Origin of the sequence: Arhodomonas aquaeolei DSM 8974, assembly GCF_000374645.1 — a bacterium.
GTDB classification, from domain to species: domain Bacteria; phylum Pseudomonadota; class Gammaproteobacteria; order Nitrococcales; family Nitrococcaceae; genus Arhodomonas; species Arhodomonas aquaeolei.
Map to the genome: position 1 here is coordinate 1 of NZ_KB894810.1, position 114,737 is coordinate 114,737.

98 protein-coding genes, 3 tRNA genes and 1 rRNA gene (1 of these 102 running past the window's edge) are annotated in these 114,737 nt (G+C 69.6%); 29 read left to right on the forward strand and 73 right to left on the reverse strand.

The window, feature by feature from the left end; all coding sequences use genetic code 11:
- From C516_RS0111395 to C516_RS0111405, 3 genes are all read right to left on the reverse strand, one after another.
- A 16S ribosomal RNA gene (locus C516_RS0111395) occupies nt 1-451 on the reverse strand; the annotation flags it as partial.
- A gap of 440 nt (nt 452-891) precedes the next feature.
- On the reverse strand, nt 892-1,896 hold the full coding sequence (locus tag C516_RS0111400; RefSeq protein WP_018718522.1) for an NAD-dependent epimerase: 1,005 nt from the start codon (nt 1,894-1,896) through the stop codon (nt 892-894).
- A 47-nt stretch (nt 1,897-1,943) separates the two neighbouring features.
- Nucleotides 1,944-3,221, reverse strand: coding sequence for a nucleotide sugar dehydrogenase (locus tag C516_RS0111405; protein WP_018718523.1), 1,278 nt, complete (start codon nt 3,219-3,221; stop codon nt 1,944-1,946).
- 331 nt (nt 3,222-3,552) lie between these two features.
- Between C516_RS0111405 and C516_RS19380 the strand changes: the two genes are divergently transcribed.
- Nucleotides 3,553-4,524: a GGDEF domain-containing protein gene (locus tag C516_RS19380; RefSeq protein WP_018718524.1), complete on the forward strand. Its 972-nt coding sequence runs from the start codon at nt 3,553-3,555 to the stop codon at nt 4,522-4,524.
- On the opposite strand, the gene C516_RS0111415 is transcribed toward C516_RS19380, so the two are convergent.
- Nucleotides 4,511-6,235, reverse strand: coding sequence for a bifunctional sulfate adenylyltransferase/adenylylsulfate kinase (locus C516_RS0111415; protein WP_018718525.1), 1,725 nt, complete (start codon nt 6,233-6,235; stop codon nt 4,511-4,513). The two genes, C516_RS19380 and C516_RS0111415, sit on opposite strands and share 14 nt — an antisense overlap.
- Nucleotides 6,236-6,289: 54 nt before the next feature.
- A complete protein-coding gene (locus C516_RS0111420; protein ID WP_245558768.1) occupies nt 6,290-7,516 on the reverse strand; it encodes an MFS transporter in 1,227 nt (408 codons plus the stop codon).
- A 98-nt stretch (nt 7,517-7,614) separates the two neighbouring features.
- On the opposite strand from C516_RS0111420, the gene uvrA reads away from it, so the two are divergent.
- Entirely contained in the window at nt 7,615-10,458 is a 2,844-nt protein-coding gene (uvrA, locus tag C516_RS0111425; RefSeq protein ID WP_018718527.1) for an excinuclease ABC subunit UvrA, read from the forward strand.
- 34 nt (nt 10,459-10,492) lie between these two features.
- Here uvrA and C516_RS0111430 read toward each other — a convergent pair whose 3' ends face one another.
- Complete coding sequence (locus C516_RS0111430; protein ID WP_018718528.1) at nt 10,493-11,770, reverse strand: bifunctional O-acetylhomoserine aminocarboxypropyltransferase/cysteine synthase; 1,278 nt, start codon at nt 11,768-11,770, stop codon at nt 10,493-10,495.
- Between the two features lie 412 nt (nt 11,771-12,182).
- Between C516_RS0111430 and metH the strand changes: the two genes are divergently transcribed.
- Nucleotides 12,183-15,869, forward strand: coding sequence for a methionine synthase (gene metH / locus C516_RS0111435; RefSeq protein WP_018718529.1), 3,687 nt, complete (start codon nt 12,183-12,185; stop codon nt 15,867-15,869).
- Nucleotides 15,870-15,996: 127 nt separating this feature from the next.
- On the opposite strand, the gene C516_RS0111440 is transcribed toward metH, so the two are convergent.
- Together C516_RS0111440 and ggt are read right to left on the reverse strand one after the other, a co-directional pair.
- Nucleotides 15,997-16,680: a glutathione S-transferase gene (locus tag C516_RS0111440; RefSeq protein ID WP_018718530.1), complete on the reverse strand. Its 684-nt coding sequence runs from the start codon at nt 16,678-16,680 to the stop codon at nt 15,997-15,999.
- On the reverse strand, nt 16,677-18,407 hold the full coding sequence (gene ggt / locus C516_RS0111445) for a gamma-glutamyltransferase (RefSeq protein ID WP_018718531.1): 1,731 nt from the start codon (nt 18,405-18,407) through the stop codon (nt 16,677-16,679). The genes C516_RS0111440 and ggt overlap by 4 nt, the downstream gene beginning before the upstream one ends.
- 205 nt (nt 18,408-18,612) lie before the next feature.
- On the opposite strand from ggt, the gene arfB reads away from it, so the two are divergent.
- Nucleotides 18,613-19,056, forward strand: a complete 444-nt coding sequence (gene arfB, locus C516_RS0111450; protein WP_018718532.1) for an alternative ribosome rescue aminoacyl-tRNA hydrolase ArfB — start codon at nt 18,613-18,615, stop codon at nt 19,054-19,056.
- Nucleotides 19,057-19,071: 15 nt separating this feature from the next.
- Here the strand turns inward: arfB and C516_RS0111455 are convergent, their stop codons facing one another.
- The 3 genes from C516_RS0111455 to C516_RS0111465 are packed head-to-tail and all read right to left on the reverse strand — an operon-like array spanning nt 19,072 to nt 20,815.
- A complete protein-coding gene (locus C516_RS0111455; protein ID WP_018718533.1) occupies nt 19,072-19,482 on the reverse strand; it encodes a DUF6691 family protein in 411 nt (136 codons plus the stop codon).
- Nucleotides 19,479-19,916 (reverse strand): YeeE/YedE family protein, encoded by a 438-nt coding sequence (locus C516_RS0111460; protein WP_018718534.1) that lies wholly within the window; start codon nt 19,914-19,916, stop codon nt 19,479-19,481. The genes C516_RS0111455 and C516_RS0111460 overlap by 4 nt, the downstream gene beginning before the upstream one ends.
- Entirely contained in the window at nt 19,913-20,815 is a 903-nt protein-coding gene (locus tag C516_RS0111465) for an MBL fold metallo-hydrolase (protein ID WP_018718535.1), read from the reverse strand. Before C516_RS0111465 ends, C516_RS0111460 begins: the two co-directional genes overlap by 4 nt.
- A 112-nt stretch (nt 20,816-20,927) precedes the next feature.
- Between C516_RS0111465 and C516_RS19385 the strand changes: the two genes are divergently transcribed.
- A complete protein-coding gene (locus tag C516_RS19385; protein WP_018718536.1) occupies nt 20,928-22,703 on the forward strand; it encodes a SulP family inorganic anion transporter in 1,776 nt (591 codons plus the stop codon).
- Between the two features lie 16 nt (nt 22,704-22,719).
- Here C516_RS19385 and C516_RS0111475 read toward each other — a convergent pair whose 3' ends face one another.
- The 9 genes from C516_RS0111475 to C516_RS0111515 all read right to left on the reverse strand — a co-directional run bounded on the left by C516_RS0111475 (nt 22,720) and on the right by C516_RS0111515 (nt 31,335).
- Entirely contained in the window at nt 22,720-23,457 is a 738-nt protein-coding gene (locus tag C516_RS0111475) for a glycerophosphodiester phosphodiesterase family protein (RefSeq protein WP_018718537.1), read from the reverse strand.
- Between the two features lie 151 nt (nt 23,458-23,608).
- On the reverse strand, nt 23,609-24,364 hold the full coding sequence (locus C516_RS0111480) for an ABC transporter ATP-binding protein (RefSeq protein WP_018718538.1): 756 nt from the start codon (nt 24,362-24,364) through the stop codon (nt 23,609-23,611).
- The gene (locus C516_RS0111485) at nt 24,361-25,125 is read right to left on the reverse strand and encodes an ABC transporter ATP-binding protein (protein ID WP_018718539.1); all 765 of its coding nucleotides are present in this window, start codon (nt 25,123-25,125) and stop codon (nt 24,361-24,363) included. The genes C516_RS0111480 and C516_RS0111485 overlap by 4 nt, the downstream gene beginning before the upstream one ends.
- A gap of 31 nt (nt 25,126-25,156) precedes the next feature.
- The gene (locus C516_RS19390) at nt 25,157-26,215 is read right to left on the reverse strand and encodes a branched-chain amino acid ABC transporter permease (RefSeq protein WP_211210616.1); all 1,059 of its coding nucleotides are present in this window, start codon (nt 26,213-26,215) and stop codon (nt 25,157-25,159) included.
- Between the two features lie 8 nt (nt 26,216-26,223).
- Nucleotides 26,224-27,126 carry a branched-chain amino acid ABC transporter permease gene (locus tag C516_RS0111495; RefSeq protein WP_018718541.1) on the reverse strand — a complete coding sequence of 301 codons (903 nt, stop codon included), beginning with the start codon at nt 27,124-27,126 and terminating at the stop codon, nt 26,224-26,226.
- A 142-nt stretch (nt 27,127-27,268) separates the two neighbouring features.
- A complete protein-coding gene (locus C516_RS0111500) occupies nt 27,269-28,636 on the reverse strand; it encodes a substrate-binding protein (RefSeq protein WP_018718542.1) in 1,368 nt (455 codons plus the stop codon).
- A gap of 210 nt (nt 28,637-28,846) precedes the next feature.
- Nucleotides 28,847-29,788, reverse strand: a complete 942-nt coding sequence (locus C516_RS19395; protein ID WP_018718543.1) for a PA2778 family cysteine peptidase — start codon at nt 29,786-29,788, stop codon at nt 28,847-28,849.
- A 141-nt stretch (nt 29,789-29,929) separates the two neighbouring features.
- Nucleotides 29,930-30,337 (reverse strand): PA2779 family protein, encoded by a 408-nt coding sequence (locus tag C516_RS0111510; RefSeq protein WP_018718544.1) that lies wholly within the window; start codon nt 30,335-30,337, stop codon nt 29,930-29,932.
- A 176-nt stretch (nt 30,338-30,513) separates the two neighbouring features.
- Nucleotides 30,514-31,335: a hypothetical protein gene (locus tag C516_RS0111515; RefSeq protein ID WP_018718545.1), complete on the reverse strand. Its 822-nt coding sequence runs from the start codon at nt 31,333-31,335 to the stop codon at nt 30,514-30,516.
- Between the two features lie 368 nt (nt 31,336-31,703).
- Between C516_RS0111515 and C516_RS0111520 the strand changes: the two genes are divergently transcribed.
- Nucleotides 31,704-33,260, forward strand: a complete 1,557-nt coding sequence (locus C516_RS0111520; RefSeq protein ID WP_018718546.1) for a sensor domain-containing diguanylate cyclase — start codon at nt 31,704-31,706, stop codon at nt 33,258-33,260.
- Nucleotides 33,261-33,393: 133 nt separating this feature from the next.
- Here the strand turns inward: C516_RS0111520 and C516_RS0111525 are convergent.
- The 11 genes from C516_RS0111525 to C516_RS0111575 form a co-directional block, all read right to left on the reverse strand.
- Nucleotides 33,394-33,470: transfer RNA gene (locus C516_RS0111525), tRNA-Pro, on the reverse strand.
- Nucleotides 33,471-33,524: 54 nt separating this feature from the next.
- Entirely contained in the window at nt 33,525-33,881 is a 357-nt protein-coding gene (locus C516_RS0111530; protein WP_018718547.1) for a MerR family transcriptional regulator, read from the reverse strand.
- The gene (gene ihfA / locus C516_RS0111535) at nt 33,859-34,161 is read right to left on the reverse strand and encodes an integration host factor subunit alpha (RefSeq protein ID WP_018718548.1); all 303 of its coding nucleotides are present in this window, start codon (nt 34,159-34,161) and stop codon (nt 33,859-33,861) included. The genes C516_RS0111530 and ihfA overlap by 23 nt, the downstream gene beginning before the upstream one ends.
- Before the next feature lie 7 nt (nt 34,162-34,168).
- Entirely contained in the window at nt 34,169-36,547 is a 2,379-nt protein-coding gene (pheT, locus tag C516_RS0111540; RefSeq protein WP_018718549.1) for a phenylalanine--tRNA ligase subunit beta, read from the reverse strand.
- A gap of 36 nt (nt 36,548-36,583) precedes the next feature.
- Nucleotides 36,584-37,606, reverse strand: coding sequence for a phenylalanine--tRNA ligase subunit alpha (pheS, locus tag C516_RS0111545; RefSeq protein ID WP_018718550.1), 1,023 nt, complete (start codon nt 37,604-37,606; stop codon nt 36,584-36,586).
- 100 nt (nt 37,607-37,706) lie between these two features.
- Nucleotides 37,707-38,063 carry a 50S ribosomal protein L20 gene (gene rplT / locus C516_RS0111550; RefSeq protein WP_018718551.1) on the reverse strand — a complete coding sequence of 119 codons (357 nt, stop codon included), beginning with the start codon at nt 38,061-38,063 and terminating at the stop codon, nt 37,707-37,709.
- A 30-nt stretch (nt 38,064-38,093) separates the two neighbouring features.
- Nucleotides 38,094-38,291 (reverse strand): 50S ribosomal protein L35, encoded by a 198-nt coding sequence (rpmI, locus tag C516_RS0111555; RefSeq protein WP_018718552.1) that lies wholly within the window; start codon nt 38,289-38,291, stop codon nt 38,094-38,096.
- An 82-nt stretch (nt 38,292-38,373) separates the two neighbouring features.
- The gene (gene infC, locus C516_RS0111560) at nt 38,374-38,934 is read right to left on the reverse strand and encodes a translation initiation factor IF-3 (RefSeq protein ID WP_425386808.1); all 561 of its coding nucleotides are present in this window, start codon (nt 38,932-38,934) and stop codon (nt 38,374-38,376) included.
- A gap of 3 nt (nt 38,935-38,937) precedes the next feature.
- The gene (gene thrS / locus C516_RS0111565) at nt 38,938-40,863 is read right to left on the reverse strand and encodes a threonine--tRNA ligase (protein ID WP_018718554.1); all 1,926 of its coding nucleotides are present in this window, start codon (nt 40,861-40,863) and stop codon (nt 38,938-38,940) included.
- A gap of 113 nt (nt 40,864-40,976) precedes the next feature.
- A tRNA-Val gene (locus C516_RS0111570) sits at nt 40,977-41,053 on the reverse strand.
- 50 nt (nt 41,054-41,103) lie between these two features.
- Nucleotides 41,104-42,537, reverse strand: coding sequence for an aminotransferase-like domain-containing protein (locus C516_RS0111575; protein WP_018718555.1), 1,434 nt, complete (start codon nt 42,535-42,537; stop codon nt 41,104-41,106).
- A 157-nt stretch (nt 42,538-42,694) separates the two neighbouring features.
- Here C516_RS0111575 and C516_RS0111580 point away from each other — a divergent pair, with 157 nt between their 5' ends.
- Nucleotides 42,695-46,204 (forward strand): thiamine pyrophosphate-dependent enzyme, encoded by a 3,510-nt coding sequence (locus C516_RS0111580; RefSeq protein ID WP_018718556.1) that lies wholly within the window; start codon nt 42,695-42,697, stop codon nt 46,202-46,204.
- 126 nt (nt 46,205-46,330) lie between these two features.
- Here C516_RS0111580 and C516_RS0111585 read toward each other — a convergent pair whose 3' ends face one another.
- Both C516_RS0111585 and C516_RS0111590 read right to left on the reverse strand, forming a co-directional pair.
- The gene (locus C516_RS0111585) at nt 46,331-48,292 is read right to left on the reverse strand and encodes a methyl-accepting chemotaxis protein (protein ID WP_018718557.1); all 1,962 of its coding nucleotides are present in this window, start codon (nt 48,290-48,292) and stop codon (nt 46,331-46,333) included.
- 150 nt (nt 48,293-48,442) lie between these two features.
- Entirely contained in the window at nt 48,443-49,387 is a 945-nt protein-coding gene (locus C516_RS0111590) for a LysR substrate-binding domain-containing protein (RefSeq protein WP_245558769.1), read from the reverse strand.
- 150 nt (nt 49,388-49,537) lie between these two features.
- Here C516_RS0111590 and C516_RS0111595 point away from each other — a divergent pair, with 150 nt between their 5' ends.
- From C516_RS0111595 to C516_RS0111625, 7 genes are all read left to right on the forward strand, one after another.
- Entirely contained in the window at nt 49,538-50,365 is an 828-nt protein-coding gene (locus C516_RS0111595; RefSeq protein WP_018718559.1) for a DODA-type extradiol aromatic ring-opening family dioxygenase, read from the forward strand.
- A 52-nt stretch (nt 50,366-50,417) separates the two neighbouring features.
- Nucleotides 50,418-51,428: a glutathione S-transferase family protein gene (locus C516_RS0111600; RefSeq protein WP_018718560.1), complete on the forward strand. Its 1,011-nt coding sequence runs from the start codon at nt 50,418-50,420 to the stop codon at nt 51,426-51,428.
- A gap of 114 nt (nt 51,429-51,542) precedes the next feature.
- On the forward strand, nt 51,543-52,277 hold the full coding sequence (locus C516_RS0111605; protein ID WP_211210617.1) for a GntR family transcriptional regulator: 735 nt from the start codon (nt 51,543-51,545) through the stop codon (nt 52,275-52,277).
- Nucleotides 52,278-52,284: 7 nt separating this feature from the next.
- On the forward strand, nt 52,285-53,217 hold the full coding sequence (gene puuE / locus C516_RS0111610) for an allantoinase PuuE (protein ID WP_018718562.1): 933 nt from the start codon (nt 52,285-52,287) through the stop codon (nt 53,215-53,217).
- A 184-nt stretch (nt 53,218-53,401) separates the two neighbouring features.
- A complete protein-coding gene (gene alc, locus C516_RS0111615) occupies nt 53,402-54,433 on the forward strand; it encodes an allantoicase (protein ID WP_018718563.1) in 1,032 nt (343 codons plus the stop codon).
- Between the two features lie 5 nt (nt 54,434-54,438).
- On the forward strand, nt 54,439-54,933 hold the full coding sequence (locus C516_RS0111620) for an ureidoglycolate lyase (RefSeq protein ID WP_018718564.1): 495 nt from the start codon (nt 54,439-54,441) through the stop codon (nt 54,931-54,933).
- 88 nt (nt 54,934-55,021) lie between these two features.
- Nucleotides 55,022-56,062, forward strand: a complete 1,041-nt coding sequence (locus tag C516_RS0111625) for a type I glyceraldehyde-3-phosphate dehydrogenase (RefSeq protein WP_018718565.1) — start codon at nt 55,022-55,024, stop codon at nt 56,060-56,062.
- Between the two features lie 6 nt (nt 56,063-56,068).
- On the opposite strand, the gene C516_RS0111630 is transcribed toward C516_RS0111625, so the two are convergent.
- Both C516_RS0111630 and C516_RS19400 read right to left on the reverse strand, forming a co-directional pair.
- Nucleotides 56,069-56,788, reverse strand: a complete 720-nt coding sequence (locus C516_RS0111630; protein WP_018718566.1) for a glutathione S-transferase family protein — start codon at nt 56,786-56,788, stop codon at nt 56,069-56,071.
- Between the two features lie 23 nt (nt 56,789-56,811).
- On the reverse strand, nt 56,812-57,558 hold the full coding sequence (locus tag C516_RS19400) for a metallophosphoesterase (protein ID WP_018718567.1): 747 nt from the start codon (nt 57,556-57,558) through the stop codon (nt 56,812-56,814).
- Between the two features lie 213 nt (nt 57,559-57,771).
- Between C516_RS19400 and C516_RS20550 the strand changes: the two genes are divergently transcribed.
- From C516_RS20550 to C516_RS0111655, 4 genes are all read left to right on the forward strand, one after another.
- Complete coding sequence (locus tag C516_RS20550; RefSeq protein WP_018718569.1) at nt 57,772-60,738, forward strand: inverse autotransporter beta domain-containing protein; 2,967 nt, start codon at nt 57,772-57,774, stop codon at nt 60,736-60,738.
- Between the two features lie 296 nt (nt 60,739-61,034).
- Entirely contained in the window at nt 61,035-62,045 is a 1,011-nt protein-coding gene (locus C516_RS0111645; protein WP_018718570.1) for a methionine ABC transporter ATP-binding protein, read from the forward strand.
- On the forward strand, nt 62,042-62,719 hold the full coding sequence (locus C516_RS0111650; protein WP_018718571.1) for a methionine ABC transporter permease: 678 nt from the start codon (nt 62,042-62,044) through the stop codon (nt 62,717-62,719). The genes C516_RS0111645 and C516_RS0111650 overlap by 4 nt, the downstream gene beginning before the upstream one ends.
- 39 nt (nt 62,720-62,758) lie before the next feature.
- Nucleotides 62,759-63,538, forward strand: a complete 780-nt coding sequence (locus tag C516_RS0111655; RefSeq protein WP_018718572.1) for a MetQ/NlpA family ABC transporter substrate-binding protein — start codon at nt 62,759-62,761, stop codon at nt 63,536-63,538.
- Between the two features lie 307 nt (nt 63,539-63,845).
- Here the strand turns inward: C516_RS0111655 and C516_RS0111660 are convergent, their stop codons facing one another.
- Together C516_RS0111660 and uvrB are read right to left on the reverse strand one after the other, a co-directional pair.
- Entirely contained in the window at nt 63,846-64,820 is a 975-nt protein-coding gene (locus C516_RS0111660; RefSeq protein ID WP_018718573.1) for a radical SAM protein, read from the reverse strand.
- Nucleotides 64,821-64,935: 115 nt separating this feature from the next.
- The gene (gene uvrB / locus C516_RS0111665) at nt 64,936-66,960 is read right to left on the reverse strand and encodes an excinuclease ABC subunit UvrB (protein ID WP_018718574.1); all 2,025 of its coding nucleotides are present in this window, start codon (nt 66,958-66,960) and stop codon (nt 64,936-64,938) included.
- A gap of 137 nt (nt 66,961-67,097) precedes the next feature.
- Between uvrB and C516_RS0111670 the strand changes: the two genes are divergently transcribed.
- Entirely contained in the window at nt 67,098-68,291 is a 1,194-nt protein-coding gene (locus C516_RS0111670) for a pyridoxal phosphate-dependent aminotransferase (RefSeq protein ID WP_205599749.1), read from the forward strand.
- 63 nt (nt 68,292-68,354) lie between these two features.
- Nucleotides 68,355-68,429, forward strand: a tRNA-Asn gene (locus C516_RS0111675).
- Between the two features lie 137 nt (nt 68,430-68,566).
- Here C516_RS0111675 and C516_RS21695 read toward each other — a convergent pair.
- The 24 genes from C516_RS21695 to mtnA all read right to left on the reverse strand — a co-directional run bounded on the left by C516_RS21695 (nt 68,567) and on the right by mtnA (nt 93,386).
- Entirely contained in the window at nt 68,567-68,875 is a 309-nt protein-coding gene (locus C516_RS21695; protein ID WP_169509150.1) for a ComEA family DNA-binding protein, read from the reverse strand.
- 514 nt (nt 68,876-69,389) lie between these two features.
- Nucleotides 69,390-69,749 carry a hypothetical protein gene (locus C516_RS20555; protein WP_156831226.1) on the reverse strand — a complete coding sequence of 120 codons (360 nt, stop codon included), beginning with the start codon at nt 69,747-69,749 and terminating at the stop codon, nt 69,390-69,392.
- Nucleotides 69,750-69,977: 228 nt separating this feature from the next.
- Complete coding sequence (locus tag C516_RS0111685) at nt 69,978-70,787, reverse strand: DeoR family transcriptional regulator (RefSeq protein ID WP_156831227.1); 810 nt, start codon at nt 70,785-70,787, stop codon at nt 69,978-69,980.
- Nucleotides 70,788-70,936: 149 nt separating this feature from the next.
- Nucleotides 70,937-72,040 (reverse strand): sn-glycerol-3-phosphate import ATP-binding protein UgpC, encoded by a 1,104-nt coding sequence (locus C516_RS0111690; RefSeq protein WP_018718578.1) that lies wholly within the window; start codon nt 72,038-72,040, stop codon nt 70,937-70,939.
- 9 nt (nt 72,041-72,049) lie between these two features.
- On the reverse strand, nt 72,050-72,898 hold the full coding sequence (ugpE, locus tag C516_RS0111695; RefSeq protein WP_018718579.1) for a sn-glycerol-3-phosphate ABC transporter permease UgpE: 849 nt from the start codon (nt 72,896-72,898) through the stop codon (nt 72,050-72,052).
- A gap of 76 nt (nt 72,899-72,974) precedes the next feature.
- Nucleotides 72,975-73,856, reverse strand: coding sequence for a sn-glycerol-3-phosphate ABC transporter permease UgpA (gene ugpA / locus C516_RS0111700; protein ID WP_018718580.1), 882 nt, complete (start codon nt 73,854-73,856; stop codon nt 72,975-72,977).
- Nucleotides 73,857-73,907: 51 nt separating this feature from the next.
- On the reverse strand, nt 73,908-75,221 hold the full coding sequence (gene ugpB / locus C516_RS0111705; RefSeq protein WP_018718581.1) for a sn-glycerol-3-phosphate ABC transporter substrate-binding protein UgpB: 1,314 nt from the start codon (nt 75,219-75,221) through the stop codon (nt 73,908-73,910).
- 448 nt (nt 75,222-75,669) lie between these two features.
- Nucleotides 75,670-76,557 (reverse strand): UTP--glucose-1-phosphate uridylyltransferase GalU, encoded by an 888-nt coding sequence (gene galU, locus C516_RS0111710; RefSeq protein WP_018718582.1) that lies wholly within the window; start codon nt 76,555-76,557, stop codon nt 75,670-75,672.
- A 124-nt stretch (nt 76,558-76,681) separates the two neighbouring features.
- Nucleotides 76,682-76,939 (reverse strand): ComEA family DNA-binding protein, encoded by a 258-nt coding sequence (locus C516_RS0111715; protein WP_018718583.1) that lies wholly within the window; start codon nt 76,937-76,939, stop codon nt 76,682-76,684.
- Between the two features lie 115 nt (nt 76,940-77,054).
- Entirely contained in the window at nt 77,055-77,780 is a 726-nt protein-coding gene (gene pyrF, locus C516_RS0111720; RefSeq protein ID WP_018718584.1) for an orotidine-5'-phosphate decarboxylase, read from the reverse strand.
- Between the two features lies 1 nt (nt 77,781).
- Nucleotides 77,782-78,957, reverse strand: coding sequence for a lipopolysaccharide assembly protein LapB (gene lapB, locus C516_RS0111725; RefSeq protein WP_018718585.1), 1,176 nt, complete (start codon nt 78,955-78,957; stop codon nt 77,782-77,784).
- 2 nt (nt 78,958-78,959) lie between these two features.
- Nucleotides 78,960-79,253: a LapA family protein gene (locus C516_RS0111730; protein ID WP_026321136.1), complete on the reverse strand. Its 294-nt coding sequence runs from the start codon at nt 79,251-79,253 to the stop codon at nt 78,960-78,962.
- A gap of 119 nt (nt 79,254-79,372) precedes the next feature.
- Nucleotides 79,373-79,675: an integration host factor subunit beta gene (locus C516_RS0111735; protein WP_018718587.1), complete on the reverse strand. Its 303-nt coding sequence runs from the start codon at nt 79,673-79,675 to the stop codon at nt 79,373-79,375.
- A gap of 105 nt (nt 79,676-79,780) precedes the next feature.
- Entirely contained in the window at nt 79,781-81,460 is a 1,680-nt protein-coding gene (rpsA, locus tag C516_RS0111740) for a 30S ribosomal protein S1 (RefSeq protein ID WP_018718588.1), read from the reverse strand.
- Nucleotides 81,461-81,576: 116 nt separating this feature from the next.
- Nucleotides 81,577-82,260: a (d)CMP kinase gene (cmk, locus tag C516_RS0111745; RefSeq protein ID WP_018718589.1), complete on the reverse strand. Its 684-nt coding sequence runs from the start codon at nt 82,258-82,260 to the stop codon at nt 81,577-81,579.
- Nucleotides 82,257-83,600: a 3-phosphoshikimate 1-carboxyvinyltransferase gene (gene aroA / locus C516_RS0111750; RefSeq protein WP_018718590.1), complete on the reverse strand. Its 1,344-nt coding sequence runs from the start codon at nt 83,598-83,600 to the stop codon at nt 82,257-82,259. The genes cmk and aroA overlap by 4 nt, the downstream gene beginning before the upstream one ends.
- Before the next feature lie 13 nt (nt 83,601-83,613).
- Nucleotides 83,614-84,489, reverse strand: a complete 876-nt coding sequence (locus tag C516_RS0111755; protein ID WP_018718591.1) for a prephenate dehydrogenase — start codon at nt 84,487-84,489, stop codon at nt 83,614-83,616.
- Entirely contained in the window at nt 84,486-85,628 is a 1,143-nt protein-coding gene (gene hisC / locus C516_RS0111760; RefSeq protein WP_018718592.1) for a histidinol-phosphate transaminase, read from the reverse strand. The genes C516_RS0111755 and hisC overlap by 4 nt, the downstream gene beginning before the upstream one ends.
- A gap of 35 nt (nt 85,629-85,663) precedes the next feature.
- Nucleotides 85,664-86,752: a prephenate dehydratase gene (gene pheA / locus C516_RS0111765; protein WP_018718593.1), complete on the reverse strand. Its 1,089-nt coding sequence runs from the start codon at nt 86,750-86,752 to the stop codon at nt 85,664-85,666.
- Nucleotides 86,753-86,761: 9 nt separating this feature from the next.
- Nucleotides 86,762-87,931 carry a phosphoglycerate dehydrogenase gene (locus tag C516_RS0111770; RefSeq protein WP_018718594.1) on the reverse strand — a complete coding sequence of 390 codons (1,170 nt, stop codon included), beginning with the start codon at nt 87,929-87,931 and terminating at the stop codon, nt 86,762-86,764.
- A 39-nt stretch (nt 87,932-87,970) separates the two neighbouring features.
- A complete protein-coding gene (gene serC / locus C516_RS0111775; protein ID WP_018718595.1) occupies nt 87,971-89,053 on the reverse strand; it encodes a 3-phosphoserine/phosphohydroxythreonine transaminase in 1,083 nt (360 codons plus the stop codon).
- Nucleotides 89,054-89,100: 47 nt separating this feature from the next.
- Nucleotides 89,101-91,653, reverse strand: coding sequence for a DNA gyrase subunit A (gene gyrA, locus C516_RS0111780; protein WP_018718596.1), 2,553 nt, complete (start codon nt 91,651-91,653; stop codon nt 89,101-89,103).
- A 123-nt stretch (nt 91,654-91,776) separates the two neighbouring features.
- The gene (locus tag C516_RS0111785; protein ID WP_018718597.1) at nt 91,777-92,334 is read right to left on the reverse strand and encodes a peptidylprolyl isomerase; all 558 of its coding nucleotides are present in this window, start codon (nt 92,332-92,334) and stop codon (nt 91,777-91,779) included.
- A gap of 35 nt (nt 92,335-92,369) precedes the next feature.
- The gene (gene mtnA, locus C516_RS0111790; RefSeq protein WP_018718598.1) at nt 92,370-93,386 is read right to left on the reverse strand and encodes an S-methyl-5-thioribose-1-phosphate isomerase; all 1,017 of its coding nucleotides are present in this window, start codon (nt 93,384-93,386) and stop codon (nt 92,370-92,372) included.
- A 199-nt stretch (nt 93,387-93,585) separates the two neighbouring features.
- Between mtnA and C516_RS0111795 the strand changes: the two genes are divergently transcribed.
- From C516_RS0111795 to C516_RS0111805, 3 genes are read left to right on the forward strand one after another with little or no spacing between them, the layout of a single operon-like run.
- The gene (locus C516_RS0111795; RefSeq protein ID WP_018718599.1) at nt 93,586-94,908 is read left to right on the forward strand and encodes a TRZ/ATZ family hydrolase; all 1,323 of its coding nucleotides are present in this window, start codon (nt 93,586-93,588) and stop codon (nt 94,906-94,908) included.
- A gap of 13 nt (nt 94,909-94,921) precedes the next feature.
- Complete coding sequence (gene ubiG / locus C516_RS0111800; RefSeq protein WP_018718600.1) at nt 94,922-95,653, forward strand: bifunctional 2-polyprenyl-6-hydroxyphenol methylase/3-demethylubiquinol 3-O-methyltransferase UbiG; 732 nt, start codon at nt 94,922-94,924, stop codon at nt 95,651-95,653.
- Between the two features lie 4 nt (nt 95,654-95,657).
- Entirely contained in the window at nt 95,658-96,323 is a 666-nt protein-coding gene (locus C516_RS0111805) for an HAD-IA family hydrolase (protein ID WP_018718601.1), read from the forward strand.
- A 107-nt stretch (nt 96,324-96,430) separates the two neighbouring features.
- Here C516_RS0111805 and C516_RS0111810 read toward each other — a convergent pair whose 3' ends face one another.
- Nucleotides 96,431-98,506, reverse strand: coding sequence for an IgaA/UmoB family intracellular growth attenuator (locus C516_RS0111810; RefSeq protein WP_018718602.1), 2,076 nt, complete (start codon nt 98,504-98,506; stop codon nt 96,431-96,433).
- 527 nt (nt 98,507-99,033) lie between these two features.
- On the opposite strand from C516_RS0111810, the gene C516_RS0111815 reads away from it, so the two are divergent.
- The 3 genes from C516_RS0111815 to C516_RS0111825 all read left to right on the forward strand — a co-directional run bounded on the left by C516_RS0111815 (nt 99,034) and on the right by C516_RS0111825 (nt 101,301).
- The gene (locus C516_RS0111815; protein WP_018718603.1) at nt 99,034-99,909 is read left to right on the forward strand and encodes a squalene/phytoene synthase family protein; all 876 of its coding nucleotides are present in this window, start codon (nt 99,034-99,036) and stop codon (nt 99,907-99,909) included.
- A complete protein-coding gene (locus tag C516_RS0111820) occupies nt 99,906-100,688 on the forward strand; it encodes an SDR family NAD(P)-dependent oxidoreductase (protein WP_018718604.1) in 783 nt (260 codons plus the stop codon). Before C516_RS0111815 ends, C516_RS0111820 begins: the two co-directional genes overlap by 4 nt.
- A 154-nt stretch (nt 100,689-100,842) precedes the next feature.
- Entirely contained in the window at nt 100,843-101,301 is a 459-nt protein-coding gene (locus C516_RS0111825; RefSeq protein ID WP_018718605.1) for a hypothetical protein, read from the forward strand.
- A 10-nt stretch (nt 101,302-101,311) separates the two neighbouring features.
- On the opposite strand, the gene C516_RS0111830 is transcribed toward C516_RS0111825, so the two are convergent.
- The 6 genes from C516_RS0111830 to C516_RS0111855 all read right to left on the reverse strand — a co-directional run bounded on the left by C516_RS0111830 (nt 101,312) and on the right by C516_RS0111855 (nt 106,156).
- Nucleotides 101,312-101,965, reverse strand: coding sequence for an endonuclease III domain-containing protein (locus tag C516_RS0111830; protein WP_026321138.1), 654 nt, complete (start codon nt 101,963-101,965; stop codon nt 101,312-101,314).
- Between the two features lies 1 nt (nt 101,966).
- Nucleotides 101,967-102,794: a 23S rRNA pseudouridine(2605) synthase RluB gene (gene rluB / locus C516_RS0111835; RefSeq protein ID WP_018718607.1), complete on the reverse strand. Its 828-nt coding sequence runs from the start codon at nt 102,792-102,794 to the stop codon at nt 101,967-101,969.
- Nucleotides 102,791-103,381: an SMC-Scp complex subunit ScpB gene (gene scpB / locus C516_RS0111840; protein ID WP_018718608.1), complete on the reverse strand. Its 591-nt coding sequence runs from the start codon at nt 103,379-103,381 to the stop codon at nt 102,791-102,793. Before scpB ends, rluB begins: the two co-directional genes overlap by 4 nt.
- Nucleotides 103,374-104,216 (reverse strand): segregation and condensation protein A, encoded by an 843-nt coding sequence (locus C516_RS0111845; RefSeq protein ID WP_018718609.1) that lies wholly within the window; start codon nt 104,214-104,216, stop codon nt 103,374-103,376. Before C516_RS0111845 ends, scpB begins: the two co-directional genes overlap by 8 nt.
- A 16-nt stretch (nt 104,217-104,232) precedes the next feature.
- Nucleotides 104,233-105,426 carry a tryptophan--tRNA ligase gene (locus tag C516_RS0111850; RefSeq protein ID WP_018718610.1) on the reverse strand — a complete coding sequence of 398 codons (1,194 nt, stop codon included), beginning with the start codon at nt 105,424-105,426 and terminating at the stop codon, nt 104,233-104,235.
- A 103-nt stretch (nt 105,427-105,529) separates the two neighbouring features.
- Nucleotides 105,530-106,156, reverse strand: a complete 627-nt coding sequence (locus tag C516_RS0111855) for an L-threonylcarbamoyladenylate synthase (RefSeq protein ID WP_018718611.1) — start codon at nt 106,154-106,156, stop codon at nt 105,530-105,532.
- A gap of 128 nt (nt 106,157-106,284) precedes the next feature.
- Here C516_RS0111855 and C516_RS0111860 point away from each other — a divergent pair, with 128 nt between their 5' ends.
- The 3 genes from C516_RS0111860 to C516_RS21405 are packed head-to-tail and all read left to right on the forward strand — an operon-like array spanning nt 106,285 to nt 107,729.
- Nucleotides 106,285-106,584 (forward strand): YciI family protein, encoded by a 300-nt coding sequence (locus C516_RS0111860; RefSeq protein WP_018718612.1) that lies wholly within the window; start codon nt 106,285-106,287, stop codon nt 106,582-106,584.
- Nucleotides 106,581-106,868, forward strand: coding sequence for a BolA family protein (locus C516_RS0111865; RefSeq protein ID WP_026321140.1), 288 nt, complete (start codon nt 106,581-106,583; stop codon nt 106,866-106,868). The genes C516_RS0111860 and C516_RS0111865 overlap by 4 nt, the downstream gene beginning before the upstream one ends.
- 36 nt (nt 106,869-106,904) lie before the next feature.
- Nucleotides 106,905-107,729 (forward strand): peptidylprolyl isomerase, encoded by an 825-nt coding sequence (locus C516_RS21405; protein WP_018718614.1) that lies wholly within the window; start codon nt 106,905-106,907, stop codon nt 107,727-107,729.
- A gap of 52 nt (nt 107,730-107,781) precedes the next feature.
- Here C516_RS21405 and C516_RS0111875 read toward each other — a convergent pair whose 3' ends face one another.
- The 5 genes from C516_RS0111875 to C516_RS0111895 all read right to left on the reverse strand — a co-directional run.
- The gene (locus tag C516_RS0111875; RefSeq protein ID WP_018718615.1) at nt 107,782-108,132 is read right to left on the reverse strand and encodes a hypothetical protein; all 351 of its coding nucleotides are present in this window, start codon (nt 108,130-108,132) and stop codon (nt 107,782-107,784) included.
- 134 nt (nt 108,133-108,266) lie between these two features.
- Complete coding sequence (gene pmbA, locus C516_RS0111880; protein WP_018718616.1) at nt 108,267-109,619, reverse strand: metalloprotease PmbA; 1,353 nt, start codon at nt 109,617-109,619, stop codon at nt 108,267-108,269.
- Nucleotides 109,620-109,632: 13 nt separating this feature from the next.
- Nucleotides 109,633-111,090: a metalloprotease TldD gene (gene tldD / locus C516_RS0111885; protein WP_018718617.1), complete on the reverse strand. Its 1,458-nt coding sequence runs from the start codon at nt 111,088-111,090 to the stop codon at nt 109,633-109,635.
- Between the two features lie 59 nt (nt 111,091-111,149).
- Nucleotides 111,150-111,986 (reverse strand): carbon-nitrogen hydrolase family protein, encoded by an 837-nt coding sequence (locus tag C516_RS0111890; protein WP_026321143.1) that lies wholly within the window; start codon nt 111,984-111,986, stop codon nt 111,150-111,152.
- Nucleotides 111,955-114,737: the 3' portion of a YhdP family protein gene (locus C516_RS0111895; protein ID WP_018718619.1), read on the reverse strand. Its footprint extends 976 nt past the window's final position; the window shows 2,783 of its 3,759 coding nt (coding positions 977-3,759); the start codon falls outside the window, past its right edge; the stop codon is at nt 111,955-111,957. The genes C516_RS0111890 and C516_RS0111895 overlap by 32 nt, the downstream gene beginning before the upstream one ends.

Sequence of the window (114,737 nt, forward strand, 5' to 3'; positions counted from 1 at the left end):
TGCTTTTCCTCCCGGCTGAAAGGGCTTTACAACCCGCAAGCCTTCTTCACCCACGCGGCATTGCTGGATCAGGGTTTCCCCCATTGTCCAATATTCCCCACTGCTGCCTCCCGTAGGAGTCCGGGCCGTGTCTCAGTCCCGGTGTGGCTGATCGTCCGCTAAGACCAGCTACCGATCGTCGCCTTGGTAGGCCTTTACCCCACCAACAAGCTAATCGGACGCGGGCTCATCCTTCGGCGTGACCATATTCAGAGGGCCACTTTGCCCCGCAGGGCGTATGCGGTATTAATCCGAGTTTCCCCGGGCTATCCCCCACCAAAGGGCAGATTCCCACGCGTTACTCACCCGTCCGCCGCTCGCCAGCCTCCCGAAGGAGCTGCTGCCGCTCGACTTGCATGTGTTAGGCATGCCGCCAGCGTTCAATCTGAGCCAGGATCAAACTCTTCAGTTCAAAAGAGCTAGTCGGTTGAGCCGACAAATCTTGGCTCGGCGCACAAGGCACACATTGACGGATAGCTTCCGTAATGGGTGCTCTACGCCGATTTTTCATCGGCCAGCCGCCGGTCAACACCAGCGACGCAAGCACCCACACAAGCCATCTGATCCGTATTGTTAAAGAGCTTCAGGGCCGCCTTGAAGCGGCGAAGAGCGCGTATTCTACAGCGCCTGAATGCCGCGTCAACCCCTTTGTTCCGCCCCGTCAGGGCCTCGGCTCGCCGCCTTCGCCCCAACCGGGAACAGGCATTCTAGTGCATCCTGAATACCTGTCAACGCCCCGTAACTTCCAGTCCGAAAACCGCCTCCGGGGCATCCCTCACCGAGCCCTTCGCCCGACAAGAGAGCGCGCATTATAGCCATATCTGACGAGCGGTCAACAACCCGTAACGCGGCTCACACGCGATAGTAATCCCGATACCAGTCCACGAAGCGCGCCACCCCCTCTTCAACGCTCGTCGAGGGGCGGTAGCCGACGGCCTGATCCAGCAGCGAGGAGTCCGCGTAGGTATCCGGCACGTCTCCCGGCTGCATCGGGAGCATGCGCTTCTCCGCACTCCGGCCCAGGCACGACTCCAGCACCTCGATGTAGCGCATCAGCTCCACGGGCTGGTTGTTGCCGATGTTGTAGACGCGGTACGGCGCGGCGCTGCTCGCCGGGTCCGGGCGGTCGCTGTCCCAGTCCGGGTTGGCGGCGGCGACGTGATCGCAGGCACGGACCACCCCCTCGGCGATGTCGTCGACGAAGGTGAAGTCGCGCTGGTGGTGACCATGGTTGAACACATCGATGGGCTCGCCGGCGAGTATCGCCCGCGTGAACTTGAACAGCGCCATGTCCGGCCTCCCCCACGGTCCATAGACGGTGAAGAAGCGCAGCCCGGTGGTGGGCAGCCCGAACAGGTGGCTGTAGCTGTGGGCCATCAGCTCGTTGGCCTTCTTCGTGGCCGCGTAGATGGCAAGGGGATGATCGGCGGGGTCGTGCTCGGAGAACGGCATGCTCGTGTGCGAGCCGTAGACCGAGCTGGTGGAGGCGTAGACGAGGTGGCCGACGTCGTTGTACCGGCACCCCTCCAGGATGTTCATGAACCCGACCACGTTGGAATCCACGTAGGCATGGGGGTCCTCCAGCGAGTGGCGCACCCCCGCCTGGGCGGCCAGGTGGACGACCCGGTCGAAGCCCTCGCGGAAGACCGCGGCCATGCCGTCGCGGTCGGCGACGTCGAGACGCACGAACCGGAAGCCCTCCGCCCCCTCCAGGCGGGCCAGGCGCGCCTGCTTGAGCGTGACGTCGTAGTAGTCGTTGAGGTTGTCGAGGCCGACCACCTCGTCGCCGCGGGCGAGCAGCCGCTCGGCGACGTGATAGCCAATGAACCCGGCCGCGCCGGTGACGAGTACCTTCATGGTCTTCCCGTTGCTGTCTCAGAGAATGGCGTTGCGCCGGCGGCCGCTCAGAGGCGGCCGTCGACGCAGTCACGGGGCAGCGCCCCCTTGATGTCGTAGAGCACCCCGCCCGGGCGGAGCAGGCCGCGCAGATCCGCACCGAGCTCGCGGAAGCGGTCATGGGCGACCGCGAGGACCACGGCGTCGTAACCGCCCTGCTCCGGCTCGCCGACCAGACGGATGCCGTACTCCGCCTCGGCCTCCGCGGCGACGACCTCCGGGTCGTGTACGCTCACGTGGGCGTGATAGTCCTCGAGCTCGGCGATGATATCCACCACCCGGGTGTTGCGCAGGTCCGGACAGTTCTCCTTGAACGCCAGCCCCAGCACTAGGACGCGGGCGTCAACCACCGGCTGCTTGCGCTTGGTCAGCAGCTTGACCACCTGGGCCGCCACGTAGCCGCCCATGCCGTCGTTGATGCGCCGCCCGGCCAGGATCATCTCCGGGTGATGCCCCATCTGCTGGGCCTTGAACGTCAGGTAGTAGGGGTCGACACCGATGCAGTGCCCCCCCACCAGGCCGGGGCGGAACGGCAGGAAGTTCCACTTGGTCCCCGCCGCCGCCAGCACCTCCTGGGTGTCGATGCCCATGCGCTCGAACAGGATGGCCAGCTCGTTGACCAGCGCGATGTTGACGTCGCGCTGGGTGTTCTCGATGACCTTGGCCGCCTCCGCGACCCGGATGCTGCTCGCCCGGTGGGTACCGGCGGTGATCACCCGCGCGTAGAGGGCGTCCACGAAATCGGCGATCTCCGGTGTGGAGCCGGAGGTGACCTTGACGATATCGGTAACACGGTGGGCGCGGTCGCCGGGGTTGATCCGCTCCGGGCTGTAGCCCGCGTGGAAGTCGCGGTTGAACGCCAGCCCCGAGGTGCGCTCGATCACCGGCACGCACACCTCCTCGGTGGCGCCCGGATAAACGGTCGACTCGTAGATCACCACATCCCCCGGCGAGACCACCCGGCCCACGGTCTCGCTGGCCGCGCGCAGCGGGGACAGATCCGGCTGGCGGCCGCTGTCGATGGGGGTGGGCACGGTCACGATATAGACGTTGCAGTCGCGCAGCGCCTCGAGGTCATCGGTGATCGTGAGCCCATCGGCCTCCGCCAGCTCCGCCGGCGAGACCTCGCGGGTATCGTCCCGGCCTTCATGCAGCGCCTCGACCCGGGCGCGCTTCACGTCGAAGCCCACGACCGGATAGTGGCGCGCAAAGGCCACGGCCAGCGGCAGACCCACGTAGCCGAGACCGAGGACGGCGACGCGGGGACTGACGGTTTCATCGCTCATCGGTGTAATTCCATCCCTGTCCGGAAAATACTTCGGGCGATGCAACGATACCGCGCCGCACCAGCGCACAGCCATCCCCGCGGCGGGGCATTCATCCGGCTTTCCCCGGCCTTCATCGGGCCACCGGTGACGTCCCGCCGGGCGCTGCCCCGGCGGGACGTCACCGGGCACGGCACCCGCACGGTGGGCGACGGACGGCCCTGAACCTCGCGCAGGCGGAGGCGCGGAAACTGTCGCCGGGAGGCTACACTGGCGATGTAGACCAGAAACGGGGGACGCTCCGGTGCATTCGGGTGCATGGCAAAGCTGCGACAGGGAAGAAGGGGCACAGATGGACGCGACCTCGCGGCGGAACCGCCAGCTGGAGGCGGTGCTCGGCGCGTTTCCCGACATCTCCTTCGTCATCGACCGCCGCGGCCGCTATCTGGAGGTGATCGGCGGGGTCGACGAACGCCTCTATGAGGACGGCCGCGGCCTCACCGGTCACACCCTCCATGAGGTACTGCCGGCCGAGACGGCCGACCACTTCCTCGACGTGGTACACCGTGCGCTCGGCAGCGGCGAGCTGCAGCGCGTGGAGTACACGCTGAGCGCCCGTCAGGTACGCAGTCTCGACAACGAGCGCCGGCGCTCGCCTCGGGCCGGCACGCCGCAGTGGTTCGACGGCCGGGTGCTGCCGCTGCCCGGTTACGAGGCGGACGAACCCGTGGTCCTGTGGGTGGCCTTCAACGTCACCGAGCGCAAGGCCCTGGAAGAAGAGCTCCGGCGGCTCGCCACCACCGATGATCTCACCGGCCTGTGCAACCGGCGCACGGCACTGCTGCAGCTCGGGCGACTCCACCAGCGGGCCCGGCAGGGACACAGCCGGCTGTCGGTGCTGCTGCTCGACGTGGACCAGTTCAAGCAGATCAACGACGGCTTCGGCCATACCGCCGGCGACCGGGTGCTCAGCTGGGTCGCGCGGCAGATCGAGGGGGTTATCCGGCCCGGCGACCTGATCGCACGGGTGGGTGGGGATGAGTTCCTGATTGGCCTGCCGGATGCCGGCAGCGGCGCCGCCGAGGAGATCGCGGCACGGCTGACCCAGCGCATTCGCGGAGAGGCACTGCCCTTCGAGGGCATGGACATCCCGGTGACGATCAGCGTGGGCGTGGCCACGGCCGGCGTGGAAGACGTGGAGCTGGAGAGCGTGATCATGCGCGCCGACTCCGCGCTCTACCAGGCGAAGGCCGCGGGACGCGACTGCCACCGGGGGGCGGCGCCCCCCGGGGATATCCGACCGCGCCCGGCTAGCGCAGGCTGATGTAGCCGAGCTGCTCGAGCTTGAGGATGACCTCCTGGGCCGCCTCGTCCGGCGTCGAGTCCGTGGTGTCCAGCACCAGTTCCGGGGACTCCGGGGCCTCATAGGGGTCGTCGATACCGGTGAAGTTCTTGATGATACCGGCACGCGCCTTGGCATAGAGTCCCTTTCGGTCCCGCGCCTCGCAGACCTCCAGCGGGGTCGCCACGTGCACCTCGACGAAGCCGCCGTTGGCCTCCTCCACCATCCCGCGGACCTGACGCCGGGTCGCCGCGTACGGCGCGATCGGCGCACAGATGGCGATGCCGCCATTCTTGGCGATCTCGCTGGCGACGAAGCCGATACGCTGGATGTTGAGGTCGCGGTGCTCCTTGGAGAAACCGAGCTCGCTGGAGAGGTTCTTGCGCACCAGGTCGCCGTCGAGCAGGGTCACCCGGCGACCGCCCAGCTCCATGAGCTTGGCCATCACCGCGTTGGCGACGGTGGACTTGCCCGAACCGGAGAGCCCCGTGAAGAAGAGGGTCACACCCTGCAGGTGCTTGGGCGGGAACGTCCGGCGCAGCTCCTCGACCACCTCCGGATAGCCGAACCAGTCCGGGATATCCAGCCCCTCGCGCATGCGCCGGCGGAACTCCGTGCCCGATATCTGGAGCATCGTCTCGCGGGACTCGTCGACCTCGTCGATGGGCGCGTACTCCGCGCGCTCCTTGACGTAGACCATCATCTGGAACGGCACCATGGTGATGCCGAGCTCCTCGCCGTGGCGCGTAACCAGCTCCTGGGCGTCGTATTCGCCGTAGAATGGCTGGCCGTCACTGCCCTTGCCCGGACCCGCATGGTCGCGCCCGACGATGAAGTGGGTGCAGCCGTAATTGCGCCGGATGATCGCGTGCCAGACCGCCTCGCGGGGCCCACCCATGCGCATGGCCAGCGGCAGCAGCGACAGCGCGGTGGTCTGCTCCGGGTACTTCTTGAGCACGTGCTCGTAGCAGCGCACGCGGGAGTAATGATCCACGTCTCCCGGCTTGGTCATGCCCACCACCGGCTGGATGAGCAGGTTGGCCTCGGCCTGCTTGGCCGCGCGGAAGGTCAGCTCGACGTGGGCCCGGTGCATCGGGTTGCGGGTCTGGAACGCCACCACCCGCCGCCAGCCGCTGCGCGCGAAGCGCTCGCGCAGCTGACGCGGCGTCGCACGCAGGTGGTTGAAGTCGTAGTGGGCGGGTTCGTCGACACCGTAAACACGGCCGCCGAGGTAGACCGGGTTGCTGCGGTTGAGGAGGTAATCCACGCCAGCGTGGGCGGTGTCCGTGGTGGCGAACACGCCCTGCGCCTCGCGTTCGCGGTCCGGCCGCCACAGCGCCTCGACGCCCATCACCGCCAGCAGCACGCCCTCCGGGTCGCGGAGCGCGATGCGCTGCCCCTCCTCGATGTCCGCGGCAAATGCCTCGGAGACGTCGAGGGTCACCGGGATGGGCCACAGCGTGCCGTCGGCGAGACGCATCTCATCGATCACCCGGTCGTAGTCGGCGGGCACGAGGAACCCCTCCAGCGGCGAGAAACCGCCGTTGAGCAGCAGCTCCAGGTCGCAGAGCTGGCGCTGGGTGAGGTCCCAGCTCGGGTAGTCGCGGGCCCGTTCCTTCTCGGCCGCGGCTGCCGCCTCGTCAAGGTAGAGTTCCTTGAGCGCCCCGCCGTGGGGCTCGATGAGATTGGTCATGTCACTCCTTTCCTGCTGCACCGTAGAGGATTCGTTCACCGCCCGCCGACCCGGCTACACGCCCTGGGAGGCCCCCGCGCCAGCGGTTACCGGCGCCGACAGCCCGCTGACCAGCACGAGCCAGACCGCAGCCAGCACCGCCCCGCCGATGAACACGCCGGTCGGGCCGAAGCGCCCGTAGGCCGCCCCGCCGAGGACGCCGCCGAGGAACGCGCCCGTGAACTGGGAGGTCGAGAACACGCCGAGCGCCGCCCCGCGCGCCGCCTGCGGGGCGAAGCGCGTGACCAGCGACGGCAGGCTGGCCTCCAGCACATTGAAGGCCGTGAAATACACCACCAGCGCCCCAGCCAGTGCCCACGGCCCAATGGCAGACGCATCGGCCAGCGCCACCTCGCCGACGATGAGCACCACTACCGCGGCGGCGATCAGGCGGTGCATGACCCGCTTCGCCTCGCCGACACCGATGGCCGGGAACATCAGTAGCGCCGATATCGCCATCACCGGGACATACATCTTCCAGTGATCCGCCGGTGCCAGCCCCGCCACATCGGCGATCACCACGGGCAGGACCACGAACTGCGCGGTCATGATCGAGTGGAGCACCATGACGCTCGCGTCCAGGCGCAGCAGATCGGGGTTGCGCAGCACCTCACCGAAGGTCCCGGCGCGGATGTCGCGATCGTGACTGCGGGTGGTCGGCACCGGCACCAGCCAGACCAGCAAGGCCATTGCCACCAAGGCCAGCGCACCGGTCAGCCAGAAGATGCCCGACAGCCCCATCGCCGCGGCCGCCTCCGGGGCAATGACCAGTGCCAGCATGAACGCAAGGCCCACGCTGATACCGATCAGCGCCATCGCCTTGGTGCGCTGCTGTTCCCGGGTGGTGTCGGCGGCGAGCGCCATCACCGCGGCCGCGATCGCCCCCGCACCCTGCAGCGCGCGCCCGGCGATCACGCCCCAGATCGTGCCCGACATCGCCGCCACCGCCGAGCCCAGGGCGAAGACCACGAGCCCGCCAACGATCACCGGCCGCCGGCCGACGCGGTCCGAGAGCACCCCCATGGGGATCTGCAGCAACGCCTGGGTGAGCCCGTAGGCGCCAATCGCGACGCCGATAAGCGTGGGCGTCGCCCCGCCGAGGGCGTCCGCGTAGAGCGTGAAAACCGGCATGATGAGGAACAACCCCAGCATGCGCATACCGAAGATAGTGGCGAGCCCCGCCGTCGCCCGGCGCTCGGCGCCGTTCATGGGGCCGCTGGAGTGGCGTTTGCTGTTACCCAAGATCCTGACTGCCCTGATCGCTGGTGAGTGGATTCGAGGACGCAGCCGAATTGACAGAGCCGGTATACTATCAGGTTGGCTACGCCGGTCCTAATTCAATGAATCATATCTTTATTCAGGGTGCCCGCACCCATAACCTGCGGAACATCACGCTGGCCATCCCCCGGGAGCGGCTGGTGGTGATTACGGGACTCTCCGGCTCGGGCAAGAGTTCCCTCGCCTTTGACACCATCTATGCCGAGGGCCAGCGCCGCTACGTCGAGTCGCTGTCCACCTACGCCCGGCAGTTCCTCTCCATGATGGAGAAGCCGGACGTCGACCACATAGAGGGACTGTCGCCGGCGATCTCCATCGAGCAGAAGGCGACCTCCCACAACCCGCGCTCCACCGTCGGCACGGTGACCGAGATCCACGACTACCTGCGGCTGCTGTTCGCCCGGGCGGGCACGCCACACTGCCCCGAGCACGGCATCGCGCTGCGCGCCCTCACGGTGAGCGAGATGGTAGACCGCGTACTCGCCCTCGACGAGGGCTCGCGGGTCATGCTGCTCGCCCCGCTGCATCCGGAGGCCGGCGGCGTCCCCGCGCTCATCGACGAGCTCCGCGCCCAGGGCTTCATCCGGGTGCGAATCGACGGCCACGTCCACGAACTCGACGATGTCCCCGCGCTGGACGCGGCCCGCGAGCACACCATCGAGGCGGTAGTGGACCGGTTGCGCGTGCGCCCGGACCAGGCCGGGCGCATCGCCGATTCCGTGGAGACCTGCCTCGGCCTGTCCGACGGGCTACTGCGCGTCGCCGACATGGACGCCAGTGATGCCCCGGAGCCGCTCTACACCGCGCACCACACCTGTCCGATGTGCGGCTACGCCGTCGCCGAGCTCGAGCCGCGGCTGTTCTCGTTCAACAACCCCCACGGCGCCTGCCCCACCTGCAACGGCCTGGGCGTGCACCAGTTCTTCGACCCAGACCGGGTGGTCGCCCACCCCGAGCTGTCCCTCGCCGGGGGCGCCATCCGCGGCTGGGACCGGCGCAACGCCCACTACAGCCGTATCCTCGATGCCCTGGCCGCGCACTACCGCTTCAACGTGGAGACCCCCTGGCAGGACCTGGACGCCCATGTCCGCGACGTGCTCCTCAACGGCAGCGGCGATGAGGAGATCACCTTCCGCTACCGCGGCCCGAGCGGCGAGCACGTGCGCACCCACACGTTCGAGGGCGTGCTCAACAACCTCGATCGCCGCTACCGGGAGACCGACTCCGCCGCCGTGCGCGAGGAGCTCGGGCGCTATATCAGCACCCGGCGCTGCCCGGACTGCGACGGCTCCCGGCTCAACGAGGCGGCCCGCCACGTGTATGTCGGCGAGCACACCCTGCCCGCGGTCTCCGCGCTGTCCGTCGGCCGGGCCCGGGAGCTGTTCGCCGGCCTCGCCCTGGAAGGTGCGCGCGGCGACATCGCCGAGAGCATCCTGCGCGAGATCCGCGAGCGGCTGAGCTTCCTGGTGAACGTGGGCCTCGACTATCTCAGCCTCGACCGCGGCGCGGACAGCCTCTCCGGGGGCGAGTCGCAGCGCATCCGCCTGGCCAGCCAGATCGGCGCCGGCCTGGTGGGGGTGATGTACGTGCTCGACGAGCCCTCCATCGGGCTGCACCAGCGCGACAACCAGCGCCTGCTCGACACCCTGCTGCGCCTGCGCGACATGGGCAACACGGTGATCGTCGTCGAGCACGACGAGGACGCCATCCGCGCCGCGGACCATGTGGTGGACATGGGTCCGGGGGCCGGCACCCACGGCGGACGCGTCATCGCCGAGGGGCCACCCGCCGCCATCGAGGCGGAACCGGCCTCGCTCACCGGCGACTACCTCGCCGGCCGGCGGGCCATTGAGGTTCCGGCACGGCGGCTCGCCCCCAGCGACGCCTGGCTGCGGCTGCGCGGGGCGCGGGGCAACAACCTGCAGGCCGTGGACGTGGACCTGCCGCTGGGGCTGATGATCGGCGTCACCGGCGTGTCCGGCTCGGGCAAGTCGACCCTGATCAACTCCACCCTCCACCCCCACGCGGCCAACCGCCTCAACCGTGCCAGCCTGGACGCCGCGCCCTGCGATGGCCTCGAGGGGCTGGACGCGCTGGACAAGGTCATCGACATCGACCAGAGCCCCATCGGGCGCACGCCACGCTCCAACCCGGCGACCTACACCGGGCTGTTCACCGCGGTGCGCGAGCTCTTCGCCGGCACGCCGGAGGCGCGAGCGCGCGGTTACGGGCCGGGGCGTTTCAGCTTCAACGTCAAGGGCGGGCGCTGCGAGGCCTGCCAGGGGGACGGCGTGATCCGCGTGGAGATGCACTTCCTGCCGGACGTGTTCGTGCCCTGCGACATCTGCCAGGGACAGCGCTACAACCGCGAGACCCTGGAGGTGCGCTACAAGGGGCTGAACATCCACGAGGTCCTGGAGCTCACCGTGGAGGAGGCGTTGACGCTGTTCGAGCCGGTGCCGGTGATCGCGCGCAAGCTGCGCACGCTCATGGAGGTGGGGCTCGGCTACGTGCGCCTCGGCCAGAGCGCCACCACCCTCTCCGGCGGCGAGGCCCAGCGCGTGAAGCTGGCCCGCGAGCTCGCCAAGCGGGATACCGGGCGCACCCTCTATATCCTCGACGAGCCCACCACCGGGCTGCACTTCCACGACATCGCCCAGCTCCTCGCGGTGCTCACCCGACTGCGCGAGCACGGCAACACCGTGATCGTGATCGAGCACAACCTTGACGTCATCAAGACCATGGACTGGCTCGTGGATCTCGGACCGGAAGGCGGTGAAGGCGGTGGCCGGGTGGTGGCCACCGGCACCCCCGAGGCGGTGGCCCGGGTGGAGGCCTCGCACACCGGGCGCTACCTGCGCGGTATGCTGCCGGGCCGCAGCGCGCGTACCGGCAGCAGCGGCTGAGCCCGCAGGCGATGACCCGCGGGCCCGGAGCCGGTCACCCCTTGGCCGCGGCCAGGGCCTGGTCGATGTCGGCGATGATGTCCTCGGCGTGCTCGATGCCCACCGACAGCCGCACCATGTCCCGGCTCACCCCTGCGGACGCCAGCTCCTCATCGTTGAGCTGGCGGTGTGTCGTGGTCGCCGGGTGGCAGGCGAGCGTGCGGGCGTCGCCGATGTTTACCAGCCGCACGACGAGCTGTAGCGCGTCGATGAAGCGCGCCCCCGCGGCCTCCCCGCCCTCGATGCCGAAGCTCAGGATACTCGCCGCACGGCCGTCCATGTACTTCTGCGCCAGGGCATGGTGCGGACTGTCCTCCAGCCCGGCGAACTTCACCCAGCTCACCTGGGGATGCGCCTGCAGGTGGCGGGCCACCGCCAGGGCGTTCTCGCAGTGGCGGTCCATGCGCAGCGGCAGTGTCTCGATGCCCTGCAGGAGCTGGAAGGCGTTGAACGGCGACAGCGCCGCACCCATGTTGCGCAGCGGCGCCACCCGGCAGCGCCCGATGTAGGCGGCCGCCCCGAGGGCCTCGGTGTAGACGACACCGTGGTAGGAGGGGTCCGGCTCGTTGAGCATGGGGTAACGCGCCGCCTGCTCGGCCCAGGGGAAGTTTCCGGAGTCCACGATCACCCCGCCCACCGTGGTGCCATGGCCACCCATGTACTTGGTCAGCGAGTGGATTACGATGTCGGCGCCGTGCTCGATTGGCCGCCAGAGACAGGGGGTCGGCACGGTGTTGTCCACCATCAGGGGTACGCCGGCCTCGTGGGCGATGGCGGCGAAGCGCGCCACGTCCACGATGTTGCCGTTGGGGTTGCCCACCGTCTCGCAGAACACCGCCTTGGTCCGATCATCGATGAGCTCCGCGAGCCGCTCGGGGTCGTCGGCATCGACGAAGCGCACCTCGATGCCCTGGTTCGGCAGCCCGTGGGCGAAGAGATTGTAGGTGCCACCATGGAGCTGGCTGGTGGCGACGATGTTGTCCCCCGCGCGGCTGATGCACTGGATGGCGTAGGTGATCGCCGCCATCCCCGAGGCCACCGCCAGGGCACCGATGCCACCTTCCATCGCGGCGACGCGCTGCTCGAGCACGGCGTTGGTGGGGTTCATGATACGGGTGTAGATATTGCCCTCGACCTTGAGGTCGAACAGATCGGCCCCGTGCTGAGTGTCGTCGAAGGCGTAGGACGTCGTCTGGTAGATCGGCACCGCCACCGCCTTGGTGGTGGGCTCCGGGTCATAACCGGCATGCACGGCAAGGGTTTCGAGCTTCACGGCCACTCTCCTCCACGGTTCGGACTACGACCGCCGATGGTAACCGCTCCGTCACCCGTAGACACGCGTGAACGGGAATATGCATATACCGCGGCGCCACAGTCCTACTCATCGCGGACATGCCCTCGCTCTTGGCCCCGGACTCATACTCACTATTACACAGATTGATGGAAATGCGCTGATACTTGAAACGAGCGCAAAGCATGAGAAGATGGTCTATTGATTCCAGGAGGTACCCCAGTCGCGGCCTATCGACGTGACGCCCGGCCTGCCGTACGGACATCGCCACCGGGCGAGCGATAGCGCAACGCACCAACCTGGCGGACCCCACCGGCGGCGCACAACGCCACTGAAAGGCGCGGACCGTGCACTGCCCGCAGAGAAGCATTCGCAGCAACAGACAGGTTTCTACATGTCCGATCGCATACAGCGTGATCTCGCCGATCGTATCCTGCTCCTGGACTGTGCCATGGGCACCATGATCCAGAAGCAGCCCCTCGAGGAAGCGGACTTCCGCGGTGAGCGCTTCGCCGAGCACCCCAGCTCGCTCAAGGGCAACAACGACTTGCTCACGCTCACCCGGCCGGATCTCATCCGCGAGATCCACGAGGCCAACCTGGCCGCCGGCGCGGACATCATCGAGACCAACACCTTCAACGCGACGCGGCTGTCACAGTCGGACTACGACACCGAGGACCTGGTCCCCGAGCTCAACCGCGAGGCGGCCCGCCTGGCGCGCGAATGCGCCGACGCGTGGACGGAGAAGACCCCGGAGCGCCCGCGCTATGTCACCGGCGTGCTCGGCCCCACCAGCCGCACCGCCTCGATCTCGCCGGACGTGAACAACCCCGGCTACCGCAACGTCACCTTCGACGAGCTGCGCGAGAACTATCTCGAGGCCGCGCACTCGCTGGTGGAGGGCGGTGCCGACCTGATCCTGGTCGAGACGATCTTCGACACCCTCAACGCCAAGGCGTGCCTGTTCGCGCTCGAACAGCTGTTCGAGGAGCTCGGCCGCAAGGTCCCGGTGATGATCTCCGGCACCATCACCGACGCCTCCGGGCGCACCCTTTCCGGGCAGACCACCGAGGCCTTCTGGAACTCCGTGCGCCACGTCGAGCCGTTCTCCATCGGCCTGAACTGCGCGCTCGGTGCCGAGGACCTGCGTCCCTACATCCAGGATCTCTCCCGGGTGGCGAGCAACACCTACGTGTCCGCCCACCCCAACGCCGGCCTGCCCAACGAGATGGGCGAGTACGACCAGTCGCCGGAATACATGGCGAAGCTCATCCGGGAGTTCGCCGAGAGCGGCTTCCTCAACATCGTCGGTGGCTGCTGCGGCACCACCCCCGAGCATATCGCCGCGATCCGCGACGCGGTGGACGGCGTCGCGCCCCGCGAGATCCCGAGCCTGTCCCCGGCACTGCGTCTCTCGGGCCTGGAGCCGCTGAACGTCGGCGACGGCGACATGTTCGTCAACGTCGGCGAGCGCACCAACGTGACCGGCTCGGCGCGGTTCAAGCGCCTGATCAAGGAGGAGGACTACGACACGGCGCTGGACGTCGCCCGCCAGCAGGTGGACAACGGCGCCCAGGTGATCGACATCAACATGGACGAGGGCCTGCTCGACGCCGTCGAGTGCATGGACCGTTTCCTCAAGCTGGTCGCCTCCGAGCCGGACATCGCCCGGGTGCCGATCATGGTCGACTCCTCCAAGTGGGAGGCGATGGAGGCCGGCCTGCAGACCATCCAGGGCAAGGGCATCGTCAACTCCATCAGCCTCAAGGAGGGTGAGGAGGACTTCCGCAAGAAGGCGCAGCTCGTGCGCCGCTACGGTGCCGCGGTCATCGTCATGGCCTTCGACGAGGAGGGCCAGGCCGACACCCTGGAGCGGCGCACCGAGATCGCCGCGCGCGCCTACCGGATCCTCACCGAGGAGATCGGCTTTCCGCCCGAGGACATCGTCTTCGACCTGAACATCTTCCCGGTGGGCACCGGCATCGAGGAGCACGCCCGCTACGCCATCGACTTCATCGAGGCGACGCGGCACGTGAAGACCCACCTGCCCCACGCGAAGGTCTCCGGCGGACTGTCCAACCTCTCGTTCTCCTTCCGCGGTAACGAGCCGGTGCGCCGCGCGATGCACTCGGCCTTCCTCTATCATGCCATCCAGGCTGGGCTGGACATGGCCATCGTCAACGCCGGCCAGCTCGACGTCTACGACGACATCGACAAGGAGCTCCTGGAGCTGGTCGAGGACGTGCTCTTCGACCGCCGCGAGGACGCCACCGAGCGCCTGGTCGACCGCGCCGAGGAGTTCAAGGGCCAGGGCGCGAAGGCCGAGGAGAAGAACCTGGAGTGGCGCGAGTGGCCGGTGGAGAAGCGCCTGGAGCACGCCCTGGTCAAGGGCATCACCGAATACGTGGTGGACGATACCGAGGAGTGCCGCCAGCAGTTCGACCACCCCATCAAGGTCATCGAGGGCCCGCTGATGGACGGCATGAACGTGGTCGGTGACCTCTTCGGCGCGGGCAAGATGTTCCTGCCCCAGGTGGTGAAGTCGGCGCGCGTGATGAAGAAGGCCGTCGCCCACCTCATCCCCTACATCGAGGCGATGAAGAGCGACGGCGATCAGTCCAACGGCAAGGTCGTGCTGGCCACGGTGAAGGGCGACGTCCACGACATCGGCAAGAACATCGTCGCGGTCGTGCTCCAGTGCAACAACTACGAGGTCATCGACCTCGGGGTGATGATCCCCAACGAGAAGACGCTGGCCGCGGCCGAGGAGCACGGCGCCGACATCGTCGGCCTCTCCGGGCTGATCACCCCGTCGCTGGACGAGATGGTGGACATGGCCAAGGAGATGGAGCGCCGCGGCTTCACCGTCCCGCTGCTCATCGGCGGCGCCACCACCTCCCGGGTGCACACAGCGGTGAAGATCGAGCCGCAGTACAGCGGCGATACCATCTACGTGAAGGATGCCTCCCGCGCCGTCGGCGTGTGCTCGAAGCTGCTCAGCGACACTCAGCGCGAGGACTACGTCGCCGAGATCAAGACCGAGTACGAGCGGGTGCGCGAGCAGCGTGCCAGGCGCCAGGTGAAGCAGAAATGGCTCACCATCGAGGACGCGCGGGCCAACCGCACGCCCGTCGACTGGCAGTCCTACGAGCCCGTCACTCCGCGCGAGCCCGGCGTCCACGTCATCGAGGACCAGCCGCTGGAGGAGCTCGTCGAGTTCATCGACTGGACTCCGTTCTTCCAGGCCTGGCAGATGACGGGCAAGTTCCCGAAGATCCTCGACGACGAAAAGCAGGGCGAGCAGGCACGCAAGCTCTACGACGACGCCCGCGCCATGCTCGCGCAGATCGTCGAGGAGCGGTGGCTCACCGCGCGGGCCGTGTTCGGGCTGTTCCCGGCCAACGCCGTCGGTGACGACACCGAGATATACGCCGACGACTCCCGCGAGCACGTGCGCCTGGTCACCCACCACCTGCGCCAGCAGACGGAGAAGCCCGAGGGCCGGCCGAACCAGTCCCTCGCCGACTTCGTCGCGCCCAAGGACACCGGCATCCAGGACTGGATGGGGGCGTTCGCAGTGACCGCCGGCATCGGCATCGACGAGCACGTGAAACGCTTCGAGGCCGATCACGACGACTACAACGCCATCCTGCTCAAGGCCCTGGCCGACCGGCTCGCCGAGGCCTTCGCCGAGATGCTCCACCAGAAGGTGCGCCGCGAGTACTGGGGCTACGCCGCCGACGAGGCGCTCGACAACGACGGCCTCATCGCGGAGAACTACCAGGGCATCCGGCCGGCGCCGGGCTACCCGGCCTGCCCGGACCACACCGAGAAGGATCTGCTCTGGGAGCTGCTCGACGTGCGCGGGAACGCCGGTATCGAGCTGACCTCGTCCAAGGCGATGGTGCCGACGGCGGCGGTCTCCGGCTGGTACTTCGCCCACCCGGACAGCCGCTACTTCGGTCTCGGCAACATCTTCCGCGACCAGGTCAAGGACTATGCCCACCGCAAAGGCATGGACCCGTCCACGGCGGAGCGCTGGCTCAGCCCGAACCTCGGCTACGACCCGGACGAGGGCTGACCCGGGGCCCGGGGAGTCCGCCGGCGTGCCCGGCGGGCTCCACCGCCCTTTCCACCCGGCCGTCATGTCAGATCACGGCGGACGCGGCCCGATGCCCGCCGCGTACCAGTACTCGCTCTGACCCCTGCTATAGCGCCGCGAGGTCGTACGGCCCGCCACGCTCCCGGGCGCGCTGATAGGCGGCCCGCCCGCGGATACGCTCGACGAACGCGTTCAGCCGGGGACGCTCCGGTCCCGCCAGACCCCGCGCCACCGCAGCCTCCACCGGGAAGCTCATCTGGATGTCGGCGGCGGTGAACGCCTCACCGGCGAACCACGTCCGGCGCTGCAGCACGTCCTCCAGGTAGTCCAGGTGCGCGCGCACCTCGGGCCCCACGAAGGCCGACTGCACCCCGGCGGCGATCCGCCGCAGCAGCGGGCGCATCAGCCAAGGTGCCGCCGGCCCGCCAAGCCGGTCGAAGACCAGGCTCAGCAGCAGCGGCGGCATCGCCGAGCCCTCGGCGTAGTGCAGCCAGTAACGGTAATCGAGGAAGGCCTCCGTACCCGGGGCGGGGCGGAAGCGGTGGTCCGGGTCATGACCGTCGAGGAGATACTCGATGATCGCCCCGGACTCCGCCACCACCCGCTCGCCGTCGGTGATCACCGGCGAGCGGCCCAGCGGGTGGACCGCGCGCAGCGCGGCCGGCGCACGGCCGGTCGCCGGGTCGCGCTCGTAGCACTGGATGCGGTAGTCCGCGTCCAGCTCCTCGAGCAGCCAGAGCACGCGCTGGGAGCGGGAGTGGGCGAGGTGATGGACCGTGAGCGCGGTCATCGGCTCACCCCCATGGCCGAGCTCGTCTGACGGCGCGGGTCGGCGGCCCCGTGGAAGCCGTCCGCATCGATGAGGATGGACTGGATCGCCCCCATCGAGCGCTCCTGCTTCACGCGGTGGCCCATGGCCTCCAGTCCGGCGATGGTGTCCGGGCTGATGCCCTGCTCGATGCGGATATAGTCGGGCCGCCACTGGTGGTGCACCCGCGGCGCGTTGACCGCGGTCTGGATGTTCATGTCGTGATCGATGACGTTCATGATCACCTGCAGCGTCGTGGTGATGATCCGCGAGCCGCCGGGGCTGCCGGTGACGAGGCGGTTCCGGCCGTCCTTCTTCACGATGGTCGGCGACATGGACGAGAGCATGCGCTTGCCAGGCTCGATCCGGTTGGCCTCGCCGCCGATGAGCCCGTAGGCGTTGGGCACGCCCGGCTTGGCGGAGAAGTCGTCCATCTCGTTGTTCATGAGAAAGCCCGCGCCGTCGACCACCAGCCCCGAGCCGTAGCTGAAGTTCAGGGTGTAGGTGTTCGCCACCACCAGGCCGTCGCCGTCGGCGATGGAGAAGTGCGTGGTCTCGTTGGACTCGTACGGCCAGGGATCGCCGGCGGCAACCGCGTCCGCCGGCGTCGCCCGTTCCGGGTCGATCTCCCCGCGCAGCGCCCCGGCGTAGGCCTTGCTGGTGAGCCCCGCCACCGGCACGTCGACGAAGTCGCTGTCGCCGAGGTAACGCGCCCGGTCGGCGTAGGCACGCTTCATTGCCTCGGCCATCAGGTGGATGGTGCGTGCCGAGTTGTGTCCGGCCGCGGCGATGTCGTAACCCTCGAGGATGTTGAGGATCTCCACGATGTGCGTGCCGCCGGAGGACGGCGGCCCCATGGAGTAGACGTCGTAGCCGCGGTAGCGGCCATGGACCGGTTCGCGCACCACCGGCCGGTAGCCGGCGAGGTCGTCCAGGGTCATGATCCCGCCGTGGCGCTGCAGGGTCGAGACGATGCGCTCGGCGGTCACGCCCTCGTAGAACCCCTTCGGCCCCTGCTCGGCGATCCGCCGCAGGGTCCGCGCCAGCGCCGGCTGACGGAAGACCTGGCCGGCACGGTAGGGCGTGCCGTCGTCATGGAAGAACTTGGCCCGGCTGGACGGCCAGCGCCCGAGCCGGTCCCGCGCCGAGGTCAGCCCCTCGGCGAAACGCGGCGGGACCTCGAAGCCCTCCTCCGCCAGGCGGATCGCCGGTGCCAGGGCCTCGGCCAGCGAACGCGTGCCGTAGCGGCGCAGGGCGAGCGCCAGGCCCGCGACGGTGCCGGGCACACCGGAGGCGTTCGCACTGAAACGCGAGCGCTCCGGCACGACCTCGCCCTCGGCGTTCTGAAACATGGTCTCGGTGGCCGCCGCGGGGGCGGTCTCGCGGTAGTCGATGGCGACCACCTCGCCGCTGCGCTCGTCGGAGACGAGCATGAACCCGCCGCCGCCGATGTTGCCCGAGCGCGGCTGGGTCACCGCCAGGGCGAAGCCCGCGGTCACCGCCGCGTCCACGGCGTTACCGCCGTCACGCAGCACGTCCCGCGCCACCCGGGAGGCGATGTAATGACTCGTCGCCACCATGCCGCCGTCCGCGGTCACCGGCCGGAAGCGCTCCCCCGCGAGGATAGCCTCCGCCGCGTGGCCCGCCGGCCCCCACACCAGCGCCACCGCTGCCAGCGCCAGCACCCGCCGTCGAATCCCCTCGATCATGCCGCTCTCCCGCTGTCCGTATCTGCCCTGCCCGGCACCCGGCTCAACCGCCGGGCGCCGGCACACCATTAGTCCGGCCACCAGTATGGTCACCGCCCCGGACACCTGCACCCCTGCCGGCGAGTTCCGGAACGCCGAAGCGGCCGGACACACGGCCTCGGGGACGGGGCGCGCCGGGGCACGTCAACGTAGTAGGCTGTGATCGATGAGTATCGACCCGGACAATGACAAGGTACTGCGCATCTCGCGCAACGTGGCGACCGGGCTGGACGAGATCGAGCTCTCGGCGGTGCGCGCCCCCGGCCCCGGCGGGCAGAACGTGAACAAGGTCGCCACCGCCGTGCACCTGCGCTTCGACAGCCAGTCGTCGTCGCTGCCGGCCTTCTACAAGGAGCGCCTGCTGGCGTGCAGCGATCACCGCGTGACCGCGGACGGCGTGGTCGTGATCCGCGCCCGCCGCCACCGCAGCCAGGCCCTCAACCGCCAGGACGCCCTGGAGCGCCTGCGCGCCCTGCTGCGCGGGCTCACCGAGACGCCGGCGACACGGGTACCCACCCGCCCGAGCCGCAACGCACGCCGCCGGCGCACGGACCGCAAGGTCCGCCACGGGCGCAAGAAGGCGATGCGCCGTACACCGCCGACGGAGTGACGGCAGCGGACCGCTTCAGGGGCGGGCCGTGAACCGGTAGAGGATCATGCCGCCGGCGAGCCCGACGACGAAGGTCAGGGGCACCACACTGCCCAGCGCCAGTGCCGCGATCCCCGGCCCGGGACAGAAGCCCGCCACACCCCAGCCGACCCCGAACACCACGGCACCGCCGATCAGCCGCGCGTCGATGTCCCTGCGGGTCGGCAGCTGGAAGGCCGGTGCGAACACCGGCCGGGGACGGCGCAGCACGAAGCGGAAGCTGATCAGCGTGGTGGCCACCGCCCCGGCAAGAACGAACACCAGGGTCGGGTCCCAGCGGCCGGTGAGATCAAGGAAACCGAGCACCCGCGCCGGGTCCGTCATCTGCGCAAGGGCCAGGCCGGCGCCGAACAGCAGCCCGGCGACAATGCTCACGAGATGGATCATGACGCCACCCCCAGTACGTGCCGGACGACGAACACGGTGACGATGCTGGTCGCCATGAACGTGATCACGGCGATCAGCGAGCGCGGCGACAGCCGCCCGAGCCCGCAGACACCGTGGCCGCTGGTGCAGCCGCTGCCCAGGCGGGTACCGAAGCCGACGAGGACACCGGCGGCCAGCACCGCCCACAGCGGCAGCCCGCTGTGGAGCACCGCCCCCGCCGGCCAGAGCACGTAGACGGCCCCCGCACCGGCGATCATGCCGGCGAGGAAGAGCAGCCGCCACAGCCGCTCGCCACCGTGCTCCTCCATGGCCCCGGCCGCGATGCCGCTGATGCCCGCGATCCGCCCGTTCAGCCACAACAGGATGGTGGCGGCGAGCCCGATGAGGATCCCCCCTGCCAGGGCGGGAACCGGCTCGAAGGGCACGATCGTCATGCGGATTCCCCCGAATAGCTCTGGCTGAAATCCCCGGGCCGGTCAATGGGGATCTTCACGTAGGCGACCCCGTTGTCCTCCGCCGGCGGCAGCCGCCCGGCACGGATGTTCACCTGCACCGCGGGGATGATCAGCCGCGGCAGGTCCAGGGTCCGGTCACGCCCCTCTCGGCGTTCGACGAATTCCGCCTCGGTGACGCCGTCGCGCACGTGGATGTTGCCGCCACGCTGCTCGCCGATCGTGGTCTCGTTGCGATACTCGCGGCCGTTGGGACGGTAGTCGTGGAGCACGAACAGCCGGGTCTCGTCCGGCAGCTCGTAGAGCCGCATGATCGAGTGATAGAGCACCGATGCGCTGCCGCCGGGGAAGTCGCAGCGCGCGGTTCCCCCGTCCGGCATGAACAGGGTGTCCCCGCAGAAGGCCGCGTCACCGATCACGTACGTGAGGCTGTCCGAGGTGTGCCCCGGCGTGGGAATGGCCCGGGCCTCGATGTTGCCGACGTGGAAGGTCTCGTAGTCCGCGAACAGGTGATCGAACTGCGAGCCGTCCGGCAGGAAGCCCCGCTCCAGGTTGTAGACGTCGCGGAAGTGGCGCTGCACCGTGCGGATCCCCTCGCCGATGCCGGTGGTGCCACCGAGGCGGTCACGGATGTGCGCACCGGCGGCCAGGTGGTCCGCATGGGCGTGGGTCTCCAGCACCCATTCCACCTCCAGGCCCTCGCGGCGCACGAACTCGATGATCCCGTCGGCGCTGTCGGTGCCCGTGCGCCCCGCGTTCTCGGCGTAGTCGAGCACCGAGTCGATCACCGCGGCACGCCGGGTCTGCGGGTCCCAGACCACGTAGGAGAACGTGGACGTGGGTTCGTGCAGGAACTGCCTGACTTCGGGACGTGCACTCATCGCGGCACCTCCTTCGACTGATATCCCGAATAATGTAATAAGCATATTACTGAAACATATATTACACTGCGAATGGTACCGCTCGATCATCACCATAGACGCAACGGCGCCGATGAAGCTGCAACCGCCCCTGTTGACCAGCCTCCGCGGCTATGACCGCCAGGCCTTCTCCGACGACCTGACGGCGGGGATCATCACCGCCATTCTGCTCGTCCCCCAGGGCATGGCGTACGCGCTGCTCGCGGGACTGCCGGCGGAGACCGGGCTGTACGCCAGTATCATACCGCCGGCGGTCTATGCGGTGTTCGGCACCAGCCGCACCCTTGCCGTGGGCCCGGTGGCCGTCGCCGCACTCATGGTCGCCGACGCCCTGTCCCGCTTCGCCGGCGCCGATCCCCAGCAGTGGATCACCGGCGCCTCCATCCTGGCCGCGGAGGTGGGCGTGATACTGGCCGTCGGTGGGGCCCTGCGCCTGGGCCGGCTGGTCAACCTGATCGGCCACCCGGTGCTGTCCGGTTTCACCAGCGCGGCGGCGGCGCTGATCATGCTGAGCCAGGTGGGCCACCTGCTGGGCGTCGATGCCCCCCGGGGGGACGCGGTCACCATGATCACCGGCCTGTACACCCACATCGGCGCCGTCTCCACCGCCACCACGGTGACCTCCGTGCTCGCCATCGCCGCGCTGGTGCTCGCGCGCCGGCCGCTGCAACGGCTGCTCACCGGGCTCGGCGCCAGCCCGAACGCCGCCGCCCTCGCCTCCCGGACGGCCCCGCTGGCGGTGGTGATCGCGGCCTCCCTGGCGATGGCCGCGCTCGCCGGCAACGGCGGTGCGCCGGTGCGCGTGGTAGGCGACATCCCCGCCGGCCTGCCGGCCCCGGGTCTCGATTTCCTCGCCAGCGCCGGCTGGGCCGAGCTCGCCCCGTCCGCGGTGCTCATCGCGCTGATCGGCTACGTGGAGAGCGTCACCGTCGCCAAGGTCCTGGGCGGGCGCCGGCGCGAGCGCGTCGACGCCAATCAGGAGCTCCTCGCCCTGGGGGCGGCCAACTTCGGCTCCGCGCTGGTGGGCACCATGCCCGCCGCCGGCGGCTTCTCGCGCTCGGTGGTGAACTTCGACGCCGGGGCCCGAACCCAGGTCGCCGCGCTGATCACCGCCGGCCTCGTCGGGGTGGTCGCCGCCTTCTTCACCGGCTGGTTCGCGTTCCTGCCGAAAGCGGTGCTCGCCGCGATCATCGTGGTCGCCATCTGGCAGCTCATCGACTTCCGCGGCGCGATAGAGACCACCCGGTACGACCGGGGCGACGGCGCGACCCTCATCGCCACGGTGGCCGGCGTGCTGGGCTTCGGCCTGGAGCCCGGGCTGGTGGCCGGCATCGCGCTGTCGCTGTTCCTCTACGTCTGGCGCAGCAGCCGGCCGCACATGGCCGTGATCGGGCGCATCCCGGGCACCGAGCATTTCCGCAACGTCGAGCGCCACGAGGTGGTCTGCGACCCCCGGCGGGTGCTCCTGCGCATCGACGAGAACATCTACTTCGCCAACGCCGAGCCGGTCCGCGACTTCGTGCTCGCGGCCCTCGACCGCCATCCCGATGCCGAAGCCGCGGTGCTGGTGATGAGCTCGGTGAGCTACATCGACAGCAGCGGGCTGGAGATGCTGGAGGCGCTGCACGCCGATCTGCAGGCGCAGTCAGTCGCCCTGCACCTCGCAGAGGTGAAGGGGCCGGTGGCGGACCGGCTCGCGCAGACACACCTCTGGCACGGGCTGCCGGAGAGCCATCACCACCTCAGCGTCGCCGCGGCGGTGGACGCCCTGGGGGGCGACGGCGGGAACGAGACGACCGCGGCCGCAACACGACGCCGCATCCACGGCCCGGACCGCCCTGCGGGATGACCCGGGCCTGCGGCTCCTAGCGGATGCCCCGCACGAAATAGGCGTTGGGGTCGTCGGTAATCACGGCCGTGAGCCCCGCCGACCACAGCGGGTCCACCGCCTCGGGACGGTTGGCGGTCCATGCCACCACCGCGATTCCCGCCGCGCACAGCCGCCGCACCCCGGCGGGGTCCAGATGACGCCAGTCCACGTGCAGGCTCACACCGCCGAACGCCTGCAGCACAGCGCCGGCACGCTCGGGCACGCGCTCGCAGATCAGGCCCAGGCGGATCCCGGGATCCCGTCGCCGGCATTCGGCGAGCACCGGCACGTCGAAGGACGAGAGCAGCAACGCCTCCCGTGGGAACCCGGTCGTCTGCAGGCTATCGAGGACCGTGGCCGCCAGGGCCGTCCGCCTGCCCTCCTCCCCCGTCGGCTTGAGCTCAAGGTTGAGCCCCAGCCCGCGCTGGCGACACAGGGCGAGGGCCTGCTCGAGACGCGGCATCCGGGTGCCGGCGTAGCGGGGTGAGAACCACCCGCCGGCATCGAGGGCGGCAACCGCTGCCCAGTCCGCATCGGCGATCCGTCCGGCCCCGTCGGTGCAGCGATCCAGACGCTCGTCGTGGAAGATGACCGGCGTGCCGTCGCCGAGCAGCTGGACATCCAGCTCCACCCAGCCCACACCCAGGGCCGCCGCCAGCTCGATCGCCGGGAGTGTATTCTCCGGCGCGGCCAGCGATGCCCCGCGATGGGCGAAAACCCGTGTCCCGAACATGCATGACTCCCTCGGCCCGGACCGCGGCACGGCGACAACGACCCATCCCGCCACGTGGCAGGACGGCATACGGCCAAGGCTGACGCGGGAATATTACACGGGTGTTGCAGGCGGGCCCGGCCCGGGGCAACGCCCCGGGGCCCGGCCATGCCTAGATCGCCAGGTACTGGTCGCGGAGCTCCTGGTTGTCGAGCACGTGGTTGGCCTCACCCTCGTAGGCGACCTCGCCCATGTCCAGGATCACCGCCCGGTCCGCGAGCTCCAGCGCGGCGATCGCGTTCTGCTCGACGATGATGGTGGTGATACCCAGGGACTTCACCTCCCTGAGGATGGACTCGATCTCCTGAACGATCTGAGGTGCCAGCCCCTCGTAGGGCTCGTCGAGGAGCAGCAGCTTGACATCCCGCGCCAGTGCCCGGGCCACGGCCAGCATCTGCTGCTCGCCGCCGGACATGGTGATCGCCTCCTGCTTGCGGCGCTCGGCGAGCCGCGGGAAGTGCTCGTAGATCTGCTCGATCGACCACCCCCGGGGCTCGGCGATCTGCGCCACCACCAGGTTCTCCTCGACCGTGATGCCGGGGATGATCCGCCGGTCCTCGGGCACCAGCTGCACCCCCGACTGCGCCGCCCGGTGGGTGGGCATGCGATGCAGTGGCTGACCGGCGAGCCAGATCTCGCCGCTGCGCAGCTGCGGATCGTGGGCCCGGGCGATGGTACGCAGGGTCGAGGTCTTGCCGGCACCGTTGCGCCCGAGCAGGGCGACGATCTCACCCTCCCGGACCTCGAAGCTCACACCCTGGACGATGTAGCTCTCGCCGTAGTAGGCGTGAATGTCCCGGCACGCGAAGTACGCCTCCTGTCCGCCCGCATCGGTCTGTGCCGGCTGCGCATGAGTACTGGCGCTCATTCCTGTGCCCCTCCCAGATAGGCCTCTTTCACTCGCGGATCGCCACGGACCTCGTCCGGCGCGCCGCCGGCGATGATGCGCCCCTGCGCAAGCACGCTGATCCGCTCGGCAAGGCTGAAGACCACGTGCATGTCGTGCTCGATCACCACCTTGGTCATACCCGTCTCGGAGATCTCCTTGAGCAGGTCGATGGTGCGGTTGGTGTCATGCCGGGACATGCCGGCGGTCGGCTCGTCGAGGAGCAGCAGCTTGGGTCGCGCGGCAAGGCAGACCGCGAGCTCCAGCCGGCGCTTGTCGCCCCGGGCCAGATGCTGGGCCTGCTCCTCCAGGTGATCGCCGAGACCGACCCGCTCCAGGGTCGCCGCGGCCTCCTCATAGATGGCGTGTCCCCGGCGCAGCGTCTCCGCGGCCTTGATGGAGAACTGGCCATCGCGGCGGGCAAGCGCTGCAATGGCCACGTTCTGCAGGAGATTCATCGCCGGAAAGACCTGCGGGGTCTGGAACACCCGCGCGATCCCCCGCTGGATGATGCTGTGGGGCTTGACCCCGCGCAGCTCGCGCCCGTCGAAGAGCACGTGACCCTGATCGGCCTCGATCAGACCGATGAGGACGTTGAGCAGGGTCGACTTGCCCGCCCCGTTGGGGCCGATGATGGCGTGGATGCTGCCGGTCCGGACCTGCAGGCTCACGTCCGTGAGCGCCTGCAGTCCGCCGAAGCTCTTGGACACCCCCTGAACGTCGAGCAGTGCCTGTTCACTCATGATCCGTCTTCCTCCCGTGTTCGTCACCGGCCTAGCGGCCGCCCAGCTGGGCATCCGCGCGGCGGCCCTTCTGGCGGTCCTCACGCATGGAGCCGGGGGCGTCCGGCACGTTATCCCGGCGCGACGGCACCATATGGCCCATCGCCTTGCGCACGCGACGCGCGAGGTCGATGAAGCCGCCGGGGAGGAAGATCACCACCAGGACGAAGATGGCACCAAGGATCAGCTTCCACTGCTCACCGATAAACGCCTGCACGACGTTCTCGAAGAACAGCATGAACGCGGCACCGATCATCGGCCCGAGCAGCGTGTTCACGCCGCCGATCACGGACATGATCACGATCTCGCCGGAGGTGGTCCAGTGCATGAACTCGGTGGCGACATAGGGCTCGTAGACGACCATCAGCGATCCGGCGACGGCCGCGTAGAGCCCGCTGATGGTAAACGCCATCATCTTGTAGGCCATCACGTTGACGCCGGTGTACTCGAGCCGCATCGGGTTCTCCTTGATGGACATCAGCATCAGCCCGAACGGCGAGCGCTTGATCTGGCGTGCCAGCGCGAAGCCGCCTATGAGCAGCACGGCGCAGACGTAGAACACGTTCAGCCCCTGCATCGGCAGCCCGAGCAGCGTCGGCTTGGTGCTCATCGTCAGGCCGTTATCGCCCCCGGTCCAGCCCTGGAAAATCGACAGCACCGCCGCATACAGCATTTCGCCGAAGGCCAGCGTGAGAATGGAGAAGTAGATGCCGCTGCGCCGCAGCGTGAGAAAGCCGAGCACGATGGCGAGCACCAGGGTCAGCGACACGCTCACTGCGAGCGCCGGTATGATGTCGGCGCTGACGTGCTTGAGCATCAGACCCGTGGTGTAGGCCGCGGTACCGAAGAAGGCCGCGTGGCCGAACGACAGAAACCCGGTGAACCCGAGCAGGATATCGAAGCCCAGGGCGAACAGCGCCCAGATCACGATCTTCGTCGCCAGGGCCTCGTAGCCGCCGAGCAGCGGCAGCCAGAAGGGCAGCAGCAGGACGATGGCGGCAAACACGCCGATCACCAGCAGCTCGCGCCCGCCACCGCTGGTCTTGGACATGGCACTCATTATTCGAACACCCCCTTCTTGCCCATCAGGCCGCGCGGACGGGTCAGCAGCACCACCACCGCCACCAGATAGATGATGATCTGCTGGATCGACGAATACTCGGCGGTGAAGCTCAGCGCCATGCCGAGCACCACCGCGGCGATCAGCGCACCGGCCACGGAGCCCATGCCACCGATGACCACCACCAGGAAGGAGGGCACGAGCATCTTCATGCCCACGGCCGGACTGACCTGGGTGATGGGCCCGCCGAACACGCCGGCGATACCCGCGATCAGCGCGCCGAGGCCGAACACCGCAGCGAAGCGGCGGGTGATGTTGATGCCGAGGAAGCGCACCATCTCCGCATCACGCATGCCCGAGCGGATGACCAGCCCGAAGCGCGTGAACTGCAGCAGGAAGAACAGCGCCCCGATCACCACGAGGGAAACCAGGATCAGGATCAACCGCCACTTGGGGAAGACCACAAAGCCGCTCAGGAACGGCACGTATTCGTGGAGCATGACGATCCCCTGACCCCAGGAGGGCACTGGATAGGGGATGTTGTTGGCGCCGAAGATCCACTTGAGGGCCTCCTCGGCGACGATCGCCAGCCCGAACGTGACCAGGATCTGGTCCGTGTGGGGGCGGTCGTAGAAATACTGGATCAGGCCGCGCTCGAGGATGATCCCGATCACGAACAGGATCAGCGGCACCAGGATCACCGCATACAGGAATCCCAGCTTGCCCGCGATGATCACGGCGCAGTAGGCGCCGATGAGATAGAGCGCACCATGGGCGAAATTGACCACGCCGAGGGTGCCGAAGATGAGCGTGAGCCCCAGCGCGATCATGGCGTAGATCATGCCGAGCTGCAGGCCCGTGAGAATCTGAAGGAATAGCGCGTTAATCAGGTCACCGGACATTGAACGACTCCACCCGCCGGGATGCGCCGCAGCCCCCGTCCGCGCGACGGGGCGCGGCCGGTCCCGCGATTATCAGTTTGCGACTGCGCTGATAAACGGTGCCACGGCCGTCGGCCGTGGCACTGTCGGCCGGAAGCCGCCGTCAGGCCGGCTTGTACGGACCCAGCTCCCCGGAGAAGGTATCCACCGGGTAGATCACGTCGTCACGCTTGACGTGCTGGACGATGTTGAGCAGGTCGTACTCGCCCTGCTTCTGGTCAGGGCCCTTGCCCTGCACCACCAGGATGTCCTTGAAGCACTGGTGGTCCGCACCACGGTAGTAGGCCTCGCCCGGGCCGGCACCGGTGAAGCGGAAGTCCTCGAGGGCCTTGATGACCTCCGGCGGGTAGAACGTCCCGGCCCGCTCGCAGGCGTTGGCATAGAGCAGGGTCTGCACGTAGCAGGTCTGTGCCGCCTGGGAGGGGGGGAAGCCGTACTCGTCCTCGAAGGACTTCACGAAGGCCTGCGAGCCCGCATCCTCGAGGGTCCAGTTCCAGTTGGTGGAGCCGAACACGCCGTCGATGTTGCTCGCACCGGCACCCTGGGCCATGAGACGGCTGTACAGCGGAACGACGATCTGGAAGTCCTTGCCGTTCTTCTGCATGTCCTTCATGCCGAACTGCACCGCCTGGGTGAGCGAGTTCACCATGTCCTTGCCGTAGTGGTTGAGCACCAGCACGTCGGCGTCGGAGTTGAGCACCGCGGTCAGGAACTGCGAGTAATCGCTGGTGCCGAGCGGGGTCATGATGTTGTTGACCGTCGTCCAGCCTTCCTTCTCGGTGAACTCCTTGATGGACTGATACTGGGTGTGGCCCCAGGTGTAGTCGGCGGTGAGGTGGAAGGCCCGGCGATCGGTGCCGTAGGCATCCGCGAGCACCGGCCCGAGGGCCTTGCCGGACATGTAGGCGTTGAAGAAGTGGCGGAAACCGTAACGCCGCTTGTCCTTGCCGGTGGTGTCGTTGGAATGGGTGAGGCCGCACATGAAGATGACACCCATCTCCTGTGCGAGGTACTGCTGGGCGATGGCCACCGAGCTCGAGGAGCCGCCGCCGTACATGATCACCTTGTCGCGTTCGATCATGCGGCGGGCGCTGGTGCGCGCGGCATCCGGGCTGGTCTGGGTGTCACCGCTGACGTAGCCGACCTTCTTGCCAAGCACCCCCTGACCGGTGAGCGAGCTGGGCTTGAGGGTCTCGAGCATGCCGCCGCCGTTGTTGAGATGCTTGACGGCGAGCTTGTAGGCGCGCAGCTCGTCCGCCCCCTCGTCGGCATACGCACCGGTCTGCGGCACGTTGAAGCCGAACATCACGGTGTCGCCCTTGACCGGGAAGTTGCCGATGGCGTCCTGTGCCCAGCTGTTGCGCGTGAAGATCATCGGCCCGGTGCCGGCGATCACCGCCGATGCGGCACCCGCCTTGAGCACGTTACGCCGGGACCAACCGCGATTGCTGTCGTCTTTCCTGTCGGTCATCACTCTCCTCCTCATTGTTGGCCGTTGCCGCGTTGCGCGGCGGCCATGGCTCACTGCTTCTTGTTCTGGCAGCTATTCATTTTCGTTATAGCCTAGCTACGATATCGGAGAACAGCAATGTCCGTGAACCATCCCACAGTTTTCCGGCGGGAGAGCACGGCGGCAGGCACCGAGGCGGGCGGGGAACAGAAGGGCGTGAGGGCGGGCGACTCACTCAGCCCCGGGGCAGGCCCCCTTGCCGCGGCGGCAGCGGATATCGGCAAGGGTGTCGCGGAACTGCTCGACGTGGGGACCACCGGCGGCCACGGCGGACTCCGCCGCCGCCTCGGCCTCGGCCAGGTCGCCCTGCTCGGCCTCGATATTGGCGAGATTGTTCCAGACCACCCCCTTGCCCTCGGCGACCCGTGGCAATGCGTCGATGAGCACCTTGCGGGCCGCGTCCGCATCGCCGGCGGCGTAGACGGCATTGGCCAGCCCGACGGCATACGGGCCACTCTCCGGCCAGCGCCCGGCCGCGGCACGCCAGTAGGGGATCGCCGGCTCCACGCCCGCGGTCCCCTCCAGGGAGGCCAGCGCCTGGAACAGCGGCCCGGGCTCGGCGGTGGCCGGCAGGCCCCCTGGCGCCGGGGTGACCATGGCCCAGTATTCCGCCCGCGCCCAGGTGTGCAGGAATGTCTTGAAGCTGATGCGGTGACGGCGGCGCTCGCCGGAACGCAGCACCACGGTGCCGTCGTCCGGATACAGCCCCACGACCACAGCATAGTGCCACCGCGGCCACCATCCGAACGCCAGGTTCTGGAGGACGATCACCGGGTGCCCGGCACGGAGCTCGCGCTGAACGGCGGCGAGGCGGCCGTCGATCTGGTAGGCCAGACGTCCCGCGCGGCGCGCCGTCGCCAGCATCTCGGGCTGAAGACTGCCGTTGCGTTCCGGGATGAACAGGGACCCGCCGAGCGCGTCCGGCGAGGTCTCGTAACCGCTCCACTCCAGCGTGCTCGCCAGCGAGGCGGGCCCGCAGTAGTAGGCGGTGTCGGGGAAGAAGGGCACGGCATCCAGCTCCGTGGCCGTCGTCCCCTCGGCAAGCTCGGCACGCTGCTCCGGTATCCCGGCGCAGGCGCTGAGGAGGATGGCGGCGAGCAGGGCCACCGCCATCGCCACGGGGCTTCGGCGGCGCCCGCCCGCGGGGGCCGGGGGATGCATCCTCCCCGGCCCCCCGGGCACTGCAGGGCTCAGTCCGGGCCCGACGGGCCTCGCATGCCTGCCGTTACGCCGCATGACCCCTTCCTGGACCGCCTAGCGGGCGGTGTTGTTGACGAACGGGAACACGTCGGTGAAGCCGAGGATGTCGGTGATCAGCAACACCACGAAGATAAACACCGCGGCCCCCAGAATGCTGGTGCCACCCGCGGGCATCTCGTCCATGCGCTGCGCCATCTGGCGGGCCTCCTGGTCGGAGAGCGCGGCGACACGCTGCTGCGCCTCGGCCGGATCGACCCCGTAGGATACGAGCTGGTCACGAACGTCCTCGCGCTGGAGCAGCGCCTGGACCCGCTCACGGGCGGCATCCGCGGACTGCTGGGCCGCCAGCGTCTGGGTACCGACCATGCTGGCCTGCGCGGCCGGCACGAACAGCGTCGCCCACAGGAACAGGGCGGCGAGCAGCGGGACGAGGCGGCGGTTTGTTGCGATAAAGCGGTCCATTTCTTCTTCCCTCCTGTGTGTTTGACGGCTACCGGCACCCATCATAGCCGACCGGGCCGGCCCCCGTAGAGCCGCTCCGCTGCCGCTCAGGCCGTCGGTCGGGACCGTCCCCGGACAGCGACATATGATGGCCGGCCATCGCGTGGCGTGCCCGGAGGGATACGGCAGGCGGAACGCTAACGCCCCTGCGGCGGGAGATCGAGCCAGCGCGCGCGCCAGCCGGTTCCGGCGAGGAAGACCGCGCCCGCCGTCGCGGTCACGGCCTCGCCACCACCACGGGGCACGAGGCGGAGACGGTAGCGCCGGCCCCGGTCCGCGGCCAGCACCTCCTCCACGCCGGCGAGCCGGTATCGATGCTGCAACGCACTATCGCGGCCTCGCCAGGCCGCGCGTATCGCCGCCGCGGCATAGTCGGGTGACGGCGCGGAGGCAGCCGCGGTGGAGCGGACGGTCAGGGCCTCGCGGTGAACGCCAGCGCCTCCCCCGACACGCAGACGCACCGCCAGCAGCGACCCCGGCACCACCTCGAGACGGCGGGCGGTGAGGATCGCGCCGGTGGTGCGTGCCCGCACATCGTAACGCCCTCCCGGCAGGGCGAAGACCGTTGGCCGGTCGGCCCCACCGGACTCGATGGCGGACCCGTCAACGGCGGCACCGTCGCGGCTCCGGTTCACCTGCACGCCCGCCGGCACGATTCCCTGCGCCCCGGCGACCGTGACCGACAGCCGCCCCTGCGCGAACCCGACCTGCAGACGATGCCAGCCCTGGGTAATCCAGATGTCCCGGACGGCATGAACAGCCGCGCCAACGACATCGCGCGGCACCACGTACACGTCGTACGCACCCGGCGCCAATACAAGCCGGACCGGCGCGCCGGCACCGCGCCGCGGGGATGCGGGCGTGACGGCATAACCGGTCTGCTGCCCGGAACGGGCGTCATGCACGACGACACACACCGGGACCCGCGCACCGCCGGGCTCGGAGGCGACGACCTCCACCCCCGTCCCCCGGCCATCCCGGAGAGCCACGGAGCCCGGCCGTCCGTTCGCCCCGGCCGCCCGTGGCAACACCATCACCGCCAGCAGGAGCGACACCGCCCATCGCCACGGCACCCCACTTGTCCGTCTTCGGACCACGCCCACCCCACCCCCTCATTCCGGTCCCTGCCCTTCAGGCAAGCAGTCGCACCGGACACTGTCCAGCCGGCAGCCCCGACACGCCGGCGGCCGGAAAGGCGTTGGCCCCATCGGACAACTCGATTATCGTGAGGATTGTGAGCAACCGCACAACACGCGTGAGCAGTCGGTCACCGCATCCCAACGGATGCACGCCGGGCAACATCCCTCGGGGAGGTCGAAGAGGCGCCATGCAGCGGCCATACCGTTCCGGGCCACCGCTACGCCAGGCCGCGAGACTCGCCCTGCTGTATGCCGTGGCCGCAACCGCCTGGATCACCCTCTCGGATAGCCTCCTCGAGCTGTGGTTCCGTGATCCCGACGCCCTCTCCTGGCTGCAGACGATCAAGGGCACCGCCTTCGTGCTCGTCACCGCCGCGGCACTCTGGCTCCTCGTCTACCGCCAGCTCCACAAGGCCGACGACCTCGTCCAGCGCCTGGAGAGACAGCGTTCCGAGCTGGACGAGCTCAACCAGTTCCGCCGCAGCATCATCGACAACGCCAGCATCTGGCTGAATGTCATCGACCCGGACGGACAGATACAGGTCTGGAACCAGGCTGCGGAGTCGATCAGCGGCTACGACCGCGAGTCCGTCCTCCATAGCGACCGCATCTGGGCCAATCTCTACCCGGATCCGGATTACCGCACCCGGGTCATCGAGGCGGTACGCGGGATGCACGAGCGCGGCACCGAGCTATCGGGCTTCGAGACCACGATTCGCTGCCGCGACGGCGACGAGAAGGTGATCTCCTGGGACGCCCGGCGCTTCTTCGACGAGAACGGCCGTCTTATGGGCTCCATCGCCATCGGCCAGGACGTCACCGAGCGTCGCCGTGCCGAAACCGCGCTCAGGGCCCGTGAGCGCCAGCTGGCCACGCTCCTCAGCAACCTGCCGGGCATGGCGTACCGATGCCTCAACGACGGCTACTGGACGATGAAATTCGCCTCCAGCCACTGTCTCACGCTTACCGGCTATCCCCCGGAGGCGCTGATCGACAACCGCGATGTGGCCTTCGTCGACCTCATCCACTCCGACGACCGCGCCACCGTCGACGAGGAGGTAAGCACTGCGGTCGCCAACCAGCGCCAGTTCGCCGTGGAATACCGCCTGTGCCGGCGTGACGGCACGGAGCTGTGGGTATGGGAACAGGGCCAGGAGGTGAGCCTCGACGGCGAGACCGTTCTGGAAGGCATCATCATGGACATCACCCAGCGCAAGCGCATGGAGCAGGAGTTCGCCCGCCAGGCGGCGAAGGACCCGCTCACCGGCCTGCCCAACCGCCGCGAGCTGGAGCATCGTCTCGATACCGAGATCTCCCGGGCGGACCGCTTCGACCATACCCTCGCGGTGCTCTGGGTGGACATCGACCACTTCAAGACGGTCAACGACCGCTTCGGCCACCTGGTCGGCGACGACGTCCTGCGCACGCTCAGCCACGTGCTCGAGGCCAACGTGCGCACGGTGGACAGCGTCACCCGATTCGGCGGCGAGGAACTGGTGATCCTGCTGCCGGAGGTGGAGCTGGCGGAGGCAGTGGAGACGGCAGAACGGCTGCGACGGCTCGTCGCCGATACCGCATTCCCGCTGCCCGTGCCGGAGACCGTGACGATCAGCATCGGCGTGGCAATATACCCGCACCACGGACGCAGTGCGGAAACCCTGTGCAATGCCGCCGACCGCGCCATGTACGACGCCAAGGCCGCCGGCCGGAACCGGGTGAGCGCGGCACCGATGTTCTGGGGGTAAGCTCGCGGAGTGAAACGGCCACCCGAGGGTCCCCGCCCGGCATGATCCCGCAGCACGTTTTGAGAACAGTTTGAGAACACGAAAAAGGCGGGCCGGGAAGCTCTCGCAACCCATTGGCCCGCCTCGTGTTTTTTGGTCGGGGTGAGAGGATTCGAACCTCCGACCACCTGCACCCCATGCAGGTGCGCTACCAGGCTGCGCTACACCCCGAATACGCGCGAGATGATACCCCATCACCGCGTTCAGTGAAAGGCGCTGCGGCGCTCAGCGCCGCAGCGCGGAGAGCACGTCCTCCAGCTCCGAGCGGATCTGGCGGATCACCTGCTGCCCCTGGTTGAGGTCCTGGCGGGCGTCGTCGCCGGCAAGCTTCTGCCGGGCGCCGCCGATGGTGAACCCCTCCTGGTAGAGCAGCGTGCGGATCTGGCGGATCAGCATCACGTCCTGGCGCTGGTAGTAGCGGCGGTTCCCCCGGCGCTTGACCGGCTTGAGCTGGGGGAACTCCTGCTCCCAGTAGCGCAGCACGTGCGGCTTGACCGCGCAGAGCTCGCTCACCTCACCGATGGCGAAGTAACGCTTCGCCGGGATCGGCGGCAGCTCGTCATTGCTTGTCGTGTCCAGCATAGGCCTCGACCCGCGACTTCAGTTTCTGTCCCGGCCGGAAGGTCACCACGCGACGCGCGGAGATCGGGATCTCCTCGCCCGTCTTGGGGTTGCGCCCCGGCCGCTGGTTCTTGTCCCGCAGATCAAAATTGCCGAATCCGGAGAGCTTGACCGGCACGCCGCGCTCCAGGGCGGAGCGGATCTCCTCGAAGAAGCTCTCCACGAGCTCCTTCGCCTCGCGCTTGTTCAGTCCCACCTCCTCGAACAGGCGCTCGGCCATGTCGGCCTTGGTCAGTGCCATCGTCGATTCACTCCCTAAGCGATGCGTTGAGTTCGGTACGCAGCCGTTCGATCACGCCCGCGATGCAGCCCTCCACGTCAGCATCGGTTAGCGTGCGCCCGGAATCCTGCAAAATCAAGCCGATAGCCAGGCTCTTGCGCCCCTCGGGGACACCCCGGCCGCGGTAGACGTCGAAGACGGCGAGATCGCGCAGCCACTCGCCGGCGCTCTCGGCGATCAGCCGCCGCAGTGTGCCCGCGGCGACATCGTCGTCGACCACGACGGCGAGGTCGCGGCGGATGGAGGGATAGCGCGACAGCGGCTCGAAGGCCGGTACCCGAGCTGCATCCAGCGCGGCGAGCTCGATCTCGAAGACGTAGCTACGACCGGCGAGCTCCAGGCGCCCTTCGAGGTCCGGATGTATCGCGCCGATCCAACCCGCCGGCCGGCCGTCACGCAGCACACGAGCACTCTGCCCCGGGTGCAGCGCCGGGTGCTCGGCCGGCTCGAAGGTGAAGGAGTCCGGCACCCCCGTAAGCGCCATCAGGGCCTCGACGTCGCCCTTGATGTCGAAGAAGTCCAGGGGCCGGGACCCGCCATCCCAGTGCTCGCCGGCGGCGTTGCCCGTGGCGATGCCGGCGAGCACCGGCGTCTGCTCCAGGGTCGCGCCGTCGCTGCCGCGGAAACGCAGGCCGGACTCGAACAGCCGCACCCGCGGGCTCTGCCGGTTCTGGTTATACACGGCCGCGCGTACCAGCCCGGGCCAGAGGCTCGTGCGCATCACCGCCAGCTCCTCGGACAGGGGGTTGGCGAGCGCCAGGGCCTCGGAGTCCGGGTCCAGGGACTCGTCGAGCTCCCGGGCGACGAAGCTGTAGGTGATCGCCTCCTGGTAGTCCCGGTCCACCAGTGCCCGGCGCAGGCGCCGCAGACCGAGCCGCGTCTCCGGCTGCGGGCTCATCGCCAGCGGGGCCGGCGTGCGCTTGACCGGGATGCTGTCATAGCCGCGGATACGCGCGATCTCCTCGACCAGGTCCTCCTCTCTGGCGATGTCGAAGCGCCAGGTCGGCGGGGTGACGGACCACTCGTGCGCCTCACCGGCCACTGCCATCCCGAGACGCTCGAGGATGTCGCGCATCTCGGCCTCCGGCGTATCCGTGCCCAGCAGCCGGTTGACCCGGCCCGGACGCAGGCGGACCGGCGGCCGTACCGGCAGCGCCCCCTCGTCCACCGCCTCGCCCGCGGGCCCCGCCTCGCCGCCGGCGATGGCGGTGAGCAGCGCCGTCGCGCGCTCCATGGCCCGGGCCGGCAGCGCCGGGTCGACACCACGCTCGAACCGGTGCGAGGAATCGGTGTGCAGACCGTGGGCACGGGCCCGTCCTGCGATCGCGTCGGGGGCGAAGAATGCGGCCTCCAGGAACACGTCCCGGGTGCCCTCGCCGACGGCGGTGTCGGCCCCGCCCATGATCCCCGCCATGGCCACCGCGCGCTCGTCGTCGGCGATGACCAGCGTCTCCGGGTCCAGGGTGACGGTGTCACCGTTGAGCAGCGCCAGGCGCTCGCCGGACGCCGCCATGCGCACATGAATGCCGCCCCTGAGCGTCGCCAGATCGAAGGCGTGCATCGGCTGCCCGAGCTCGAGCATGACGTAGTTGGTGACGTCCACGGCCACGGACAGCGGGCGCACACCGGCACGGCGCAGGCGCTCGCGCATCCATACCGGCGTCTCCGCGGCCGTGTCCACGCCGCGCACGATCCGCCCGAGATAACGCGGGCAGGCGGCGGGGGCGTCCAGCCGCACGGGGAAGGAATCGGTCAGCGCGGGACTGACGGTGCCGGCAGCCGGGTCGGTAACCTCGCAACGGCCGATCACGCCCACTTCACGGGCGACACCGGCCATGCCGAGGCAGTCGCTGCGGTTCGGTGTGAGGTCGACCTCGATGACGGTGTCGTCGAGGCCGAGATACTCGCGCAGGTCGGCACCTGTCGGCGCCGAGCCGGGCAACTCCATCAGGCCGGCCGCGTCCTCGGAGAGGCCGAGCTCGCGGGCCGAGCAGAGCATGCCGTGGGATGCCACGCCCCTGAGCTTGGTACGCCGGATGCGGAAGTCGCCGGGCAGCACCGCGCCGATTCGTGCGAACGGCGCCTTCAGGCCGACACGGACGTTGGGTGCGCCGCAGACCACCGTCTGCTCGTCCTCGCCGTCGGCAACGGTGCATACGCTGAGCCGGTCGGCATCGGGGTGCGGCTCGCAGGCGACGACCTCACCGACGACCAGCCCGGTGAACGGCGGAGCCGCCGGCTCGACGGCGTCCACCTCCAGGCCGGCCATGGTCAGGCGGTGCCCCAATTCGGCCGTGGTCTCGGGGAGTGTTACCCACTCGCGCAGCCACTGCTCACTGATCCTCATGCGATGCCCCTGGTGTGTTGATCGAGTGCCCGCCGCCTAGCGGAACTGGCGCAGGAAGCGCAGATCGTTCTCGAAGAAGATGCGCAGGTCGTTGACGCCGTAGCGCAGCATGGCCAGCCGCTCGGCGCCCATGCCGAAGGCATAGCCGCTGTAGCGCTCCGGATCGACGCCCACGTGCTCGAACACCGCCGGATGGACCATCCCGCAACCGAGGATCTCCAGCCAGCCGCTGCCGCCGCAGACCCGGCAGCCGTCGCCCGAGCAGAACATGCACTCCACATCCACCTCCGCCGAGGGCTCGGTGAACGGGAAATACGAGGGGCGGAAGCGCACCGCCAGGTCCTGCTCGAAGAAGCGCTTGACGAAATCGTCGAGCACCGCCTTGAGATCACCGAAGGTGATGCCCTCGTCGACCAGCAGGCCCTCCACCTGGTGGAACATCGGCGTATGGGTCAAATCCGAATCGCAGCGGTAGACCCGCCCCGGGGCAATGACCCGCACGGGTGCGCCGTCGTTCTCCATGACCCGGATCTGTACCGGCGAGGTGTGGGTGCGCAGCAGATGCCGGGCGTCGAAATAGAAGGTGTCATGCATCGCCCGGGCGGGGTGATGCGCGGGGATATTGAGGGCCTCGAAGTTGTGGTAGTCGTCCTCGACCTCCGGGCCCTCGGCGATGCTGAAGCCCACGGCGGCGAACAGATCCTCGATCCGCTCCAGCGTCCGGGTGATCGGGTGCAGGCCGCCCGGGGCCGTACCCCGGCCGGGCAGCGTCACGTCGACGCGCTCCGCCTCCAGCGAGCGCGCCAGCGAGGCCCGTTCCAGGGCCTCCCGCCGGCCCTCCAGGCGCTCGGCGAGGCGCTGCTTCGCGGCATTGATGGCCTGTCCTGCGGCCGGCCGCTCCTCCGCGGGGAGGCGTCCGAGCTGCTTGAGCTCGGCGGTCAGCCGGCCCTTCTTGCCGAGGTAGTCGACACGTACGGCATCGAGCTCGGCGAGGTCGCCGGCGGCGTCGATGGCCTGCTCGGCGGCGGCGACGAGGGCGTCGAGATCCTGATTGCTCATGGTCCGTCCCGTCCGGCGATAAAAAAAGGGAAGGTCGCTACGGCCCCTTCCCTTTCCATACGGCGGGCGTACCCGCGGGGGTACGCCCGTTTCCCGCGCTTCAGGCGAGGCTTGCCTTCGCCTTCTCGGCGAGCTGACCGAAGCCCGCCGGATCATGCACCGCGATGTCCGCGAGCATCTTGCGGTCCACCTCGATCTCGGCCTTGCGCAGGCCGTCGATCAGGCGGCTGTAGGACAGACCGTGAGCCCGCGCCGCGGCGTTGATGCGCTGGATCCACAGCGAGCGGAACTCGCGCTTGCGCTGGCGACGGTCCCGATAGGCATATTGTCCGGCCTTGGTGACGGCCTGATTGGCCACTTTGAAGGTCTTGCGCCGGGCACCGTAATAGCCCTTGGCCTTGGTAAGGACCTTCTTGTGGCGGCGGCGGGCAGTGACACCGCGCTTTACTCTCGCCATCGTGTTGTCTCCCGAATGATTCCCTCTGGTTTACGAGTACGGCAGCATGCGACGGATCATGGCGGTATCCTGTTCCGCCACGAGGGTCGGCGCACGCAGGCCGCGCTTACGCTTCATATCCTTCTTGGTCAGGATATGGTTGTGGAAGGCCTGGGCGCGCTTGAAACGGCCCGAACCGGTCTTCCGGAAGCGCTTCGCGGCGCCGCGGTTGGTCTTGATCTTCGGCATTGCCTGATCTCCGCTTTCTCAAACAAAAACCCCTGGCGGAACCGCCAGGGATTCTCGGTGCTCGCCCGCCGGCGTTACGGGGCTACTTGCCCTTGCGCGGCGAGAGCATCATCACCATCAGCCGCCCTTCCATCTTGGGCCGCTGATCGACGGTGGCCTCTTCCTCGAGGTCCTGCTCGACACGCTGGAGCAGCTGCAGGCCCAGTTCCTGGTGGGCCATCTCCCGGCCCCGGAAACGCAGCGTGATCTTCACCTTGTCCCCCTCTTCGAGGAACCGGCGCACGTTGCGCAGCTTGACGTCATAGTCCCCCTGGTCGGTACCCGGGCGGAACTTGACCTCCTTGACCTGGATCTGCTTTTGCTTCTTGCGCGCAGCCTGCTGTTTTTTCTGCTGTTCGAACTTCCACTTGCCATGATCCATGATCCGGCAGACGGGCGGATCGGCATTGGCGTCGAGCTCGACCAGGTCCAGCTCCGCTTCCTCTGCCCTGGCAAGGGCGTCCCGGGTGTCCATGACCCCGACCTGCTCGCCGTTCTCGTCGATCAGGCGGACATTGGGGACACGGATATCACGATTGACCCTGCGATTGTCGCCCGCACTCGGCTGCTGCCGACGGGCCCCCGGTTTTCTACGGATAGCGATGCTTCAACCCTCCGAAGCCGTTCGACCGAGCCGCGCACGCTCCATTTCGAGGCGCTCGATGAACGCATCGAGCGACATCCCGCCTAGGTCCTTGCCCTCGCGGGTGCGCACGGCAACGGTGCTGGATTCCACTTCTTTATCGCCCACTACCAACAGGTAGGGCACACGATGAATCGTGTGCTCGCGAATTTTAAAGCCGATCTTCTCGTTCCTCAAGTCGACGCCGGCGCGAAACCCCCGGCCGATCAGCTGTTTCTCGACTTCGCGGGCGTAGGCGGCCTGGCGGTCGGTGATATTGAGCACCACCGCCTGGGAGGGAGCGAGCCACACCGGCCAGTCACCGCCGTAATGCTCGGTGAGCACGCCGATGAAGCGCTCGAAGGAGCCGAAGATCGCGCGATGGAGCATCACCGGCACGTGGCGGGTGCCGTCCTCGCCGACATAGTCCGCACCGAGACGCCCGGGCATGGAGAAGTCCACCTGCATGGTGCCGCACTGCCAGACGCGGTTGAGGCAGTCGCGCATGGACAGCTCGATCTTGGGGCCGTAGAACGCCCCTTCGCCCGGGTTGACGGTCCAGTCGTAGCCCTTGGCATCCAGGGCGTCGGCCAGGGCCTTTTCCGCCTTGTCCCAGGCCTCGTCCGAGCCCACACGCTGCTCCGGGCGGGTGGACAGCGCCACCGCCACGTCGTCGAAGCCGAAGTCGCGGTAGACCTCGAAGGCGAGGTCGAGGAACGCCGAGACCTCGTCCTGGATCTGGCCCTCGGTGCAGAAGATGTGCGCGTCGTCCTGGGTGAAGTTACGCACCCGCATGAGTCCGTGGAGCGTACCCGAGGGCTCGTTGCGGTGGCAGGAGCCGAACTCCGAGAGGCGCAGCGGCAGGTCCCGGTAGCTCTTCAGCCCCTGGTTGTAGACCTGGATGTGGGCCGGGCAGTTCATCGGCTTGACCGCGTAGTCCCGGCTCTCGGACTCCGTGGTGAACATGTCGTCGCGGAACTTCTCCCAGTGCCCGGAACGCTCCCAGAGGCTGCGGTCAAGCAGCTGGGGCGTGCGGATCTCCTGGTAGCCGTGGGCGTCCAGGCGGCGGCGCAGATAGTCCTGCAGGACCTGGTAGACGCGCCAGCCGTTGGGGTGCCAGAACACCATTCCAGGGGCCTCCTCCTGGAGGTGGAACAGCCCCTGGTTGCGCGCGATGCGCCGGTGGTCGCGCTTCTTGGCCTCCTCGAGGAAGGTCAGGTAGCGCTTGAGCGCCTTGCGCTCGGCCCAGGCCGTGCCGTAAACGCGGTTGAGCATCTCGTTGTCGGCGTCGCCGCGCCAGTACGCCCCGGCCAGCTTGGTGAGCTTGAACGCCTTGCAGAAGCGCGTATTCGGCACGTGCGGACCGATGCACATGTCGATGTACTCCTGGTGGTAGTACAGCGCCATGGACTCGACGTCCGGCATGTCCTCCACCAGGGCGACCTTGTAGGACTCGCCGCGCTCGCGGAAGATGCGCAGCACCTCGTCCCGCGGGGTGACGCGCTTGACGACGTCGTACTCCTGGTCGATGAGCTCGGCCATGCGCTGCTCGATGGCCTCGACGTCCTCCGGCGTGAAGCCCGGCTCGTAGTGGACGTCGTAGTAGAAGCCGTCCTCGATGACCGGGCCGATGGCCATCTGCGCCTCGGGATAGAGCTGCTTGACCGCCTGCCCGAGCATGTGCGCGCAGGAATGGCGGATGATCTCCAGGCCGGCCTCGTCCTTCGGAGTGACGATCTCCAGCGACGCGTCCGCCTCGATGAGGTCGCAGGCGTCGCGGAGCTCGCCGTCGACGCGCCCGGCGAGGGTCGACTTCGCCAGTCCCGGGCCGATGTCCCGCGCCACGTCCATGACGCTCACCGGCCGGTCGTAACGGCGCTCACTGCCATCGGGGAGGGTGATTACGGGCATGCGTTCGCTCCACAGTGGTGGCCTATACGAGGGGCCACATGCATTTCCCGGCGGATCAGGGGTGCCGGCATAAACAAAGAAAGCATCGCCGAATGGCGATGCTTCCGGAATGCTGGTAGGCGCGAGTGGACTCGAACCACCGACCCCCACCATGTCAAGGTGGTGCTCTAACCAGCTGAGCTACGCGCCTGTCTCGATGCAGGGCGGTATTCTACAGTCTTGCCGCCCGGTGTCAAAGCCTCAGGATCGCAGTGTGCCGGCGGTTTCCACCGCCAGGCGTCCCAGGGCCGCGATCGCCGTCTCCACCGCCTCGTCCCAGGGCACGGCGGCGTTGAGCCGAATGAACTGGCGAAACCCGCCGGCGGCGGAGAACAGGTGACCGGGCATCACGCCGATCCCCTCGGCCAGCGCCCGTTCGTGAAACACCGCCGCGTCCACCCCGCCCGGCAATCCGACCCACAGCACGTAGCCGCCGCGCGGGCGGGTCACCGTCGTGCCCCGGGGGAAGGCACGGCTGATGGCCGCGATGAAGCGCTGCACCTGCTCGGCGTAGGCGCTCTGCAGCCGGCGGATGTGGCGCTCGTAGCCGCCGCTCGCCATGAACTCGGCCACCGCCATCTGGCAGATTGGGGGGCTGCTCACGCTGCTGAACGACTTGAGGAACTCGACGTCGTTCTCGAACCGCCCCGGCGCACACCAGCCCACCCGCAGCCCGGAACCGATGGACTTCGACGCCGAGGAGCAGTACAGCACCAGGCCATGCTCGTCGAAGGCCTTCGCCGCCCGCGGCCGGGTACGGTTGTAGTTGAGGTCGCCGAACTCGTCGTCCTCCACCAGGGGGATGCCGCGTGCGGCGAGCATCGCCACCAGCCGCTGCTTGGCCTCGTCGGGCATGGATGCGCCCACCGGGTTGCTGTTGGTGGTCACGAAGGCACAGGCGCGCACGTCCCACTGCTCCAGGGCGAGGGCCAGCGCCTCCAGGCTGACGCCGTCACGGGGGTCGGTGGGGATCTCCAGCGCCTTCATCCCCAGGGACTCGATCGCCTGGAGCAGGCCCACGTAGGCCGGCCCCTCGATGGCGATGGTGTCCCCCGGACGAGCCACGGTGCGAAGACAGAGATTGAGCGCCTCCTGGCAGCCGTTGGTGATCACCACCTCCCGCGGCGAGACGTGACAGCCGGCGTCGGCCAGCCGTTTCACCACCTCCTGGCGCAGGGCGTCGAGCCCGGGGGCGAACCGCGCCATCACGATCTCGTCGATGTGGTGACGCGCCAGCCGCGAGAGGATCCGCTGGAGCTGGCGGCGGGGCAGGAACTCCGGCGCCGGCAGCGCCGCCCCCAGGTTGAGCACCCCGTCGGCCTCACAGCGCTGGAGCGCCGCAGTGGCCTCGTTGCGCACGGACACGGTGGTGGGCAGCACCGGCCCGTCGCCCATGGGGGGCTCGCCGGTGGCGGCCGCGACGGGATGACGGACATAGAAGCCCGACTGCGGGCGCGACTCCACCAGGCGCCGCGATTCCAGCAGCTCATAGGCGGCCTGCACCGTGGCGATGCTGACGCCACGCTGCCCCGCGAGCCCGCGGATGGAGGGCAGGCGCTCGCCCGGGCGGTACACGCCCTCGTCGATGCGCCGAGCCACCTCGTCCGCGAGCTGGCGATAGAGGACCTCCGTCATGCCACTCCTCCCGGACCATGCAGTTGCCACCAAAAAGACCATTACAGCCGTCGGATTCGGAAACTGTCATGGTTCAATTCACATTTTTTACATCTGCAAGGCCACACTACCCCAGCCTAGACTTCCGGTGAACTGGCGCGATCACGCGGAGGCAGCCATGTCCCGGCACATCCTCAACGGCAATGAGCTGGTCATCCAGGGCGGGCTGGAGGCCGGTTTCTCCCTGTACACGGGCTACCCCGGCTCGCCGCTGGCCGACTTCTTCACCGTCCTCCACGGTCACCGGGACGCGCTGGCCGAGCGAGGCATCCGGGTGACCCTGGCCAACAGCGAGGGCAACGCCGCCGCCATGGCCGCCGGCGCCAAGCAGGCGGGCCGCAGCACCCTGGTGGCCATGAAGTCCATGGGCCTGCAGGTCGCCGCGGACGCCCTGTCCGTGGGCAACTTCGCCAGCCCCGGCGACACCGAGCCCGACCCGGTCACCGGCGAGCCGCGCTGGCCGGGGGTGGTCGTGGTGGTGGGCGACGACCCGTGGTCCATGTCCACGGCCGCCCCGGTCGACTCCCGCTACCTCTACAAGCACCTGCACATGCCCTTCCTGGAGCCGGCCACCCCGCAGGAGCTCAAGGACTGGATCGGCCACGCGCTCACGCTCTCGCGGCGGACCTCTCTGTATGCCGGGGTGCTGCTCACCACGTTCATGGCAGAGGGCGGCGGACGCGTGGCGACCGGGGACTGGGCTGAGGTCCCCGGCGCCGCCACGGCCCTCGACCCGCGGGCGTTCGACCCGGCCCAGTGCGTGATGGTCCCGCCCCACTCCCACGGCGCCGACGTCCGCATGACCGAGGAGCGATTCCCCCGCGTGGTCCCCGCCCTGGAGACACTGGACCTGGACCGTGTCACCGGCGCGGCGGACGCCCGCATCGGCTTCATCAGCGCCGGCTCGGTGTACGAGACCCTGCACCAGGTCATGGCGGACGGCGGCCACCTGGAGCACGTCTCGCTCTACAAGCTCGCCAGCTCCTGGCCGCTCACCCCGGCGCGGCTGCTGCCCTGGCTCCGGGGACTGGACACCGTGGTCGTGGTCGAGGAGAAACGCGGCTTCCTGGAGACCGAGCTCATCGAGTTCTGCCACGACCACGGCGTGTCCGTGCGCGTGCACGGCAAGACGTTCGCGGACGGTGAGCGCGGAGTGCCGGGCTTTCCGGCCCACGGTGGCCTGTCCTACGAGATCATCCGCGACAGGCTCAACGAGCTGACCGGTCTGCTCGGCATGCACGCCTGCCGGCTCGAGCCCGCCGGGACCACCCGGGTCGCCGGCACACTGCCGCCGCGGCTGCCCACGTTCTGCCCCGGCTGCCCACACCGGGAGACCCTGTCACTGATGAAGGAGCTGCGCCGGAGCCTGGAGCGCGAGGGCGTGCGACTGCTCTCCCACGGCGACGTGGGCTGCTACTCGCTGTCCTTTCTGCCGCCTTTCGGGGAGATGCACGACATCAGCGCCATGGGTCAGGGCGGCGCGCTGGCCGCGGGCATGGACAGCTTCGCCGACAACCCCTCGGTGGTCCTGCTGGGGGACTCCACCTTCTTCCACACGGGGATGACGGCGATCTCCAGCTCCGTGCAGATGGGCCACGACATCACCTACATCGTGCTCGACAACGACGTCACCGCGATGACCGGCCACCAGATGGACCCGCGCACGGGCCGCTCCGTCGAGGGCCGGCCCCGTCCGCGCCAGGACCTTAAAACGATCATCCGGGGCATGGGCCCGGCGGAGGTGCTGGAGGTCAACCCCAGCGACCGCTATTTCTACCGCAACGTGCTCGCGGAGACCGTCCGCCGGCCGGGCACCAAGGTGATCATCTCCACCAAGGAGTGTGCGCTCACCTATCACGCCCGCCTGAAGGCCGCCGACCGCAAGCGTTTCGCCGACGGCGAGACCAAGCCCGAGCAGACGTTCTTCCGGATCAACACCTCCGCCTGCGAGGACTGCCGCGCCTGCATTGATGCCACCGGCTGTCCGGGGCTGTCCCAGACGGAGGACGCCTACGGCACGAAGATGACGATCGACCCCCAGATCTGCGTCTCGGACGGTTACTGCACGCAGATCATGGCCTGCCCGAGCTTCGAGCGGGTGCGGGTGATCGACTACCACCCGACGAAGTACTCGGCCCTCCCGGAGGTCGACACGGACAGCGCCCTGCCGGAACCCGCGGTGCGCAAGACCTTCGAGGATGTCATCGCCGGCAACGACTGGCGGGTGGTGGTGACCGGCGTCGGCGGTTCCGGCGTGACCACCATCTCGCGCGTGCTCGCCGAGGCGGCCACGGACATGAACGGCCACGACGGGCTGGGTTTCCGGTTCATGGACCAGAAGGGCCTGGCCCAGCGCAACGGCCGGGTCACCGGCCATCTCACGGTCCACCGCGAGGACCGCGCCGCCGGCCCGATCACCCCCATGGGGACGGGGGACCTGGTCCTCTCGCCGGACCTCCTGGACGGCAGCGAGGCCGTCGGCTTCCTCGCCCCGCACGGTATCGCCGTGGTGGACGAGACCTTCCAGCTGCCGCTGTCGGTCATGCTCGACCGCGGCGAGGACGCGCCCGCGCCGACCGCCGCCGACATCCGCGGCCGGCTTCGTGAGGCGCTCGGCGAGCGCGCCCACCTCGCCGGCGCCCGTGCACTGACCCACCGCCTGCTCGGCCGCAACGTCTATGCCTCGGCCATGCTGCTGGGCGTTGCCTACCAGCAGGGGGGCATGCCGTTCACCCTGCACAACCTCCGCGAGGCCTTCGCCCGCGCGGTGCCGGCAAGCGAGTTCGACGCGAACTGGCGGGCGTTCACCCTGGGCCGGCGATTCGTCGTCGAGGGTGCGGAGGCGATCGCCCGGACCTTCGGCGAGACGGCGGCACACGAGGACCCGCTGGCCCCCCTTCACGCGAGCCTGCGCGACGGCACCGCGCCCTGGGAGCGCAGCGGACGGCTCGCGAACGCCCTCGAGCGGGCGACCGACAGCCTCGCCGCACGCCTGCCGGAGATCGAGCGCGAACACCTCGGCCAGTATGTCCACGATCTGCTGGTCTACGACCGCGGTGCCCGCCTCGACGACTTCCTCGCCGACGCCGCGCGACTGCCCGGGCTGTACCCGGACGCGGCACACCAGCGTATCGCGCTGCGGGCCCTCGCCAGGACCTACTTCATCAAGGACGAGGTGTTCGTCTCGCACCTGCTGGTCTCGCCGCTGGAGCGCGAGCGCGCCCGCCGGCGCTACGGCCACCTCGGCCGCAGCGTGGAGGTGGGGCACATCAACCGTCCGAGCTTCGACGTCGCCGGCCGCAGGATCGAATTCGATCTGAACCCGCGGGACTGGATGCTGCGCACCATGCGTCACCTGCGCGTGCTGCGCCGCGTCCTGCCCCGGTGGCACCGGCGCGAGAACGCCATCGCCCGGCAAATCCGGGAGGAACTGCTGGAGGCCGTGCCCCGCCTGGCCGTGGACGAGCGCCGCCGGCGGCTCATGCAGCTGGACAACGTCAAGGGCTACCGGGAGACCCGTTACGAGCAGGCCGAGGCCGTACTGGGCGCCGGCGCGGCAACCTCCGAGTTCCCCGAGCGGGCGCCGCGCACGGCCGGGGTGCACCGGCCCGGGGCCACCGCCCGCTGACGCCGGCCCTCGGCCGGGGCATGAGGCGGGCAGGCCGCGCCCCAGTGGCCCGCCACCGCGGCGACGGAGCGCGTACAGCGTGGCGGTGGCGCACGGCCACCCGGACCCCGGCAGGGCCGGCCGTGCTCAGACCCTGAAGCGCCCGACGACCTCGCGCAGCGTCTCGCCGAGTCGCGCGAGCTCGTCGCTGGCGGTACGCGTCTGATCCATGCCTTCGGAGCTGCTTCCGGCGGCCTCGACGATCTGGGCGATATTGCGGTTGATCTCCTCGGCCACCTGGCTCTGCTCCTCCGCCGCCGTGGCGACCTGGGTGATCTGGCCGTGGATCCCGGCGACCGCCTCCTCGATGGCCCGCAGGGCTTCACCCGCCTCGTTTGCCCGTTCCTGATTGCGCACCGAGCGTTCCCGGGAACGGTCCATGATCTCCACGGCGGCCGCCGTGTCCGTGGTCAAGCCATCGATGATCTCGCGGATCTGCACGGCGGACTCGTTGCTGCGTTTGGCCAGCGCCCGCACCTCCTCGGCGACCACCGCAAAGCCGCGCCCCTGCTCGCCCGCCCGGGCCGCCTCGATCGCAGCATTCAGCGCCAGGAGATTGGTCTGTTCGGTCACCTCGTAGATGACATCGAGCACAGTACGGATCTCCTGGCTGCGGGCCTCGACCTTCGCCACTGCCTCGCTGGTACGCTGGATATCGGTGGCGAGCGTATCCATCGAATCCCGGTTCTCGGCGACGATGCGGTTGCCGTCACGCGCCCTTTCGTCCGCCTGGGAGGCAGACGTCTCGACCTCGCCGGAGTTGCGGGATATCTCCTGCACGGTCGCCGTCATCTCGTTGATCGCCGAGGCGATCTGGTCCGTTTCGTTGCTCTGCTGTCGTACCACGTCCTGGGTCTGGGCAGCGACCTGGTTGAGCTCTTCGGCAGACGAGGCAAGCTGCTGGGTAGTACCGCTGACCTCGGAGATGGCACGCCGGACCTTGTCGACGAAGGCATTGAACTGCTCGGCGAGGTCCGTCATCTCGTCCCTGCCATGCACAGGAAGACGCTGCGTGAGATCCCCCTCACCCTCCGCAATATCACGCATTTTCTCGGTAACGCTGACGATCGGGCGCGTGAGATAACGGGCGATCAGCAATGCCACGAATATGGCGACGACAATCACGGCAACACCGACGGCCGCCATCTGAATGGTCACCCGGTTGGCCGCCGCCATCATCTCCGAGCGCGGGATCAGGCCGATGAACTTCCAGCCGAGCCCGGGCGACGTATAAATACTGGCCTGGTACGCCTTGCCCCCGATCTGCAAGGCCACGGACCCTTCATCGCGTTCCGCCAGCCGGGCGTAATCACCGCCTTCGAGCTCACCGAGGTTGTGGAAGTTGTGATCGGGATTACTGGGGTCGACCAGCACGGTGCCGGTATCCTCGACCAGCATCAGGTAGCCTTCGTCACCGAACTCGATATCCGCGACGCGCTCGGTCAGCGTCTCCAGCGACACGTCCATGCCCTGCACGCCTATCACCTCGCCCCGCCCGTCGCGGATCGTGTGCTCAAAACTCACGATGGCAACGTCGTCGGTGCTGAAATAGTACGCGTCGGTCATGACCGTCTCATTCGGCGACGCCTTTGCCGCGCCGTACCAGGGACGTTCACGCGGATCGTACCCCGCCCCGATCCGACCCTTCGGCCACTGAACGTAACCACCTTCCTCGGTCGCCATGTAGACGTAGGCCAGCTCCGGATGGGCGGAAGCGAAACGATCGTATGCGCCGAATATCTCGGCCTCCACGTCCCCGTTGTCTTCCGGCGTCATCGACATCTCCCGGGACGTGTCGAGATAGGAGGTCACCCCGGAATCCGCCCTGCGTACTGCCGGGTGGCTGGCCATATACGCCGTATTCCGGGAAATCTGGTCGAAAAACCCGGTTATCACACCGTCGACCTGGCGGATCTCACGCAGGCTCCCTTCGGTGAAGCCCGAGACGGCATTGTCACGCGCGGCCTCGACCGCGATGAAGACCATCGCCACGACGGCGACGATGATCGTGCCACCAAAGGCGAGCATCAGCTTACGTGCGATGGACATGCATTTCCCCGTCTGTTTCAAACCTGCTCCCCGGCCGCCCGCGCACAGCCCCTCGCGGGTGGGAGGCTGGTAAAGTAATCGTCCAGATCCTCCAAATCTTTACCATTCGTCGACTCCTGCTTCGGGGTCGACAACAGACAGGGATGCCGTTCAGTGGTCCCCCGGCCGGGCAGGCGCCAGGGCCTGGCGCAGGTAGGCCCGGAAGGCACGCACCCGCGCCGGCGCCTCGCTGCCGCGCAGGCTGACCGCGTACAGCGTGCCGCTGGCACACTGCCATTCGGGCAGCACCCGGACCAGGTGCCCCTCCTCCAGCGACCGCCGGGCGACTGGCTCGGGCAGCGGTGCGATCCCTCCCCCGGCAGCAGCGATGCGGTGGACACTGGCGTAGTCCGTCGTGCGGACCCCGGGCCGGACAATCACCGTTACCGGGCGGTTGCGCCGGTCGGTGAGCGTGAGCCTGGCCGCCCCCGTGAGCTCCCGGGATACCACCCACTCGTGATCCGCAAGCGCGGCGGGCGTGTCCGGCACCCCATGGGCGTCCAGGTACGCGGGCGAGGCATAGAGCGCGATGGCGAAAGACAGCAGGGTGGACGCCCGGTAGCCGGAGTCCGGCAAAGCCCCGGGGGTCGCCCGCAGGGCGAGGTCGATGCGGTTGGCGGCGAGGTCCAGCGCCGTGTCGGTGAGCACCAGCTCCACGGTGATCTGGGGATAGGCCGCGCGAAACCCGGTCACCAGCGGCGGCAGCACATCCATGCCCAGATCCACCGGCGCGGTCACGCGCAGGTGGCCGTCCGGTACCGAACGCGAGGCCCGTGCCGTCTCCGCGGCATCGTCCAGCAGTCCCAGGGCCTCCCGGGTACGCGCGAAGAACGCCCGCCCCTCCTCGGTGAGCGACACCGCGCGGGGCGTACGCGCCAGCAGCGCGACGCCCAGGCGCCGTTCCAGGCGCGACAGCCGCCGGCTCACACCCCCCTTGGTCTCGCCGAGCCGCTGCGCCGCGGCGGAGACGGTGCCGAGATCCGCAACGGCGCAGAACGCCCTCAGGTCCTCGACGGCCCCGCCAATGGTTTCTGATTCTTCAACCATAAGTTCCATTAATGCCGTCTTACCAAAATATGGAAACTACGGCATGCTGCCTCCCGAATCCAGCGCACTGCACGCGCAATCGAACCGGAGCCCCCGTGCCCCCCGGACCGACACCGTCCCCGCTCCGGCCCGCCCCCCTGAGACTGCGGAGTGACAACCATGAGCGCACCGACACTACCGACACTGTTCATCCCCCACGGGGCGGGCCCGTGCTTCTTCATGGACTGGGACCCCGCCGACACCTGGCACCGCATGGCCGACTGGCTTCGCGCCGTACCCCGGCACGTCGGCCCGCGCCCCCAGGCGGTGGTGGTCGTCTCGGCACACTGGGAGGCACCGGCGTTCACCGTGAACGGGCAGGCCGACCCGCCGTTGCTCTACGACTACGGCGGCTTTCCCCCGCACACCTACGAGCTCACCTACCCGGTGGCGGGCGCGCCGGCCGTCGCCGCCCGCGTGCGCGCACTCCTCGAGGCGGCCGGGCTGGAGACCGCCGAGGAATCCCGGCGCGGTCTGGATCACGGGGTCTTCATCCCCTTCCGGCTCATCCATCCCGATGCCGACGTGCCCATCGTCCAGCTCTCCCTGCGTCGCGGCCTGGACCCGGCGGAGCACCTGGCCGCCGGCCGGGCGCTGGCGCCGCTGCGGCGGGAGGGCGTGCTGATCGTGGGCAGCGGCATGAGCTATCACAACATGCGCCGCTTCCGCTTCGACAGCGCCGGGCTGGACCCGGACTCGGTGCGCTTCGACGACTGGCTCACCGCGGCGGTGACGGGCCCGGCGACGGCCCGCGAGACGGCGCTCGCACACTGGGACGATGCACCGTCGGCCCGTGCCGCCCACCCGCGGGAGGAGCACCTGCTGCCGCTGCACGTGGCGGCGGGCGCCGCCGGCGACGATCCCGGGCGGCGGGTGTTCACCGACGAGGTGCTCGCCAGCCGCCAGTCGGCCTACCTCTTCGGCACCGACGCCCTCGCGGCGGAGTGACCCGGTAACGACGCCCCGCGCGCGGGGCGGCCCGACGGACACGGAGGACATCATGCCCGGACTGGTCGATGGACAGTGGGTGCGCGGCGACATCGCCGAGAGCGAGATCCACGGCGGCGCCTTCGAGCGCGAGCCGACGCGGTTCCGCCGCTGGATCACCCCGCACGGCACGCCCGCACCCGCGGACGACACCCCCCTCGCCGCCGAGGCGGGACGGTTCCAGCTCTTCGTCGCCTATCTATGCCCCTGGGCGTCACGCACGCTCATCGCCCGCCGCCTCAAGGGACTGGAGTCGCTGATCCCCGTGTCCGTGGCGGACGCGGTGCTCGGCGAGGACGGCTGGACATACAGCGAGCCCCAGGATGCGGGGCCGGCCATCGCACCGGTCACCCGTCACCACCAGCTCTACACCGCCACGGAGCCGCGGTACACAGGCAAGGTCTCGGTACCGGTGCTCTGGGACCGTCAGGCGGGCCGGATCGTGAACAACGAATCCGCGGACATCCTGCGCATGCTCAACACCGCCTTCGATCACCTCACCGGCAACCGCCTGGACCTCTATCCGGTCCCCCTGCGCGGGGAGATCGACGCCTGGAACGCCCTCATCTACGAGCGCGTGAACAACGGCGTCTACCGGGCCGGCTTCGCGCGGAGCCAGGCAAGCCACGAGACGGCGGTGCGCGCGCTGTTCGACACCCTGGCGCGGATCGAGCGCCACCTGGACGTCCACCGCTACCTCGCCGGGCGCCACCTCACCGAGGCCGACTGGCGACTGTTCGTGACCCTCGTGCGTTTCGACGTCGCCTACCACGGGGCCTTCAAGTGCAACGTCCGCCGTATCGAGGACTACCCCAACCTCGCCGCCTACCTCCGCGAGCTCTACCAGTGGCCTGGCATCCGCGAAACCGTGAACCTCGAGCACATCCGCGTGGGCTACTACACCAACGCCGCCATCAACCCGTCGCTGGTCGTGCCCCTCGGCCCGGACGTGGATCTCGACCGGCCCCACGACCGGGAACATCTGCCCGGAGAAGGCATCCTCGAACGTCCGCCTGCCCACTGACGGGGGCGCGGGCGTTTCATATTGGGGACAGAAACTGTTCCATATTGTATACAGTCCCTATATCCTGCAGCCCAGAAGCCACCATCGAGCCGGCGGTGAAGGGGCGCCATGGCCATGGAGAGCAACGCCGCGACCCGGGCGGAGCGGACACCGCGCAACCGGGACGACACGATCCACCGCGCACTCAGCGAGGCGATTGTCGATCACCGCCTCGCGCCGGGAGCACGCCTGCCCGAGGACGCGCTGGCGGAGGCCTTCGAGGTCAGCCGCACGAGCATCCGCAAGGCCCTCCAGCGCCTGGCGCTGGAACACCTGGTCACCCTCCGCACGAACCGCGGCGCGCAGGTCGCCAAGCCCTCCCCGGACGAGGCCCGGGAGGTCTTCGCCGCCCGGCGCCTTGCCGAGTGCGCCCTCGTCGACTGGGTCGTGGACGCCCTGGGCGACGATGACCTCACCGCCCTCCACGAACTCGTCGACCGCGAGCGCCGTGCCCAGGCGGACGGCGCGCAGCACGAGGCCATCCAGCTCTCCGCGGCATTCCACATCCGCCTGGCCCGCGTGGCGCACAATGCCCCGTTCGCCACGTTCATCGAACAGCTCGCCCGGCGCTCGTCGCTGGTGATCGCGGTCTACGGCTCGGCGAGCAGCGTCGGCTGCGAGTGTGGCGACCATGGCGAGATACTGGCGCTGCTCGCCGGTGGCGAGCGGGAACGGGCCCGGCAGTGGATGACCCGTCACCTCGAGGGGATTGAGCGCTCCCTGAACTTCGACGGCGAGCGCCGCGAGACCCCGGATTTCAACGCCCTGTTCGGCCGGCACGGCCCGACACAGACAGCCAGCGAGGAGTAACCGCGCCATGGACACCGCACAGGAGACCGCCTACCCACGGGACATGGTGGGCTACGGCCGCCGGCCGCCGCAGGCGGACTGGCCCGGCAGGGCCCGCGTGGCCGTGCAGTTCGTCCTCAACTACGAGGAGGGCGGCGAAAACAACGTCCTCCACGGCGACCCCCACGCGGAGACGTTCATCTCCGAGATCCCCGGCGCCGAGCCCTACGCGGCCCGGCACATGAGCATGGAGTCGATCTACGAGTACGGCTCCCGCGTCGGCGTCTGGCGGGTGCTCGACGAGTTCACCCGCCGGGGCCTGCCGCTGACCGTATTCGGCGTGGCGATGGCCCTGCAGCGCAATCCCGAGGCCGTCGCCGCGTTCCGCGAGGCCGGCCACGAGATCGCCTGCCACGGCCTGCGCTGGATCCACTACCAGGACGTCCCCGAGGCGGTGGAGCGCGAGCACATGGCACGCGCCGTCGACATCCTCACCGAGCTCACCGGCGAGCGCCCGCTCGGCTGGTATACGGGCCGGGACAGTCCCAACACCCGCCGGCTGGTGGCCGAGGACGGCGGCTTTGTCTACGACTCGGACTACTACGGTGACGACCTGCCGTTCTGGCAGCGCGTCACCGTCAGCGACGGGCGCGAGGTGCCCCAGCTCATCGTGCCCTACACCCTGGACAACAACGACATGCGCTTCGCCTCGCCCACCGGCTTCGGCGACGGCGAGCCCTTCTTCCGCCACCTCCGCGATGCCTTCGACGTCCTCTACGCCGAAGGGGCGGAGACGCCGCGGATGATGAACATCGGCCTGCACTGCCGGATGGTCGGCCGGCCCGGGCGATTCCGGGCCCTGCAGCGCTTCCTCGATCACATCGAGGCCCATGACCACGTGTGGGTGGCGCGCCGCATCGACATCGCGCGCCACTGGCGCGAGCATCACCCGTACGCATAGACGGGGCATCGCAGAAATGCCGGTCGCGGGGATGGCGAAAAGAGCCCCCCGTGTCATCGACGGTCATCCACGGCCGCCGTCGGACTACCGCCGGCATGCCCTGCCCGGCAGCACCGCTGCGATCACACCGCCAGGCGGGGAACGGGAAACCGTCCCCGACGGCGAGAGACAACGGAGACCCGCGATGAGCACAGAGCCGAGAATCGAGGCCCCGCCGGTCGAGCTGCCCGCATTTGCCCGCGGGCGCATCAACCTCGCCGACGCCGGCGCCGGTGCCGCCGCGGTGGCGGCCAGCGACGAGTTCTTCGCCCCTCTTGAGCGCATGCTCGCCACCGACGCGCCGGTGTTCTACCCGGAGCGCTTCGACGACCACGGCAAGTGGATGGATGGCTGGGAGACCCGCCGCCGGCGCAACGGCGGCCATGACTGGGCCGTCATCCGCCTGGCCGCACCCGGCGTGATCCACGGCCTCGACCTGGACACCAGCTTCTTCACGGGCAACTTTCCGCCCGCCGCCACCGTCGAGGCCTGCCACTGCCCGGACGGCGACCCGGACGACGCCGCGGCCTGGACCACGCTGCTGCCCACACTGAGCCTGGCCGGCGACCGGCATCACTTTCACGCCGTCGACGACGGGCGCACCTGGACCCACCTGCGTGTGCGCATCTTCCCCGACGGCGGCATCGCCAGGCTGCGCGCCTACGGCGAGGTCCGGCGGGACTGGTCCGACACGGCCATGCAGACAGACGCGGACCTGGCGGCGCTGATGAACGGCGGCCGCGTCGTCGCCTGGAACGACGCCCACTACGGCACCCCGCGCATCCTCCATCCGGGCCGCGGGGTCAACATGGGCGACGGCTGGGAGACCCGGCGGCGGCGCGAGCCCGGCAACGACTGGTGCATCGTCGCCCTCGCCCACCCCGGCGTGATCGAGCGGGCCGTCGTCGACACCGCCCACTTCAAGGGCAACTACCCGGACCGCTGCAGCATCCAGGCGGCATACGTCCCGGAGGCGACCGACGAATCGCTGGTCACCCAGAGCATGTTCTGGCCCACGCTGCTCGACGAGCAGCCCCTGTCGGCGGACAGTATCCACGAGTTCACTGCGCTCGCGGATGACATCGGCGTGGTGACCCACGTGCGCTTCAACATCATCCCGGACGGCGGGGTCAGCCGCCTGCGCCTGTTCGGCCGTCCGTATCGCAACGGGGAGTGACCGCCATGCGCACCCTCACCGCCGAGCCCCTGACCCGCGAGGCGTTCGCCCCGTTCGGCGACGTCATCGCCGCCGATGAGACGGCGGAGTCGTTCCCCATCAACAACGGCACCACGCAGCGCTTCCACGACCTCGCGGCAGTCCAGCTCGGGGGCGACGCGCCCCGGGCGCTGATCAGCATCTTCCGCGGCCAGTCGTTCTCGCCGCCGCTGACCGTGTCCATGCTGGAGCGCCACCCGCTGGGCAGCCAGGCGTTCGTGCCGCTGAACGGCCGGCCCTACCTGGTGGTGGTGGCCCCGCCGGGCGAGCAGGTCGACCCCGCAACGGTGCGGGCCTTCCTCGCCCGCGGCGATCAGGGTGTGAACTATCACGCCGGCGTCTGGCATCACCCGCTGCTGGCACTGGAGTCCACCAGCGACTTCCTAGTGGTCGACCGCGGCGGCCCCGGGGACAACTGCGACGAGCTCACGCTGGCGCAGCCGCTGCAGCTCACCGCCTGAGGGGCCGTCCGCAAACCAGCCAGTGGCCGCGCGCCGGCGGTTCGCGGTATGGTCAGCGGTCATCCATTCGGGAACGAACTGTCTGCCCATGGCCTATCGCATCGCCATCAACGGATACGGCCGCATCGGCCGCTGCGTGCTGCGCGCCCTGGTCGAGCGGGCACGCAGCGGCGGCACGCCGGCGCTGGAGGTGGTCGCCATCAACGAGCTGGGTGACCTGGACACCATCGCCTATCTCACCCGCTTCGACACCACCCACGGGCGCTTTCCCGGCGAGGTGACCGCCCGCGACGGCGAGCTCGTCGTCGACGGCCGGCCGATCCGCGTGTTCAGCGAACCAGAGGCGTCACGGCTACCCTGGCGCGAGCTGGACGTGGACCTGGTACTGGAATGCTCCGGCCAGCCGGGCGAGCGCGACAGCGCCGGCGCCCACCTCGATGCCGGCGCCCGCCGGCTGCTGTTCTCCCACCCGGCGGGCAGCGACATCGATGCCACCATCATCCGCGGCATCAACGACGACACCCTCGCCCCGGCGCACCGGATCGTCTCCGCGGCCTCGTGCACCACGAACTGCGTGGTACCGATCCTCACGGTCCTCGACGAGGCCCTGGGGGTGGAGCACGGGGTCACCACCACGCTGCACTCGGCGATGAACGACCAGCCGGTGATCGACGCCTACCACCGCACCAACCTGCGCCTCACCCGCTCGGCGATGCAGTCGATGGTACCGGTGGACACCGGCCTGGCCCGGGGCATCGGCCGTCTCATGCCCCACCTCGCCGGGCGCTTCGAGTCGCTGCACGTACGCGTGCCCACCATCAACGTCTCGGCGATGGACATGGCCGTTCAGGTGCGTGACGAGACCACCGCGGAGGCGGTCAACGAGCTGCTGGCCTCGGCCGCGGGGGAGCGGCTCAAGGGGTTGATCGGAATCAACCGCGAGCCCGTCGCCTCTATGGATTTCAACCACGATCCCCGCTCCGGGATCGTCGACGCCACCCAGACCCGGGTCGCCAACGGCCGGATGATCAAGCTGCTGGCGTGGTTCGACAACGAGTGGGGTTTTGCCAGCCGGATGCTCGATATCGCCGAGGCCCTGGCCCGGCTGGACACTCCGGACCGGGGCTGACCGGCGTCAGGAGACGCTGCCGGCGGCCGGCCGGGGCGGCACCGGCGCGGTGAAGAACGGCGCCGGCACCGCCTCGCGCTCACAGGCCCGCGCCACGGCGGGACGCGCCTCCAGCGTGGCGAGCAGCCGCGCCAGGTGTGGATGGCTCGCCGGCGGCGGCGTGATGGCGGCTGCCCCCCGCGGGTAGATCATGGCCCAGCGTGCACATACCGCGAGATAGAAATCGCACACCGACAGCCCGCCGGGCAGCAGCCAGTCGCCCCCGTGCGCGGCAATGGCGTCCTCCAGCAGGGCGAAATGGCCGGCGACGCGCTCCGCCGTCGCCGCCCGGATCCCGGCAACGGCGTCGGGATCGCCGGTATAGCGATGGGCGTAGAAGCGCACCCGCAGATCCGCATGCAGGGTGTTGGAGAGATAGAACAGCCACTTGTAGCACTCACCGCGTGCCGGCGTGGCCACCGCCGGGGCGAGCGCGGCATGCCGGTCGGCGAGCTGCAGGACGATCGCGGCGGTCTCGAAGAGTACCTCGTCCTCCCCGGCCACGAGGACCGGTAGCAGCCCCTGGGGGTTGAGCCGTCGGTACGCCTCGCTGCGCTGCTCGTCACGTCCGCGGTCGACGAGCACGTCGCGGTAGTCCACGCCGAGCTCCTCCAGCACCAGGCGGACGATCAGATTGGCGCTGTCCGGCGAATAGTACAGGCAGTAGCCCCGGGCCTGTTCAGTCATCTCTGTACCTCGGGATTGGCGCGTCACCCGATCCCGGGCGCGCGGATGTCGACGATGGAGAAGCGCGGGCTGTCGCCCATATGCCGCGCGCCCGCCTCCGGCAGCCAGCCCCCGGTCTCTATCCAGTACCGGTTGGCGATACGGCAGGGCGACAGCCCGGGCATCAGCGTATGACCATGGAAGACCCGGCAGACGTCCGGCAACGGTCCCGGCGGTTCGCCCCCCGCCGCCCGGCCGCGGCAATGGCCGGCCGCCTCCCGGGACCAGATCGCCTGGTAGCGCACGCGCTCGCCGGTGTCCGGCGCCGACAGGGCGGCGGCGAAAGCGCCCCAGTCCGGGAATGCCGGCGGCACCTCCGCGTGCACGATCCCCACCCGCCCCTCGGGGGTCTCCACCTCCAGCGCCCAGGGCATGCGGGCCAGCGCGTCGACCAGCGCCCGCGCCTGTGTCGCCGTCAGCCCCCCGAGCCAGTCGTGGTCCTCGCAGCGGTACGGCAGCCCCTCGGGTGAACCCTCCTCGCCGACGGCATGCAGAACGCTGACATCGTGATTGCCGCGCACCGCGTGGAACCAGGGCTCGGCGAGCAGGTCGGGGACGAGCTCCGGTTCCGGCCCCCGGTCGACGAGGTCGCCGACACAGATCAGCCGGTCCCGTTCCGGGTCGAAACCGCAGGCCCGCAGCCGGCGGTACACCGCGGAGACCGCGGCGTGGATATCACCGATCACGTAGTCACGTCCCCGGCGGTTGGCGGGAAGCCGCTCGACGATCATGCCGCCTCCTCGGCGCTGCCGAGCGACGATGGTAGCGCCCGGCGCACGGTGCCGGCCAGCCACAGCGACACGGTGTAAGCCCGGTGCAAGTCGCACTCCATAGGCTGCAACAAGGGCAGGTGCCGGCCCATTGCACCAGTGGCGACGACTGTCGGTATCCACGCCCGCAACGAAGAAAGAACAACCGTCATTACAGGAAGGGAAGCGACAGCAATGAACCAGAAGCGACTCCTGGGGCACACCGCTCTGGTCGGCACCGCGCTCGCCGTGAGTCTTGCCACCACCGCCGCGGCAGCGGGCAAGTGGACAGGGCGCAGCCGACTCATTCTCAAGTCCGGGGACAGCCGAACCCTCGGGCGCATTGAATTCATGGTGCCGCTCTACCAGACCGGCGACTCGATGCTGTTCACGGATCTGCGCGCACAGCGCAGCAGCGACAACTCCGAAGAGGGCAACGCTGGTCTCGGTTACCGGCGCATCGTCTCCGACGATCTGCTGCTCGGCGGCTACGGTTTCTTCGATCGCCGCCGCTCGGAGACAGGGCACTACTTCAATCAGGGCACATTCGGCGCCGAGGCGATGACCCCGGACTGGGACCTGCGCGCCAATGTCTACGTCGCCGAGGATGACACCACGACGCTGTCGGCCACGAGCACGAACCCGCGCTTCTCCGGCACGAATATCGTGGTCGATGAGGACCGTCGCTACGAGACGGCGCTGTCCGGCTTCGACGCGGAGGTCGGCTACCGCATTATCAACGGTGACGGCTATGACGTGCGCGCCTATGCCGGCGGCTTCCGCTTCGATGCCGACGGTGTCGATCCGGTGACCGGCCCGCGTGGCCGCCTGGAGCTGTCCCTGGACAACGCCTTCGGCATCGAGGGCGGCCGCGTGACGTTCGGCGGCGAGGTCCGTGACGATGACATGCGCGGAACGGACGGCTTCGCGGAGGTCCGCCTGGAGATCCCGCTGGGCACGCCCGCCGAACGGCCGAGCCTGTCGCCCATCGAGCGCCGCATGACCGAACGCGTGCGCCGCGACCCGGACGTCGTGCTCGCCAGCGGCCATGACCGCTCCGCCGAGCCGCTGCGCTCCCCGGATGGTGAGCGGATCCGGGTCCTGCACGTGGACAGCAACGCCGGCACCAACGGCGACGGCGGCGTGGACTCGCCCTACCAGCTGCTCACGAGCGCCGACGGCGACACCTCCGGGGCGGACATCGTCCTGCTCTGGTCCGGCAGCACCTTCAACGGCGAATCGATCACGCTCGAACCCGGCCAGCGCCTCCTCGCCGACGACACCGACCTGACCTACCGAGTGACCACCCAGGACGGGACGGTCACCCTGCCCTCCCCCACCGGCGGCGACCAGGGCGCGGAGATCGCGGGTGCCACGGACGCGGCCGTCACCCTGACCGGCGACAACGAGGTCCGGGGCCTGACGATCAGCGCCACCCAGTCGGACACGTTCCCCGGGCATGCGGTCTTCGGTGAACCGACCCTGTCCGGTGACGTCGCCATCCGCGACAACCGCTTCGTGGACAATGACGGCTCCGGCGTCTTCCTGGAGGGCAGCGACGCGGACCTGCACCTGAGCGTCACCGGCAACACCGTCGAGAACGGCAACGGCAACAGCGAGCCCGGCCTCGCCCTGACCGACATGAACGGCCGCCTGACGTTCTCCGGCAACCATGTCGCGGACAACCCCATCGGCACGCGCTCGATCCGCATCACCGGCGACAGCGCACTGACCATCACGGGATTCGCGGACAACAGCGTCGCCGGCGGCTCCGGGCGCTTCTCCGTGCGCAATGCCACCTTCGACGCCGACCCGGATGCCAGCGGTATCCAGGCCGTGAGCGGCGGTGCCACGCAGCTCGGCACCTCCGGCAATCGTGTCTTCGCCGGTGGAACGAGCTCCGGCGCCCTGGCGCTCGACAACGTCTCCGGCCGCATCGACTACGACAGCCTCGCCGTCTTCTCCGACGGTGACGCCGTGCACGTGCGTGGCGGCAACGACTTCACCGTCACCGCGGACGCCGGGCACGTGACCGCCCACACCGGCACGGCACTCGACATGCGCGAGACCGCCATCGACCTGGAGCTGGCCTCGGTCGCCTCGATCAACCAGTCGGGGGACGACATCAGCCACGGCGTCGATCTGCAGGATGTAAACGGTCCGCTGACCGTCGGTGAGACGACCGTGCAGAACACCTCCGCCGCCGGCGTGAACCTCTCGGACGCCGACTCCCGCATCGACCTCGGCCAGGTGGACATCAGCAGCACCGGCGGGGAAGGCATATCCCTGTCCAATGCGAACCAGGTCGGCAGCTTTCACATCAGTGGCGGCACGATCACAGACACCGATTCGACGGGGATCCATATCGGCAACGCCGCTTCCGGGACCATCACCGGCGTGACCATAGACACGGTGCTCAACGGTGACGGAATCATGCTGTCCAATGTCGGCGACTTCTCCGACGATGCCGGTGCGACCAAGGACTTCGTCATCGACGGCGTGACCATCGACAACGTGGGCAGCGGCGCCGGCGACGAAGGCATCTCCATCATCAACGGCGAGGCCATCCGGATCGTGGATGCCACCGTGTCCGGCACCGGCGGCAATGCCCTCGGTCTCGGCGGCCAGGGCATAGACGTCGACAACGCCACCATCAGCGACTTCGGCGGCAACGGGATCCGTATCGCCGACAGCAACGGTTCCAGCGGGGACACCTGGGGCGGCATCAACGTCAATGGCGGCACCATCGACACCACCGGCGGCGGGTTCGGTATCGTCTTCGACGACGGCCCGGGCAGCGCCTCCGGTGTAACCATCACCGGCGACGGATACGGCGTGATGGTCTATGGCAGCGGTTCACCCGCGTTCACACGGGTGACGCTCGACAACCTCGATATCGACGTGAACCACGTGGGCGTCTCACTCAATCAGAACGGCACGGTCGGCCCGTCCTCCAACGTCACGCTCGATGACAGCACCATTGCTTCCGGCACTGCCAGCGTCAACGGCACCGGCATCCTCATCGAGGGCGACGTCACCGTGGATGGCGCGGGCAACACCGTTTCCCTCCAGGGCACCGGCGGCGAGACCGCCTGCGACACCACGAACGCCGGCACCGTCACCGGCAGCATCGCCTACAACGGCGGCAACTCCTGTCCGTAACGGCGGCAAACCGGGCCCCGGCCACGCCGGGGCCCGGCCCTGACGCCTCCCCCGCCGTGACGTCCCACGGCGTTGCCACCGTGCCCGCCCATCGCTACCCTGTCGCCCCGGCCGCGCGACACAGCGCCGCACCGGGTGTACCGGCATCCCTGTCTGCCTGCATCCGCACTCAGTACCAGCCGCTATTTGCAAAGCATGAATCGCGTTATCAGCGGTCGGCGTCGCTGATTTATAATTTTTCGGTTGCGGTGATACCGTTTTTATAACCCATCAACATTCAGCCCATCGATGACGCAGTGATCGAATTCCAGGGTATCGACAAGACATACGAGATCGAGGACCGCCGCATCGAGGCACTCCGGGACGTCTCCCTGGACATCCGCCCCGGCGAGGTCTTCGGCATCATCGGCCACTCCGGTGCGGGCAAGTCGACGCTGCTACGGATGATCAATCTCATCGAGCGGCCGAGCAGCGGGCGGGTGCGGGTCAACGACCGCGACGTCACCGACTACCGCAACGAGCGCCTGCGCACCCTGCGCCGCGAGACGGGGATGATCTTCCAGCACTTCAACCTGCTCTCCTCGAAGAGCGTGCGCGCGAACGTCGCCTTCCCCATGAAGCTCGCGGGCGGCTACAGTCGCGGGCAGATCCGCGAGCGCGTCGACTCCCTGCTCGAGCGCGTCGGGCTCGCCGGCCAGGCAGACAAGTACCCCGCGCAGCTCTCCGGCGGCCAGAAGCAGCGCGTGGGCATCGCCCGCGCGCTGGCCTGCCGACCGGGCATCCTCCTCTGCGACGAGGCCACCAGCGCGCTGGACCCGCAGACCACGCAGTCCGTGCTGCAGCTGCTCGCCGACCTCAACGAGGAGCTCGGCATCACCGTGGTGCTGGTCACCCACGAGATGGACGCGATCCGCCGGATCTGCCACCGCGTCGCGGTGATGGACGACGGCGCCGTGGTGGAGAGCGGCGACACCGCCGAGGTCTTCCTCCACCCGCGGCACCCGACGAGCCGCCGGTTCGTCTTCGAGCGCGAGCACGTGGACGAGGACGAGCGGCGGGACGACTTCCACAACGTCGAGGGGCGCATCATCAAGCTCACGCTCCGCGGCGAGGCCACCTACACCCCGATCCTCGGCGAGCTCGCCCGGGAGACGGGCGTGGACTTCAGCATCCTCTCCGGCCGGGTGGACCACATCCGCAACACCCCCTACGGCCAGCTCACGCTCTCCATGGTCGGCGGTGACGTGGACGAGGCGCTGCGCCGGCTCGACGCCGAGGACGTGCACGTGGAGGTGGTCCGGCGATGAGCGGGCTGATGAACGAGCTGTTGCCCAACGTCCAGTGGTGGGAGCTCGGCAGCGCCACCTGGGACACGGCGCTGATGGTGGGCGGCTCACTGCTGTTCATCGTCGCCTTCGGCCTGCCCCTGGGCGTGCTGCTGTTCCTCACCGGCAAGCGCCAGCCGCTGGCGCAGCCGGCGGTCTACGGCGTCGTCTCCTTCGTGGTGAACGTGCTGCGCTCGGTGCCGTTCATCATCCTGCTGATCGTGATGATCCCGGTGACGGTGCTCATCGTCGGCACCTCGCTGGGCGTGGCCGGCGTGATCCCGCCGCTGGTGGCGGCGGGCACACCGTTCTTCGCCCGCCTGGTGGAGACCTCGCTGCGCGAGGTCGACCGCGGGGTGATCGAAGCGGCGGAGGCCATGGGCGCGACCACGCCCCAGATCGTCTTCGGCGCGCTGCTCCCGGAGGCCCTGCCCGGGATCATCGCCGGGGTCACCGTCACCGCCATTACCCTGGTCTCCTACGCCGCGATGGCCGGCGTGGTCGGTGGAGGCGGCCTCGGCGACCTGGCCATCCGCTACGGCTACCAGCGCTTCCAGACCGACGTGATGATCGTCACCGTCATCCTGCTGGTGGTGCTCGTGCAGCTGCTGCAGATGCTCGGCGACCGGCTGGTGCTGTACTTCAGCCGCCGCTGAGCCATCCCCTATCCGGATACACCGACACGGAGGACCCCCATGAAACGTCTGCTCCTGATCGCCCTCGTGGCCCTCGCGACCCCGTTCGCCAGCGCCGGTGCCGAGACCCTCAGCGTCGCGGCAACACCGGTGCCCCACGCCGAGATCCTGAAGTTCATCAAGCCCCGCCTCGCGAAGGAGGGTGTGGACCTCGAGATCCGTGTGTTCACCGACTATGTGCAGCCCAACGTGCAGGTCGCGGAGGGACGCATCGACGCCAACTACTTCCAGCACACGCCCTATCTCAAGGAATTCAACAAGGGCCGCGGCACCTCGCTCGTGCCGGTGACCGGCGTGCACATCGAGCCCTTCGGCGCCTACTCCAGCGAGGTCGACTCCCTGGACGCCCTCCCGGACGGCGCGACCGTTGCCATCCCCAACGATCCGACCAACGGCGGGCGGGCGCTGCTGCTGCTGGAGAAGGCGGGCGTGATCGGGCTCTCCGACGAGGCGGGCATCCTGGCCACGCCGCAGGACATCACCGCCAACCCGAAGGACCTGACGTTCCAGGCGCTGGAGGCGGCCATGCTGCCCCGCGTGCTCAACCAGGTGGACCTGGCGCTGATCAACACCAACTACGCGCTGGAGGCGGACCTCAACCCGACGGAGGACGCGCTGGCGATCGAGGGCGCGGACTCCCCCTACGTCAACGTGCTGGTGACCCGCGAGGACAACCGCGACAGCGAGGCGGTGCAGAAGCTCGCCGACGCGCTCACCAGCCAGGCGGTGGCGGACTTCATCGAGCGCAAGTACGACGGCGCGGTCGTGCCGGCGTTCTGACCCGCCCCGCCGCATGCGGGCCATCGGGGCCATACCCCGGCGGCCCGCTCGTCACGGGACCGCCATGCCCTCGCACCGGCGGCCCCGACACCCGCCCGGGTGGCACCCCCTGAACGGCATACGCTCCCCGATCCGCACCGGGGTCGTCGCTCGACCTGCAAAAGGATCCGTGACGCACCTGCACGGGAAGCTGCCCCCGCCCCGCGCTCGCACGGCGGACATCGCGCCACGGTCTCGTGAATGACGCAGCCCGACGCGTGCCCCGGGGGACCCGCGGGGCGCACGGACGCGGCGGCAGCGCGCCGGCTCAGTCGCCGGCGCTGCAGCTCGCGCCGCCGAGCACGCAGAACTGCGCGCAGAAGGGATGGTTCAGCGCCACCTCGCCGGCCGCCTCGGCCAGGGTGCCGCCGAGCTCGAAACCGGGGTCGTAGGGCAGCAACGTGCAGGCGACCACCGACGGGCGCTCGGCGCCGCGGTGCTTGACCACCATGCGCGAGCCGGCGCACATGACGCTGTCCGGCGAGCGCCCGAGCTTCGACCAGCAGCCCTCGGTGATCTCGGGCACGTCCACGGCCGTGTCCATCTCCGGGAACAGCACCAGCGCCGCGGGATCGCCGGCATCAATGGCAATGCCCTCGCGCTCGAAATGCGCGGCAAAGCCGGCACGGACCACGGCCTCCGTCTCACCGGAGAACAGCCGCCCCGCAACGGCGATATTGAAGCCCTCCGCCGAGAGCCAACGCAGGCCGTCCATTGCCGGGCGCCAGGTACGCGAGCCCCGCTCCCACTCGTGCCACTCTGGGGTGTAGTGGTCCATGGACACGCGCATCGCCAGCCGCTCGCCGTAACGGGCATTCAGCGCCGCCAGGGCCTGCGCGTGCTTCATCATCGGGCGCATGGCGTTGGTGAGCACCAGCGCCCGGTAGCCCCTGGCGAGTACCGCCTCCAGCATGGCCAGCATGTCCGGGTTCATGAATGGCTCACCGCCGGTGAAACCGATCTCCGCCGTGCCCATGCCCTGCGCCTCGATCTCGTCGAGATAGGCGACGACCTCGTCGTGGCGGATATAGGCCAGACGGTCGTTGCGGGGCGAGGACTCGATGTAGCAATTGCGGCAGGTCAGGTTGCACAGGGTGCCGGTGTTGAACCACAGGGTCTCCAGGCGCCGCAGGGCCACGTGGGCGCGCGGCTCACCGTCCGCGGTGACTGCGGGATCGTGGAACTTGCCCGGCTGGAAGAAGTAACCGGTCTGCGCGGCGGTCTCTTTGGCGTGGCTACTCAAAAGGCCTGCTCCTTGTCGTTGCCCTGCCCGGCCCGGGCACCCCGAACCGGTCACGGCGGCGTTATAGCGCGGAGACGCACGGGTAAGGAATACGCCGGACTACGTACACCGACACTCACGCACTCTGGCGGTCCGGCTCGCCCAGGGCACGGGTCTCCAGCCGCCGGATCTCGTCGCGTCGCCTCGCGGCCTCCTCGAACTCCAGGTTGCGGGCATGCTCGTGCATCTCCCGCTCCAGGCGCTTGATCTCCTTCACCGCCTCTGCGGCGGAGAGCCTCGCATACGGCAGCGCCGAGTCCGTCTCCTCGGCGAAGTGCTCGGGTGTATCCGGTGCACCGGGCGTCCCGCGCTCCATCACGTCCGCCACCGCCTTGCGGATGGTCTGCGGGGTGATGCCGTGCTCGTCGTTGAAGGCGAGCTGCTTTTCACGTCGGCGCTCGGTCTCGTCCATGGCCCGGCGCATCGAGTCGGTGACCGCGTCTGCGTACAGGATCGCCCGGCCGTGGACGTTGCGCGCCGCCCGGCCGATGGTCTGGATCAGCGAACGCTCCGCGCGCAGGAAGCCCTCCTTGTCCGCGTCGAAGATCGCCACCTGCGAGACCTCGGGGATATCCAGGCCCTCGCGCAGCAGATTGATGCCCACGAGCACGTCGAACACCCCCAGGCGCAGGTCGCGGATAATCTCGACGCGCTCGACGGTATCGATATCGGAATGGAGATAGCGCACCCGCACCCCGTGCTCGTGGAGATACTCGGTGAGGTCCTCCGCCATGCGCTTGGTCAGCGTGGTGATCAGCGTGCGCTCGCCGGCCTCGGTGCGCTCGTGGATCTCGGAGAGCACGTCGTCGACCTGGGTGGAGGCCGGGCGCAGCTCGATGGCCGGGTCCACCAGGCCGGTGGGCCGCACCACCTGCTCGGCGGTGACCGCGGAGTGGCGCGCCTCGAACGGCCCCGGCGTGGCCGAGACGTAGATGGACTGCGGCTGAAGCCGGCGGAACTCCTCGAACTTCAGCGGCCGGTTGTCCAGCGCCGAGGGCAGCCGGAAGCCATATTCCACCAGCGTCTCCTTGCGCGCGCGGTCGCCCCGGTACATGCCGCCAATCTGGGGCACGGTGACGTGGGACTCGTCGATGAACAGGATCGCGTCCTCGGGCACGTAGTCAAACAGGCACGGCGGCGGCTCGCCGGCGGCGCGACTGGAGAGGTAGCGCGAGTAGTTCTCGATGCCGTTGCAGTAGCCGAGCTCCTGCATCATCTCCAGGTCGAACAGGGTGCGCTGTTCCAGGCGCTGGGCCTCGAGCAGCTTACCCGCCCCCTTGAGCTCGTCGAGGCGCTCGCGCAGCTCGACCTTGATGTCCTCCACCGCCGCGATCAGTCGCTCGCGGGGAGTGACGTAGTGGGTCTTGGGATAGATCGTCAGCCGCGGCACCCGGCGCAGGACCTCGCCGGTGAGCGGGTCGAACCAGGCAAGCTGCTCGATCTCGTCGTCGAAGAGCTCGACGCGCACCGCCTCCTCGTCGGACTCCGCGGGGAAGATGTCGATGACGTCGCCGCGGGCGCGGTAGGTGCCACGGGAGAAGTCCTGATCGTTGCGCCGGTACTGCAGCTGCGCGAGCCGGCGCAGGATCTGGCGCTGGTCGATGCGCTCGCCCCGGGAGAGGTGCAGCACCATCGACAGGTAGGCCTGCGGGTCGCCGAGGCCGTAGATCGAGGACACCGAGGCGACGATGATGGTGTCCCGCCGCTCCAGGATGGCCTTGGTGGCGGACAGGCGCATCTGCTCGATGTGCTCGTTCACCGAGGCGTCCTTCTCGATATAGGTGTCCGAGGCGGGCACGTAGGCCTCGGGCTGGTAGTAATCGTAGTAGGAGACGAAGTACTCCACGGCGTTGTCGGGGAAGAACGCCTTGAACTCGCCGTAGAGCTGCGCGGCGAGCGTCTTGTTCGGCGCGAGGATCACCGCCGGGCGCTGCTCGCGCGCGATCAGGCTCGCCATGGTGAAGGTCTTGCCGGAGCCGGTCACGCCCAGCAGGGTCTGGTCCAGGTGCCCGTCCTCCAGGCTCTCTGCCAGGGTCTCGATGGCCGCCGGCTGGTCGCCGGCCGGCTCGAAATCGGAATTCAGGACGAATTCATCAGCCATAGGGGATTTCGGCCTCCGTTGGCCGTTGGCGTATCATCCCCGGCATTATGCCGGGTAACGGACCCGGTGCGGCGTGTCGCCGCCGGACGGCGGCGTCGCGCTACCCGCGTGTGTGCCGGTACAGGTGGAGGTGGATCTTGGCGTTTCAACTCGCACGACGGGTGCAGCGGGTGCGGCCGTCGCCGACCATGAGCGTGACCGCGCGGGCCGCGGCACTACGGGCCGACGGCCGCGACGTGATCGGCCTGAGCGCCGGCGAGCCCGACTTCGACACCCCCGAGCCTATCAGGGAGGCGGCGGTCGCGGCGATCCGCGCCGGCGAGACCCGCTATACCCCGGTCCCGGGCACGGACGCGCTCCGCGACGCCGTCGCCGCCAAGCTGGCGCGCGAAAACGGCCTGCACTACGGGCGCGACGAGGTCATGGTCAGCACCGGCGCCAAGCAGTGCCTCTACAACCTCGCCGCCGCCGTCCTCGACGCCGGTGACGAGGCCATCATCCAGGCGCCGTACTGGGTCTCCTACCCGGACATCGTGCGCCTAGTCGACGGCGTGCCGGAGATCGTGGAGACCGACGAGCGCACGCACTTCCGCCTTACCCCGGACACCCTGGATGCCGCGGTCAGCGACCGCACCCGGCTGCTGATCCTCAACAGCCCCGCCAACCCGACCGGGATCGCCTACACCCGCGACGAGCTGGCCGCCCTGGGCGAGGTCCTGCAGGGCTATCCGGACGTGCTCGTCGCCAGCGACGACATCTACGAGCACATCCACTGGGGCGGCGCGCCGTTCGCGAACATCGTCAACGCCTGCCCGGCGCTGCGCGAGCGGACCGTGGTGATCAATGGCGTGTCCAAGGCCTACGCCATGACCGGCTGGCGGATCGGCTACGCCGCCGGCCCGGCGCCGGTGATCACCGCGATGGCACGGGTCCAGTCCCAGTCCACCTCCTGCGCCAGCAGCGTCTCCCAGGCCGCGGCCCTCGCCGCCCTGGAGCACGGCGGCGAGGCGATCGCGCCCATGCGCGAGGCCTTCCGGCGCCGCCACGACCTGCTCGTCTCGCGCCTGGACGCCCTGCCCGGCGTGCGCTGCCGCCCCGCCGAGGGCACGTTCTACTGCTTCCCGGACTGCCGCCGGCTGATCCGCGAACTGCCGCAGGTCGGCGACGATACGGCGCTCGCCGAGTGGCTGCTGGAACACGCGGAGGTCGCGGTGGTACCCGGCTCCGCCTTCGGCCTGCCCGGGCGGCTGCGCTTCTCCTTCGCCACGAGCGAGGAGCGCCTGAGCGAGGCCGTGGACCGGATCGAACGCTGCCTGGCGGAGGCCCTCTGAGGGCCGCGGGTATTGACGCCACCGGCGCGGCCATTACAATACGCAGCTCACGGCTAACGCCATTCCCCGGTAGCTCAGCGGTAGAGCAAGTGGCTGTTAACCACTGGGTCGGCGGTTCGAATCCGTCCCGGGGAGCCAAATTCCACAGGGGCTCGCACGAAGCCCCTGGTCCCCCCAAAGCCTTCCCCGCAATCGAGACGTTTCCCTGCGGACGCGGGATCCACGGGTAGGCACAGCGCGCAGACCTCCCGCTCGGCCGTCACCCTCGGTGCCCGTCACGCCGAAATCCCGAATCTCTGCAGCCGCTTCGGGCTGATACCGCCGAGGGCGGTGAGCTGCTCGATACCCTCGAGCGGACGCCTGCCGATGATCGCCTGCGCCCGCTCGGGCCCGATGTGCGGGATGGCATGCAGGCAGTCGAAATCCGCGGTATCGATGTCGATGCCCCGGGCGGCGGCACATGCGGTATCACGCCACGATTCGGCCCGCGACTGCCCCTGTTCTGGTTCCTCTTGCGCAGCACCAGGTGCAGGCCGACGGCATCCGCAAAGGTCTCCAGAATCCGCTCGCGAAGACGTGTTCACGGCCCGTTCGATACGGGTCTGCTCGATCGCCCGGGAGACAGCGCGTCCCTGTCATTGGGGAGCGCCTGCCGGAGACGCTCTGCCACGTCAGGCGGACACTCCCCGTCGTCCAGCAGCGCGTGCACACACCTGTCCGTCGTGTGCGGCGACGTTCAGCAAACCGGCGATTGCGGACATGACACACCGCTCGGCGACAGCACGGATCCGAAAGATGGGGGATGCGGGAGCAGGATGCACTTCGAGCCTTTCCGTGCCCCGGGACTGGCGAAGTCGATCCCATGGGCGCATCCCGGCCGCTACCGACCCCGCCATCCCGCCCTGAACTCAACCATGACTGTTGAGCAGTCTCTCCGCGACCTCGCAGAACCCACCACCGTGGCAGGCCGCGGTTATCCAGCGCGGGCAATGGGTCCGTCCGCCAGGGTGCGGGCGTACGTTCGCCACGTCGACGCTGTTGGGAAACCGCCGGAACATGGGCTCGTCGTTGGGTGCATCACCGACGAAGAGCACCCGGTTATCCCGCTGGACCCACCACGCCGAACACCTCCTCGAGCAGGCGCTCGGCCGTGCTGGCCTTGTCGTGCGTCCCGAACCAGGCGTTCACGTGGATGGAACTGGCCTGGGCGCGGGCGTCTGCCGAATGGAAGGTTGTGATGATCCGGGCGATTTCCGCCCGCGACCGTGGCGCCATGTCCTGGGCGTGATCCACGGCCATGTCGACGAGCCGATAGGTCTGGTCCGCGGCCAGTCGCGCGCCGGGAACCATAGCGACCACGTCGCCGGCGATCCCGAGCAGGCGCTGCTGGTCCGCACGCACCGCCTCGAGTGATTTCCAGAGGCACTGCCGCACCGCGCCGCCGGAAGCTGAAGGCACCGTTCTCGCCGATCACCGCCGCCACCGTCCATGCCCGCACGATGTGGTCACACCAACCGACGCAGCCGCCGGTTACGGGGATGACGTGCACACCAGTTTCGGCGAGCCGGTGCAGCATCGTCAAGGTCTCGGCTGCCAGTCGACCATGACGCGTGAGGGTATCGTCGACATTCGTGAGCACCACGTGGATATCGGCAAGCACCGCGGGCCCGGGCAGGGTCGACGCGGTCATGCCGCTGTCTTCCCCGCCAGTTGCAGGCGCGGGCCGCTGTCGCCGGGCGCCACGCCCGCGGGCAGGCGGTCCGTGGCGAGCACGTCGACCCCGTCCAGTGGCACTACACGGGACATGGCACGACGCCCCCACTTGCTGGCGTCCGCAGCGAGGACGCGCATGCGGCTGTGGGCGAGGATGGCGCCGCTGACGGCCGCCTCCTCGGGCTCGAAATCGAGCACCCCGTGGGCGATGTCGAGGCCGCCGCAGCCGACGACGCCGACGTCCACGAAGTAATGCGCGAAAAACGCCGAGACGGATTCGCCGAGCACGTCCCAGTCACCGTGGCGCAGGCGGCCCTCAGCCAGGTAGACCTCGACCTGCGGGACCCGCGAGAGCACGCCCGCGACGCCCAGGTTGTTGGTCATGACGCGGAGCCCTCGCCGTGCCGTGAGATGACGCGCCACCAGCTCCACGGTCGTGCCGATACCGAGGGCAACCGAGGCGCCCTCCGGGATGAGCTCGGCGACCGCGCGGGCAATGCGCTCCTTGACGCCGGCGTTGACCATGCGGCGGGCGTCGACGGGGGCGTTGTGCGTAGTGGGGGGCGACCCGATGCCCCCATGGAGGCGCCGTGCCAGCCCCAGCTCACAGAGCTCGTTGAGGTCCTTGCGGATCGTCTGCGCGCTGAGAGCGAAGCGTTCGGCCAGCCAATCCACCGACAGCTCACCACTGTCACTGCGCTGCAGTGCCTCCAGGATGGCGTCCTGGCGGGGGAGGGCTTCATGCCTCCCCGCTCCGGCCAGCCAGAAAGGCCCCCGGGCGATCGGTGATCACCCCGCTCACGCCCCAGCCCCAGAGGGCCGCCGCGACGGGATCATTCGGCGTCCAGGCGTAGGCATCCAGCCCGCCGGCCCGCACCCGAGGCACGTCCGTTTCGCTCAGGCGCCCCTGTGGGCGATGACGCGATCGGCGATCATACGGCGCCCCCGTCGTCCGGATGGCTGAGGCTCCGCCCGGTGCGGGCGTCGAACAGGTGGACGTGCGCCGGGTCGAGGCCGAGCTCGAGGTCCTGTCCTTCTGTGACCTCCGGGACGCCCTGAACACGCAGCGTGACCGCCTCCTCGTGGCCCGCCGGATGCCCGTAGACAACGGTTTCCGCGCCCAGCAGCTCGATGAGCCCGACGCTGAGCGTCAGCCTTGGCCCACTACCCGGGGACAGATGCAGGTGCTCCGGACGCACGCCGACGGTAACCTGGCGCCCGGCCGTCGGCCCGGCGCGGGCGGACAGCGGCACCCGCAGCTCACCGGGCAGCTCGAGGCTGCGGCCATCCGCGGCCACTGCGGCGGTCAGGAAGTTCATCGAAGGGGAACCGATGAAGCCCGCCACGAAACGGGTCGCCGGCCTCTGGTAGATATCCAGCGGCCGTCCGATCTGCTCGGCGACGCCACCGTTCATGACCACCAGTCGATCGGCCAGCGTCATCGCCTCGACCTGGTCGTGGGTGACGTACATCGCCGTCGTTCCGAGCCCACGCTGCAGCGCCTTGATCTCGACGCGCATCTGCACGCGCAGCTTGGCGTCCAGGTTCGAGAGGGGCTCATCGAAGAGAAAGACCTTGGGGTCGCGCACGAGCGCCCGCCCCATCGCCACGCGCTGGCGCTGGCCGCCGGAGAGCTGCCTCGGCTTGCGCTCGAGCAGCCCCTCCAGCTGGAGCATGCGCGCCGCGCGCTGCACGCGTTCCAGGATCTCCTCCTTCGGGCGCCCCTGGTTATTCAGGCCGTAGGCCATGTTCCGGAAAACGCTCATGTGGGGATAGAGGGCGTAATTCTGGAACACCATCGCGATGTCCCGCTGCGCGGGCTCGAGGTCATTGACCACCCGCTCCCCGATCCGGATCTCGCCTTCGCTGGTCCGCTCGAGCCCGGCGACCATCCGCAGGAGCGTCGACTTGCCGCAGCCGGACGGGCCGACGATGACGACGAACTCGCCGTCCTCGGCCTCGAGGTCCACGCCGCGGATCGCCTCGACACCGCCGGCGTAGACCTTGCGTACCCCGTTGAGATGCAGTTCAGCCATGTGTCCCGCCTATTTCTCCGTGTCGACCAGTCCCTTGACGAACAGCCGCTGCATGGCGATGACCACTGCCACCGGGGGCAGCATCGCGAGCATGGACGTGGCCATCACGATCGGCCAGTTCGGCTCCTCGTCGCTCACCGTCACCATCCCCTTGATCCCCATCACGATGGTGTAGAGGTGCTCGTCGGTGGTGACGATCAGCGGCCACAGGTATTGGTTCCAGCCATAGATGAAAAGAATCACGAATAGCGCCGCCATGTTCGTGCGCGATAGTGGCAACAGGATGTCGCGGAAAAAGCGAATCGGCCCCGCGCCGTCGATGCGCGCCGCCTCCAGGTACTCGTCCGGCACGGTGAGGAAGAACTGCCGGAAGAGGAACGTCGCCGTGGCCGAGGCGATGAGGGGAATCGTCAGGCCCGCGTAGCTGTTGAGCATCCCCAGACTGCTCACCACCTGGAAGGTGGGCACGATACGCACCTCCACGGGGAGCATCAGAGTCACGAAGATCAGCCAGAAGACGGTCATCCGGAACGGGAACCGGAAATAGACGATGGCATACGCGGAGATGACGGAAATCGCGATCTTGCCCACGGCGATGCCGAGCGCCATCACCAGGCTGTTGAACAGCATGGTCCCCACCGGAACGCCGCCCGCCCGCGCCATGCCGCTGGACAGTGCCTCGCCGTAGTTTGCGAGCAGGTGGCTGCCCGGCAGCAGCGGTATCGGCGGATTGATCAGCTCGCCGGGACCGAGCGTGGACGCCACAAAGGTCATCCATAGGGGCAATGCGACGACCGCGAGGCCGAGCAGCAGCACGGCGTGGGTGAGCAGGTTGAGCCAGCGGCGATTCTCGACCATGTTTCGGGGCCCGAGCGTTATAGCGGGACGTTGGACGACGGGGTGGCCACCGCACCGTCGTGGTGGCCGCGGGGCATCAGTACGCCACCCGCCGCTCGATGTAGCGGAACTGGACCACTGTCAGCGAGATGACGATGGCCATCAGGATGACCGACTGGGCCGCGGAGCTACCGAGGTCCAGGCCGATGAAGCCGTCCTTGTAGACCTTGTAGACCAGGATCTCGGTGGCCGCGGCCGGGCCACCGGAGGTCGTCGCGTGCACGATGCCGAAAGTCTCGAAGAACGAGTAGACGACGTTGATCACCAGCAGGAAGAACGTCGTGGGACTGAGCAGCGGGAAGACCACGGTCCAGAACCGCTTCACCGGCCCCGCGGCGTCGATGGCCGCCGCCTCGATCAGCGAGCGCGGAATGGCCTGCAGTCCGGCGAGGAAGAAGATGAAGTTGTAGCTGATCTGCTTCCAGGCCGCCGCGATCACGACCAGCAGCATGGCCTGGGCGCCGTTGTTGTAGTGATTCCAGTCGACCCCCAGCACGGAGAGGGCGTAGGCCACGATCCCGATACTCGGGTTGAAGATGAACCACCACAGCACCCCGGCGATCGCCGGCGCCACGGCATAGGGCCAGATGAGCAGCGTCTTGTAGGTGTTCGCGCCCCGCATCACCCGGTCGGCGGCCACTGCCATGAGCAGCGACACGACCATGGACAGGAAGGTCGTCGAGGCGCTGAACACGATCGTGCGCCCGAACGAATGCAGATAGGCAGGATCGTGGAACAGCTCCACGAAGTTCTCGAACCAGACGAACTCCGTGGACAGCCCGAACGGGTCCTGCCGCAGCATCGACTGCCACAGCGCCTCGCTCGCCGGCCAGATGAAGAAGACCAGCGTCACCGCGAGCTGGGGCAGGACCAGCAGGTAGGGCAGGGCCCATCTGTCGAAACCGACGCGCTTTTGCATTTGCAACCCGCTCCGGCCCCGCCCGCGGGCGGGGCCGTTTCCCCGACTGCGCTACCGGGCGGTACGCTCGAACTTGCGCAGCAGCGCGTTGCCGCGCTCCACGGCACTGTCGAGGGCCTCGCGGGCGCCTTTCTCCCCCGACCAGACCGCTTCCAGCTCCTCGTTGAGCACGTCCCGGATCTGCACGAAGTTGCCCAGGCGCAGGCCCTTCGATGCCGGGGTCGGCTCGTTGTAGGTCAGCTGCTTGATGGCGATGTCCGCGCCCGGGTTCTCGTCGTAAAACCCCTCTCCCCTCGCCCGCTCGTACGCCGAGTAGGTGATCGGCACGTAGCCCGTCGACTCGTGCCAGTCGACCTGGACGTCGGGCGAGCTCAGGTACTTGAAGAACTCCGCGACGCCCTCGTAGACCTCCGGGTCCTGGCCACGCAGCACCCAGAGCGTCGCACCGCCGATGATGGAGTTCTGCGGCGCCGCCTCCACGTCGCCCCGGTAGGGCAGAAAGGTCATGCCGAAGTCGAAGTCCGTCTCGCCCTTCACCGAGCCGTAGTACGCGGATGAGTTCATCAGCATCGCGCACTCGCCGGTGTAGAACAGCGGGTTGGGATCGCCGCGGCGGCCGCCGTAGGCGAAGATGTTCTCGTCCTGCCACTCCTTGAGCTGGCGGATGTGATCCACGAACAGGTCATCGTTGAGCTTGAGCTCGGTGTCCAGGCCCTCGAAGCCATTGGCCCGGGTGGCGATGGCGTGGTTGTGCCAGGCGCCAAAGTTCTCGAGCTGCACCCAGCTCTGCCAGCCGGTGGTGAACCCGCACTCGGCGGCACCGCTGTCGATGATCTTGCGCGAGACGTCTTCCAGTGCCGCCCAGGTGCTCGGCGGGTTGTTCGGGTCCAGCCCGGCCTGCTCGAAGACGTCCTTGTTGTAGAACAGCACCGGGGTGGAGCTGTTGAAGGGCAGCGAGAGGAGCTTGCCGTCCGGCGTGGTGTAGTAGGATTTCACGGCGTCCAGGTAATCCGACGGGTCCCAGTCCACGCCGGCGTCCGCCATGAGCTGGTGGACCGGGTAGACGGCCCCCTTGGCCGCCATCATCGTGGCCGTACCCACCTCGAAGACCTGCACGATCGCCGGCTGTTCGCCGGCCCTGAAGGCGGCGATCGCGCTCGTCATCGTTTCGGTATAGGTGCCCTTGTAGACGGGCTTGATCTCGTACTTGTCCTGGCTCTCGTTAAAGGCCTGCGCATACTGCTGGACCTTCTCACCGGTGGTTCCACCGCCCATGGCGTGCCACCACTGGATCTGGATGGCGGCATGGGCCTGGCCCACCGCCAACGCCGCGATCCCGAGCGCGCCGATCATCTTCTTGAACATCAATCGCTCCTGCTCCTGGGGGATGGGTAGACGCACGGGCGCCACCGCCCGTCAGATCGAGGGCGAGTCTAGAGACGGCAGGTTTCACTTCGATGGCATTTTGCTTTCAGGTGAAAGGCCGAAGGCCGGCGTTGAAACGTCGCTCCAGGGAGTCCCGCGCGGTGGCATCGGCAACCAGGAACCGATGAGCAGGAGCCCCGAATCCGCCGATTCCGGCTACAGGGCATTGCCTCACACCGCCCGTGCCAGCCCGCTCCCTGTCGGGGAAACGCACCGCACGACGGCGTGGTCGACGAGCAAAGCCATCTTCAGGCAGGGCCGACGCCGTCCGGCGGGGGACGGCGTGGCGGATGGATCAGGACGCATAGCGCGGCAACCGCCGGCGGCGCTCCCCCAGGGCAGTGCGCACACCGTTGGCGGTCGCTGCCGTCGACACGAGGTCGACGGCTCAGTGACCGCGCTGGTGGAGCTCGTCCAGGTACTCGCGGAACTGCGCGCCGAGCTCCGGGTGCTTGAGGGCGTACTCCACCGTCGCCTGCAGGTAGCCGAGCTTGTCACCGCAGTCGTAACGCGTGCCGCGGAACTCGTAGGCGAACACCGGCTCGTCGCGCATGAGCGCGGCGATGGCGTCGGTGAGCTGGATCTCGCCGCCGGCGCCGGGCCGGGTCTGGCGAAGCTTGTTGAAGATCGCCGGGTTGAGGATGTAGCGCCCGACCACGCCTAGGGTCGAGGGGGCGGCCTCCGGCGCGGGTTTCTCGACGATGCCGCGCACCTCGCTCAGGCGCTCGGCCACCGGCGAGGCGTCGACGATGCCGTATCGGTCGGTGTGCGCCTCGGGTACCCGCTGCACGCCGAGGATACTCGCCACCTGGGCGTCGTACTGCCGGGTCATCTGCGCCAGGCAGCCGCTACCCTCCGGGTCGTCGATGAGGTCGTCGGCGAGGATCACGGCGAAGGGCTCGTCGCCCACGATGGGCTCAGCGCAGAGCACGGCATGGCCCAGGCCCAGGGCCTCGGACTGGCGGATATAGACCACCGCCACGCCGTTGGGCAGGATCTCGCGCACCTGCTTCAGGCGGTCGTGCTTGCCCTTGGCCTCGAGCTCGGTCTCCAGCTCGTAGGCCTTGTCGAAGTGGTCCGGGATGCTGCGCTTGTTACGCCCGGTCACGAAGATCAGGGTCTCGATCCCGGCCTTCGCGGCCTCCTCCGCGGCGTACTGCACCAGCGGCTTGTCCACCACCGGCAGCATCTCCTTGGGATTGGCCTTGGTCGCGGGCAGGAAGCGCGTGCCCAGCCCGGCGACGGGAAATACGGCCTTGCGGATGCGTCGCGTCATAGTGCTCGATTCCTGGTTGCGGGCCCCGTGCGGGGGATGGCGCCTATCGATACACCGACCGCCGGGGGCGCACAAGAGGGCCGCGCCGGGAGGCGCGGCCGCAAACGCCGCAGGGCGGCGGGTGTCACCGGACGGTGACGTCCTCGCGAATGCCCTCCAGCGTCGTCTCACCGATGCCGTCCACCGCGGTCAGCCCCTGCGTGGACTCGAACGGCCCGTGGGCCGCCCGGTAGTCGACGATGGCCGCCGCCTTGACCGGGCCGATGCCGTCGAGGCGCTGCAGCGCCTCCGCGTCCGCTTCGTTGAGGTTGATGGCCGCGGCGAACACCGCGGGCGCCACAGCGAGTGCGGCCGCGCACAGGGCGGTCTTGAGCAGTTTCATGGCAAAGCCCTCCTTGGTTTCGGGGTTCCCTGATGGCGATGACTCCCATCGCCGGGGATGCCACCGCGTGCGGATCACGCGGTGACGAAAGAGCTTACCCCGCGGCGGACGGCGATCACAAACCCGGCTTGTCGCCGGCGCCCGACAGCTCGGCCTCGGCGCCCGCCAGGGCGGCCGGCGGGTCCGCCGCGCGGGTGATGGGGCGGCCGATGACCAGGTCCGTGGCCCCGGCGGCGCGCGCCGCCGCGGGCGTCATCACCCGGCTCTGGTCGCCGGCGGCGGCCCCCGCCGGGCGGATGCCCGGCGTCACGCGGCGGAAGGCCGGCCCGCCCAGCGCGCGCATGGCCGCCGCCTCCCGTGCGGCGCAGACGACACCGTCCAGCCCCGCCTCAACGGCGAGGCCGCCGAGCCGGCTCACCGCGGCATCCACCGGCCCGGCGATACCGATGCGCTCGAGGTCGGCGTCGGAGTGGCTGGTGAGGATGGTGACGCCGGTAAGCAGGGTGGCGTGACCGCCGGCGTCCACAGCGGCACGTGCGGCCTCCATCATGGCGGGACCGCCGAGGGTGTGGACATTGACCATCCACACGCCCAGATCGGCGGCGGCCCGGCAGGCGCCGGCCACGGTGTTGGGGATATCGTGGAACTTGAGGTCGAGGAACACGTCCCAGCCCGCGACGCTCCAGCGCCGCACCACCTCGGGACCGGCGCGCAGGAACAGCTCCTTGCCAACCTTCAGCCGACAGCGGCCGACCGGCAGCGAGGCGACCAGCGTCTCGGCGGCGGCGACATCGTCGAAGTCCAGCGCGACGATGATCCGCGGCGTTTCCGCCTTGTCCATGCTACTCCCCCTGCAGCCCCTTGACGGGCTTGATGGTGCTCCAGGCGCGGCAGCTCGGGCACTGCCAGTGCAGCTGCCGGGCGGCGAAGCCGCAGCGCTCGCACCGGTAGGGCTGGCGGTCGCCGATCAGCGCCTGGAAGAGCTGATGAAGGACGCGGAGGTCGCGCTGGCGGCGCCGGTCCGGGTCCTCGTCGTCGATGTTGAGCTCGATGAGCCGGTTGAGCCCGCGCACGGAGGGCCGGCGCCGCAGCTGGGAGGCCATGAACTCCACCGCCGCCTGGCGCCCCTCGGCCTCGGCGATGAGCTCGGAGAGCTTCATTACCACGGAGGCGCCGTCGTAGGCATGCATGGTCCGGTAGAGGAACCGCCGGAAGCGGTTGAGCTGGCCCAGCTCCCGATAGCATGCCTCCAGCGGCGGCAGCACCTCGGGGAGGTAGTCGAGGTCCTGGTTCTGGACGTGGCGATAGGCCCGGGCGGCGGCGCGGACATGGCCGCGGCTGCGCTCCAGGTCACCGCGGAGCATGTTTGCGCGCACGCAGGTGGGATCGAAGCCGAGCGCGCGCTTGAGCAGGCCGCGCACCTCGTCGTCGCTGTCACCGCGACGCATCGCCTCCTCGGCCTGCTCACAGCAGAACTGGGCGCAGCGCCCGCCGAGATCCTCGCCGGTCACCCGCGCCAGGCGCTGGGCGACCCGCACGGCCTCCTCCCACTCCCGCTCCTGCTGGTAGATATCCAGGAGATGGCGCAGCGCGGTGACTGCGTGGTCATCGAGCTCGGCGACCTCACCGAAGATCGCCTCGGCCCGATCGAGGAGCCCGGCGCTCATGTAATCCTTGGCGAGCTCCAGCATGGCGTAGGCATGCTGGCCGCGTTCCAGCGACGGCCGCGCGATGAGGTTCTGGTGGATGCGGATCGCACGGTCGACCTCGCCCCGCCGGCGGAAGAGGTTCCCCAGGGCGAGGTGGGTCTCCACGGTGTCGGAATCCACCTCGACCATCCGGGTGAAGACCTCGATGGCCTTGTCCGGCTGCTCGTTGAGGAGGAAGTTGAGGCCGCGGAAGTACTCCGGCGAGAAGCTCGCGCGGCGACCGCGCTGACCGCCTCCGGCGTCACGCCGGCCGATCACCCACCCGGACAGGGCCGCGACCGGCAACAGCAGCCACAGCAGCTCAAGCATCGTCAGGGGTTGTCGCGCAGCGGCAGCTTGCGCAGCTCGTCCACCTCGGTACGCGCCTGTTTCGCCTCACGGCGCAGACGGGCGAGCTCGCGGCGCTGGCGCACGATCAGTGCCGTCGTGGAAACCGCCCCGAGCACGGCGCCGCCGAGCAACGTCACCGCCAGCCACAGGGAGAGCGGCATGGTCGCGGTACCGAAGTAGTAGTTCACCTGGGCGTCCCCGGCGTTGAGCATGGCGAAGCTCAGCCCGAGGGCGATCACGGCGAGGGCGAGGATGAATAGCACTAGACGTCGCATCGGTGTGCAGGTCCCTTCATGCAGCTGGAGTCCGGGGAGGTGCGGACATTCTGAAGCAAGCCATGACGGGAGTCACGCCGGCGGGGCGAAGCGGCCCCGCCCGATACGGCGTCGCCGGGTCACTCGCGAATGGGGTGGTCGCTGCCGTCGTTCACCCGCTCACGCATCTCCTTGCCCGGCTTGAAATGCGGAACGTACTTGCCGGGCAGCGCGACCGGATCCCCCGTCTTGGGGTTACGGCCGATGCGCGGGGGACGATGGTGCAGCGCGAAGCTGCCGAAACCGCGGATCTCGATCCGCTGCCCCGAGGCCATCGCCTCGCTCATCTGCTCCAGCAGGGTTTTGACCGCCAGCTCGACATCCTTGTGGGGGAGGTGTTGCTGACGATCGGCAATGAGGTCAATTAGCTCGGATTTGGTCATCGTTCTACCAGCAAGCCTGATCCGCCACGGACGCAGCGGAGCCCCCAATCAGAAAGGCCGGGAGGTCGCCCACGGCATGAGCGACCCCCCGGCCCCGCGGCCGCGTTACTCGTGGTCCTTGTTCTGCATCTGCTCCTTGAGCAGATCACCGAGCGCGGTGGTGCCCGCATTGGACGGCCGGCCGAAGTCCTCCACGGCCTCGCGGTCCTCCTGCTGGTCCTTGGCGCGGACCGACAGGTTGATCATGCGGTTGCGGCGGTCGACGGCGGTGAACTTGGCCTCCACCTCGTCGCCCTCGCTGATCACCTGGCGGGCATCCTCGACCCGGTCGCGACCGAGATCGGAGGCACGCAGATAGCCCTCGACCTCCTCGGCCAGCCGGATGGTGGCGCCCTTGGCGTCCACCTCGATGACGGTGCCCGTCACGACGCTGCCCTTCGGGTGCTCGGCGACCCAGCTGGACAGCGGATCCTGCTCCAGCTGCTTGATACCGAGGGAGATGCGCTCACGCTCCGGATCCACGGAGAGGACCACGGCCTCGACCTCGTCGCCCTTCTTGAACTGGCGCACGACCTCCTCGCCGGCGTCGTTCCAGGACAGGTCGGAGAGGTGCACGAGGCCGTCGATCCCGCCGTCGAGACCCACGAAGATGCCGAAGTCCGTAATGGACTTGATCGCCCCGGCGACCCGGTCGCCCTTGTTGTACTGGGCGGCGAACTCGTCCCAGGGGTTGGGCTGGCACTGCTTCATGCCCAGCGAGATACGGCGGCGCTCACCGTCGATATCGAGGATCATGACCTCGACCTCGTCACCGATCGCCACGACCTTGGCCGGGTTGACGTTCTTGTTGGTCCAGTCCATCTCGGAGACGTGGACGAGACCCTCGACACCCTCCTCGATCTCGACGAAGGCACCGTAGTCGGTGATGTTGGTCACGCGACCGTTGACGCGCGCACCCTCGGGGTAGCGGCCGGCGATGTTCTCCCACGGATCCTCGCCAAGCTGCTTGAGGCCCAGGGAGACGCGATTGCGCTCGCGGTCGAACTTGAGGACCTTGACCTGGATCTCGTCGCCGACGTTGACCACCTCGGAGGGGTGCTTGACGCGACGCCAGGCCATGTCCGTGATGTGCAGCAGGCCGTCGATGCCGCCGAGGTCCACGAAGGCACCGTAGTCGGTGAGGTTCTTGACGATGCCCGGGAGCACCTGGCCTTCCTGGAGCTTCTCCAGCAGCGCCTCGCGCTCGGCACTGTACTCCTCCTCGACGACGGCGCGGCGGGAGACCACCACGTTGTTGCGCCGGGGGTCGAGCTTGATCACCTTGAACTCGAGGTCCTTGCCCTCGAGGTAGGTGGTGTCGCGCACCGGACGGATGTCCACCAGCGAGCCGGGCAGGAACGCGCGAACGTTGCCCAGGTCCACGGTGAAGCCACCCTTGACCTTGCCGCTGATCTGGCCGGTCACGGTCTCGCTCGCCTCGTAGGCGGATTCGAGCTTCTTCCAGACACGGGCACGCTTGGCCTTCTCGCGGGACAGGCGCGTCTCGCCGAAGCCGTCCTCGACGGCGTCCAGCGCGACCTCGACCTCGCTGCCCACCTCGACCTCGACGTTGCCCTCGTCGTCGATGAACTGCTCCAGGGGAATGACCGCCTCGGACTTGAGGCCGGCGTTGACGATGACGTCGTCACCGTCGATTGCCACCACGGTGCCGTTGACGATCGCACCGGGGCGCATGTCGGTGTTCGAAAGGCTCTGTTCGAACAGTTCAGCAAAGCTTTCGCTCATGGATGAGTTGATCCCAGACCGTAACCAGTCAAGTTGTTGCCATACATACGGGAAGCGGCCCCCACCGGTTTACGGGGGTCGCTCCCACTTTCTTGTCGAGTCTCCAGGGGTCGGGTTCAGCGGCGCTGCTGCCAGCGACGCACCTGGCTCATCACCGCCTCGGCGGCCTGATCGACGTCGAGCTCGGTCGTATCGAGCACAACGGCATCTTCTGCCGGGGCGAGAGGGGCCACCGTGCGGGACGCGTCGCGCCGGTCACGCGCGGCGATCTCCTCTACAAGACCGCGAAGACTAGCACCAAGCCCTTGGTCTATCAACTGTTTATAGCGTCTGCGGGCGCGCTCGTCCACCGACGCGGTGAGGAAGACCTTCACCACGGCATCCGGGAAGACCACCGTCCCCATATCGCGGCCGTCCGCGACCAGCCCCGGGGGCTGGCGGAAGTCGCGCTGGCGCTGCAGCAACGCCTCGCGCACGGCCGGCAGTGCCGCGATCCGCGAGGCCGTATCGCCGCAGTCCTCGGTGCGGATGGCGGCGGTCACGTCCTCGCCGTCAACGAACACGCTGGAGTCGGTCTCGCCGCTGGCGAAACGGATATGGATGCGCCGGGCGAGATCCACCACGGCGGCCTCGTCGGCGGGATCGACACCATCGCGGACCACCGCGTGGGCGAGCACACGGTAGATCGCGCCGCTATCGAGCAGGTGCCAGCCCAGGCTGTGCGCGAGGCGGCGGGCGATGGTCCCCTTGCCGGAGCCGCCGGGGCCATCCAGGGCGATAACGGGCACGGACTCGCTCATGTTGCCTCCGGCGTATGCCACTGCTCGGCCAGCATCAGACCAACGGCGCGCGCCTCAGCGGCAAAGGTGGGGTAGGAGGTGGCCACGTTGGCGCAGTCGTCGATCACCACCGCATCCCGGGCCATCAGGGAGGCGACCGCGAACGACATGGCAACACGGTGGTCACCGTGGGCATGCACCCGGCCGCCGGTGAGGCCGCGGCCGCCGCGCACGATCATGCCGTCCGGCGTGGCGGTGACGTCGGCCCCCAGGGCGGCGAGCCCCTCGGCCATCACCGCGATGCGATCGCTCTCCTTCACCCGCAGCTCCTCCGCCCCGGTGACGCGGGTCTCGCCGCTCGCCGCCGCGGCGGCGACGAACAGCACCGGGAACTCGTCGATCGCAAGCGGCACCAGGCGCGCCGGCACGTCGATGCCGTGCAGCGGCGCATGGCGCACGCGCAGGTCCGCCACCGGCTCACCGCCGACCACGTCCTCGCGCACGGCGGTGATGTCCGCACCCATCAGGCGCAGGATCTCGATCACGCCGGTGCGGGTCGGGTTCATGCCGACGTGCTCCAGGATCAGATCGGAGCCCGGGGTGATGCTCGCCGCCACCAGGAAGAACGCCGCGGAGGACACGTCCGCCGGCACGCTCACCGGCGTCGCCGTCAGCCGGCCGCCCCCGGCGAGGGTCACGGTGCCCGCCTCGCGCCGCACCGGATAGCCGAAGCCGGCGAGCATGCGCTCGGTGTGGTCCCGGCAGGGCGCGGGCTCGCTGATGCGGGTCTCGCCCTCGGCGTAGAGGCCGGCGAGGAGCAGCGCGGACTTGATCTGGGCGCTGGCGACGGGCAGCGCATAATCGATGCCGTGCAGCCGGCGGCCACCGCGCACGGTGAGCGGCGCGGTGCCGCCCTCCGCGGTCTCGATCAGCGCGCCCATCTCCGCGAGGGGCGCGGTCACCCGGCGCATGGGCCGGCGAGTGAGCGAGGCGTCGCCGGTGAGCGTGGTATCGAAGGCCTGACCGGCGAGCAGCCCGCAGAGCAGCCGCATGGCCGTGCCCGAGTTGCCCATGTCCAGCGCCGCCGCCGGCGCGCCCAGGCCGTGGAGCCCTGCCCCGGCGAGCCGCAGGGCGCCGCTGTCCGGACCCTCCGCGGCCACGCCCATGGCGCGGAAGGCGGCCAGGGTGGCGAGCACGTCCTCGCCCTCGAGGAGGCCGTCGATGACGGTCTCGCCCTCGGCGAGGGCCCCGAACATCACCGCCCGGTGGGAGATGGACTTGTCGCCCGGGACCCGCAGGCGGCCGCGCAGCCGCTCGCCGCCGGAGGCGGTGAAGGTCAGTCGTGATTGAGCGTGTGTCATGCCCTGCCCGGCCCTAGCGTTCGAACACGTGGAGGAAGTCGTCCCGCGTGGCCTTCGCCCGTGAGAACACCGCCTCGAGGCTGTCACCGTCGCCGGCGCGCACCCACTCGGTGAGCGCATCCAGGTCCTCGCGGTAGCGCAGCAGCGTCTCCAGTACCGCCTCCCGGTTGGCCAGGCAGATGTCGCGCCACATCACCGGATCGCTGGAGGCGATGCGGGTGAAGTCCCGGAAACCGCCGGCGGCGTACTCGAAGACCTCGTGGCTGGCGTCCCAGCGGCTCAGGGTGTCCACCAGCCCGTAGGCCAGCAGGTGCGGCAGGTGGGAGGTCGCCGCGAGCATGCGGTCGTGATGGGCGACGGCCATCTCGCTGACCTCCGCGCCGGCGCTGGTCCACATGCCGCGCACGCGCGACAGCGCCGCGGGGTCGGTGTCCGGCCCCGGCGTGAGGATGACCCGGCGGCCGCGAAACAGCTCGGGGAACCCGGCCTCCACACCGGAGCGCTCGGTGCCCGCCACCGGATGGCCGGGCACGAACCAGGGCGGCACGGCACCGAACACCGCGCGCGCGTCCTCGACCACGCTGCCCTTGGCGCTGCCCACGTCGGTGACCACGCAGTCCGCCGGCAGGGCGTCGGCAACGGCCTCGAACACGCCGCGCACCGCGCCCAGCGGGACGCCGATCACGACCATGTCGGCATCCGCCACGCCCCGCGCGGGATCCGTGGTGCCCCGGTCGGCAACGCCCAGCGCCACCGCGCGGTCGACGCCCTCACGGCGCCGGCCCACGGCGACGACCTCATCCACGGCGCCGGCCTCGCGCAGCGCCCGCGCCAGCGAGCCGCCGATCAGCCCCATACCGATGACGGTAAGCTGGCCGATGCGGATCATGCGCGCTCCCCGGACAGCGCCTCGCCCAAGGCCTCGACGAAGCGGGCGTTCTCCCCGGCGGTGCCCACGGTCACGCGCAGGAACCGCGGCAGCCCGTAGCCGCCGATCGGCCGCACGATCACGCCGCGGCGCAGCAGCGCCTCGTTGACAGCACCCGCGTCGTCGCCCACCTCCACGGCGAGGAAGTTGCCCGCGCTGGGCAGCACCGTGAGGCCCAGGCCCTCGAGGCGAGCGCGCAGCCACTCGCGCTGCTCGCTGTTGAGCGCGACCGAGCGGTCCACGTGGTCCGTGTCGGTGAGCGCGGCCTCCGCCGCCGCCTGGGCCACGGAGTTCAGATTGAAGGGGTGGCGCGCACGGTTGAGCAGATCGGCGATCTCGGGACTGGACAGGGCATAGCCCGCACGCAGGCCGGCGAGACCGTGGATCTTGGAGAAGGTCCGTGTAATCACCAGGTTCGGATAAGTCTCCAGCCAGCGGCGGCCGTCCACGTAGCCGGTACAGTCACGGGCGTAATCGACGTACGCCTCGTCGAGCACCACCACCACCTCGCGGGGCACACGCGCGATCAGCGACTCCAGGGTGTCGCCGTCCAGCCAGGTACCCGTCGGGTTGTTGGGGTTGGCGATGAACAGCACCCGTGTCTGTCCGCCGATACCGGCGAGCAGCGCCGCCGGGTCGTGACCGTAGGGCTGGGGATGGTCGGCGGCGTTGGCCGCCGCCACCACCGCCTCGGCGCCGACGGTGCGCGTGGCGATGGCGTACACCGCAAAGGCGTGCTGCGAGAACACCGCCTCGCGCCCCGGGCCGAGGAAGGCGCGGGCCAGCAGGTCGAGGACGTCGTTGGAGCCGTTACCGAAGGTGATGCACTCCGGGGCGACGTCGTGATGACGCGCCACCGCGTGGCGCAGGGCATGGGCGCTGCCCTCCGGATAGCGGTGCACACCGGTGACGGCGTCCCGCGCCGCGGCCACCGCGGCCTCGCCCGGGCCGAGGGGATTCTCGTTGGAGGCGAGCTTGACGATGTCGCTCACCCCGTACTCGCGGGCGAGCTCGGCCTCGGGTTTGCCCGGCTGGTAGGGCTGGAGGTCCCGCACGCCGGGCACCGCCAGATCGCAGAAGGGGATCGCGTCGCTGCTCATCGCTCTCGCCTGTGTGCTATGTCTGCCGCCGCCGCTCAGTCGCCGGCACGCGGGTAGGAGCCGAGCACCTTGATCAGGCTCGCCAGCTGCTCCATCTCGCCGAGGGCACGCTTGAGCGTCGGATCCTCGGCGTGGCCGAGGACGTCGATGAAGAACACGTATTCCCACACCCCCTGGCGCGAGGGCCGCGACTCGATCCGGCTCATGTTGAGCCCGTAGCGCGCGAGCGGCGCCAGCAGTCCGGCGAGGCCGCCCGGCTGGTTGGGGCGCGAGACCACGACGGAGGTCTTGTCCTCGCCGGTGGCGGGCGGGGTCGTGTTGCCGAGGATCAGGAAGCGGGTGGTATTCACCGCGCCGTCCTGGATGTTGGGGAAGAGGACCTCGAGCTCGTAGCGCTCGGCGGCGGCATCGGAGGCCACCGCCGCGGCCCCCGGCGCCGACGCCGCCAGGCGCGCCGCCTCGGCGGTGCTCGATACCGGGATGCGCTCGGCCTGGGGCAGGTGTAAATCCAGCCAGGCGCGGCACTGGGCCAGCCCCTGCTGGTGGGAGTACACCCGCTGGATCGCCGCGAGGTCCTCCACGCGGCTGACCAGGTTGTGACGCACCGGCAGCTCCACCTCGCCGACGATCTTCAGGTGCGAGGTCAGGAAGCGGTCGAGGGTATGGGAAACCACGCCCTCGGTGGAGTTCTCCACCGGCACCACGCCGTAGTCGGCGTTGCCGGCCTCCACCTCGCGGAAGACCGCGTCGATCCCCTCCTGGGACATGGCCCTCATGCCATGGCCGAAGTGCTTGAGCGCGGCCTCCTGGGTGTAGGTCCCCTCCGGACCGAGGTAGGCGACGGACAGCGGCTGCTGCAGGGCCAGGCACGACGACATCAGCTCGCGGAAGAGCCTGAGCACGTCGCCGTCCGGCAGCGGCCCCGGGTTGGCCGCCCGCAGGCGCTTGAGCACCGAGACCTCGCGCGAGGGGCGGTAGAAATCCCCGGGCTCGCCGCTCTCGCGCTTGATCCGTGCGACCTCGCCCGCCGCCTCGGCACGGGCGTTGATCAGCCGCAGGATCTCGTCATCGATGCTGTCGATGCGCTCGCGCACCTGCTGCAGCCGGTCCGTCTCGTCGCTCATGGCCCGCTCCTACTCGATGACCCGCACCGCGAGCACGCCCTCGATGCCGCGGATGCGCTCGACCAGCTCGCCGGGGATGCTGCCCTCGACATCCACCACGGTGTAGGCGAGGTCGTTGCGGGACTTGTTGTACATGTCCGCAATGTTGAGCCCCGCGTCCGCGAGCGCGGTGGAGATCTGACCGAGCATGTTCGGGACGTTGTTGTTGGCCACCGTCAGCCGGTCGCCCGCCCCGTTGCGCGGCAGCATCATCTCCGGGAAGTTCACCGAGTTCACCACGTTACCGGTCTCCAGGTAGTCCCGGAGCTGGTCGGCGGCCATGATCGCGCAGTTGTCCTGCGCCTCGTTGGTGGACGCACCGATGTGCGGCAGGGTGACCGCCCGGTCATGGTCCTTGAGGGCGTTGCTCGGGAAGTCGCAGATGTAGGCGCCCAGGCGCCCGGCATCCAGGGCCTCCACCACCGCCGGCTCCTCGACGATGCCGGAGCGCGCGAAGTTGAGCAGCACGGCGCCCTCGCGCACCTGGGCGAGACGGTCGGCATTGACCAGCCCGCGGGTGGCGTCGATCTCGGGCACGTGCAGGGTGATCGCGTCGGACTCGGCGAACACCTCGTCGACGCTGTGCGCCCGGCGCACGTCCGCCTCCAGCTTCCACGCGCTGTGGATGGTGATCTGCGGGTCGTAACCGATGACCTTCATGCCCAGCGCGCGGGCCGCGTTGGCCACCTGCACGCCGATGGCACCTAGGCCGATCACGCCGAGGGTGCGGCCCGGCAGCTCGAAGCCGACGAACTGCTTCTTGCCGGACTCGGCCTGACGGTTGATCTCGGCATCGTCGCCTTCCAGGCCGCGGGCGAAGGCCCACGCCGGGCAGATGTTGCGGGCGGCGAGCAGCAGCCCGGCGACCACCAGCTCCTTGACCGCGTTGGCGTTGGCACCGGGGGTATTGAACACCGGGATACCGCGATGGCTGAGCTCGTCCACCGGCACGTTGTTCACGCCGGCACCGGCACGCGCCACGGCCTTCACCGTCTCCGGCAGGGCCATGCCGTGCATCTTGTGCGAGCGCAGCAGAATGCCGTCCGGGTGCTGGATCTCCGAGGACGCCTCGTAGCGCTCCCGCGGCAGTCGGTCGAGCCCCTTAACGGAGATATTGTTGAGAGTGAGTATCTTGTACATCAGCGCTCCTGCTTTCTTCCGTTCGCCGTGCCGCCGGCCTCAGCCGTGGCGGCGCTCGAAGTCCTGCATGAACGACACGAGGGCGTCGACGCCCGCCTCGGGCATCGCGTTGTAGATGCTCGCCCGCATGCCGCCGACACTGCGATGGCCCTTGAGGGTGGCGAGCCCAGCCGCCTTCGCCTCGCTGAGGAAGGTGTCGTTGAGCGACTCGTCCGCCAGCACGAAGGGCACATTCATCCAGGACCGGCAGTCCGGGTCCACGGGATTGCGGTAGAAGCCGGAGGCGTCGATGGCGTCGTAGAGCTTGCCGGCCTTGCGCCGGTTGATCTCGGCCATGGCCTCGAGGCCACCCTGGCGCTTGAGCCACTTGAACACCAGCCCCGCCATGTACCAGGCGAAGGTCGGCGGCGTATTCGCCATGGAGTCGGACTCGGCCATCTTCTGGTAGTCGAGGATCGCCGGGGTCTCGGCCATCGCCGAACCGAGCAGGTCCTCGCGCACGATAACCACGGTCACGCCCGCCGGGCCGATGTTCTTCTGGGCGCCGGCGTAGATCATCCCGAATTTCGAGACGTCGATGGGCCGGGAAAGGAGCGTCGAGGACATGTCCGCGACCAGCGGGACCTCGCCGACATCCGGGACCCAGTGGAACTCCACGCCGCTGATGGTCTCGTTGGGCGTGTAGTGGAGGTAGGCGGCGTCGCTGGAGCGCTGCCAGCTCTCGAGCGCCGGGATGGACATGGGGTCGCCGTTGCCGCCCTCGGCGACGACATTGACCTCGCAGTACTTGCGCGCTTCGGCGATGGCCTTCTTCGACCAGTTGCCGGTATTCACGTAGTCGGCGGAGCCGCGCCCGCGCAGCAGGTTCATCGGCACCGCCGAGAACTGGCCGGAGGCACCGCCCTGGAGGAAGAGCACCCGGTAGTTGTCCGGGACCGCGAGCAGCTCGCGCAGGTCGGCCTCGGCCTCGGAGGCGATGGACACGAACTCCTTGCCGCGATGGCTCATCTCCATCACCGACATGCCGGAGCCCTGCCAGTCGACCAGTTCTTCCTGGGCCTGACGCAGGACCTCTTCGGGTAGCGCTCCGGGACCCGCGCTGAAGTTATACACGCGCGACATACAATCTCGCTCCTGACAGCTTGCGAAAACCGTTGGCGCGCCGGCGTCTACTCGGCGTCGGCGCCCTCCTCGTCGTCATCCAGCACCTCGATGCGCGCCACCCCGACCAGGTGCTCGCCCTCGCTCAGGCGGATGAGCATCACGCCCTGGGTGTTGCGCCCCAGCCGCGATACCTCGTCGACGCGGGTGCGCACCAGGGTGCCGGCATTGGTGATCATCATGATCTCGTCGCCGTCCACGACCTGGGCGGCACCGACCACGCCGCCGTTGCGCTCCGAGGTCTGGATCGATATCACGCCGCGGCCGCCACGACCGCGGATGGGGTAGTCGCTCACGGCGGTGCGCTTGCCGTAACCGTTCTCGGTGGCGGTGAGCACGTCACCGTCGCCCAGGATCAGCAGCTGGATCACCGCCTGCCCCGGGTCGAGGCGAATCCCGCGCACGCCGGTGGCGGTACGCCCCATCGGCCGCACGTCGGCCTCGCCGAAGCGGATGGCCTTGCCGGCGTCGGTCACCAGCATGACCTCGCGCTCGCCGTTGGTGACGCCAACGTTGACCAGGGCGTCGTCCTCGCCGAGGTTCAGCGCGATGATTCCGCTCGAGCGCAGCCGCGAGAAGTGCGACAGCGGCGTCTTCTTCACCGTACCATTGCGGGTCGCCATGAACACGAAATGCTCGTCGTCGAACTCGCGGATCGGCAGCACCGCGCTGATCCGCTCGTCGGACTCCAGCGGCAGGAGATTCACCACCGGCTTGCCGCGGGCGTTGCGGCTGCCGTGGGGCAGCTCGTAGACCCGCAGACGGTAGACCTTGCCGCGGCTGGAGAAGCACAGCAGGTGGTCGTGGGTGTTGGCGACGAACAGCTGGTCGATGAAGTCCTCGTCCTTCATGCGCGTCGCCGACTTGCCCTTGCCGCCGCGGCGCTGGGCCTGGTAGCTGTCCAGCGGCTGGCTCTTGGCGTAGCCGTTGTGCGAGAGCGTGACGACCACGTCCTCCGGCGGGATCAGGTCCTCGGTGGTGAGGTCGAGCTCGTCGTGGAGGATCTCGGTGCGGCGCTCGTCGCTGAAGCGCTCGCGCAGCGAGACCAGCTCCTCGCGGATCTCGCGCATGAGCCGGTCGCCGCTGGCGAGGATGTCGAGCAGGTCCTCGATGGTGGCGAGCAGCTCGCGGTACTCGTCCAGGATCTTGTCCTGCTCCAGCCCGGTGAGGCGGTGCAGGCGCAGGTCCAGGATCGCCTGGGCCTGCTGCGCGGTGAGCCGGTAGACGCCGTCGCGCAGGCCGAACTCCTCGGCGAGCCCCTCGGGCCGGGACGCCTCGGCGCCGGCGCGCTCGAGCATGCCGGTGACCATGCCCGGAGCCCACTCCCGCGAGGCCAGCGCCTCGCGCGCCTCCGCCGGCCCCGGCGAGGCCTTGATCAGGGCGATGACCTCGTCGATGTTGGCCAGCGCCACCGCCAGGCCCTCGAGGACGTGGGCGCGCTCGCGCGCCTTGCGCAGCTCATAGACGGTGCGCCGCGTGACCACCTCGCGGCGGTGGCGCAGGAAGGCGTCGAGGACGTCGCGCAGGTTGTGCTGCTTGGGCTGGCCCTGGTGCAGCGCGACCATGTTGATGCCGAACACGGTCTGCAGCTGGGTATGCTGGTAGAGGTTGTTGAGCACGACCTCGGGCACCTCGCCGCGACGCAGCTCGATGACCATGCGGATGCCCTGCTTGTCCGACTCGTCGCGCAGCTCGGTGATGCCCTCGATGCGCTTTTCCTTGACGAGCTCGGCGATCTTCTCGAGTAGCCGCGCCTTGTTCACCTGGTAGGGCAGCTCGCTGACCACGATCCGCGGCTTGCCGGCGCCGTCCTCCTCGAAGGCGCAGCGCGCGCGCATGACCATGCGCCCGCGGCCGGTGCGATAGGCCTCGCGGATACCCGCGGTACCGTTGATGATGCCACCGGTGGGCAGGTCCGGGCCGGGGATGAAACCGATGAGATCGTCGACGGTGAGCGAGTCGTCGTCGATGAGCGCCACGCAGGCATCCACCACCTCGCCGAGATTGTGCGGCGGGACGTTGGTGGCCATGCCCACGGCGATGCCGGAGCCGCCGTTGACCAGGAAGTTCGGGACCTTCGTCGGCAGCACGGTGGGCTCGGACTCGGAGCCGTCGTAGTTGTCGACGAAGTCAACGGTCTCCTTGTCGATGTCCGCGAGCAGCTCGTGGGCGATGCGGCTCATGCGTACCTCGGTGTAGCGCATCGCCGCGGCGTTGTCGCCGTCGATGGAGCCGAAGTTGCCCTGCCCGTCGACGAGCAGGTAGCGCATGGAGAAGTCCTGGGCCATGCGCACGATGGTGTCGTAGACCGCCGAGTCGCCGTGGGGGTGGTACTTACCGATGACGTCACCGACCACGCGCGCGGACTTCTTGTAGGGCTTGTTCCAGTCGTTGCCGAGCTCTCGCATGGCATAGAGGACGCGCCGGTGCACCGGCTTGAGGCCGTCGCGCACATCCGGCAGGGCACGTCCGACGATCACGCTCATGGCGTAATCGAGGTACGACTGCCGCATCTCGTCCTCGAGGTTGACCGGCAGGATCTCCTTGGCGACGCTCGACATCGGGTGGTCTCACTCGGCTTTGGGCGATGCTCGGAACCCGCGCGGGCGCGAGTGCGCCGGCGGGCGTGTCATAAAACACGTCATGTTATCACAACGACGGCCCCGGGACGGCCGCCGCCCGGCTCAGCCGTCGACGCGTTCGGCGCTCTCGATCACCAGCGTCTGCCGGGGCACGTCGCTCATGCCGCTGGCCCGCCCGGTGGGCACCCCCGCCATCTCGTCGACCACGTCCATGCCGTCCACGACCCGGGCGAACACCGCGTAGCCGAAGTCGCGCTCGCCGTGGTCGAGGAAGGCGTTGTCGGCGAGGTTGATGAAGAACTGCGAGGTCGCGCTGTCCACCGCCTGGGTGCGCGCCATCGACAGCGTGCCGCGCTCGTTGTCGAGCCCGTTGTCCGCCTCGTTCTCGATGGGCTCGCGGGTCGACTTGCGCTGCATGTCCTCGGTGAACCCGCCGCCCTGGATCACGAAGCCGGGGATGACCCGGTGGAAGATGGTGCCGTCGTAGAAACCGGCATCCACGTAGGCGAGGAAGTTCTCCACGGTCACCGGCGCCCGCTCGGCATAGAGCGCGATCCGGATGTCGCCCCGGTTGGTGTGGAAGACCACCTCGGGCTGCGGGGCGGCGGACGCCGTGCCGACCATGCCGGCCAGCGCGAGGGTGAGCAGTGCGTTCTTCATCGTTTCTCCTTGGCTCGGTAGTTCAGGGGCCGCGCTCACTCCTGCGCGAGGGCGGCCAGTCCGTGGGTGTCCGGGCGCTCGACCACGCCGCGCTCGGTGACGAGCACGTCCACCAGCGACGCCGGGGTGACGTCGAACACCGGATTCCAGGCGCCGGCGCCCGGGGCGGCGATGCGCTGGCCGGCGACGGACAGCACCTCCTCCGCATCGCGGTACTCGATGGGGATGTCGGCACCGCTGGCGGTGGCATAGTCCAGGGTGGAGAACGGCGCGACCACCATGAAACCGACCCCCAGCGCCCGCGCGGCGAGCGCCAGCGGGTAGGTGCCGATCTTGTTGGCGACATCGCCGTTGGCGCTGACACGGTCCGCGCCGACGATCACCCAGTCGACCACGCCGGTACGCATCAGCGACGCCGCCGCGGCATCGGCGATCACCTCCACCGGGATGCCGTCGGCGAGCAGCTCCCAGGCGGTGAGCCGCGCCCCCTGCAGCCACGGCCGGGTCTCGTCGGCGAACACCCGGCGGATGCGGCCGGCGGCCCAGCCGGTGCGGATCACCCCCAGAGCGGTGCCGAAGCCCGCCGTCGCCAGCGAGCCCGTGTTGCAGTGGGTGAGCACGCCGCAGTCGCGGCCCAGCCGCTCGGCCCCGAGCTCGCCCATGCGACGGTTCGCGGCCACGTCGGCGTCGTGCAGCGCCTGCGCCTCGGCGAGCAGCGCCGCCGCGTCGGCGCCGCCGGCGGCGGCCTCGCGCATGCGCGCCAGCGCCCAGGCCAGGTTCACCGCCGTCGGCCGGGAGGCGGCGAGCGCCGATAGCCCGGCGTCAAAGTCGTCGTCCCTTGCCGCCATGGCGGCACCGTAGGCGGCGGCGATGCCGATCGCCGGCGCCCCGCGGACCACCATGTCACGGATGGCCGCGGCCACCCCGCGGGCATCGTGGCAGCGGCGATAGGCGATGCGCTCGGGCAGCACGCGCTGGTCCAGCAGCATCAGCGATCCGTCCGCCGCGTCCCAGGCGACGGCGCGGACCCGGTCGTGTTCGGCGATACTCAACAACACCCTCCGGCAGTCGACCCCCGCGCCACACGTGCGGGGCGCGTCAGTATGCCACACCGGCGGGAAGGGAGCCGGCGGGTGAGCGCGCCCCTCCACCGGGCCTGCGGATTCACCGAAATGTAGCGGGAGCCGTGACGCGCTTAGTAGCATTCCCCCACCAACCCGCCGCACCCGCCACCCGTGCAGGAGGACAGGCATGCAGACAGTCGATCAGGTCATTCACGCCGGCTGGGTGATCCCGGTGGAGCCATCGGGACAGTGCCTGCCGGCGCACAGCGTCGTCATCGACGGCGGGCGGATCGAGGCGGTGCTGCCCACCGACGAGGCCGGCGGCCGCTACGAGCCCCGGGTCGTCCATGACCGCCGCGATCACGCCGTGCTCCCCGGCTTCGTCAACGCCCACACCCACGCGGGCATGAATCTGCTGCGCGGGCTCGCCGACGACCTCCCGCTGATGACCTGGCTCAACGAGCACATCTGGCCGGCGGAGGCCGCCCACGCCGGTCCGGAGTTCGTCCAGGACGGCACCCGGCTCGCAGTGGCGGAGATGCTGCGCGGCGGCACCACCTGCTTCAACGACATGTACTTCTTCCCCGACGTCACCGCCCGCACCGCACGCCAGGCCGGTATCCGTGCCGTGGTGGGGATGATCTTCATCGACTTCCCCACCGCCTGGGCCTCCGGGCCGGACGAGTACATCGACAAGGGACTCGCCGTACACGATGCCTGGCGCGACGACGCCCTGATCACCACGACCTTCGCACCGCACGCGCCCTACACGGTGAGCGAGCCCAACCTCGAGAGGCTGCGTACCATCGCCGACGAGCTCGCCCTGCCGGTGCATATCCACCTCCACGAGACCGCCGACGAGATCCAGCAGAGCCTGGCCGCCACCGGCGAGCGCCCGATCCGGCGCCTCGACCGACTCGGCCTGCTGGGCCCCGGACTGATCGCCGTGCACATGACACAGCTCGACGACGCCGAGATCGCCCGCATCGCCGAGACCGGCGTACAGGTCGTGCACTGCCCGGAATCCAACCTCAAGCTGGCCAGCGGCCTCGCCCCGGTGGCCGCGCTGGGCGCCGCCGGCGTGAACGTCGCGCTGGGCACCGACGGTGCCGCGAGCAACAACGACCTGGACATGCTCGGCGAGCTCCGCACCGCGGCCATGCTCGCCAAGGGCGTGGCCAGGGACCCGGCGGCCCTGCCCGCTGCCCGGGCTCTGGAAGCGGCCACCCTGGGGGGCGCCCGCGCCCTGGGCCTGGGCGATCGCGTCGGCAGCCTGACCCCCGGCAAGGAGGCCGACGTGATCGCCGTGCGCATGGACGGCATCGAGAGCGCACCGCTCTTCCACCCGATCTCCCAGCTCGTCTACGCCAGCGGCCGCGACCAGGTCAGCGACACCTGGGTCGCCGGACGGCACCTGTTCAACGACGGCGTACTCACGACCCTGGACCAGGAGGAGATCGTACGCCGGGCCCACGGCTGGCGTGATAAGATCGCCGGAAAGCCGTCCTGAGCGCGGAGCCGTCATGTCGCCACTCAGCGAAAACGCCGACCCCGGGGAACTGGCCAAGTTCAACCGCAGCGCCGCCTACTGGTGGGACCCGGAGGGCGAGTTCCGCCCCCTCCACGAGATGAACCCGCTGCGCCTGGACTTCATCGAGGAGGCCACCGGCTCGCTAGCCGGGCGCCGCGTCCTCGACGTCGGCTGCGGCGGCGGACTGCTGGCCGAGGGCATGGCCCGGCGCGGCGCCCGCGTGACCGGCGTCGACCTCGGCGACGAGGGCCTGTCCGTGGCGCGGCTGCACGCCGGCGAGAGCGGCCTGGAGATCGACTACCGCCACGCCTCGGCGGAGACCATGGCGGCCGAGGCCCCCGCCACCTTCGATGTCGTCACCTGCCTGGAGATGATCGAGCACGTCCCCGACCCGGCGGCCGTGGTCGCCGCGTGTGCACGCGCCGCCGCACCCGGGGGGACGGTGGTCTTCTCCACGGTCAGCCGCACGCCCAAGGCCTGGCTGCTCGCGGTCGTGGGCGCCGAGTACGTCGCCGGCCTGCTGCCCCGCGGGACCCACGACTACACCCAGTTCGTGCGCCCCTCCGAGCTCGCGGCCTGGGCGCGCGACGCCGGCCTGTCACTCACCCGGCTCACGGGCATCCACTACAACCCGGTGACCCGGCGATGCCGCCGCTGCCGCGACGTGAGCGTCAACTACATCGCCGCCTTCCGGGCGGACGGGGAGCAAGGGGGGCGGGACTGACGAGATGGCACCGCTGGCCCGCGCCGTCCTCCTCGACCTGGACGGCACCCTGCTCGACACCGCCCCGGACCTCATCGGCAGCCTCAACGACCTGCGCGCCGAGCAGCACCTCGCCCCCCTGCCCGCCGGCCAGCTCGCCACCGTCGTCTCCCACGGCAGCGGCCCGCTGGTGCGGCGGGGCTTCGATATCGATCCGTCCGACACCCGCTTCGCCGGACTGCGCGAGCGCTTCCTGGCCATCTACCGCGAGCGCGTTCACCGCGAGACCCGCGCCTTCGCCGGCATGGACGAGCTGCTGGCGATCCTGGAGGCCCGGCACGTCCCCTGGGGCATTGTCACCAACAAGCCCGGCTGGCTCACCCGGCCCCTGGTGGCCGCGCTCGGCTACGGCGAGCGCAGCGGCTGCCTGATCACCGGCGACGACCTCGCCCTGCGCAAGCCCAACCCCTACCCCGTGCTGCAGGCCTGCGACGCGCTCGATCTGCCCCCGGAGGCGTGCGTGGTCGTGGGCGACGCCCAGCGCGACGTCGAGTCCGGGCAGCGCGCCGGCGCGATCACCCTGGTGGCCCTGTTCGGCTACGTCCACGCCGAGGACCGCGTCACCCACTGGGGGGCGGACGGCCTCATCGGCCACCCCCTGGACATCCTCAACTGGCTCGGGCCGGCCTGACGGAAGCACCGGCGCCACCGCCAGGGTGACGCCTGCGCGGCGGACCACTCGCCAGCCCGAGACCGTTTCCGACCCTGGTGGGCGGGCCTCGCAGCGAATTCGCAAACCTAGCGCAGGTGCTCGGCGGCCCAGCGCCCGACCTTCTGTTCACGTGCCTTGCTCCGGCGATACCCCTGCCGCGCCAGGTAACCCTGGCTCGCCGCCACGACGAACAGCAGGATCACCATGAATGGCGGCACGACGCCACGCACGAACGACGGCGCGTCCTCCTCGGGGATGAGCGCCAGACTGAGCGTGTCCCCCTCCAGGCCGACATGCTCGACGACCCCCTGGACACGGAACTCGCGATTGACGGTGTCGCCCAGGAGCTCCGTCAGGGCAAGGCCCCGCCGTTCGAGGAACGCCTCCCGTGCGCCGCCCCCCGCCAGCTCGAAGCGGCCCTTCAGCTGCGTACGGACCTGCCCGGAGCGGGACCGGTTCCAGGCCTGGAACGGTTCTTGGACCTCTTTGACGTAGGCGGGCAGGAGAACCTTGAGGAGAAGTCTGGAGAACCAGACGGCGTCTTGCCGGGAGAGCAGCGCCGCATCGTCAGCCGCCAGCAGCGGCGACGACTCGTCGATGCGCTTGAACACGCGCTCCGCCCGGTAGCACCCGTCGGAGACGTAGTATTCGTCGCACAGCGCCTTCACATCGGCCTTCAGCTGACCCAGCCCGCTGAGAAGGCGGCGGTCGTACCGGCGCATGAGCGCACGCTGGTACCGCGGCAGGTCCACGTCCTCGGCGGGACTGCCGGTATAGAGCCTGAATATCGCCTCCTGCAGACGCTGGAGCTCGGGCGAAACCGTCACCTCGGGCAGCGCCCGCGCCGGCGCCCCCCACACCAGGCGCGAGCAGTCGAGCATCGAGGTCACCGCCGAACTCGGGCTGCTCAGCCGGCAGCCCGCCTGCCCGGAGATCGCCACAGTGTCCCCCGGCCACAGCGTCACGTCGCGCAGCGCCTGCGGCCCGTCGGCATCGATCTCCTCCGGACCGCTCAGCAGATTCCAGGCCATGGGAAGGGAAACGCTCAGCGGCGAGGAAAGCACCCAGGCCAGGATCAGCAGCAGGGCGGCACCGATGGCGAGAACGGCATGGCGAATCCAGTGGTGGATGGGGAAACGCCGCCGCTGTTCATACAGTGACAGCGAGCCGTGCTGGAGCACGTGCCGTTCCGCGTCGACCTCGACCTCCGCCGCCGTCATCGGTAGGCGCTCCCACAGCGGCGGCAACCACGAACCCGGGTAGGTCAGGTCGAGATACTCCATGCGGGGAACGGCAACACTGATGTTCGTCTCCTGGACGGTCTGCCGCGTCATCACCCGCTCGAGCGGCCCCCTCAGGCGCTTCACGTCTACCGCCTTGCCACCGATGGGCCACATCGGCGCGGCGAGATAGCGCCAGACGCCAAGCAGGGCCACGAGGAGCGAGGCCGCACAGCCCCAGGCCAGATCGAAACAGGCGAAACCGAGCACCCCCAGCAGCCCCAGCAGACACACAAGCGCGCCCGCGCTGCCGCGCGTCTCGGCGTCCAGTCTCAGCCGGGCCTCCTCACGGGTTTCACGACGCTGCCCGAGCAGGGTCACCGCGCTCTCTTCGGCACCGTCCCCCCCGCCCTGCGAGGCCGCCGCCGAAGCGCTTGCGCCCGTGGTTGCCGCCCCGGAGGAGGAAGGATCGGCGGAGAAATCCCCGGACGCCACGCGGGCCTCGGCGCGCTCGCTGCGCCGGTCGAGTGCCACCGCGTCGGCCAGGGTCCGGCCGTTGAGCTGCACCACCAGCGCCGTCCGCTTGGCCAGGACGACCTCCGCCTCGTTGTAATTCGCAAGGACGTTGCGCAGCCGCTGATGCAGCTCGACCTCGACGCCGTCGATGAGGTCGTGATACTGCCCCTGACCGGCATTGTTGCCCGTGATGCCGTGGCGTGCGTACAGGCCGTTGAGCTGACGAACCTCGCCGCCGTACTTGCGCCCGCTGTAGACCTCGCCGAGCGCCGCACGCTCTTCCTCGCTCAGCCCGCGGGAGGGGGCACTGTCCTGAAGCACACGGAATCGGCGCTTCGACGCCCGTCGCCGGCCTTGGTAACTGATCACGCTGACAATCGAGACAATCAGCACGACCCCGAACAAAAGGATCTGTAACCCTTCCATGAGACATCCTGCATCATCGAACGGGGGGACCGTCCACGAACCTGCAAACGGACGAGGCACCGGGGCCCGGCCCGGGAGGTCGACGAACGATAACCGGGCCATAAACCGACGCCCCGCCCTGTTCACGACGGCACGCAAAACACGAAGACAGGCTGCATCTCCTCCTTTGAGAACCATCGTCGCGGGTAGAAACGACGCTGCCGGAGAGGAACGCGCGCCAAGCGCGAAACTCTATCTTTCCCGATGCCCCCCCGCAACGGCGCCCGCCCGCGATGCACACGTCCCCGTCGCACGTCCGCCATCGCCTGACAATCGCCCGTGCTCGCCGCTGCCCGCGGCGACCGCCATACTGCAAGACACGCCTCCCGGCACGGGCCTCCGGGTTTCCCGGTGCCGCCGGCCGCCCCCGGGAGGGCACTCAAAAGCACTGGACCGGGAGGAGTCGGGACGCAGCGACACCCGTGCCTCGCTACGTGGCCGCCTGGCCCGGTATACTCCCCGGCCACCACGCCGCAGCCCTTGGACCCATGCAGCCCCAGCAGTACTGCCGCGACAAGGCCGCCCCGCCGGGCTCCAGCCTCCACTACGCGCTGCTGTTCGCCGACGACGCGGACAGCCGCGAGGCGCTGCTCGCGGTCAACGCCGTGCACGCCGAGCTCACCGCCATCCCCCGCGAGGTCTCCGACCCCGGGGTCGCTGCGGCGAAGCTCGCGTGGTGGCGCGAGGAGGTGGGACGCGCCCTCGACGGCGGCGCCCAGCATCCGGCCGCCCAGGCACTGGCCGCGGCGAATGCGCGCCGGGCCCTGCCGCGGGACGATCTGGAGGCGCTGCTCGACGGGGTCGCCATGGATCTGGAGTACGGCGGCTACCCGAGCTTCCGCGAGCTCAGTGTTTACTGCCACCGCCTCGGCGGCGGGTCGGTACGGCTCGCGGTCGCCGGGTGCGGCGCTGCACCGGACACCGCCGCGACCCTCGCCCACGACCTGGGCATGGCCCTGCCCCTGCTCCGGGGCCTGCGCCGGCTGCGCCCGGAGCTGGAGGCGGGACGGCTGCACCTCCCGGAGGACGAGCTGGCGCAGGCCGGTCTGGAGCGTGGGCAACTGCTGCGCGAGCCCGACAGCGAACCCGTGCGCGCCTTCCTCGACGGGCAGGCCGCCCGGATCATGGACTTTCTCGACAACGCCCTAGCCGCGGTCCCCGACGCGGAGCAGCGGCGCCTGCTGCCGCTGACCGTCCACGCGCGGCTGTACCGTACCCTGCTGGAGCGCCTGCGTGCCGAGGGCATGCCCGTGCTTCAGCAACGCCACCACCTCACGCCCGTGCGCAAGCTCTGGCACGCCTGGCGGCACGCCCGTCGGGCGCGGGCCGCACACCGGCGACACAGCAACGGAGACACACAATGACCGCCCTCCCCGTCCAGCCGCTGCCGATCCCCGACGGGCCCGCCGCACTGTCCGGCCACCGTGTGCTGATCACCGGCGCCGGCAACGGCCTCGGCCGCGCCATGGCCCTGGCCGCCGCGTCCGCCGGCGCCACGGTGGTGCTGCTCGAGCGCACGGTGAAGGCCGCTGAGGCGGTCTACGACGAGATCGTCGCCGCCGGTGGCCCGGAGCCCGCGATCTACCCCATGGAGCTCGCCGGCGTGGGCCCGGACGACCTGGCAGAGCTCGCCGAACGCCTGCGCGAGGGCCTCGGCGGCCTGGACGCGCTGGTCCTCAACGCCGCGGAGATCGGCCAGCCCGCCCCGCTGACCCAGTACGAGCCGCAGGTCTGGCTGCGCACCCTGCACGTCAACGTCAACGCGGCCTTCCTGCTCCTCGCCCACTGCGCACCGCTGCTGCTGGAGTCCGCCGCCGGCCGGGTGCTGTTCATCAGCGACGAGGCGGGCCGTGAGGGCGTGCCGTTCATGGGCGCCTACGGGGTCTCCAAGTGGGCGCTGGAAGGGCTCATGCACACCTATGCCGCGGAGCTGCCGGATGACACCCCGCTGCGCCTGGCAAGCGTGGACCCCGGGCCGGTGCGCACCCTGCTGCGGCGCACCGCCTTCTCCGCGGAGACCGAGGGCGCGACCCCGCTGCCGGAGGCGGTGGCCCCGGGCATCGTCGAGCTGCTGGATCCGGCCACCCCGCTGGAGCAGGCGGCGCGGTTCACCGCAATGAGCGCCGCCGACGAGGAGGAGTAACCCCCCGCGTTGGCTTGAAAAATATTGACACCCTTCACAGTCGGGGGACGGCGATCGGGCCTATGGTGGCCGGGATTACATTGGGGGCGGGGTTCGGCGTACCCACGTGAGCCCGCCCGGAACAATCCCAACCCACGGCAATGGACGCGACGACATGGACGCAGCACGCGCTGTCGAGAGGATTATTGGGTCCGGCTACCGCCTGGCCAGCATCCACACCACGGACGGAGACCGGCTCGTGGCGCTGTTCAAGCGCCTGACGCTGACCACGGGCCGCGCGGTCTACCACTGGCGCGCCGGCGCCGGACTCTACCGGCTGGGGATCGAGCATATCCTCATCCCCCGCACCCGCACCCCCTCGGAAGTCCTCTCCTACATCCGGGCGAGCCGCCACTTCGGGATCTACGTCCTGGAGGGCTTCGACGAGGCGCTCCGGCGCCAGTCCGTCGCCGACGACCTCACCGCCATTGCGGACGGCGCCGGCGACACCCAGCGGCTGGTCGTGTTCGTCGGTGAGGCCCCGCCGATGCCGGCATCGCTGGAGGGCCGCGTCGCCCGCGTCCGCCACAACGGCACCAGCGAGGCCCCGCGGACCGCCGGCACCCCGGGCTGACACCGACGCCTCACCCCTGCCCGGCCGCCACACCGCGCTTCCCGCACAGGTCCGTCACCGGGCACTCCGCGCAGCGCGGCCGCGGCCGGCAGTGCTCCTTGCCCAGCTCGACCAGATAGGCATGGTAATGCTGATACGCCTGCGGCGTGCCCGCCAGGGTCGTTTCCAGGCGCTCACGCAGCCCCTCGTAGGGCGGCTCGTCGTCGAGCCAGCCGTAGCGCCCGAGGATGCGATAGGTGTAGGCGTCCACCACGAAGACCGGACGGTAAAAGGCATAGAGGACGATGTCGTCCGCCGTCTCCCGGCCGACGCCGTGGATGTCCAGCAGATACGCCCGCAATGACGGCGTCTCCCTCGCCGCCAGCCCCTCGGCGCCGCCGGCGGCCCGCCAGGCGGCGCACAGGGCCTGAAGCCGCCGCGTCTTCACGTTGAAGTAGCCGGCCGGGCGTATCGCCTCCGCCAGGGTCTCGTGGGGGGCATCGCCCATGGCGGCCGGGTCCAGAAGCCCGGCCTCGGTCAGCCCGGCCATGGCCCTTTCGACGTTACGCCAGGCGGTGTTCTGGGTGAGCACCGCGCCCACCGCCACCTCGAAGGCATCGCGTGCGGGCCACCAGCCGAGATCGCCGTACGTGGCCTCCAGCCGCTCGAAAAGCCCGGCGAGCACGTCAGCGCCGTCCCTGGCGGCGCCCTCCGCCGCCACGCCCGGTACGGGGCCGGCGCCGCTCCGCGGTGTCGGCCACGGGCAGGCCGACGAGCTCGTAGAGTTGACGCACCTCGCCGGGCTTGAGCGTCGCGTGCTGTCCCTGGCGCAGCCGCGGCGGCAGCTCCACCGGTCCGAACTGCACGCGGATCAGGCGGCTGACCTGCAGCCCCTGGGACTCCCAGAGCCGGCGCACCTCGCGGCGACGCCCCTCGCGCAGGCGCACCCGGAACCACTCGTTGGCCGCCTCCTCCGGCGACAGCGGCTCCACGGACTCGAATCGCGCCGGGCCGTCCTCCAGGGTCACCCCCTCGGTGAGCCGGGCGATGACATCGTCGCCCACCCCGCCGAACACGCGGACCGCGTAGTCCCGGGGCAGGCGATAGCGCGGATGCATCAGGCGGTTGGCGAGCTCGCCGTCGGTGGTGAACAGCAGCAGCCCCGAGGTGTTCACGTCGAGGCGCCCCACCACCACCCACCGCCCCCGGCGCAGCTGCGGCAACCGCTTGAACACCGTCGGCCGGCCCTCGGGGTCGGAGCGAGTGGTCACCTCGCCGGCGGGCTTGTGGTAGATCAGCACCTGCCGCGGCGGCGGCTCCACCGCGGTGCGGCCCAGCGGCCGGCCGTCCACCGTGATCCGGGCGTGCGGGCTGACCCGGTCGCCCAGGGTCGCGGCACGGCCGTCCACGCGGACCCGGCCGTCGCGAATCAGCGCCTCCATCTGCCGGCGCGAACCCATGCCCGCGCGGGCGAGCACCTTCTGCAGTTTCTCGGTCCCGGCGGTGTCGGTCATGTCGTCTCCCCGTCGTCCCCGGCCTCCGGCAGCCGCAGGTCCAGCTCCGGGTGCTCGGCGTCCGGGTCGCGCAGCTCCATCAGCGTCGGCAACTCGTCCAGCCCCTTGAGGTTGAAGTAATCCAGAAAAGCCCGGGTCGTGCCGAACACCGCCGGCCGCCCCGGCATCTCGCGGTGCCCGAGGACGCGCACCCAGCCCCGGTCCTGGAGGGTGCGCATGATCGAGCTCGCCACGCTCACGCCGCGGATCTCCTCGATCTCGCCGCGCGAGATCGGCTGGCGGTAGGCGATGATGGCGAGGGTCTCCAGCAGCGCCCGGGAATAGCGCCCGGGGCGCTCCTCCCACAGCCGCGACACCCAGGGCGCCAGGTCCTCGCGCACCTGGATCCGGTAGCCGCTCGCCACCTCCGAGAGCTCGATGCCCCGGCCCTCGTAGTCCGCCGCCAGCCCCGTCAGGGCCTCGCGCACCGTCGCCGGTGCGGGCATCTCATGATCGGCGAACAGCCCCCGCAGACGCTCCACGGACAGCGGCTCGTTGGCGGCGAGCAGCGCGGCCTCGAGGATGTGGCGCAGCTCAGGCTCACTCATCGTCGTCGTCCTCCGGGGCATCGGCGGCCCCGCCACCGCCTCCGGCGCGCAGGTGGATGGGGGCGTACGGCTCGGCCTGCACGATCTCCACCAGCCCGGCCTTGAGCAGCTCCAGGATGGCGAGGAAGCTCACCACCACGCCGTCGCGCCCCTCCTCCGGGGTGAACAGCTGCGTGAACGGCGTGAACCGCTCCCGGGACAGCAGCGCCAGGGTGTCGGACATGCGCTGGCGCACCGACAGCGCCTCCTCGCGCACCTGGTGATGGGTGTACAGCCGCGCGCGCTCCAGCACCCCGGCAAAGGCGGAGAGGAGCTCGCGCAGCGACACCTCCGGGTCCGCCCGGGTGCGCCGCCGATCCGGCGCCCGGGCATGGGCCGGGAAGATGTCCCGGGCCACCCGCGGCAGGGCGTCGATGCCCTCCGCCGCCTGCTTGTAGCGCTCGTACTCCTGGAGCCGGCGCACCAGCTCGGCGCGGGGATCGGCCTCCTCGTCCTCCGCCGCCGGCGGCCGCGGCAGGAGCATCCGCGACTTGATCTCCGCGAGCATGGCGGCCATCACCAGGTACTCCGCGGCCAGTTCCAGGCGCATGTCGCGCATCAGCTCGATGTAGCGCATGTACTGCCGCGTGATCTCGGCGATGGGGATGTCCAGGACGTCCAGGTTCTGGCGCCGGATGAGATAGAGCAGCAGGTCCAGCGGCCCCTCGAACGCCTCGAGGAACACCTCCAGGGCATCCGGCGGGATGTAGAGGTCCCGGGGCAACTCGGTGACCGGCTCGCCCCGGACATGGGCCAGGACCTCCTCCGCCGTCGGCAGCGCCTCGGAATCGTTCACCGGCGCCCGTGCCCCGTCACCGGTAGTCCAGCCCCATGGCGCCGCGGACCTCCTTCATGGTCTCCCGCGCCACGCCCCGGGCCTCGGTGCAGCCCTCGGAGACGATGCTGCGCACCCGCTCCGGGTCCTGCTCCAGCTCCCGGGCGCGCTCGCGGATGGGGTCGAGTTCCGCCTGCACGGCGTCGATCACCCGCGACTTGCACTCCAGACAGCCGATGCCCGCCGAGCGGCATCCCTCCAGGACCCACTCCTGGGTACGCTCGTCGGAATAGAGCTTGTGGAAGTCCCAGACCGGGCACTTGGTCGGCTCCCCGGGATCGGAGCGCCGCACCCGCGCCGGATCGGTGGGCATGGTGCGCATCTTGCGGTCCACCTCGTCCGGCTCCTCGCGCAGCGAGATCGCGTTGCCGTAGGACTTGGACATCTTGCGCCCGTCCAGCCCGGGCATCCGCGGCGAAGGCGTCAGGAAGGCCTCCGGCTCCGGCAGGATGGTCCGCCCGCCGCCCTCGAGGTAGCCGAACAACCGCTCGCGATCGCCGAAGGTGATGTTCTGCTGCTCGCCGAGCAGCGCCCGGGCCTGCTCCAGGGCCTCGATATCGCCGTGCTCCTGGTAGCGCCGGCGCAGCTCGTTGTACTTCTTGGCGTTGCGCTTGCCCATCTTGCGCACCGCCGCCTCGGCCTTCTCCTCGAAGCCGGGTTCGCGGCCGAACATGTAGTTGAAGCGCCGCGCGAGCTCGCGGGTGAGCTCCACGTGGGAGACCTGGTCCTCGCCCACCGGCACCGCGGTGGCGCGGTAAATGAGGATATCCGCGCTCTGCAGCACCGGGTAGCCGAGGAAGCCGTAGGTCGCCAGGTCCTTTTCACGGAGGTTGGCGATCTGGTCCTTGTACGTCGGCACCCGTTCCAGCCAACCCAGCGGCGCGATCATCGACAGCAGCAGGTGCAGCTCGGCGTGTTCGATTACCCGCGACTGGATGAACACGTGGGCGAGCGACGGGTTCACACCGCAGGCGAGCCAGTCGATGACCATGTCCCAGACGTTCTCGGCGATGATCTCGCGCTCGTCGTAGGCCGTGGTCAGCGCATGCCAGTCGGCGATGAAGAAGAAGCACTCGTGCTCGTGCTGGAGCTGCACCCAGTTCTTGAGCACCCCGTGGTAGTGCCCCAGGTGAAGCCGACCGGTGGGGCGCATGCCCGAGAGCACCCGCATCCGCTGCGCGTCGTGGCTAGTCAAACCGCCTCCTCTGTCTCGTGGTCCGTCGCGTCGGGGCGACCATGATAACCGCGCCCGCGCGGGAACGCAGCGTCGGCGCTCAACCGCCCTCGAACAGGCTCGCGTCGCCGGCGCCGCGGCGCACCACCTCCGGCGCCGGCCCGGTGAGATCGACCACCGTGCTCGGCTCCATGCCGCCGGGGCCGCCGTCGACCACCACGTCCACGCGGCTGCCGAGGCGCTCGCGGATGAGTTCGGCGTCGGTCATCGGCAGCTCCTCGCCGGGCAGCAGCAGCGAGGTCGACATCAGCGGCTCGCCGAGCTCGGTGAGGATGGCCTGGGCGACGCGGTGATCCGGCACGCGGATGCCGATGGTCTTGCGTTTGGGGTGCTGCAGCCGCCGCGGGACCTCGCTGGTCGCGGGCAGCACGAAGGTGAAAGGCCCGGGGGTATGGGCCTTGAGCAGCCGGAAGGTGTTGTTGTCCACCCGGGCGTACACGCCAATGTCGGAGAGGTCTCGGCACGCCAGGGTGAAGTTGTGATCGTCGCCGAGCCGGCGGATCTCGCGAATGCGGTCCACGGCATCCTTTTCGCCCATGCGGCAGGCCAGGGCGTAGGTGGAGTCGGTGGGATAGACGATGACGCCGCCCTGGCCCAGCACCTCCACGGTGCGCCGCACCAGGCGCGGCTGCGGGGTCTCGGGGTGGATCTGGAAGAACTGGCTCATCGCGCCTCCTTGTGAGCGTTGCCGGCATGGCCCGGGGCACGGGCCCGGTCCCCGCAGTGTAACGGCACGGCCGCGGGCAGGCGATGTGGTATGGTTCCGGGCATTTCCACCCCGAGCGGAGGGCGGCCATGTACTACGTAATCTACAGCACCGATGTCGAGGACAGCACGGCGGCCCGCGCCAGCGCGCGACCCGACCATCTCGCGCGGCTGGAGGCGCTGCGCGACGAGGGCCGGCTGCTGCTCGCCGGGCCGATGCCCGCCATTGACAGCGAGGATCCGGGGCCCGCGGGCTTCGCCGGCAGCGTGGTGATCGCGGAGTTCGACTCCCTGGACGACGCCCGGCGCTGGGCCGACGACGATCCCTACGTCGCCGCCGGCGTGTACAGCGGTGTCACCGTGCAGCCGTTCAAGCGGGTGCTGCCGTGAGCGCGGAGCGCCAGCGCATGATCGAGGAGCGGCTGCGCGCGGCGATCCAGGTCGAGGCGATCGGCGTGCGCGACGACAGCCACCTGCACGCCGGCCACGCCGGCGCCCGCGCCGGCGGCGGTCACTATCACGTGCACGTGGTGAGCCCGGATTTCGAGGGCCGGGGAACTCTCGCCCGTCACCGCATGGTCTACGCCGCCATGGGGGACGCCATGCGCAATGACGTCATCCACGCCCTGGGCATCACCGCCCTCACCCCGGCGGAGGCCGGGGAGGACGGCTGACGCCCATCCATCCAGTCCCAGCAACCGGGAGAGAGCATGAAAAGACAAATCGTTGCGGGCCTCGGCCTGGCCCTCGCCATCGCGGCGTCCGGGGTTCAGGCCGACGAGCCGGTCGTGAGCGTCAACGGCGACGTGCTCACGCAGACCCAGTTCGACCAGGCCGTCAACCAGAGAACCCGTGGCCAGGGCGGCCAGCTTCCGGAAGGGCGCAAGCAGGCCTTCCTCCAGCAGCTGGTGGACCTCGAGATCCTCGCGCAGAAGGCCGCGGAGCGGGGCGTCGGCGACGACCCGGCGGTTCAGGCCGAGCTCGCCAACACCCGCCGTGCGATCCTCGCGCGGGGGCTGATCGAGCGGATCGCCAAGGAGGACATCGACGAGGACGCGATCAAGGCCGCGTACAAGAAGCAGTACGCCGACAAGGCCAAGGGCAAGGAGTACAAGGCGAGCCACATCCTGGTGAAGGACGAGAAAACCGCCAAGGAGGTCATCGGCAAGCTCGACGACGGTGGCGACTTCGCCGACCTCGCCAAGGAGTACTCCACCGGGCCGACCGGCAAGCGCGGCGGCGATCTCGGCTGGTTCGGGCCCAACCAGATGGTGCCGGCCTTCAGCAAGGCGGTGCAGGCCCTGGAGCCGGGCAACTACACCAGTGAGCCGGTGAAGACGCAGTTCGGCTGGCACGTCATCCGGCTGAGCGACGTCCGCCAGGCGAAGGCGCCGAAGCTCGCTGAGGTGCGGGACCAGATCAAGCAGACGCTCGCCCGCCAGGAGATCCGCAGCCGCCTCGACGAGTGGCGCAAGGACGCCGAGGTCGACTACCAGGCGGACTGGGCCAGGCAGGACGGCAACGGCTCGAAGTAGCCGCCGCCCGCGCGACGGCGGTCACCGGCGCAGCCGGTGGCCGCCGTTTTCGTCAGCTCTGGCCCTGCTCGCCGTCCGCCGCGGCCTCGAGCCGCTCCAGGTGCTTGCGCGCCAGGGTCTGGAAACGCGGGGTCAGACCGGCATCCTCGTAGATGGGATCGCCCTGCTCGTCCTCGGCGACCACGCGGCCGCCCTGCACGTAGGGGAAGGCCGCCTCGATCTCGTCCAGGGCGGTGGAGAGCAGGTCCGTGATGATCTGCTCCTGGGAGCGCCCCGGGTACATCTCCTCCAGGGCCGCCAGCTTGGCGGCATCATGCACAGGCAGCCGCACACAGTAGGCGTTGCGGGTTCTCGGCTCGCTGGCGGACTCCTCCCAGCTCTCCAGCAGATCGCGAAGCTTCACTCGACACCTCATCCAGCCGTTACTACTAATCTTCTCAGAGGTCTTGTCATGCGTCAGAGCGCCACAGCGGCCCGGTGGCGGCGTTGCGCCCACCGAGAACATGGCACCGCACCGGTGCGGATACAAGACCCGCGTTACTCGCCGGCGACGGTCATGCCCTCGACGACCAGCGAACCCGTGCGAATGCTGCCCCGGGTATCGACATCCCGGCCCACAGCGGTGATGTGGCGGAGCATCTCCTTGAGGTTGCCGGCGATGGTGATCTCCTCGACCGGGTAAGCGATCCGCCCGTTCTCGATCCAGAAGCCGCTCGCGCCGCGGGAATAGTCGCCGGTGACGGTATTCACGCCCTGTCCCATGAGCTGGGTGACCAGCAGTCCCTCGCCAACGTCGGCGACGAGCTCGTCCAGGTCCTTCTCGCCGGGGGCGACGCAGAGGTTATGCACGCCGCCGGCGTTGCCGGTGGTCTCCATACCGAGCTTGCGCGCGCTATAGCTGGAGAGCACATAGCCGCGCAGCACACCGTCCACTACCAGCTCGCGATCGCGGGTCGCCACGCCCTCGCCGTCGAACGGCGTGCTGCCGAGCGCCCCCGGGAGATGCGGCCGCTCACTGATCGAGAAGCCGGCGGGGAAGACCTGACGGTCCAGGTGGTCCACCAGGAACGAGGCGCGGCGATAGAGGCTGCCGCCGGAGATCGCGCCGACGAAATGGCCGATCAGCCCCCGCGCTGTGGACGGGTCGAAGATCACTGGCACCTGGCGGGTGCTCAGCCGTCGCGCCCCCAGCCGGGCCACGGTCCGGCGCCCCGCCTGGCGGCCGACCTCGGCCGCCGACTCCAGCCACTCCGGTGCACGCGCCGCGGTGTACCAGAAGTCCCGCTGCATGGCGTCGCCCTCGCGGCCGAGGACCGCGCAGCTGATCGCGTGCTGACTGGCCGGGTAACCGCCGATGAAGCCGTGGCTGTTGCCGTAGACGCGCACGCCCTCGCCGGCGGAGACCTCCGCACCCTCGGAATTGGTCAGCCGCGAATCCACATCGAGCGCCGCACGCTCGGTCTCGCGGGCGAGCTCGATGGCCGCCTCGGCGCTCACGCCCCAGGGGTGGTGGAGCCCCAGGTCCGGGACGTCCCGGGCCAGGAGACCGGCATCGGCGAGGCCGCTGCAGGGGTCCTCGGAGGTATAGCGGGCGATCTCACAGGCGGCGGCCACGGTCTCGTCGATGGCGCCGGCGCTGTAATCCGCGGAGCTCGCCTCGCCCTTGCGCTGACCGAAGTACACGCTCACCGCAAGGCCGCGGTCGCGCATGTGTTCCAGGGTGTCCACCTCGCCCTGGCGCACCTTGACCGACAGCCCCTGACTGGCGTTCGCGGCCACCTCGGCGGCGCTCGCGCCGCGCTGGCGCGCCGTCTCCAGGGCGCGCTCGACCAGTGTCTTCAGCTCCGCCACCGAGGGCAGACCGCGGTTGCAGTCGCGTTCACTGCTCATGGAAGAGGCTCCTTCAGGTCTGGGTTCCGCCCACGGTGAGCGCGTCCACCTTGAGCGTCGGCTGGCCCACGCCCACCGGCACGCTCTGGCCGTCCTTGCCGCAGGTGCCGATACCGCCGTCCAGGGCCAGGTCGTTGCCGACCATGGACACCCGGGTGAGTACGTCGGGGCCATTGCCGATCAGCGTCGCGCCCTTGACCGGGCGGGTGACGCGGCCGTTCTCGATGAGATACGCCTCGCTCGCGGAGAACACGAACTTGCCGGAGGTGATGTCCACCTGGCCGCCGCCGAAGTTCACCGCGTAGAGCCCGCGGTCCACGGAGGCGACGATCTCGCCGGGGTCGTGGGGACCGGCGAGCATGTAGGTGTTGGTCATCCGCGGCATCGGCAGGTGGGCGTAGGACTCGCGCCGGCCGTTGCCCGTGGGCGCCTCGCCCATGAGCCGGGCGTTGAGGCTGTCCTGCATGTAGCCCTTGAGGATGCCGCGCTCGATGAGGACGTTGTAGCCGGTGGGGTTGCCCTCGTCGTCGACGTTCAGAGAGCCGCGCCGCCCCGGCATCGTGCCGTCGTCCACCACGGTGCACAGCGGCGAGGCGACGCGCTCGCCACGGCGGCCGGCGAAGGCCGAGGTGCCCTTGCGGTTGAAGTCCCCCTCCAGGCCGTGCCCCACCGCCTCGTGGAGGAGCACGCCGGGCCAGCCGGGACCGAGCACCACCGGCATGGTCCCCGCCGGCGCCTCCACGGCGTCGAGCTTGAGCAGCGCGAGCCGCACCGCCTCGCGGGCATAGCCGAGGGCCTGGTCGCGCTCGGTGAACACGGCATAGCCGGTGCGCCCGCCGCCGCCGGCCATGCCGCTCTCGCGGCGCTCGCCGTCCGCGGCGATCACACTGACGTTGAGCCGCACCAGCGGGCGCACGTCCGCGGCGAGGCGGCCGTCCGAGCCGGCGACCAGGACCACGTCGTGCACCCCGGAGAGGTTGACGATGACCTGCTCCACCCGCGGGTCCTGGCGCCGGGCCTCGGCGTCGACGCTACGCAGCAGCTCGACCTTCTCGTCCGAGGTAAAGGTCTCCAGCGGGTTCACGGGCTCGTAGAGCGAGCGCCCGCTGGCCGCCTGCCACGCCTGGAGCCGCCCGCTGTCACCGCTGCGGGCGATCGCGCGGGCCGCCCGCGAGGCCTCCAGCAGGGCGGGCATGACGATCTCGTCGGAGTAGGCGAAGCCGGTCTGCTCGCCGCTCATGGCGCGCACACCCACGCCCTGGTCGAGGTTGCGGCTGCCGTCCTTGATGATGCCGTCCTCCAGCACCCACGACTCGTGGCGGCGCTGCTGGAAGTACAGGTCCGAGGCGTCCACGCCGGGGCCCATGAGCTGGCCGAAGACCCGGTCCAGGTCGGACTCGGCGAGGCCCGCGGGCGCGAGCAGGCACTCGCGCGCGAGGCCCAGGTTGCGCTCCATGACTTCGCTCGTCATCGCTTACCTCCGAATGCCGCCGGCCCGTGGCCGGCGTTGTCGTTCCCCGGCGCGGACGGTCAGCACCGCCCCGCCGCGTAGGCTGCCGGACGCCGGTGCTCGAGGGCGGGGATACGCCGGCGCGCGGCCGCCACCGCGTCCGGGTCGAACGCCGCGGTCACCGCCCCGGGTCCCTCGCCCTCGGCGAGCACCACGCCCCAGGGATCGACCACCAGGCTGTGGCCCCAGGTCCGACGGCCGCCGGGATGGGAGCCGACCTGGCCGGGGGCGAGCAGCCACATGCCGTTCTCGATCGCGCGGGCGCGCACCAGCACCGTCCAGTGCGCCTGCCCCGTGGGTACGGTGAAGGCCGAGGGCAGCGCCACCAGCTCGCAGCCGGCATCCGCCAGCCACCGGAAGAGTTCCGGAAACCGGACATCGTAACAGACCGCCAGGCCCAGCCGACCGAGCGGGGTGTCGACCCAGGCCGGGCGGTCGCCGGGCTCGAAGGTCGCGGACTCGCGATACCCCTCGCCGGCACCGAGGTCCACGTCGAAGAGATGGATCTTGTCGTAGCGCGCCCGGCAGTGCCCGGTATCGTCGTACACCAGGCAGGCGGCGCGTACCCGCGCCCCGTCGTCGCCGTGCAGGGGAATGGTGCCCCCCACCAGCCACACGCCGCTGGCCGCGGCGGTGTCGGCGAGCCAGCGCTGGATCGGGCCGTCCCCGGCATCCTCGGCCACGGCGAACTTCGCCTGCGCGTCGGCGCCGAGAAAGGCGAAATTCTCGGGCAGCACCACCAGCCGCGCCCCGGCCGCCGCGGCGTCGGCAACCGCCGCGGCGGCGGCGTGCAGGTTCGCGGCGACATCGTCACCGGAGTTCATCTCAACGAGCGATACTTGCGCTTTCACCGTCATTCAGCCCCCGTCCGGGCGTACTCCTGCTCTGGTTCCCCCTGTCGATCTCCAGGGGCTCGGTCTTCGGGTCGTCGAATGACCCCGTGACCCGGTAACGGTAGCGGTTCAGCCGATCGACGTCGTCACCGAACACCCGCTGGGCGAGGAAGAGGAGAACGGCCCCCGGCGGGCCACCCGCCAGGCCGCCGATCAGCGGCAGTGCGGAGGAGACGCGGGGCGTGACCGTCACCGTCTGGTCGAGACGCTGGGTGACCAGGTTCACCGGCCCGGCGATGTCGATCCGCCCCGCCGGCCCCTCCAGGAAGAACTGCTCCGGCGTGAGCACCCCATCGCTCAGGTTCAGCGCCGCCTTCACCCGGTCGACGGCGAGCCCCTCGTCGGTAACGTCCGAGAAGTCGAGCAGCAGGCGCCGCGGCAGCAGCGGCAGACTGAGCAGCCCGAGCACCCGGCCCGCCCCGGGCTCCACCGAGGGGAGCACCGCATCCTTGACCTCGAAGCCCACGCGCCCATCCATCGTGGCGACCTCCGGCTCCAGAAGCCGGCCCGGCCAGCGCAGGGTCGCATTCAGCCGCCCGGAACCGCCCTCCAGCGCCCCGGGGTAGCCGAGCCGCTCCAGCGCCGCGCCCGCATTGCTGGCCTGGACCTGGACCTTCAGGCGCACCCCATCGGCCCCGCCCTCACCGGTCACGGTCGCCTCCATTACCGGATTTTCGACATGCAGCCGGCGCAGCCGGTTCCCCGCCCCGGGGGGCGCCAGGTCGAGCTCGACGCGGCCGAAGCGGTAGTCACCCACGGTGAGATCACCGACGCGCACCTGCGCCGCCGGCAACCGCTCGACCGTCTCCCGCGGCCCGCCACCGCCCTCTCCTCCGCTGTCGACAGGAGACAGGCGGGCGCGCTCGAGGTTGACGGACAACGGATCACTCCCGTCCGTCGGTGGGATGCGGAGCTCGCCCAGCAGGTCCGGACCGCTGAACGCGACCCGCCAGCCGCGGTCCTCCGGGCGGGCGGATAGATCGACGTCGCGGGCCTGGTAGCCGTCCAGGTGCAGATGGGCGACGCGCAGCGAGACCGTCAGCGGCGACGGCAGGGCCTGGACCCCGGCCGGTGCCGCACCGGCCAGGCCGCCCGGAGCGAGGGTGTCCAGGCTGCCGGTGATACGCGTGCCGGCCTCCGGCAGGGCCGGCACGTCGCCACCACCGAGGGCAATGGCGGCGGTGGTCACGTCGGTGCCGTCCAGCGCCAGGCGCAACGCCGCGCGATCGCCCCAGACGACGGAGACCGGACCGGCGAGGCCATTCCGGCCGGCCGCCGCCTCGGCACGCAGGGCCAGGGCCCCGTCCGCGGCCTTGCCGAAGCCACCGGGCAGATCCACGGCCATGCCGCGCAGATCCGAGCGTACGCTCACGTGCATGTCCCCGTCGCGGCCGTGGGGCGGGAAACCGGGGGCGTCGAGGCTCAGGCGCCAGTCCGCCTCACCCTCCGTCCGCCCGGCGAGCGCCGGCATCCCCGGCAGCAGCTCGGCCACCCCGGCACGCCCTGCGGCGTCGATCATGATGCGCGAGCCGCGACTGTCCAGGCGGGTCTGCGCACTGCTGCGCCAGGGGGCACCGGCGAAGGTCCCGGTGAGCCCGTCCCAGGCGAGGCCGCGCTCGCTGAAGGCAATACGCCCGGCAACGCCGGTCAGCCGGTAGGGCTCGCCATCGAGCGTGACCGTCGCCCCGTCCAGGTCCACGCGGCCGTCGACATCGCCCCGCTCCACCTCCTCGAGGGGCACGTCCAGCTTCAGGGACAGCGGCACCGCCGCATCGCTGACGTGCAGGGCGTCGAACAGCGGCGGGGCGTGCGCGCCCACCGGCGAGTCGCGGAGGAAGTCCAGCATGTCCTCCGCCGGGCCGCGGCTCTCCAGCGAGAGCTGCAGCTGGGCGTGCTTGCCCAGGCGCGGGATGAGCGCCTCGCCGGAGACGAGGTGCGTGCCCTGGTAGGTCCCCGCCTCGGCGGTGACGGTCATGCGGTCGTTGAGGAAGCGCAGGTCGGCGACACCGTCGCCGATCGCCGGCCACTCGGGGTGGAAACTGAAGCGCACGCCCTCGCCGTGGACGCGCACCCGGAACAGCCCCTCGCCGTCGCGGAAGGGCATCGCCCGGAGCGGGCCGTACAGGCGCAGATCGCCGCTGGGCACGCGCCCGTCGACAAAGGCCTGGTCCAGCCAGGCGACGAGCTTGTCGTCCTTCATCACCCGCGCCGGGATGTAGTGGGAGACCCGCGAGACCACGCCGTCGCGCAGGCTGGCGCTCAGGTCGAGGAAGGGGCCGTTCTCCATGCCAAGCCACAAGGCTGCGCCGCCGGTGATCGTCCCGTCCGGCGACTCCCACGCCAGCTCGGGGACGTGGATACGCCACAGGCCGTCCTCGCGGTGGCGCCACTCGCCGCTGACGCGGGCGGCGTCCAGGGGCAGCGGCTCACGGAAGAACGCCGGCAGCCTCAGGGTGCCAGTGCCGGTCCGGAGCTGGAAGCGTCCGCCCTGGTCGGCGGCCACGAACCGCCCGCTGATCCCGCCGATACCCGGCCAGCGTCCGTTGGCGGTCAGGCCGGCGTCCTTCAGGTTGGCGCTGACGCGCCAGTCCGTCCCGGAGAGCGAGGCACGCAGGTCGGTGACCGCACCTTCCCCGGAGAGGGACTCCAGCACCTCTGACAACCGCCCGGGCAGCCCCGGCACTGAGAGCATCAGGGTGCGCAGGGGGCCGACCG

What these genes read in the sequence shown, in the direction of transcription:
- C516_RS0111400 (WP_018718522.1), bottom strand. Translation starts at nt 1,896, where the DNA reads ATGAAGGTACTCGTCACCGGCGCGGCCGGGTTCATTGGCTATCACGTC.
- C516_RS0111405 (WP_018718523.1), bottom strand. Translation starts at nt 3,221, where the DNA reads ATGAGCGATGAAACCGTCAGTCCCCGCGTCGCCGTCCTCGGTCTCGGC.
- C516_RS19380 (WP_018718524.1), top strand. Translation starts at nt 3,553, where the DNA reads ATGGACGCGACCTCGCGGCGGAACCGCCAGCTGGAGGCGGTGCTCGGC.
- C516_RS0111415 (WP_018718525.1), bottom strand. Translation starts at nt 6,235, where the DNA reads ATGACCAATCTCATCGAGCCCCACGGCGGGGCGCTCAAGGAACTCTAC.
- uvrA (WP_018718527.1), top strand. Translation starts at nt 7,615, where the DNA reads ATGAATCATATCTTTATTCAGGGTGCCCGCACCCATAACCTGCGGAAC.
- metH (WP_018718529.1), top strand. Translation starts at nt 12,183, where the DNA reads ATGTCCGATCGCATACAGCGTGATCTCGCCGATCGTATCCTGCTCCTG.
- C516_RS0111440 (WP_018718530.1), bottom strand. Translation starts at nt 16,680, where the DNA reads ATGACCGCGCTCACGGTCCATCACCTCGCCCACTCCCGCTCCCAGCGC.
- ggt (WP_018718531.1), bottom strand. Translation starts at nt 18,407, where the DNA reads ATGATCGAGGGGATTCGACGGCGGGTGCTGGCGCTGGCAGCGGTGGCG.
- arfB (WP_018718532.1), top strand. Translation starts at nt 18,613, where the DNA reads ATGAGTATCGACCCGGACAATGACAAGGTACTGCGCATCTCGCGCAAC.
- C516_RS0111455 (WP_018718533.1), bottom strand. Translation starts at nt 19,482, where the DNA reads ATGATCCATCTCGTGAGCATTGTCGCCGGGCTGCTGTTCGGCGCCGGC.
- C516_RS0111460 (WP_018718534.1), bottom strand. Translation starts at nt 19,916, where the DNA reads ATGACGATCGTGCCCTTCGAGCCGGTTCCCGCCCTGGCAGGGGGGATC.
- C516_RS0111465 (WP_018718535.1), bottom strand. Translation starts at nt 20,815, where the DNA reads ATGAGTGCACGTCCCGAAGTCAGGCAGTTCCTGCACGAACCCACGTCC.
- C516_RS19385 (WP_018718536.1), top strand. Translation starts at nt 20,928, where the DNA reads ATGAAGCTGCAACCGCCCCTGTTGACCAGCCTCCGCGGCTATGACCGC.
- C516_RS0111475 (WP_018718537.1), bottom strand. Translation starts at nt 23,457, where the DNA reads ATGTTCGGGACACGGGTTTTCGCCCATCGCGGGGCATCGCTGGCCGCG.
- C516_RS0111480 (WP_018718538.1), bottom strand. Translation starts at nt 24,364, where the DNA reads ATGAGCGCCAGTACTCATGCGCAGCCGGCACAGACCGATGCGGGCGGA.
- C516_RS0111485 (WP_018718539.1), bottom strand. Translation starts at nt 25,125, where the DNA reads ATGAGTGAACAGGCACTGCTCGACGTTCAGGGGGTGTCCAAGAGCTTC.
- C516_RS19390 (WP_211210616.1), bottom strand. Translation starts at nt 26,215, where the DNA reads ATGTCCAAGACCAGCGGTGGCGGGCGCGAGCTGCTGGTGATCGGCGTG.
- C516_RS0111495 (WP_018718541.1), bottom strand. Translation starts at nt 27,126, where the DNA reads ATGTCCGGTGACCTGATTAACGCGCTATTCCTTCAGATTCTCACGGGC.
- C516_RS0111500 (WP_018718542.1), bottom strand. Translation starts at nt 28,636, where the DNA reads ATGACCGACAGGAAAGACGACAGCAATCGCGGTTGGTCCCGGCGTAAC.
- C516_RS19395 (WP_018718543.1), bottom strand. Translation starts at nt 29,788, where the DNA reads ATGGCGGTGGCCCTGCTCGCCGCCATCCTCCTCAGCGCCTGCGCCGGG.
- C516_RS0111510 (WP_018718544.1), bottom strand. Translation starts at nt 30,337, where the DNA reads ATGGACCGCTTTATCGCAACAAACCGCCGCCTCGTCCCGCTGCTCGCC.
- C516_RS0111520 (WP_018718546.1), top strand. Translation starts at nt 31,704, where the DNA reads ATGCAGCGGCCATACCGTTCCGGGCCACCGCTACGCCAGGCCGCGAGA.
- C516_RS0111530 (WP_018718547.1), bottom strand. Translation starts at nt 33,881, where the DNA reads ATGCTGGACACGACAAGCAATGACGAGCTGCCGCCGATCCCGGCGAAG.
- ihfA (WP_018718548.1), bottom strand. Translation starts at nt 34,161, where the DNA reads ATGGCACTGACCAAGGCCGACATGGCCGAGCGCCTGTTCGAGGAGGTG.
- pheT (WP_018718549.1), bottom strand. Translation starts at nt 36,547, where the DNA reads ATGAGGATCAGTGAGCAGTGGCTGCGCGAGTGGGTAACACTCCCCGAG.
- pheS (WP_018718550.1), bottom strand. Translation starts at nt 37,606, where the DNA reads ATGAGCAATCAGGATCTCGACGCCCTCGTCGCCGCCGCCGAGCAGGCC.
- rplT (WP_018718551.1), bottom strand. Translation starts at nt 38,063, where the DNA reads ATGGCGAGAGTAAAGCGCGGTGTCACTGCCCGCCGCCGCCACAAGAAG.
- rpmI (WP_018718552.1), bottom strand. Translation starts at nt 38,291, where the DNA reads ATGCCGAAGATCAAGACCAACCGCGGCGCCGCGAAGCGCTTCCGGAAG.
- thrS (WP_018718554.1), bottom strand. Translation starts at nt 40,863, where the DNA reads ATGCCCGTAATCACCCTCCCCGATGGCAGTGAGCGCCGTTACGACCGG.
- C516_RS0111575 (WP_018718555.1), bottom strand. Translation starts at nt 42,537, where the DNA reads ATGACGGAGGTCCTCTATCGCCAGCTCGCGGACGAGGTGGCTCGGCGC.
- C516_RS0111580 (WP_018718556.1), top strand. Translation starts at nt 42,695, where the DNA reads ATGTCCCGGCACATCCTCAACGGCAATGAGCTGGTCATCCAGGGCGGG.
- C516_RS0111585 (WP_018718557.1), bottom strand. Translation starts at nt 48,292, where the DNA reads ATGTCCATCGCACGTAAGCTGATGCTCGCCTTTGGTGGCACGATCATC.
- C516_RS0111590 (WP_245558769.1), bottom strand. Translation starts at nt 49,387, where the DNA reads ATGGAACTTATGGTTGAAGAATCAGAAACCATTGGCGGGGCCGTCGAG.
- C516_RS0111595 (WP_018718559.1), top strand. Translation starts at nt 49,538, where the DNA reads ATGAGCGCACCGACACTACCGACACTGTTCATCCCCCACGGGGCGGGC.
- C516_RS0111600 (WP_018718560.1), top strand. Translation starts at nt 50,418, where the DNA reads ATGCCCGGACTGGTCGATGGACAGTGGGTGCGCGGCGACATCGCCGAG.
- C516_RS0111605 (WP_211210617.1), top strand. Translation starts at nt 51,543, where the DNA reads ATGGAGAGCAACGCCGCGACCCGGGCGGAGCGGACACCGCGCAACCGG.
- puuE (WP_018718562.1), top strand. Translation starts at nt 52,285, where the DNA reads ATGGACACCGCACAGGAGACCGCCTACCCACGGGACATGGTGGGCTAC.
- alc (WP_018718563.1), top strand. Translation starts at nt 53,402, where the DNA reads ATGAGCACAGAGCCGAGAATCGAGGCCCCGCCGGTCGAGCTGCCCGCA.
- C516_RS0111620 (WP_018718564.1), top strand. Translation starts at nt 54,439, where the DNA reads ATGCGCACCCTCACCGCCGAGCCCCTGACCCGCGAGGCGTTCGCCCCG.
- C516_RS0111625 (WP_018718565.1), top strand. Translation starts at nt 55,022, where the DNA reads ATGGCCTATCGCATCGCCATCAACGGATACGGCCGCATCGGCCGCTGC.
- C516_RS0111630 (WP_018718566.1), bottom strand. Translation starts at nt 56,788, where the DNA reads ATGACTGAACAGGCCCGGGGCTACTGCCTGTACTATTCGCCGGACAGC.
- C516_RS19400 (WP_018718567.1), bottom strand. Translation starts at nt 57,558, where the DNA reads ATGATCGTCGAGCGGCTTCCCGCCAACCGCCGGGGACGTGACTACGTG.
- C516_RS20550 (WP_018718569.1), top strand. Translation starts at nt 57,772, where the DNA reads ATGAACCAGAAGCGACTCCTGGGGCACACCGCTCTGGTCGGCACCGCG.
- C516_RS0111650 (WP_018718571.1), top strand. Translation starts at nt 62,042, where the DNA reads ATGAGCGGGCTGATGAACGAGCTGTTGCCCAACGTCCAGTGGTGGGAG.
- C516_RS0111655 (WP_018718572.1), top strand. Translation starts at nt 62,759, where the DNA reads ATGAAACGTCTGCTCCTGATCGCCCTCGTGGCCCTCGCGACCCCGTTC.
- uvrB (WP_018718574.1), bottom strand. Translation starts at nt 66,960, where the DNA reads ATGGCTGATGAATTCGTCCTGAATTCCGATTTCGAGCCGGCCGGCGAC.
- C516_RS0111690 (WP_018718578.1), bottom strand. Translation starts at nt 72,040, where the DNA reads ATGGCTGAACTGCATCTCAACGGGGTACGCAAGGTCTACGCCGGCGGT.
- ugpE (WP_018718579.1), bottom strand. Translation starts at nt 72,898, where the DNA reads ATGGTCGAGAATCGCCGCTGGCTCAACCTGCTCACCCACGCCGTGCTG.
- ugpA (WP_018718580.1), bottom strand. Translation starts at nt 73,856, where the DNA reads ATGCAAAAGCGCGTCGGTTTCGACAGATGGGCCCTGCCCTACCTGCTG.
- ugpB (WP_018718581.1), bottom strand. Translation starts at nt 75,221, where the DNA reads ATGTTCAAGAAGATGATCGGCGCGCTCGGGATCGCGGCGTTGGCGGTG.
- galU (WP_018718582.1), bottom strand. Translation starts at nt 76,557, where the DNA reads ATGACGCGACGCATCCGCAAGGCCGTATTTCCCGTCGCCGGGCTGGGC.
- C516_RS0111715 (WP_018718583.1), bottom strand. Translation starts at nt 76,939, where the DNA reads ATGAAACTGCTCAAGACCGCCCTGTGCGCGGCCGCACTCGCTGTGGCG.
- pyrF (WP_018718584.1), bottom strand. Translation starts at nt 77,780, where the DNA reads ATGGACAAGGCGGAAACGCCGCGGATCATCGTCGCGCTGGACTTCGAC.
- lapB (WP_018718585.1), bottom strand. Translation starts at nt 78,957, where the DNA reads ATGCTTGAGCTGCTGTGGCTGCTGTTGCCGGTCGCGGCCCTGTCCGGG.
- C516_RS0111730 (WP_026321136.1), bottom strand. Translation starts at nt 79,253, where the DNA reads ATGCGACGTCTAGTGCTATTCATCCTCGCCCTCGCCGTGATCGCCCTC.
- C516_RS0111735 (WP_018718587.1), bottom strand. Translation starts at nt 79,675, where the DNA reads ATGACCAAATCCGAGCTAATTGACCTCATTGCCGATCGTCAGCAACAC.
- rpsA (WP_018718588.1), bottom strand. Translation starts at nt 81,460, where the DNA reads ATGAGCGAAAGCTTTGCTGAACTGTTCGAACAGAGCCTTTCGAACACC.
- cmk (WP_018718589.1), bottom strand. Translation starts at nt 82,260, where the DNA reads ATGAGCGAGTCCGTGCCCGTTATCGCCCTGGATGGCCCCGGCGGCTCC.
- aroA (WP_018718590.1), bottom strand. Translation starts at nt 83,600, where the DNA reads ATGACACACGCTCAATCACGACTGACCTTCACCGCCTCCGGCGGCGAG.
- C516_RS0111755 (WP_018718591.1), bottom strand. Translation starts at nt 84,489, where the DNA reads ATGATCCGCATCGGCCAGCTTACCGTCATCGGTATGGGGCTGATCGGC.
- hisC (WP_018718592.1), bottom strand. Translation starts at nt 85,628, where the DNA reads ATGAGCAGCGACGCGATCCCCTTCTGCGATCTGGCGGTGCCCGGCGTG.
- pheA (WP_018718593.1), bottom strand. Translation starts at nt 86,752, where the DNA reads ATGAGCGACGAGACGGACCGGCTGCAGCAGGTGCGCGAGCGCATCGAC.
- C516_RS0111770 (WP_018718594.1), bottom strand. Translation starts at nt 87,931, where the DNA reads ATGTACAAGATACTCACTCTCAACAATATCTCCGTTAAGGGGCTCGAC.
- serC (WP_018718595.1), bottom strand. Translation starts at nt 89,053, where the DNA reads ATGTCGCGCGTGTATAACTTCAGCGCGGGTCCCGGAGCGCTACCCGAA.
- gyrA (WP_018718596.1), bottom strand. Translation starts at nt 91,653, where the DNA reads ATGTCGAGCGTCGCCAAGGAGATCCTGCCGGTCAACCTCGAGGACGAG.
- C516_RS0111785 (WP_018718597.1), bottom strand. Translation starts at nt 92,334, where the DNA reads ATGAAGAACGCACTGCTCACCCTCGCGCTGGCCGGCATGGTCGGCACG.
- C516_RS0111795 (WP_018718599.1), top strand. Translation starts at nt 93,586, where the DNA reads ATGCAGACAGTCGATCAGGTCATTCACGCCGGCTGGGTGATCCCGGTG.
- ubiG (WP_018718600.1), top strand. Translation starts at nt 94,922, where the DNA reads ATGTCGCCACTCAGCGAAAACGCCGACCCCGGGGAACTGGCCAAGTTC.
- C516_RS0111805 (WP_018718601.1), top strand. Translation starts at nt 95,658, where the DNA reads ATGGCACCGCTGGCCCGCGCCGTCCTCCTCGACCTGGACGGCACCCTG.
- C516_RS0111810 (WP_018718602.1), bottom strand. Translation starts at nt 98,506, where the DNA reads ATGGAAGGGTTACAGATCCTTTTGTTCGGGGTCGTGCTGATTGTCTCG.
- C516_RS0111815 (WP_018718603.1), top strand. Translation starts at nt 99,034, where the DNA reads ATGCAGCCCCAGCAGTACTGCCGCGACAAGGCCGCCCCGCCGGGCTCC.
- C516_RS0111820 (WP_018718604.1), top strand. Translation starts at nt 99,906, where the DNA reads ATGACCGCCCTCCCCGTCCAGCCGCTGCCGATCCCCGACGGGCCCGCC.
- C516_RS0111825 (WP_018718605.1), top strand. Translation starts at nt 100,843, where the DNA reads ATGGACGCAGCACGCGCTGTCGAGAGGATTATTGGGTCCGGCTACCGC.
- rluB (WP_018718607.1), bottom strand. Translation starts at nt 102,794, where the DNA reads ATGACCGACACCGCCGGGACCGAGAAACTGCAGAAGGTGCTCGCCCGC.
- scpB (WP_018718608.1), bottom strand. Translation starts at nt 103,381, where the DNA reads ATGAGTGAGCCTGAGCTGCGCCACATCCTCGAGGCCGCGCTGCTCGCC.
- C516_RS0111850 (WP_018718610.1), bottom strand. Translation starts at nt 105,426, where the DNA reads ATGCGGGTGCTCTCGGGCATGCGCCCCACCGGTCGGCTTCACCTGGGG.
- C516_RS0111855 (WP_018718611.1), bottom strand. Translation starts at nt 106,156, where the DNA reads ATGAGCCAGTTCTTCCAGATCCACCCCGAGACCCCGCAGCCGCGCCTG.
- C516_RS0111860 (WP_018718612.1), top strand. Translation starts at nt 106,285, where the DNA reads ATGTACTACGTAATCTACAGCACCGATGTCGAGGACAGCACGGCGGCC.
- C516_RS21405 (WP_018718614.1), top strand. Translation starts at nt 106,905, where the DNA reads ATGAAAAGACAAATCGTTGCGGGCCTCGGCCTGGCCCTCGCCATCGCG.
- pmbA (WP_018718616.1), bottom strand. Translation starts at nt 109,619, where the DNA reads ATGAGCAGTGAACGCGACTGCAACCGCGGTCTGCCCTCGGTGGCGGAG.
- tldD (WP_018718617.1), bottom strand. Translation starts at nt 111,090, where the DNA reads ATGACGAGCGAAGTCATGGAGCGCAACCTGGGCCTCGCGCGCGAGTGC.
- C516_RS0111890 (WP_026321143.1), bottom strand. Translation starts at nt 111,986, where the DNA reads ATGACGGTGAAAGCGCAAGTATCGCTCGTTGAGATGAACTCCGGTGAC.